This window comes from Chryseobacterium gleum, assembly GCF_900636535.1.
Lineage (GTDB): Bacteria > Bacteroidota > Bacteroidia > Flavobacteriales > Weeksellaceae > Chryseobacterium > Chryseobacterium gleum.
In genome coordinates this window covers 5,256,544-5,371,886 of the sequence record NZ_LR134289.1, presented here as the reverse complement: position 1 = coordinate 5,371,886, position 115,343 = coordinate 5,256,544, and the positions used below count along the sequence as shown (strand labels likewise).

108 protein-coding genes, 1 tRNA gene and 1 pseudogene (2 of these 110 only partly in view) are annotated in these 115,343 nt (G+C 37.2%); 59 read left to right on the top strand and 51 right to left on the bottom strand.

Annotated elements, in window-relative coordinates; all coding sequences use genetic code 11:
* From alaS to EL165_RS24665, 6 genes are all read left to right on the top strand, one after another.
* Window positions 1–1,864: the 3' portion of an alanine--tRNA ligase gene (gene alaS / locus EL165_RS24690; protein WP_002980812.1), read on the top strand. It extends 740 nt beyond the left edge of the window; the window shows 1,864 of its 2,604 coding nt (coding positions 741–2,604); its start codon lies off the left edge, out of view; its stop codon occupies window positions 1,862–1,864.
* 635 nt (window positions 1,865–2,499) lie between these two features.
* Window positions 2,500–3,978 (top strand): PhoX family protein, encoded by a 1,479-nt coding sequence (locus tag EL165_RS24685; protein WP_002980814.1) that lies wholly within the window; start codon window positions 2,500–2,502, stop codon window positions 3,976–3,978.
* Between the two features lie 70 nt (window positions 3,979–4,048).
* Window positions 4,049–5,863 carry a cytochrome-c peroxidase gene (locus tag EL165_RS24680; protein WP_002980816.1) on the top strand — a complete coding sequence of 605 codons (1,815 nt, stop codon included), beginning with the start codon at window positions 4,049–4,051 and terminating at the stop codon, window positions 5,861–5,863.
* A 306-nt stretch (window positions 5,864–6,169) separates the two neighbouring features.
* A complete protein-coding gene (locus EL165_RS24675; protein WP_228370538.1) occupies window positions 6,170–8,497 on the top strand; it encodes a hypothetical protein in 2,328 nt (775 codons plus the stop codon).
* Between the two features lie 137 nt (window positions 8,498–8,634).
* Window positions 8,635–8,871: a hypothetical protein gene (locus tag EL165_RS24670; protein ID WP_002980821.1), complete on the top strand. Its 237-nt coding sequence runs from the start codon at window positions 8,635–8,637 to the stop codon at window positions 8,869–8,871.
* A gap of 9 nt (window positions 8,872–8,880) precedes the next feature.
* Complete coding sequence (locus EL165_RS24665) at window positions 8,881–10,350, top strand: M20/M25/M40 family metallo-hydrolase (protein ID WP_002980823.1); 1,470 nt, start codon at window positions 8,881–8,883, stop codon at window positions 10,348–10,350.
* Between the two features lie 483 nt (window positions 10,351–10,833).
* Here EL165_RS24665 and ilvA read toward each other — a convergent pair whose 3' ends face one another.
* The 7 genes from ilvA to folP all read right to left on the bottom strand — a co-directional run bounded on the left by ilvA (window position 10,834) and on the right by folP (window position 19,193).
* Window positions 10,834–12,096 carry a threonine ammonia-lyase IlvA gene (ilvA, locus tag EL165_RS24660; RefSeq protein ID WP_002980825.1) on the bottom strand — a complete coding sequence of 421 codons (1,263 nt, stop codon included), beginning with the start codon at window positions 12,094–12,096 and terminating at the stop codon, window positions 10,834–10,836.
* A gap of 10 nt (window positions 12,097–12,106) precedes the next feature.
* Window positions 12,107–13,153, bottom strand: a complete 1,047-nt coding sequence (gene ilvC, locus EL165_RS24655; RefSeq protein WP_002980826.1) for a ketol-acid reductoisomerase — start codon at window positions 13,151–13,153, stop codon at window positions 12,107–12,109.
* A gap of 47 nt (window positions 13,154–13,200) precedes the next feature.
* Entirely contained in the window at window positions 13,201–13,482 is a 282-nt protein-coding gene (locus tag EL165_RS24650; protein ID WP_002980829.1) for an ACT domain-containing protein, read from the bottom strand.
* Between the two features lie 10 nt (window positions 13,483–13,492).
* Complete coding sequence (ilvB, locus tag EL165_RS24645) at window positions 13,493–15,217, bottom strand: biosynthetic-type acetolactate synthase large subunit (RefSeq protein WP_002980831.1); 1,725 nt, start codon at window positions 15,215–15,217, stop codon at window positions 13,493–13,495.
* A 6-nt stretch (window positions 15,218–15,223) separates the two neighbouring features.
* Window positions 15,224–16,906 (bottom strand): dihydroxy-acid dehydratase, encoded by a 1,683-nt coding sequence (gene ilvD / locus EL165_RS24640; RefSeq protein ID WP_002980833.1) that lies wholly within the window; start codon window positions 16,904–16,906, stop codon window positions 15,224–15,226.
* A gap of 180 nt (window positions 16,907–17,086) precedes the next feature.
* A complete protein-coding gene (gene ilvE / locus EL165_RS24635; RefSeq protein WP_002980845.1) occupies window positions 17,087–17,959 on the bottom strand; it encodes a branched-chain-amino-acid transaminase in 873 nt (290 codons plus the stop codon).
* A gap of 367 nt (window positions 17,960–18,326) precedes the next feature.
* Window positions 18,327–19,193, bottom strand: a complete 867-nt coding sequence (gene folP, locus EL165_RS24630; RefSeq protein ID WP_050791151.1) for a dihydropteroate synthase — start codon at window positions 19,191–19,193, stop codon at window positions 18,327–18,329.
* 287 nt (window positions 19,194–19,480) lie between these two features.
* On the opposite strand from folP, the gene EL165_RS24625 reads away from it, so the two are divergent.
* The 4 genes from EL165_RS24625 (at window position 19,481) to tpiA (ending at window position 22,400) form a co-directional block, all read left to right on the top strand.
* Window positions 19,481–20,047: a DUF1599 domain-containing protein gene (locus EL165_RS24625; protein WP_002980850.1), complete on the top strand. Its 567-nt coding sequence runs from the start codon at window positions 19,481–19,483 to the stop codon at window positions 20,045–20,047.
* Window position 20,048: 1 nt separating this feature from the next.
* Window positions 20,049–21,158 (top strand): BT_3928 family protein, encoded by a 1,110-nt coding sequence (locus tag EL165_RS24620; protein WP_002980852.1) that lies wholly within the window; start codon window positions 20,049–20,051, stop codon window positions 21,156–21,158.
* Window positions 21,159–21,256: 98 nt separating this feature from the next.
* A complete protein-coding gene (locus EL165_RS24615; RefSeq protein WP_002980854.1) occupies window positions 21,257–21,604 on the top strand; it encodes a TerB family tellurite resistance protein in 348 nt (115 codons plus the stop codon).
* Between the two features lie 37 nt (window positions 21,605–21,641).
* The gene (gene tpiA / locus EL165_RS24610) at window positions 21,642–22,400 is read left to right on the top strand and encodes a triose-phosphate isomerase (RefSeq protein ID WP_002980856.1); all 759 of its coding nucleotides are present in this window, start codon (window positions 21,642–21,644) and stop codon (window positions 22,398–22,400) included.
* Window positions 22,401–22,466: 66 nt separating this feature from the next.
* Here tpiA and EL165_RS24605 read toward each other — a convergent pair whose 3' ends face one another.
* The 4 genes from EL165_RS24605 to EL165_RS24590 form a co-directional block, all read right to left on the bottom strand.
* Complete coding sequence (locus EL165_RS24605; RefSeq protein ID WP_002980858.1) at window positions 22,467–23,735, bottom strand: esterase-like activity of phytase family protein; 1,269 nt, start codon at window positions 23,733–23,735, stop codon at window positions 22,467–22,469.
* A 361-nt stretch (window positions 23,736–24,096) separates the two neighbouring features.
* Window positions 24,097–24,783, bottom strand: a complete 687-nt coding sequence (gene clpP / locus EL165_RS24600; RefSeq protein WP_002980860.1) for an ATP-dependent Clp endopeptidase proteolytic subunit ClpP — start codon at window positions 24,781–24,783, stop codon at window positions 24,097–24,099.
* Window positions 24,784–24,895: 112 nt separating this feature from the next.
* A complete protein-coding gene (gene dnaG / locus EL165_RS24595; RefSeq protein ID WP_002980861.1) occupies window positions 24,896–26,884 on the bottom strand; it encodes a DNA primase in 1,989 nt (662 codons plus the stop codon).
* A gap of 152 nt (window positions 26,885–27,036) precedes the next feature.
* Window positions 27,037–28,863, bottom strand: a complete 1,827-nt coding sequence (locus EL165_RS24590) for a hypothetical protein (RefSeq protein ID WP_002980862.1) — start codon at window positions 28,861–28,863, stop codon at window positions 27,037–27,039.
* Between the two features lie 374 nt (window positions 28,864–29,237).
* On the opposite strand from EL165_RS24590, the gene tsaE reads away from it, so the two are divergent.
* The 9 genes from tsaE to EL165_RS24545 all read left to right on the top strand — a co-directional run bounded on the left by tsaE (window position 29,238) and on the right by EL165_RS24545 (window position 36,787).
* Entirely contained in the window at window positions 29,238–29,639 is a 402-nt protein-coding gene (gene tsaE, locus EL165_RS24585; protein ID WP_002980863.1) for a tRNA (adenosine(37)-N6)-threonylcarbamoyltransferase complex ATPase subunit type 1 TsaE, read from the top strand.
* Window positions 29,640–29,707: 68 nt separating this feature from the next.
* Complete coding sequence (locus tag EL165_RS24580) at window positions 29,708–30,898, top strand: alanine dehydrogenase (protein ID WP_002980864.1); 1,191 nt, start codon at window positions 29,708–29,710, stop codon at window positions 30,896–30,898.
* On the top strand, window positions 30,898–31,269 hold the full coding sequence (locus EL165_RS24575) for a hypothetical protein (protein ID WP_002980865.1): 372 nt from the start codon (window positions 30,898–30,900) through the stop codon (window positions 31,267–31,269). The genes EL165_RS24580 and EL165_RS24575 overlap by 1 nt, the downstream gene beginning before the upstream one ends.
* A gap of 19 nt (window positions 31,270–31,288) precedes the next feature.
* Window positions 31,289–32,062: a histidine kinase gene (locus tag EL165_RS24570; RefSeq protein ID WP_002980866.1), complete on the top strand. Its 774-nt coding sequence runs from the start codon at window positions 31,289–31,291 to the stop codon at window positions 32,060–32,062.
* The gene (locus EL165_RS24565; protein ID WP_002980867.1) at window positions 32,037–32,747 is read left to right on the top strand and encodes a LytR/AlgR family response regulator transcription factor; all 711 of its coding nucleotides are present in this window, start codon (window positions 32,037–32,039) and stop codon (window positions 32,745–32,747) included. The genes EL165_RS24570 and EL165_RS24565 overlap by 26 nt, the downstream gene beginning before the upstream one ends.
* 111 nt (window positions 32,748–32,858) lie before the next feature.
* Window positions 32,859–33,248 (top strand): hypothetical protein, encoded by a 390-nt coding sequence (locus tag EL165_RS24560; RefSeq protein WP_002980868.1) that lies wholly within the window; start codon window positions 32,859–32,861, stop codon window positions 33,246–33,248.
* A 95-nt stretch (window positions 33,249–33,343) separates the two neighbouring features.
* Window positions 33,344–35,623, top strand: a complete 2,280-nt coding sequence (locus EL165_RS24555; protein ID WP_002980869.1) for a cation:proton antiporter — start codon at window positions 33,344–33,346, stop codon at window positions 35,621–35,623.
* Between the two features lie 105 nt (window positions 35,624–35,728).
* Window positions 35,729–36,208, top strand: a complete 480-nt coding sequence (locus tag EL165_RS24550) for a hypothetical protein (RefSeq protein WP_002980870.1) — start codon at window positions 35,729–35,731, stop codon at window positions 36,206–36,208.
* Window positions 36,209–36,259: 51 nt separating this feature from the next.
* Window positions 36,260–36,787, top strand: coding sequence for a hypothetical protein (locus EL165_RS24545; protein ID WP_228370539.1), 528 nt, complete (start codon window positions 36,260–36,262; stop codon window positions 36,785–36,787).
* Window positions 36,788–36,793: 6 nt separating this feature from the next.
* On the opposite strand, the gene EL165_RS24540 is transcribed toward EL165_RS24545, so the two are convergent.
* Window positions 36,794–36,997, bottom strand: coding sequence for a hypothetical protein (locus EL165_RS24540; RefSeq protein ID WP_002980872.1), 204 nt, complete (start codon window positions 36,995–36,997; stop codon window positions 36,794–36,796).
* 708 nt (window positions 36,998–37,705) lie between these two features.
* Between EL165_RS24540 and EL165_RS24535 the strand changes: the two genes are divergently transcribed.
* The 6 genes from EL165_RS24535 (at window position 37,706) to EL165_RS24510 (ending at window position 45,361) form a co-directional block, all read left to right on the top strand.
* On the top strand, window positions 37,706–38,728 hold the full coding sequence (locus EL165_RS24535) for a LysM peptidoglycan-binding domain-containing protein (protein ID WP_002980873.1): 1,023 nt from the start codon (window positions 37,706–37,708) through the stop codon (window positions 38,726–38,728).
* Between the two features lies 1 nt (window position 38,729).
* Window positions 38,730–39,563, top strand: a complete 834-nt coding sequence (locus EL165_RS24530) for a DUF4280 and LysM peptidoglycan-binding domain-containing protein (RefSeq protein ID WP_002980874.1) — start codon at window positions 38,730–38,732, stop codon at window positions 39,561–39,563.
* 36 nt (window positions 39,564–39,599) lie between these two features.
* On the top strand, window positions 39,600–42,077 hold the full coding sequence (locus EL165_RS24525; RefSeq protein ID WP_126358710.1) for a M23 family metallopeptidase: 2,478 nt from the start codon (window positions 39,600–39,602) through the stop codon (window positions 42,075–42,077).
* A gap of 5 nt (window positions 42,078–42,082) precedes the next feature.
* The gene (locus EL165_RS24520) at window positions 42,083–42,997 is read left to right on the top strand and encodes a hypothetical protein (RefSeq protein ID WP_002980876.1); all 915 of its coding nucleotides are present in this window, start codon (window positions 42,083–42,085) and stop codon (window positions 42,995–42,997) included.
* A 129-nt stretch (window positions 42,998–43,126) separates the two neighbouring features.
* Entirely contained in the window at window positions 43,127–44,263 is a 1,137-nt protein-coding gene (locus EL165_RS24515; protein WP_002980877.1) for an SH3 domain-containing protein, read from the top strand.
* Between the two features lie 255 nt (window positions 44,264–44,518).
* Window positions 44,519–45,361 carry a prephenate dehydrogenase gene (locus EL165_RS24510; RefSeq protein ID WP_002980878.1) on the top strand — a complete coding sequence of 281 codons (843 nt, stop codon included), beginning with the start codon at window positions 44,519–44,521 and terminating at the stop codon, window positions 45,359–45,361.
* A gap of 109 nt (window positions 45,362–45,470) precedes the next feature.
* Here EL165_RS24510 and EL165_RS24505 read toward each other — a convergent pair whose 3' ends face one another.
* The 7 genes from EL165_RS24505 to EL165_RS24475 form a co-directional block, all read right to left on the bottom strand.
* The gene (locus EL165_RS24505) at window positions 45,471–46,889 is read right to left on the bottom strand and encodes an L-serine ammonia-lyase (protein ID WP_002980879.1); all 1,419 of its coding nucleotides are present in this window, start codon (window positions 46,887–46,889) and stop codon (window positions 45,471–45,473) included.
* 100 nt (window positions 46,890–46,989) lie between these two features.
* Window positions 46,990–48,333, bottom strand: a complete 1,344-nt coding sequence (locus tag EL165_RS24500) for an ammonium transporter (RefSeq protein ID WP_002980880.1) — start codon at window positions 48,331–48,333, stop codon at window positions 46,990–46,992.
* Window positions 48,334–48,435: 102 nt separating this feature from the next.
* Window positions 48,436–49,083: an alpha/beta hydrolase gene (locus EL165_RS24495; protein ID WP_002980881.1), complete on the bottom strand. Its 648-nt coding sequence runs from the start codon at window positions 49,081–49,083 to the stop codon at window positions 48,436–48,438.
* Between the two features lie 108 nt (window positions 49,084–49,191).
* Window positions 49,192–49,818, bottom strand: coding sequence for a YceI family protein (locus tag EL165_RS24490; protein WP_002980882.1), 627 nt, complete (start codon window positions 49,816–49,818; stop codon window positions 49,192–49,194).
* Between the two features lie 78 nt (window positions 49,819–49,896).
* A complete protein-coding gene (locus EL165_RS24485) occupies window positions 49,897–50,463 on the bottom strand; it encodes a YceI family protein (RefSeq protein WP_002980883.1) in 567 nt (188 codons plus the stop codon).
* A 143-nt stretch (window positions 50,464–50,606) separates the two neighbouring features.
* Entirely contained in the window at window positions 50,607–51,656 is a 1,050-nt protein-coding gene (locus tag EL165_RS24480) for a glucokinase (protein WP_041461533.1), read from the bottom strand.
* Between the two features lie 116 nt (window positions 51,657–51,772).
* The gene (locus EL165_RS24475; protein WP_002980885.1) at window positions 51,773–52,336 is read right to left on the bottom strand and encodes a hypothetical protein; all 564 of its coding nucleotides are present in this window, start codon (window positions 52,334–52,336) and stop codon (window positions 51,773–51,775) included.
* A gap of 400 nt (window positions 52,337–52,736) precedes the next feature.
* On the opposite strand from EL165_RS24475, the gene EL165_RS24470 reads away from it, so the two are divergent.
* Together EL165_RS24470 and EL165_RS24465 are read left to right on the top strand one after the other, a co-directional pair.
* Entirely contained in the window at window positions 52,737–54,119 is a 1,383-nt protein-coding gene (locus tag EL165_RS24470; protein WP_002980886.1) for a DUF1800 domain-containing protein, read from the top strand.
* Between the two features lie 157 nt (window positions 54,120–54,276).
* Entirely contained in the window at window positions 54,277–55,461 is a 1,185-nt protein-coding gene (locus EL165_RS24465) for a DUF1501 domain-containing protein (RefSeq protein WP_002980887.1), read from the top strand.
* Between the two features lie 393 nt (window positions 55,462–55,854).
* Here EL165_RS24465 and EL165_RS26020 read toward each other — a convergent pair whose 3' ends face one another.
* The 3 genes from EL165_RS26020 to EL165_RS24455 form a co-directional block, all read right to left on the bottom strand.
* Entirely contained in the window at window positions 55,855–55,992 is a 138-nt protein-coding gene (locus EL165_RS26020; protein ID WP_002980888.1) for a hypothetical protein, read from the bottom strand.
* A 103-nt stretch (window positions 55,993–56,095) separates the two neighbouring features.
* Window positions 56,096–57,115, bottom strand: a complete 1,020-nt coding sequence (locus EL165_RS24460; RefSeq protein ID WP_002980889.1) for a helix-turn-helix transcriptional regulator — start codon at window positions 57,113–57,115, stop codon at window positions 56,096–56,098.
* A gap of 70 nt (window positions 57,116–57,185) precedes the next feature.
* On the bottom strand, window positions 57,186–57,521 hold the full coding sequence (locus EL165_RS24455) for a HopJ type III effector protein (protein WP_002980890.1): 336 nt from the start codon (window positions 57,519–57,521) through the stop codon (window positions 57,186–57,188).
* Window positions 57,522–58,261: 740 nt separating this feature from the next.
* Between EL165_RS24455 and EL165_RS26695 the strand changes: the two genes are divergently transcribed.
* From EL165_RS26695 to EL165_RS24440, 3 genes are all read left to right on the top strand, one after another.
* Window positions 58,262–59,062 (top strand): RtcB family protein, encoded by an 801-nt coding sequence (locus EL165_RS26695; RefSeq protein WP_429826710.1) that lies wholly within the window; start codon window positions 58,262–58,264, stop codon window positions 59,060–59,062.
* A gap of 294 nt (window positions 59,063–59,356) precedes the next feature.
* A complete protein-coding gene (locus tag EL165_RS24445; RefSeq protein WP_041461534.1) occupies window positions 59,357–61,111 on the top strand; it encodes a hypothetical protein in 1,755 nt (584 codons plus the stop codon).
* Window positions 61,112–61,262: 151 nt separating this feature from the next.
* Entirely contained in the window at window positions 61,263–62,486 is a 1,224-nt protein-coding gene (locus tag EL165_RS24440; protein WP_002980893.1) for a hypothetical protein, read from the top strand.
* A 62-nt stretch (window positions 62,487–62,548) separates the two neighbouring features.
* Here EL165_RS24440 and cobC read toward each other — a convergent pair whose 3' ends face one another.
* Entirely contained in the window at window positions 62,549–63,103 is a 555-nt protein-coding gene (gene cobC / locus EL165_RS24435; RefSeq protein WP_002980894.1) for an alpha-ribazole phosphatase family protein, read from the bottom strand.
* On the bottom strand, window positions 63,088–63,870 hold the full coding sequence (locus tag EL165_RS24430) for an adenosylcobinamide-GDP ribazoletransferase (RefSeq protein WP_050791152.1): 783 nt from the start codon (window positions 63,868–63,870) through the stop codon (window positions 63,088–63,090). Before EL165_RS24430 ends, cobC begins: the two co-directional genes overlap by 16 nt.
* A 186-nt stretch (window positions 63,871–64,056) precedes the next feature.
* On the opposite strand from EL165_RS24430, the gene EL165_RS24425 reads away from it, so the two are divergent.
* Window positions 64,057–65,049, top strand: coding sequence for a hypothetical protein (locus tag EL165_RS24425; RefSeq protein WP_126358709.1), 993 nt, complete (start codon window positions 64,057–64,059; stop codon window positions 65,047–65,049).
* Between the two features lie 57 nt (window positions 65,050–65,106).
* On the opposite strand, the pseudogene cobT reads toward EL165_RS24425, so the two are convergent.
* Window positions 65,107–66,113 (bottom strand): annotated as a pseudogene (cobT, locus tag EL165_RS24420) (nicotinate-nucleotide--dimethylbenzimidazole phosphoribosyltransferase).
* Window positions 66,114–66,501: 388 nt separating this feature from the next.
* Between cobT and EL165_RS24415 the strand changes: the two are divergent.
* From EL165_RS24415 to EL165_RS24405, 3 genes are all read left to right on the top strand, one after another.
* Window positions 66,502–67,248: a nucleotidyltransferase domain-containing protein gene (locus EL165_RS24415; RefSeq protein ID WP_002980899.1), complete on the top strand. Its 747-nt coding sequence runs from the start codon at window positions 66,502–66,504 to the stop codon at window positions 67,246–67,248.
* A 39-nt stretch (window positions 67,249–67,287) separates the two neighbouring features.
* Entirely contained in the window at window positions 67,288–68,019 is a 732-nt protein-coding gene (locus tag EL165_RS24410; RefSeq protein WP_002980900.1) for an ATP-grasp domain-containing protein, read from the top strand.
* 76 nt (window positions 68,020–68,095) lie between these two features.
* Complete coding sequence (locus tag EL165_RS24405) at window positions 68,096–69,193, top strand: nucleotidyltransferase domain-containing protein (RefSeq protein ID WP_002980901.1); 1,098 nt, start codon at window positions 68,096–68,098, stop codon at window positions 69,191–69,193.
* Between the two features lie 217 nt (window positions 69,194–69,410).
* Here EL165_RS24405 and EL165_RS24400 read toward each other — a convergent pair whose 3' ends face one another.
* On the bottom strand, window positions 69,411–69,752 hold the full coding sequence (locus EL165_RS24400) for a TfoX/Sxy family protein (protein WP_041461861.1): 342 nt from the start codon (window positions 69,750–69,752) through the stop codon (window positions 69,411–69,413).
* A gap of 334 nt (window positions 69,753–70,086) precedes the next feature.
* On the opposite strand from EL165_RS24400, the gene EL165_RS24395 reads away from it, so the two are divergent.
* From EL165_RS24395 to EL165_RS24380, 4 genes are all read left to right on the top strand, one after another.
* Window positions 70,087–70,602: a DUF2975 domain-containing protein gene (locus tag EL165_RS24395; protein ID WP_002980903.1), complete on the top strand. Its 516-nt coding sequence runs from the start codon at window positions 70,087–70,089 to the stop codon at window positions 70,600–70,602.
* A gap of 1 nt (window position 70,603) precedes the next feature.
* Window positions 70,604–70,807, top strand: coding sequence for a helix-turn-helix domain-containing protein (locus EL165_RS24390; RefSeq protein ID WP_002980904.1), 204 nt, complete (start codon window positions 70,604–70,606; stop codon window positions 70,805–70,807).
* Window positions 70,808–71,000: 193 nt separating this feature from the next.
* On the top strand, window positions 71,001–71,873 hold the full coding sequence (locus EL165_RS24385; RefSeq protein ID WP_002980905.1) for an ABC transporter ATP-binding protein: 873 nt from the start codon (window positions 71,001–71,003) through the stop codon (window positions 71,871–71,873).
* Window positions 71,874–71,875: 2 nt separating this feature from the next.
* Window positions 71,876–75,118 carry an ABC transporter permease/M1 family aminopeptidase gene (locus EL165_RS24380; RefSeq protein WP_002980906.1) on the top strand — a complete coding sequence of 1,081 codons (3,243 nt, stop codon included), beginning with the start codon at window positions 71,876–71,878 and terminating at the stop codon, window positions 75,116–75,118.
* Between the two features lie 146 nt (window positions 75,119–75,264).
* Here the strand turns inward: EL165_RS24380 and EL165_RS24375 are convergent, their stop codons facing one another.
* The gene (locus tag EL165_RS24375; RefSeq protein WP_002980907.1) at window positions 75,265–77,520 is read right to left on the bottom strand and encodes a polyribonucleotide nucleotidyltransferase; all 2,256 of its coding nucleotides are present in this window, start codon (window positions 77,518–77,520) and stop codon (window positions 75,265–75,267) included.
* Window positions 77,521–77,957: 437 nt separating this feature from the next.
* Between EL165_RS24375 and EL165_RS24370 the strand changes: the two genes are divergently transcribed.
* Together EL165_RS24370 and EL165_RS24365 are read left to right on the top strand one after the other, a co-directional pair.
* Window positions 77,958–79,379, top strand: coding sequence for a sugar MFS transporter (locus EL165_RS24370; RefSeq protein WP_041461863.1), 1,422 nt, complete (start codon window positions 77,958–77,960; stop codon window positions 79,377–79,379).
* A gap of 124 nt (window positions 79,380–79,503) precedes the next feature.
* Window positions 79,504–79,863 (top strand): DUF4260 domain-containing protein, encoded by a 360-nt coding sequence (locus EL165_RS24365; RefSeq protein WP_002980910.1) that lies wholly within the window; start codon window positions 79,504–79,506, stop codon window positions 79,861–79,863.
* 223 nt (window positions 79,864–80,086) lie between these two features.
* Here EL165_RS24365 and rpsO read toward each other — a convergent pair whose 3' ends face one another.
* A complete protein-coding gene (gene rpsO / locus EL165_RS24360; RefSeq protein WP_002980912.1) occupies window positions 80,087–80,356 on the bottom strand; it encodes a 30S ribosomal protein S15 in 270 nt (89 codons plus the stop codon).
* A 173-nt stretch (window positions 80,357–80,529) separates the two neighbouring features.
* On the opposite strand from rpsO, the gene EL165_RS24355 reads away from it, so the two are divergent.
* The 9 genes from EL165_RS24355 (at window position 80,530) to EL165_RS24340 (ending at window position 84,977) form a co-directional block, all read left to right on the top strand.
* On the top strand, window positions 80,530–81,078 hold the full coding sequence (locus EL165_RS24355; protein WP_002980913.1) for a hypothetical protein: 549 nt from the start codon (window positions 80,530–80,532) through the stop codon (window positions 81,076–81,078).
* A gap of 337 nt (window positions 81,079–81,415) precedes the next feature.
* Window positions 81,416–81,556, top strand: a complete 141-nt coding sequence (locus EL165_RS26690; RefSeq protein WP_165490886.1) for a bacteriocin-like protein — start codon at window positions 81,416–81,418, stop codon at window positions 81,554–81,556.
* A gap of 31 nt (window positions 81,557–81,587) precedes the next feature.
* On the top strand, window positions 81,588–81,734 hold the full coding sequence (locus EL165_RS26015) for a bacteriocin-like protein (protein ID WP_002980914.1): 147 nt from the start codon (window positions 81,588–81,590) through the stop codon (window positions 81,732–81,734).
* Window positions 81,735–81,884: 150 nt separating this feature from the next.
* Window positions 81,885–82,034 (top strand): bacteriocin-like protein, encoded by a 150-nt coding sequence (locus tag EL165_RS26010; RefSeq protein WP_002980915.1) that lies wholly within the window; start codon window positions 81,885–81,887, stop codon window positions 82,032–82,034.
* 17 nt (window positions 82,035–82,051) lie between these two features.
* A complete protein-coding gene (locus EL165_RS26005) occupies window positions 82,052–82,213 on the top strand; it encodes a hypothetical protein (RefSeq protein ID WP_002980916.1) in 162 nt (53 codons plus the stop codon).
* A gap of 159 nt (window positions 82,214–82,372) precedes the next feature.
* Window positions 82,373–83,695: a magnesium transporter gene (mgtE, locus tag EL165_RS24350; RefSeq protein ID WP_002980917.1), complete on the top strand. Its 1,323-nt coding sequence runs from the start codon at window positions 82,373–82,375 to the stop codon at window positions 83,693–83,695.
* A gap of 26 nt (window positions 83,696–83,721) precedes the next feature.
* Window positions 83,722–84,462 carry an ABC transporter substrate-binding protein gene (locus EL165_RS24345; RefSeq protein ID WP_002980918.1) on the top strand — a complete coding sequence of 247 codons (741 nt, stop codon included), beginning with the start codon at window positions 83,722–83,724 and terminating at the stop codon, window positions 84,460–84,462.
* Window positions 84,463–84,510: 48 nt separating this feature from the next.
* Complete coding sequence (locus EL165_RS26535; protein ID WP_002980919.1) at window positions 84,511–84,633, top strand: hypothetical protein; 123 nt, start codon at window positions 84,511–84,513, stop codon at window positions 84,631–84,633.
* Between the two features lie 14 nt (window positions 84,634–84,647).
* Complete coding sequence (locus EL165_RS24340) at window positions 84,648–84,977, top strand: cupin domain-containing protein (protein WP_002980920.1); 330 nt, start codon at window positions 84,648–84,650, stop codon at window positions 84,975–84,977.
* A gap of 51 nt (window positions 84,978–85,028) precedes the next feature.
* Here the strand turns inward: EL165_RS24340 and EL165_RS24335 are convergent, their stop codons facing one another.
* Both EL165_RS24335 and EL165_RS24330 read right to left on the bottom strand, forming a co-directional pair.
* The gene (locus tag EL165_RS24335; RefSeq protein WP_002980921.1) at window positions 85,029–85,478 is read right to left on the bottom strand and encodes a GAF domain-containing protein; all 450 of its coding nucleotides are present in this window, start codon (window positions 85,476–85,478) and stop codon (window positions 85,029–85,031) included.
* Window positions 85,479–85,490: 12 nt separating this feature from the next.
* Window positions 85,491–86,918: a hypothetical protein gene (locus EL165_RS24330; RefSeq protein WP_002980922.1), complete on the bottom strand. Its 1,428-nt coding sequence runs from the start codon at window positions 86,916–86,918 to the stop codon at window positions 85,491–85,493.
* Window positions 86,919–86,972: 54 nt separating this feature from the next.
* Between EL165_RS24330 and EL165_RS24325 the strand changes: the two genes are divergently transcribed.
* Together EL165_RS24325 and EL165_RS24320 are read left to right on the top strand one after the other, a co-directional pair.
* Window positions 86,973–87,740, top strand: a complete 768-nt coding sequence (locus EL165_RS24325; RefSeq protein WP_041461864.1) for an MBL fold metallo-hydrolase — start codon at window positions 86,973–86,975, stop codon at window positions 87,738–87,740.
* 93 nt (window positions 87,741–87,833) lie between these two features.
* A tRNA-Leu gene (locus tag EL165_RS24320) sits at window positions 87,834–87,913 on the top strand.
* Here the strand turns inward: EL165_RS24320 and EL165_RS24315 are convergent.
* Together EL165_RS24315 and EL165_RS26000 are read right to left on the bottom strand one after the other, a co-directional pair.
* On the bottom strand, window positions 87,867–89,441 hold the full coding sequence (locus EL165_RS24315; protein ID WP_081457790.1) for a recombinase family protein: 1,575 nt from the start codon (window positions 89,439–89,441) through the stop codon (window positions 87,867–87,869). The genes EL165_RS24320 and EL165_RS24315 overlap by 47 nt on opposite strands.
* A 19-nt stretch (window positions 89,442–89,460) precedes the next feature.
* Window positions 89,461–89,622: a hypothetical protein gene (locus EL165_RS26000; RefSeq protein ID WP_002980924.1), complete on the bottom strand. Its 162-nt coding sequence runs from the start codon at window positions 89,620–89,622 to the stop codon at window positions 89,461–89,463.
* A gap of 690 nt (window positions 89,623–90,312) precedes the next feature.
* Here EL165_RS26000 and EL165_RS24310 point away from each other — a divergent pair.
* Window positions 90,313–90,756, top strand: a complete 444-nt coding sequence (locus EL165_RS24310) for a JAB domain-containing protein (protein ID WP_002980925.1) — start codon at window positions 90,313–90,315, stop codon at window positions 90,754–90,756.
* A gap of 185 nt (window positions 90,757–90,941) precedes the next feature.
* On the opposite strand, the gene EL165_RS24305 is transcribed toward EL165_RS24310, so the two are convergent.
* From EL165_RS24305 to EL165_RS24255, 11 genes are read right to left on the bottom strand one after another with little or no spacing between them, the layout of a single operon-like run.
* Complete coding sequence (locus EL165_RS24305; protein WP_002980926.1) at window positions 90,942–91,388, bottom strand: DUF3872 domain-containing protein; 447 nt, start codon at window positions 91,386–91,388, stop codon at window positions 90,942–90,944.
* A 12-nt stretch (window positions 91,389–91,400) separates the two neighbouring features.
* Entirely contained in the window at window positions 91,401–91,961 is a 561-nt protein-coding gene (locus tag EL165_RS24300) for a conjugal transfer protein TraO (protein WP_002980927.1), read from the bottom strand.
* Window position 91,962: 1 nt separating this feature from the next.
* The gene (traN, locus tag EL165_RS24295) at window positions 91,963–92,862 is read right to left on the bottom strand and encodes a conjugative transposon protein TraN (RefSeq protein ID WP_002980928.1); all 900 of its coding nucleotides are present in this window, start codon (window positions 92,860–92,862) and stop codon (window positions 91,963–91,965) included.
* Window positions 92,863–92,877: 15 nt separating this feature from the next.
* On the bottom strand, window positions 92,878–94,176 hold the full coding sequence (gene traM / locus EL165_RS24290) for a conjugative transposon protein TraM (protein ID WP_002980929.1): 1,299 nt from the start codon (window positions 94,174–94,176) through the stop codon (window positions 92,878–92,880).
* Window positions 94,177–94,179: 3 nt separating this feature from the next.
* Window positions 94,180–94,449, bottom strand: a complete 270-nt coding sequence (locus EL165_RS24285; protein ID WP_228370541.1) for a hypothetical protein — start codon at window positions 94,447–94,449, stop codon at window positions 94,180–94,182.
* Window positions 94,450–94,459: 10 nt separating this feature from the next.
* Window positions 94,460–95,083 (bottom strand): conjugative transposon protein TraK, encoded by a 624-nt coding sequence (gene traK, locus EL165_RS24280; protein WP_002980931.1) that lies wholly within the window; start codon window positions 95,081–95,083, stop codon window positions 94,460–94,462.
* Between the two features lie 13 nt (window positions 95,084–95,096).
* A complete protein-coding gene (traJ, locus tag EL165_RS24275) occupies window positions 95,097–96,089 on the bottom strand; it encodes a conjugative transposon protein TraJ (RefSeq protein WP_002980932.1) in 993 nt (330 codons plus the stop codon).
* A 1-nt stretch (window position 96,090) separates the two neighbouring features.
* Window positions 96,091–96,723, bottom strand: a complete 633-nt coding sequence (locus EL165_RS24270) for a DUF4141 domain-containing protein (RefSeq protein ID WP_002980933.1) — start codon at window positions 96,721–96,723, stop codon at window positions 96,091–96,093.
* 21 nt (window positions 96,724–96,744) lie between these two features.
* Window positions 96,745–99,255 (bottom strand): TraG family conjugative transposon ATPase, encoded by a 2,511-nt coding sequence (locus EL165_RS24265; RefSeq protein WP_002980934.1) that lies wholly within the window; start codon window positions 99,253–99,255, stop codon window positions 96,745–96,747.
* Window positions 99,252–99,584 carry a DUF4133 domain-containing protein gene (locus EL165_RS24260; protein ID WP_034692366.1) on the bottom strand — a complete coding sequence of 111 codons (333 nt, stop codon included), beginning with the start codon at window positions 99,582–99,584 and terminating at the stop codon, window positions 99,252–99,254. Before EL165_RS24260 ends, EL165_RS24265 begins: the two co-directional genes overlap by 4 nt.
* Before the next feature lie 9 nt (window positions 99,585–99,593).
* Window positions 99,594–99,899: a DUF4134 domain-containing protein gene (locus EL165_RS24255; RefSeq protein ID WP_002980936.1), complete on the bottom strand. Its 306-nt coding sequence runs from the start codon at window positions 99,897–99,899 to the stop codon at window positions 99,594–99,596.
* A 186-nt stretch (window positions 99,900–100,085) separates the two neighbouring features.
* Here EL165_RS24255 and EL165_RS24250 point away from each other — a divergent pair, with 186 nt between their 5' ends.
* Window positions 100,086–101,060, top strand: a complete 975-nt coding sequence (locus EL165_RS24250) for a PDDEXK nuclease domain-containing protein (RefSeq protein WP_002980937.1) — start codon at window positions 100,086–100,088, stop codon at window positions 101,058–101,060.
* Window positions 101,061–101,093: 33 nt separating this feature from the next.
* Here EL165_RS24250 and EL165_RS24245 read toward each other — a convergent pair whose 3' ends face one another.
* The 4 genes from EL165_RS24245 to EL165_RS25995 form a co-directional block, all read right to left on the bottom strand.
* Complete coding sequence (locus EL165_RS24245) at window positions 101,094–101,711, bottom strand: hypothetical protein (protein WP_002980938.1); 618 nt, start codon at window positions 101,709–101,711, stop codon at window positions 101,094–101,096.
* 9 nt (window positions 101,712–101,720) lie between these two features.
* Window positions 101,721–102,116 (bottom strand): DUF3408 domain-containing protein, encoded by a 396-nt coding sequence (locus EL165_RS24240; protein WP_002980939.1) that lies wholly within the window; start codon window positions 102,114–102,116, stop codon window positions 101,721–101,723.
* A 4-nt stretch (window positions 102,117–102,120) separates the two neighbouring features.
* Window positions 102,121–102,888 (bottom strand): ParA family protein, encoded by a 768-nt coding sequence (locus tag EL165_RS24235; protein WP_002980940.1) that lies wholly within the window; start codon window positions 102,886–102,888, stop codon window positions 102,121–102,123.
* A 128-nt stretch (window positions 102,889–103,016) separates the two neighbouring features.
* On the bottom strand, window positions 103,017–103,160 hold the full coding sequence (locus EL165_RS25995) for a hypothetical protein (protein WP_164720353.1): 144 nt from the start codon (window positions 103,158–103,160) through the stop codon (window positions 103,017–103,019).
* 362 nt (window positions 103,161–103,522) lie between these two features.
* Between EL165_RS25995 and mobA the strand changes: the two genes are divergently transcribed.
* From mobA to mobC, 3 genes are all read left to right on the top strand, one after another.
* Complete coding sequence (gene mobA, locus EL165_RS24230; protein WP_002980942.1) at window positions 103,523–103,957, top strand: conjugal transfer protein MobA; 435 nt, start codon at window positions 103,523–103,525, stop codon at window positions 103,955–103,957.
* Window positions 103,954–105,207, top strand: coding sequence for a conjugal transfer protein MobB (gene mobB, locus EL165_RS24225; protein WP_002980943.1), 1,254 nt, complete (start codon window positions 103,954–103,956; stop codon window positions 105,205–105,207). The genes mobA and mobB overlap by 4 nt, the downstream gene beginning before the upstream one ends.
* Before the next feature lie 124 nt (window positions 105,208–105,331).
* Window positions 105,332–107,332, top strand: a complete 2,001-nt coding sequence (mobC, locus tag EL165_RS24220; protein ID WP_041461866.1) for a conjugal transfer protein MobC — start codon at window positions 105,332–105,334, stop codon at window positions 107,330–107,332.
* 51 nt (window positions 107,333–107,383) lie between these two features.
* Here mobC and EL165_RS24215 read toward each other — a convergent pair whose 3' ends face one another.
* Together EL165_RS24215 and EL165_RS24210 are read right to left on the bottom strand one after the other, a co-directional pair.
* Complete coding sequence (locus EL165_RS24215; protein WP_002980945.1) at window positions 107,384–108,229, bottom strand: RteC domain-containing protein; 846 nt, start codon at window positions 108,227–108,229, stop codon at window positions 107,384–107,386.
* Window positions 108,230–108,275: 46 nt separating this feature from the next.
* Window positions 108,276–109,979 (bottom strand): helix-turn-helix domain-containing protein, encoded by a 1,704-nt coding sequence (locus EL165_RS24210; protein ID WP_002980946.1) that lies wholly within the window; start codon window positions 109,977–109,979, stop codon window positions 108,276–108,278.
* Between the two features lie 277 nt (window positions 109,980–110,256).
* Between EL165_RS24210 and EL165_RS24205 the strand changes: the two genes are divergently transcribed.
* From EL165_RS24205 to EL165_RS24195, 3 genes are all read left to right on the top strand, one after another.
* Window positions 110,257–110,493 carry a hypothetical protein gene (locus EL165_RS24205; protein ID WP_002980947.1) on the top strand — a complete coding sequence of 79 codons (237 nt, stop codon included), beginning with the start codon at window positions 110,257–110,259 and terminating at the stop codon, window positions 110,491–110,493.
* Window positions 110,494–110,691: 198 nt separating this feature from the next.
* On the top strand, window positions 110,692–112,212 hold the full coding sequence (locus EL165_RS24200) for a DoxX family protein (RefSeq protein WP_002980949.1): 1,521 nt from the start codon (window positions 110,692–110,694) through the stop codon (window positions 112,210–112,212).
* A gap of 25 nt (window positions 112,213–112,237) precedes the next feature.
* Window positions 112,238–112,510: a hypothetical protein gene (locus EL165_RS24195; RefSeq protein WP_050791121.1), complete on the top strand. Its 273-nt coding sequence runs from the start codon at window positions 112,238–112,240 to the stop codon at window positions 112,508–112,510.
* Window positions 112,511–112,544: 34 nt separating this feature from the next.
* On the opposite strand, the gene EL165_RS24190 is transcribed toward EL165_RS24195, so the two are convergent.
* Together EL165_RS24190 and EL165_RS24185 are read right to left on the bottom strand one after the other, a co-directional pair.
* Complete coding sequence (locus EL165_RS24190) at window positions 112,545–114,947, bottom strand: alpha/beta hydrolase family protein (RefSeq protein WP_228370542.1); 2,403 nt, start codon at window positions 114,945–114,947, stop codon at window positions 112,545–112,547.
* A gap of 83 nt (window positions 114,948–115,030) precedes the next feature.
* Window positions 115,031–115,343, bottom strand: partial view of a RagB/SusD family nutrient uptake outer membrane protein gene (locus tag EL165_RS24185; protein WP_002980952.1) — the 3' portion only. The gene runs 1,064 nt beyond the window's last position; 313 of the gene's 1,377 nt are visible here — the last part of the coding sequence; the start codon falls outside the window, past its right edge — the gene reads right to left on this strand; the stop codon is at window positions 115,031–115,033.

The following is a 115,343-nucleotide window of genomic DNA, read 5'->3' as shown; positions in this document are numbered from 1 at the left end:
GGGAAAATCTTCCAATTATGATACTGATGTATTCACTCCGCTTATTGCTAAAGTTGAGGAGCTTTCAGGTAAGAAATATACCGGAATCTTAGAAGACGAAAAAGATATTGCCATCCGTGTTGTGGTAGACCACATCAGAGCGGTTTCTTTTGCTATTGCAGACGGACAATTGCCTTCAAGTGGAGGTGCCGGTTATGTAATCAGAAGGATTTTAAGAAGAGGGATTTCCTATTCTTACCGATTCCTGGGGATGAAAGAGCCTTTCCTTTATAAGCTTGTAGCAGTTCTTCAGGAACAGATGGGACCATTCTTCCCGGAAATTGAAAAACAAGGAAAACTTGTTACCGAAGTTATTAAAAGTGAAGAAGATTCATTCTTAAATACGATTGAAACAGGATTAATCAGAGTTGAAAAATTAATTCAGCAAACCATTGCAGACAATCAAAAAGTTCTACCAACCCTTGAAGTTTTCGAATTATATGATACCTATGGTTTCCCTGATGATCTGACAAGAATTATTGCTGAGGAAAAAGGGCTGACAATTGACGAAGAAGGCTTTAAAGCAGAAAGAGAAAAACAAAGAAAGCGTTCCCAACAAGATTCTGCCCAGAAGGTTTACGACTGGGTTGTTTTAGAAGAAAAACCTGAATCATTCGTTGGATATGACCAGATTGAATCTGAAACGTATATTACAAGATACAGAAAGGTAGAAAATAAAGATGGGGAATTTTACCAGGTGGTACTAAGCAGTTCTCCTTTCTACCCTGAAGGTGGTGGACAGGTTGGAGATAAAGGTGTTCTTGAAAACGCTGCTGAAAGCTTCCAGGTACTGGAAACTAAAAAGGAAAATGGTCTTATCATTTCTTTAATCAATGGTCTTCCAAAAGATGCAGGTGCTTTATTCTATGCTAAAGTAAACGCTTCAGAAAGAAAAAATTCTCAGGCTAATCACTCTGTGACTCACCTTCTGCATGAAGCTTTAAGAGATGTTTTAGGAACTCACGTAGAGCAGAAAGGTTCTTACGTCGGTCCGGATTATCTTCGTTTCGACTTCTCTCACTTTAATAAAATGACTGAAGAAGAAATTGCTTTAATTGAAGAAAAAGTAAACCATAAGATCAAGGAAAGCATTGCTTTGCAGGAATTCAGAAGTATTCCGATTCAGGAAGCATTGGACAAAGGGGCAATGGCATTATTTGGCGAAAAATATGGTGACAATGTGAGAATGATCCAGTTTGGAAGCTCAAAAGAACTTTGCGGGGGAACTCACGTAAAAAACACCAGCGAAATCGGTCATTTCAAGATCACTTCTGAAGGTTCTGCAGCAGCAGGAATCAGAAGAATTGAAGCCATTTCAGGAGATAAATCTGAAGAATACTTCAAAAACCTTGAAAAGCAAATCACTGAGCTTTCTCAGTTATTAAAGTCTAAAGATGTAGTAAGATCCATTGAAAAGCTGATCGAAGAAAACACTTCATTGAAAGCCGAGGTAGATGCTCTTAAAAAGGAAAAAGCAAAAGGAGAAATAGGAGAATGGAAAAATGCTTATGAGCAGAAAGGCAACAAGCAGCTTCTTGTGAAGAAAACTTCTCTGGATGCGGGTTCTGTGAAAGACATCGTATTCCAGCTGAAGAGAGAAATCCCGTCTTCAGTAACGATCATCCTTTCTGATGCAGACGGAAAACCAATGATTACAGTTGGAGTTTCTGATGATCTTGCTGCAGATTACCAGGCTGGCGCTATCGTAAAGGATCTTGCAAAAGAAATCCAGGGCGGCGGCGGAGGAAATCCGGGCTTTGCAACTGCGGGTGGTAAAAACCTTGAAGGTTTAGAAAACGCTTACCAAAAAGCTTTGAATATTTAAAATAGAAAACTCTATTATAAATTTTAACTCCGGCTGTCTCAAAATTGAGAGAGCCGGAGTTGTTTTTACCCTATCTCTCCTATTATATTCTTAACGCAAAGTTCTTCGTATAGCACGTCGTATGGAAGGGAGCAAAGAAGAAAATCAATTTCATTGATTCTGACTAAGCGTGAGTAATAATTATACTTCCATCAGATAAAGCAAATTTCCCATAAACATCTGTGTCATCAGTGAAATCCGTGGGAGATTAAAATAAAATAATTTAGGAAAAGGTTACACAAGCGGGATATATGTTTTATTTAATGCTAAGGATCGCAAAGAAACATTTATTTATCTTAAGTATTTCCGTTCGCAAAGGCGTTACACTCTGCTATGAAATGATTGTATTTTTTTGCTAAATAGGATGCTTTTGCACGAGAAAAGCAAGAAATAAAAGCTTTGCATACACTGCGTTATAATATAGTATTCTTATTACGAATATTTTCATCAAAGTCTCTCTATTTATATCCGTTCTAATTATTGACTTTACCTTAACAAATCATCACCTAATCTTAAACTATTTGTTTTATCTTCTTAAAACTCAGTTAACACCAGACCTTTAGTTTTGCCATAATCGAAATTCAAAAAATGTAATTATGAAAATTAACAAAACTATCGGAGCTCTTCTCTTTGCTTCCCTTGTATTTCAAGGCTGCAATGATGACAACAACAGTAACTCTGACACTCCTGTCAATGACAAAATCAAAATTGAAAATTTTTCTAAAGAACCTGCTTTCGTTTTTGGGATGCCTGGTTTTGAAAATTTAAATATTACCACTCTTATTTCCAGTTCCGATGTGCTTCCAGGTTCTCCTGATTTCGTTTTCGGAGGACAGCCGGACGGAATGGGACTTATGAAAGATCCTAATTCTGACGGTTACCTGATGATCACTAATCACGAGATCAAGCAATCTGTATCAAGAGTATATTTAGACAAAACTTTTAAGCCTGTAAAAGGAGAATATATCTTAAACGGAACCGGAGGAATGACAAGATTGTGTTCTGCAACACTGGCAACTCCGGAAATTCATGGTTTCAGTGCGTTCCTTACCGCAGGTGAATCAGGTGAAGAAAGTATGGTGCATGCTTTAAACCCATTGGCACCGGTATCTCAGGCAGCTGATAAAACAAGAGTAAAACCTGCATTAGGAAAGGCTTCTATGGAAAATGCAGTTCCGCTTCCTAAAGATGTTTCTAACGGAAAAACTTATATCATTATTGGTGAAGATCAGTCTTATTCATCTTCCCATCAGTCTGCAGGACAGCTGATCATGTATGTAGCCGATACACAGGGAGATCTGGATAATGGTAAGCTGTATTCTTTAAGGAGAACAAACAGCAACTATACGGAAACGGACATGACGAAAGGAAACAGCTACGATGTAGAGTTTGTTGAAATTCCTAACGCCAAAAATCTTACAGGAGCTCAAATCAACCAGAAAAATATTGACAATAACGCGATCCGTTTTTCAAGAGTTGAAGATGTAGATTACAGAAAAGGGGCTGGAAAAGGAAGAGAAATTTACTTTACTGCAACAGGAGAATCTTCTGATGGTATTAATCCAAAGGCTGGATTAACCATGTGGGGAAGAGTGTACAAGCTTGTTCTGAATTCCAATAATATGCTTACAGGAAAACTAGAAGTAGTTGCTGAAGGAGATTCAAATCCTGGAAATAATCTGATCAATCCTGACAACTTATGTGTTACTGAAAACTTTGTTTACATCCAGGAAGACGGAGATTCTTACTACAAAAATGCCAACCATGACTCTTATATCTGGCAGCTGAATATTGCTACCAAACAATATAAGCCGTGGCTGAATATGAAGCATAATAGAAATAACACTGCATGGCAGACTGCTTACAACCAGTCCGGAGATCTTCAGAAGTTCGGTTCGTGGGAATTCGGAGCAATGGTTGATATTTCAGACATCATCGGAGTTCCGAATACATTCTCTGTGAATATTCACTCTCATACTTGGCAGCTTGATAAATTCAAAAATCCTGACGGTTCCGGAATCAATGCCAATAAAGAAGGCGGACAGATTGTCATCATCAGAAACGTAGAAAAATAGTTTCAAATTCTTCATATCAAATTCAATTAAAGTATCAATAGAAAATCTCTGTTGATACTTTTTCATCCTTATGAATAGACTTTCAAAATACCCGATACTCCTCTTCCTGTACTCTGCAGCAGCATTTTTTACCCTTTCCTATTGTAAAAATGATAAGCAGCAGCCAGTATATGAAGATCTTGGTTCTGTAAAAAGAACGATTCTCAAAACCAATACTGATTTTGAAAAACAGATCAACGAGCTGAAAACCCTTGTTTCCAAAGATTCCGATGAAAAACTTCTTCAGCAGAAATTCCAGGATATCAGAAAAATCTATAAAAAAATGGAATGGGCAGTAGAATATTTCCTTCCCCACTCTGCAAGGTTCATCAATGGTCCCGCCCTTCCGGAAATAGAAATGGACGAGCATACAGAGATAGAGCCTGAAGGACTTCAGGTTTTAGAAGAAATGTTTTATCCTTATGATAAAAGAAACAAAGAGGAAGTGATCAGAATGCTCAACAAGCTCGTTAATAAAAGCAACACTATAAGCACTAACTTCCAGGTAATTACCATCAGTAAAGACCAGGTTTTTGATGCGTTAAGGCAGGAGACTTTCAGAATTTCAAGCTTAGGGATTTCAGGTTTTGACACCCCTGTTTCAGGAACGTTTTTACAGGAAATGCCTTCTTCTCTTCAGGGAGTTAAGGAAACGCTTAAACAAATTTCCACTGAACGTTCAAAAGACAAAGCATTAAAAAGTATCGAAGCTGAAATCAATTCAGCCATTGAGGTTCTGAAAAAAAATACAGATAAAAATACGTTTGACTATGTCAGTTTTATCCCTGACCATCTGAATAAAATCACGGCCTTAATGCTTGAATTTAAAGATCAGGAGAAAATCCCGGATGTTGAAGTAACAACCGCTTTAAACAAAAATGCAGCTACGTTCTTTGCTAAAAATGCTTTTAATCCCAACGCCTTCACTCCCGGAAAAGAATATGCCTATTCTGAAGAAAAAGCCGCGCTGGGTCATCAGCTTTTTAATGATAGAATTCTATCCAACAATAATAACCGGAGCTGTGCAACATGTCATATTCCTGAAAAGGCTTTTACTGACGGACTTGCCAAAGCAATGTCCCTTGAAAATTCAGAACTGGCCAGAAATACCCCTTCTCTTAACTATGCGGGATATCAGCATGGTCAGTTTTGGGATATGAGAAAGGATGATCTGGAAGGACAGAGCTCCGATGTGATCTCCAATAAAGAAGAAATGCATGGTGATCTGAATGTTATTCTTGCAAGGATCAATCAGGATAAAAAATACCAGTCTGCATTCAAAAATATTTATCATTCTCAAAAAACTGAAGTTTGGCAGCTTCAGAATGTACTGGCGAGCTATATCCGGTCTCTGGCGAAATTCAATTCTGATTTTGATGAATATATGAGAGGAAATAAATCAGCGATGACAGAAAATCAAAAGCGGGGCTTTAATCTTTTTGTAGGAAAAGCGCAATGTGCAATATGTCATTTCCTTCCTTTATTCAACGGTACGGTCCCTCCTAATTTCAAGAAAACCGAACAGGAAGTTCTGGGAGCAGCTGTAAACGGAGAAAACAAGACTTTTGACCATGATCCGGGGAGAGGTAAATTTCATGAGACAGTTTCTTCATTACAGCATTCATTCAAAACACCAACCCTTCGAAATATCAGCAAAACAGCGCCTTATATGCACAATGGCGGTTATAAAACGTTGAAAGAAGTCATGAACTTTTATAATAAAGGCGGAGGAAAAGGTTTTGGATTTAAAGTAGACAACCAGACACTTTCTGATGAGCCTCTGCAGCTTACGGATCAGGAGATCAATGATATTATTGAATTTATGAAGGCTCTTGATGACAAATAAAATACGATTCTAAAACACAAACCGCGAAAAACAATTAAAACTCTCTGAATCAATTGCTCAGGGAGTTTTTTTATTGGTAATCTCAGGAAAATACAGAAAGACTATCTAAATCATTTTTTTATTTGGCATAATCCCTGGAAAGTCCATAAAAACATTAGATTAAATCAATGTTATACTCTGTTAAAAACTTTTCTACCACAATAAATATTATTAATTTTGACCTAGTTTTTTTACATGAAAAGGGGTTTACTGTTAATATTTTTTCTGATCTGCTTTTTGGGGTATTCACAAACAAAAATTAAGGTTGTGGATGACGCCAGTCAAAAGCCTGTCTTTAAAGCTAAAGTATCCTGTGACAATATGCTTATCGGGTATACCAATGAACAAGGTATTCTGGAATTTAAAACAGGATGCAAAAACATTGATATTGAAGCGGACTCTTATCAGAAAGAAAGCCTTACTGTAGAGAGCAGCATGGAAGTTTCCCTGCTGAAAAAAACATCCAGAACCACCAATATTGAAGCGGTGGTGATTGAAGATAAAAGCGATCCCAGAGCTTTGGAAATTCTAAAAAAAGTAAACAAGCTCTGGAAAGAAAACTCTCCGAAAAGCTTAGGTTCATATTCTTACAAATCCTATGAAAAAATTTCCCTTGATATTGATGAGGACAGTCTTTCCCAGTTTAACCAGTATTTCAATGATCTAAACATTTTTAAGAAAAAAAGGGAAAAAGACTCGCTGAATAATATTACTGCAAGCAAAATTTTTTCAAAAAGCAAGCTGTTTCTCTGGGAAAGGGCACAGGAGTTTTTATATTCCAAAAAATATGGTGAAAAAATCAATATTCTGGACAACAGAATTTCCGGTCTGAAGCAGCCTATTTACGAAATGATCGCCCTTCAGCAGAGCAACAGGGATGTTGTCCCCGAACAGGTAAAGCCGGAAAACAGAGGGCTATACAGATTCTTTCTTTCTGATACCGTTACGCTGGACGGAAGAAAAAACTTTGTGATCCGCTTCCGTGAAGTGAATTACAAAAAACCAGACAGAAAGCGAAAATATAACGGTGCCATCTATGTGGATACTGAAACGTACGGAATCAAAAAAATTGAAAACTTCAGTAAGAATAAAAATGAGGGAATCATTACCAGCACCTGGGTATTTTACAATAACAAATGGTTCCTTGCCCACGAAAAAGCCAAGCTGAAAATGGGTAAAATGGCTATGGATGACAAAGTGCATGCAGATGACAAGAAAGACAAAAAAAGCTTTGGCACCTACGCTTTCCTCACTTCAAAATATTTTGATTTCGAGTCTCCTATTGAAGAAGATCCCAAGGATTTCAAAGGCTACACTTTCTCGGTAAAAAATATTGACGGACAATCACTGGACCGCTACAGAACCGAAGCTCTTACTGAAAGAGAACAGAACACTTATAAAACTATTGACAGCTTAGGTAAAAAATATAAAATAGACAATAAAGCACAAATTTTGTCAGGATTATTGAACGGACAGATCAGAGTAGGTTCCGTAGATTTTGCGGTGGATGAAATTGTGAATTACAACTCTTATGAAGGATTCAGACTAGGTTTAAAAGCCAAGCTTAATGAGAACTTTGATCCTCATTTTTCACCGGATTATTATTTTGCCTATGGGGTAAAAGACAGAAGATGGAAATACGGAATGGGACTGGACATGAAAACCACACTGGAGAAAAACTCTTTTTTCAGATTTGAGGTTTATGATGATGTAACCGCCTCCGGAGAGTTCAACAGAAAGCTATGGAATTTCAAGATGAGAATGATGAACTTCGGGAATAATTTGAATAACGACAGGTATTTTCATTTTAAGGGAGCTACATTATCTTATCTGAATGATGTCACCAACGGTCTTACTCTTGCCCTTGCCGTAAGAAGAAATACCGAAGAAGCAGAATTCGATTATCAGTTCAGGGACAGAGGCACTTCATACAGAAACTTCAATACCCTGTTTACTCTGAAGTATTCTCCGAATTCAACCAATATCATGACGCCTCAGGGAAAATCTCTGATCGATCAGAAGTATCCTGAACTATACTTCAATTATGAGCAGAGCTACAAATTACTACAGGGAGATTTTAATTATTCCCGTTTTGATGCCCTCTTTGTTCATAATTTCAAAACACCTATCGGAACTACCGGTTTCAGACTATACGGAGGAGTTGTTCTGGGAGGAGCACCAATCTGGAAAAACTTTACGATGAACGGACTTGCTTCTCCGGGAAAAGATTTTAATTTTAACCTCACTTCTTACCTTGGGTTTGCCACCCTGGAGGGAGGAAAATATTATAATGATAAATTCGTAGCCTATTATTTCACGCACAAACTGCCATGGTATTTAAAAAGCTTCGGACACAATATTTCCAGCTTTGATTTTGTCCTGAGAGGAACTATCGGAGATATGAAACATCCGGAATACCACCAGTTTAAGTTCAGAAAGCTGGATCACCTATATCAGGAAGTCGGTGTGGAATGGAGCAACTTCCTTTCCAGCTATTTCAATCTCGGTGTATTCTACAGAGTAGGTTATTATGCAACACCTAATTTCAAGGAAAATTTTGCTATTCAGTTTAAACTGAAGTTTCTGGAATTTTAATATTCCCGATCTTTACAGCAGAAATTATACATTATACATTATACATTATACATTATACATTATACATTATACATTATACATTATACATTATACATTATACATTATACATTATACATTATACATTATACATAAATATCATGCAGAAAATCGAGATCAAAGCAGAACAGTTTTTTGAATTATTAAAATTAAAAGACACTCCGATGTGGGAGATTTTCTCACAGATGATTGATGGCAATGAAAAAGAAATTATCTTTTTAGATAATGAAGAAAAGATTCTTTTTAATTATATTTTACCTTCTACACAAGAGAAGCTGGAAGAAGACAGGAAGGAATTTTCAAAGCAGTTTTCAGAGAAATTAGCTAACTTTAATTAAAAAGTTTGTATGAATAAAAGTTATGTTTTCTGCCTGTTAAGCATTTTCCTGTTTACCCTTGGAAGTGCCCAGACTTATAAAAAACCATTGGTTTCCACCATCAAAGAATCTGACCTTCGTACCGATATGTATCAGCTTGCCGCAGACCAGTTCTGGGGCCGTGAAGCAGGAACCCTGGACGAATTAAAAGTTTCCATGTGGCTTGCTGACAAGGCCAAAGAAGCAGGAATGAAACCTGCCGGAGATAACGGAACATTTTTCCAGTTCTTCGATATGTACAGACATCAGGTTATCCCTCAAAGCAGCCTTAAAATCGGAGATACCAACCTGAAATTATGGAAAGACTTTCTGGTAGCAGAACCTGTGAATGCTTCTCTGGATGCTGAAATAGTATATGCCGGAAATGCAGAACCTGAAGATCTTGCAAAATTGAATATCAAAGGAAAAGTTCTTGCGGTAAATGCTTCAGACAAAAATATTTCTAAGGACATGACCCTTTTCGTAAGGAGATATCCCGGATTTGTAAGAAATAAATATTATAATAAAGCTGCTGAACTGGGAGCGAAAGCCATTATTTTTATCACCGATGATATTTCCGAACAAAGCTGGGTGGAGGTACTGCCCCAAATGACAAGAGGAAGCTACGGCGTAGAAGGATTAAGAGAGAAAATAACGAATAATATTCCTGTTTTATGGATCAAAAGAGAAAATGCAGGCTGGGTAAAAAACAGTCCCAAAGCTTCTCTTAACCTCATCACTGAAACGTATAAATATCCTTCAGTAAATATTATCGGGAAAATAGAAGGTACGGATCCGGTCCTTAAAAATGAATATGTTTTGCTAAGCGGACATCAGGATCATGACGGCATCAGACATCCTGTAAAGAATGATACAATCTATAACGGTGCTGACGATAATGCAAGTACATGTGTTGCTATGCTCGCAATGGCAAGAGCTTATAAAAAGCAGCCGGGAAAAAGAAGCATCCTGTTTGTTTTCCATGGAGCTGAAGAGAGAGGATTATTAGGATCGAGATGGCACGCAGCCCACCCTGTTGTTCCGAAAGAGAAAATTGTAGCCGTTCTGAATGGTGATATGATCGGAAGAAATGACAATAATGAAGCGGCTTTATTGGGAGGCAATGCTCCTCATAAAAATTCTGAAGAACTCGTGAAAATGGCTGAAGAAGCCAATAATGAAAGTACAAAATTCAAATACCTGAAAGATTGGGATTCTCCAAGTCATGCTGAATATTTCTATTTCAGAAGTGATCATCTTCCGTATGCTAAAATCGGGATTCCGGCGATATTTTTCACCAGCGTGCTGCACGACCAATACCACACCCCGCAGGATGAATCTGAAAATATCAATTATAAAAAGCTTTATAAAATGACTGAGTGGATGTACAGAACCTCCTGGAAAGTTGCTAATGAAACGGAACGCCCAAAAGTAATTTCTAATTTTTCACTGGAAAGATAGTTGATAGGGAAAAAATTGAACCATTAAGAAGAATCTAGATTATAAGAAAAGTTAAGATTCAAATGAATTTGAATGAAGTACTCTGCTTAATAAATATCCGAAGATATTTCTCTTCATTATTCTTAAAAACTTAATCATCCTTAATGGTTTAAAAATTCTTTCTAATTAATACTTCTTTTGTCTTGAAACAAAAGAATCAAAAATTCAAGACTTAGAAACTTCCGCTAAAAATGAAATCTGTTCTCTAAAAACTCTAAACTCGTGCGGAAACAGTCTATATTGAGAATCACAGATTGTCCCGAACTCAAACAATAGAGTTTTTTAAACGTTCACAGAATTCATTTTCTTAACGCTGCAGCTTCTTATGTCATTTGACATTGTTAAAAAAACAAAAGCTTCACGGATTGTGAAGCTTTTTCATTTCATCGTTGTGTTTTTAGAATCTGATTGAATGCGAAATAATTTAATATTGAATATGATTTTTTAAATAAGCAGGTTCATCAGCGCAGGATCATTGTTCAGATAGTTGACAAAGAAATCATATTCCTTCATTTTACCCATCAAAGGAGGAAAATCTCTGTTTTTTTTCAGCGCAATTCCCACCACTGCAATTCCTTTTTCTTTTGAATTTTTTTGGGTATATTCAAAATAGGTAATATCATCGTCCGGTCCCAGTACATCCATTACAAAAGTTTTTAATGCCCCGGGGCGTTGTGGAAACCTTACAAGGAAATAATGCTTTAACCCTGCGTGCAGCAAAGCCTTTTCCTTGATTTCTTCCATACGCGTGATATCATTGTTGCTTCCGCTGATAATACACACTACGTTTTTACCTTTTATCTCTTCTTTATATTTGTCCAGTGCCGCTACTGAAAGCGCTCCGGCCGGCTCTACCACGATAGCGTCTTTATTATATAATGACAATATGGTTTCACAGACTAATCCTTCGTCAACCGTAGCCATATCATGCAGGATATTTTTACAACGTTCGAAAGTAATTTCTCCCACCTGCTGTACAGCTGCACCGTCTACAAAACGGCTGATTTTTTCAAGGAGAACGGGTTTTCCCTTTTCCAGGGCTTTTTTCATACTTGCAGCCGCTGAAGGTTCTACACCAATAATTTTTGTTTGAGGAGACAAATGCTGAAATACAGTACAGACTCCTGCTGCCAGTCCACCGCCACCTATCGGCACAAAAAGATAGTCAACCATGCCGTCCGCCTGTTCCAGGATTTCCAGCGCTGTTGTAGCCTGTCCTTCAATAATCGCCGGGTCATCAAAAGGATGAATAAATACACTGTCATGCTCTTTGCAAAACCTCATTGCAGCATCTTTAGATTCATCGAATGTGTCTCCGAATAAAATAACATCAATGTATTCTCCACCGAACATCTTTACCTGTTCGAGCTTTTGTCCGGGGGTTGGCAAAGGCATAAAAATCGTTCCTTTCACTTTCATGGTATGACAAGCAAAGGCTACTCCCTGCGCATGGTTTCCGGCACTGGCGCATACGACTCCTCTGGACAGTTCTTCCTGTGACATGGTTGCCATTTTATTGTATGCCCCCCTTATTTTATAGGATCTTACTCTTTGCAGGTCTTCCCTTTTAAAGCTGATGTTTGCCTCATAAATGGCTGACAAGTTATTATTGACAGCCAAAGGTGTTTTTACCACTACATCTTTTAATCGTTCCTCCGCTTTATAGACATGCTCTAAAACGGAGGAACTTACTTCCTCTTTCATCATCTTTAAGTAATTAATTGTTTTCGGGTCTCAGGCTGCGCACAGTCTTACCGGCTTTCCACATTTCGCTTTCTCTCAGCTCAGTAAGTTCTGCTTCCAGTTTTTCACGATAATCCGGTTTACTGTTGCTGTCAATCGAGCGTTGTGCCTCATTTCCTTTAGCTACATTGTCATACAGCTCTTCAAACAAAGGCGAAGTAGCATCTCTGAAACGCTTCCACCAGTCTAAAGCACCTCTCTGAGCGGTTGTGCTGCAGTTGGCATACATCCAGTCCATTCCGTTTTCTGCTACTAAAGGCATTAATGACTGCGTCAATTCTTCTACGGTTTCGTTAAAAGCTTCCGAAGGACTGTGTCCATTTTTTCTCAATACATCGTACTGAGCGGCAAATATTCCCTGTACAGCACCCATCAGTGTTCCACGTTCACCGGCAAGATCACTGTATACTTCTTTTTTAAAGTCGGTTTCAAACAGATACCCGCTTCCTATCGCGATTCCCAATGCGGTTACTCTTTCTCTGGCTTTTCCTGTAGCATCCTGATATACGGCAAAACTGCTGTTCAGACCTCTGTCCTGCAGAAACATTCTTCTCAATGATGTTCCTGAACCTTTTGGTGCTACCAGAAAAACATCTACATCGGCTGGAGGAACAATTCCTGTACGTTCATTGAATGTAATCCCGAAACCATGTGAAAAATACAGCGCTTTTCCAGGGGTAAGATGCTGTTTTACTTTTGGCCAGTATTCAATCTGTGCGGCATCACTCAGAAGATAGCAGATAATGGTACCTTTTTCCAGAGCCTCTTCGATTTCAAATAATGTCTCTCCCGGTACAAACCCGTCCGCTACTGCTTTATCCCATGATTTGGAGTTTTTTCTCTGCCCTACAATGACATTAATTCCGTTATCTTTCTGGTTCAACGCCTGTCCTGGTCCCTGTACTCCATATCCAATAACTGCCACGACTTCGTTTTTTAATACTTCCTGAGCTTTTTCCAACGGAAATTCTTCTCTTGTTACTACATTCTCCTCTACTCCTCCAAAATTCAATTTTGCCATTTTTTTTGATTTTATTTATTACTGATTATGATGTTTAATTTCTGAGCTTAGCTCGCATGTTCTACTGCCGTCAGGTAAGGATTTCTATGATAATGCACTTCCAGAACATCCACCTGTTTTTCCATCTGTCTGCTGATTTTCTGAACAGAATCTTCTGTTTCTCTGATCACGATGACAAACTTTTTTACTTTTTCCATTTCCGAAGGGCCTACATTAAAGGTCACCATAGAAATTCTCCTTCTTGAAAAAATAGCATTGATGCGGCTGATCAATCCTAAATAATCTTCGGTATACGCTGTAATGGTATATTCTTTATGATCTGTTTTCATCTTTTATTTTTTAAACTTTATTATTGAGTACAATCTCCGAAACACTTTTCCCCTGGGGAATCATCGGAAATACATTGTGTTCTTTTCCTGTCATCACTTCAAGAAGGAAAGCGCCTTCATGATCAAGCATTTCACGGAGGGCCCATTTCAGATCTTCTCTTTCAGACACCCTGTTTCCCTGGATATTGTATCCTTTTGCCACCTGAACAAAATCAGGACTCTGAATATCTACCGAGGAATATCTTTCTTCGTGAAACAATTCCTGCCACTGTCTCACCATTCCCAGATAGCAATTATTAAGAATTAAAATTTTTACCTCCGGATGATACTGCATAATGGTTCCCAGCTCCTGAATATTCATCTGTGCTCCTCCATCACCCATCACTGCAATAACAGGCCGGCCGGTTTCCGCATAGGATGCTCCTATCGCAGCGGGAAGACAGAACCCCATAGTGCCCAGGCCTCCGCTTGTCACATTGGTTCTGGAATGTTTGAAGTGAGAGTAGCGGCATGTTGCCATCTGATGCTGTCCTACGTCTGTCACAATTATAGCTTCACCTTGTGTCATTTCATTCAGATAACGGATCACTTCTCCCATCGTAATCTCTCCTTCATCGGGATAAAGCTCGGTATGAATCAGATTGATGCTTTCCACTTCGTGGCATTTTTTAAATCTTTCATGCCAGGCATAATGTTCTCTTTTTACAATCCTTTCCGTAAGAAGGGGAAGAGTATGTTTGCAGTTCCCAAGAACCGGAACATCAACTTTTACGTTTTTATTGATCTCTGCCTTATCAATATCGAGATGAATAATTTTTGCCTGTTTTGCATACTGATCCAGTCTTCCTGTTACACGGTCGTCGAAGCGCATTCCTACAGCAATCAGAACATCACATTCGTTGGTTAATATATTCGGACCATAGTTTCCATGCATTCCTACCATTCCTACAGCCTGCGGATGATTCGTAGGTATGGCACTCATTCCTAAAACAGTCCATGCTACAGGAACTCCTGATTTTTCAGCAAATTCTAAAAATTCTTTTTCTGCTTTTCCCAGCATAATTCCCTGTCCTGCAATAATAAATGGCCTTTCAGCCTCATTAATTAAGGATATTGCCTTTTCAATACTTTCAAAACATGGTTCGGGATCCGGTTTATAGCTTCTCAATGAATGGCATGGAGTATATCCTTTATAATCAACAGACTGAAGCTGGGCATTTTTAGTCACATCAATCAATACAGGACCAGGGCGACCTGACTTAGCAATGTAAAATGCTTTTGCCAGTACTTCGGGAAGCTCATTGGCATCAGTAACCTGATAATTCCATTTGGTAACAGGACTTGTAACGTTCATTACGTCTATTTCCTGAAAGGCATCGGTTCCGAGAAGATGTTCAAAAACCTGTCCTGTAATACAGACCAAAGGAGTGTTATCCAGCAGCGCATCTGCTAATCCTGTTACAAGATTGGTTGCTCCGGGACCGCTGGTTGCCAGCACTACCCCTACTTCTCCTGATACTCTTGCCAGCCCCTGTGCCGCATGTACTGCTGCCTGTTCATGGCGTACAAGAATATGTTTCAGTGTTTCCTTATAATCGTAAAGGGCATCATAAATAGGAATAATAGCTCCACCCGGATATCCGAAAACGGTTTTTACACCTTCCTGCAGAAATGCTTCGAGAATGATCCGGCTTCCGGTAAGTTGTATTTCTGTTGATAAATTCAGGTTTTCCATATACTTTTATTGAGTGATTTCGTCCGTTACACAGCCTTCTGCAGCTGATGATACTGTTAATGCATATTTATAAAGCAATCCTTTCTGTACTTTAAGGGGAGGTTTTTGCCACCCTTTTTTTCTTCTTTCTATTTCTTCTTCTGAAACTTTGAGCTGTATGGTATTGTTTACCGCATCTATTTCGATCAGGTCATCATTGTGTACAAAAGCAATCAGACCTCCTTCATGGGCTTCCGGTGTGATGTGTCCTACAACAAAACCATGGGTTCCTCCACTGAATCTTCCATCCGTGATTAAAGCAACACTGCTTCCCAGACCGGCTCCGATCAATGCACTTGTAGGCTTCAGCATTTCCGGCATTCCGGGCGCCCCTTTCGGGCCTTCGTGACGGATGACAATAACATCACCGTGCTGTACAGTTCCATCCTGAATTCCTCTGATCAGATTTTTTTCGCCATCAAACACACGGGCTTTCCCTACAAAGCGCTCACCTTCTTTTCCTGTGATTTTGGCAACACTTCCCTTTTCCGCAAGGTTTCCGTACAATATTCTCAGGTGTCCGGTAGCTTTTACAGGTTCTGAAAGTGGCTTTATAATTTTCTGAGTATTAAAATCCAACCCCGGAACATCTGCCAGATTTTCGGCTACTGTTTTTCCGGTGACGGTAAGGCAGTCTCCATGCAGTAATCCCTGTTCCAGTAAATATTTCATCACCGCCGGGGTTCCTCCGTGTTCATGCAGATCCTGCATCAGATATTTTCCACTCGGCTTCAGGTCTGCCAATACCGGAGTATGATCGCTCATCTTCTGGAAATCGTCCTGAGTAAGAGGAACCCCTACACTTTTTGCCATGGCAATAAAATGCAGAACAGCATTTGTACTTCCTCCCAAAATAACAATAAGGCGAAGTGCATTTTCAAATGCTTTACGGGTCATGATATCGGAAGGTTTAATGTCTTTTTCCAGAAGTACTTTCAGGTATTTTCCGGCCTCAAGACATTCTTCCTGCTTTTCTTTGCTTAAGGCCGGATTGGAAGAGGAATACGGAAGACTCATTCCTAATGCCTCTATAGCAGAAGCCATTGTATTGGCGGTATACATTCCACCACATGCTCCAGCTCCGGGACAGGAGTTCTTCACCACACCGTCGAAATCTTCTTCAGTGATTTCTCCTGCAATCTTTTTCCCCAACGCTTCGAAAGCAGAAACGATGTTAAGTGCTTCTCCTTTGTAACAGCCTGGTGCAATAGTTCCTCCGTACACCATAATGGAGGGTCTGTCTAGCCTTCCCATTGCGATTATGGTTCCGGGCATATTTTTGTCGCAGCCTGGCAGAGCAATCAGTCCGTCGTAATACTGTGCACCGCAGATCGCTTCGATACTGTCTGCAATCACATCACGGCTTACCAGGGAATAGCGCATTCCGTCTGTTCCGTTGCTCATTCCGTCACTTACGCCGATGGTATTAAAAATCAATCCGGCTAATCCGTGGTTCCATGTTCCCTTTTTTACTACCTGAGCAAGATCATTCAGATGCATATTACAGGTGTTCCCGTCATAGCCCATACTGGCAATTCCCACCTGAGCCTTGTGCATATCTTCTTCTGTAAATCCTATCCCGTATAGCATGGCCTTGGCGGCGGGCTGTTCACTGTTTTGCGTGAATGTTTTTGAATATTTATTTAACATATTTATCCTGCATTTTCTATTCTTTTCTTCTCTTTAAACTGAAGTTTTTTACTAAATTTTGATTCAAAACTACATTTTGTAATATTCTTTTCATTTTCAGTTTTCTTAAAAATTACAATATTCAACTGTTTATGAAATACATATATTTATCTGATTATTAAATATTTAAATCTCAAAAATCTACAATGACAGAACTCTTACCAATTTTAAATATGCCTGCTGTACTCTTCCGCTTGCCGTGTCTTCCCAGTTTCTTGTAAAAGGAATATCATCAAGTGAATCCAAAGCCACAATTTCTGCTGCAGTACCACAGAAAAAGCCGGCATCTGCGCCACGCATTTCCTCTGGTTTAAAGAAGGTTTCTTTTACCGGAATATCAAGCTCATGACAAATCTCCATAACGGTTTGTCTTGTGATTCCCGGAAGAATACTTCCTTTGGCCGGTGTATACAAAACCCCGTCTTTTTCGTAGAAGACATTGGCCCCTGAACTTTCGGCAACATTTCCGTTTTCATCCAATACCAGCGCTTCATCATAGCCTTTGTCTTTGGCATCCTGGCAGGCTAATATTGAGTTTACATAATGTCCTCCTACCTTCGCCTCAACCTTGAAAGCTTTAGGATTAGGACGTTGAAAAGGGGAAGTCATGATTTTCATTTTATCTGCCAGATATCCGTTATTCCATTCCCAGGCAAGAAGAGACAGGTAAGATTTCTGTCCTTTTGAAAGCGACATATTGGGAGAGCACGTTACCAATGGCCGGATATAAGCGTCTGTAAACCCATTCCGTTCCAAAAGTTCATAGGTTAGATCTGTAAGCTGATTTACAGAATAATCGAAGGGAATGTGCATCAGTTCTGCTGATCTTTTCAGTCTTTCATAATGTTCTTTTGCTTTGAAAATCCTGGTTCCGTGATCTGTGTTGTAAGATTTGATTCCTTCAAAAACCGAATAGCCATAGTGTAAGGATTGTCCGTAAAGATCTGTTCCGGCATCTTTCGCTTTCATAAATTTTCCGTCAAAATAGATGGTCGTGTCGTCGTTGTAATACATGTTATAGAGATTAAAAAAATTAACAAACGGGAATAAAAAAAGCCCTCTCACGCTGTGAGAGGGCTCAATATATGTACAGTCATACATCTTCCTTCTCACAATCGCAAGGGAATAATAATGACGATAATAATTACTGATAATAACTGATACATACTCTGTATTCTTAAAATTAAAACAAAAAAAAGCCGTTTCAAATATGAAACGGCCTATATATAATTTAAATTAAAATCTGTTTACAATACCGTTTCCTTACTGTTGTTAATGACAACAGCAATAATAGAAATGGCAATAATATTTTTCTGATTCGTAAAATTCATACTGCAAATGTATAAACTTTTTAATAACCCACAAGTTTTTTTGACACTTTTTATTTTCTCTGTAAAAAACGGGTCAACGTTTCCTTTGCCTGAGCGACATCATGAACTCTTACAATTTTTGCGCCCTGCTCCAGCACTTTCATATGAAGTTTCTGGGTTTCTTCATTAATGTCCAAAGGGGATTTACCAAGAGGCTTATAAATAAATGACTTTCTGGAAATGCCTATCAACAAAGGAAATCTCCCAAATCCAAGATATTCAACTTCGTCAATCATTTTCATCTGATCTTCTACTGTTTTTCCGAAACCAAAACCGGGATCAAGAATGATATCGTTCACTCCTTTTTCTAAAAGTTCTTTTGTTTTTTGAGAAAAATACCGGTTAACTTCCAGCGTAATATCTTCAAATCTGACTTTCTCATGCATGGTTTCATAAGACGGATTTACATGCATCAGGATGTAAGGAAGTTTTGTCTGAGCGGCGGTATCAAACATTTCTGCATCATATTGTCCGCCTGAAATATCATTGATCAGGTCAATCCCTTCATTGAATCCGAATTTCACTGTTTCCGCATAAAAAGTATCCAGTGAGATCAGAGCTTCCGGAAACTCTTTTTTAATCAGAGAGATCATATTTCCGATCCTGTTGATCTCTTCTCCGGCGCTTAAAAATTCTGCGTTGGGACGTGTGGACTGTGGCCCGATATCCAGTATTTCAGCTCCTTCTTTCAATAGTTTTTCAGCATGTTCCAACGCTGATTTTTCATTATTGAATTTTCCACCGTCAGAAAAAGAATCCGGTGTAAGATTGAGGATTCCCATGATCTTTGGAGTGTCCAGCTGTATTAATCGGCCGTTACAATTGATTGAGTAGGTGGGTGAGTTAAAGGGTTGCGGAGTTGGAGGGTTGGAGAGCATGAGTTGAATTATGATTGATGAATGATTTTTTCTATCCTGCAAAATTAGTGATTTACGGCTTTTAAAAAGAGATTAAATTGAAGATGGAAGTTGGAAACTGGAGGCAGGAAGTTAAGCGGACCCTCTCCAACACTAAATCCCTCTTACTCTAAAACCCCGCAACACGCATCCCGAAACTATCAAACTCTCCCACTCTCCCACTCTCAAACCCTCCCACTCACAAACTCAGCTTATCAAATTCAAAAATCTGAAACCGAATTCGTATATTTGGAAGATTAAGAAAATTTATGCTAAAAACATCAGTACAGTTCGGGAAAGTTATCAGTCAGTGCCGTGATCTTTTCGGTAAAAAATTACAAGATTACGGAGCAGCATGGAGGGTTTTAAGACCAAGCTCCATTACAGATCAGATTTATATCAAAGTTAACAGGATCCGTACGCTGCAGATGACTGATAAAAAAATGGTAGATGAGAGTGAGGAGGATGAATTTATCGCAATTGTCAACTATTCTATTATTGGGCTTATTCAGCTTGAGAAGGGTCTTTCCAATGATTTTAATGAAAACAAGGAAGAAATTTTAGGTTTGTATGACAAATACGCCAATGAAGCAATGGCTTTAATGGAAAGAAAAAATCATGATTACGGTGAGGCCTGGAGAGATATGAGAATTTCTTCTATTACAGATCTTATTTACCAGAAAGTATTAAGAACCAAACAGATTGAGGATAACCAGGGACAGACCATCGTTTCGGAAGGGCTTGATGCCAACTATTTCGATATGCTGAATTATGCGGTCTTCTGCCTGATCAAGTTTTCAGAAAAAGAAAATCAATTCGAACCCAAAAATATTTAATATGATCAAAGGTATATTACGCTTTATTATTGCTGTTATTTTTATCCTGTCAGGCTTTGTGAAAGCTGTGGATCTGCTAGGTTTTTCCTTCAAAATGGAAGAATATTTTGCGCCTCCGGTTTTCAATATGCCATTTTTAGAAAGGTTTGCCCTGCTGTTTTCCATTATAGTGGTGGTTATGGAACTTTTCCTAGGATTTATGCTTCTGCTCAAATTAAAGCTTAAATTTACCTTATCTGTATTAATTGCCCTTTGTATTTTCTTTGGTTTCCTTACGTTCTATTCGGCTTATTTTAATGTCGTTACAGATTGTGGATGTTTTGGCGACGCCATCAAATTTACGCCATGGCAAAGCTTCCTTAAGGATGTTGTTCTTCTTGTAGGATTGATCATTTTATTCATCTTATACAGAAAAGAATTCCGTAAAAAAGATGCCTATGGAGTTACCTCAAAAGAGTCTTCAAATACAGTAAAATATATTCTGCTAGCAGTATTTTCTCTGGGTATGATCTATGTTATGGCACAAGGACTTATGCATGAGCCTATCATTGATTTCCGTGATTATAAAATCGGAACAGACATCAAAGCCGAAAAAATTAAAATTGACAAGAATCCTTCTGAATATAAGACTTTCTATTCTCTGAAAAATGAGAAAACAGGAGAAGTCGTAAAAGTAAATCAGGATGATTATATCAAAAAAACAGAATACTGGGCAGAGGGTTCTCCATGGAAAATTGAAGATGGAAAAAATGAATCTGTACTGATCAAGGAAGGTTACAAGTCTGAAATTGTGAAATTCAAGATTGAAGATCCTACAGGAGTGGATGTCACCAATGAAATCATTAATGCTCCAAAAGCCATTCTGGTTTTCTCCTATTATCCGAAAGATGTTTCCGCTGATCTGCTTCAGAAGGTAGAAGCAAAAGTAAATGCCCAGAAAGGAGCTCTTATTTATGGAATTTCTACTGAACCTAACACTTTCAAAACCATCAAAAATACACTGATGGACGGAATTGCCATCAAAACAATAGCGAGAAGCAATCCTTTTGTACTGATCCTTGAAAACGGAAAAATTGTAGATAAACAGCCCGCAAAGGACTACGTTAACTAATTATAAATGATGAATGATAAATGATCTTTTTGACGAGGGCTAATCGTGGATCAATCAATTATCAAATTTAAACACTAAACTTAAACATATAAAAGCACATGCAAAAATCAAATAAATCAATCGCCGGTTATCACTTATTAATGATCCTTTCTTCTGTAGACGGAGAGTTTGCTCCTGAGGAAGGAATGCTGGTACAACAATATCTGGCGGATGAATTCCCGTTCAGAATGAATCTTGACAACGAACTGGAAACTTTGGCTCTTTTACAGCCGGAAGAATGGAAAGACCATTTTGAATTCCATGCAAGATGTTTTCATGAAGATTCTACAGAAGACGAACGTAAGAAATTTGTACAGTTTGCCAAATCGCTGATCAAAGCTGATAATAAGGTAACTGAAGAGGAACATACATTCTATGTTTTGCTGAAAAACCTTTGGGGATTGTAGCCTAAACGAAAAATAAATCAATCAATATATAAATCTTATGAGAAGAAAAATAGTTGCAGGCAACTGGAAAATGAACAAAAATGTAATTGATGCACAACAATTAATGATTCAGTTACTAAGCTATAAAAATAATAACGCTACCAACTGTGAAGTTTGGATCGCTCCCCCTTCATTATACCTGATGATGGCGAAAGACATTTTTGAAAAGGATGAAATCGGTGTATTTTCTCAGGATATGAGCGAGCATGAAAGTGGTGCTTACACCGGTGAAATTTCTGCAGATATGCTGGAATCCATTGATGCTACAGGTTCTTTGATCGGACATTCTGAAAGAAGACAATACCACGGAGAAACTGATTCTCACTGTAACAGAAAAATCAAACTGGCTCTTGATAAAGGTCTTATTCCTGTTTACTGCAATGGAGAAACTCTTGAGCAGAGAAAGGCAGGACAGCACCTTGAAGTCGTAAAAAATCAGACTGAAGTAGCGCTTTTCACCCTTTCTGCTGAAGAAATTAAAAAAGTGGTGATTGCTTATGAACCGGTTTGGGCTATCGGAACGGGAGAAACAGCAAGCCCGGAGCAGGCTCAGGAAATCCACGCTCACATCAGAAACATTATTGCTGCGAAATACGGACAGGAAGTTGCTGATGAGGTTTCAATTCTTTATGGAGGATCTGTAAAACCGGACAACGCAAAAGAAATTTTCTCTCAGCCGGACATCGATGGAGGTCTGATTGGAGGAGCTGCTTTGAAGCTGGAAGACTTCTCTAAAATTATTGAAGCTTTTAACTAGAATTCATTGATCTAAAATAAAAACGGCGGAATCTTCGATTCCGCCGTTTTCTTTAAAAAAATCTAATTATTGAATATCGACTACATACATAGTTCCTTTGTCTACTTTACCTGTTTTAGGTAAAATTTTGGCTTTGGGGTTTCCGTTTCCATCATCCACCACTCCGAAGTCATCATCATTGAAAACAGCCAGTTTATTGTTTCCTAAGTAGACAATTCCCTCAAATTTATCGTGCTCATAGCCCAGTTTTGCTACAAGATCCACCGCCAATGTTTTGGTAACTGTTTTTATTCCGGCATTCGTAATTTCATCCCATGAACATTGTTCCAAAGCTTTTCCATTCACTTTCATTCCGTCTACGGCGTTAATATCTGGTCCGCTTACATCCGTTGCATTGCTCAGATTGATTCTGTAAACTTTTTTAATTCCTCCCTGAGATCCGAAATTTCCGTCTCTTTCAATGACTAAGAATTCACTGTTGCTTATTGCTGTAATATCACACACTGAATCAGAAGCTCCTCCTTCCTGTTTATATAAAAACTGTTTAGTCTGCCCTGTAACCGTATCAAATGTGACAATTCTCGTTAAAGTTTTATTGGTTGCCAATGCTTTGCTGGGCACATACATCATAGACTGTATGGTTCCCACCAATGTTCTGCCGTCCGGAGCCATACAAAGTCCTTCCATTCCACGGTTGGCCCTTCTTTTTGCTAAAACAGCCGGTAGTTTTCTTGGTCCTGTATCTACACCAACCGGACTTATCCTTTCCATTTCCATTCCATCAGCACTGTAATGTACAATGTGCGGACCGTACTCATCAGAAACCCAGAATGTACCATCAGCTGCTGCTACAATACTTTCACTGTCAAGACCGTACTTATCAGTACCTAAAACATTTCCTGAAGCATCATATGCAGTCTCTCCTGTACTTCCCATTCCTGCAGGGTTTGGAAGTCCGGTAATAGGCTGTCCGAAAGGATTTTTAAGCTTGATATATTTGATTACCTCAATATTCCCGTCTGCATTGATTTTAAAATGCATAATGGTTGGGGTAAAGTTAGGGGCCAGGAATTTTTTTCCGTCCTGGAAATCAGTATTGGGACCTCTGTCTGTAATGACATAAAATTCACCTTTTCTTGTTGGATGAGCGGCTGCTCCGGAGCCAAATCCACCATTGATAACATCTACTCCGTTGATCGTAGCCAGCTTTGTAAATGGAAATTCCTGAGGTAGTTTGGAATAATTAATATCCTGATTAATTATGGTTGTATCATCGTCACTTTTACATGAAGCCAATACGGTCAACATCACAGCAGACCATAGTAATTTTTTCATATTCACTTTTATGGCAGCGAAAATAGAGATTGATTATAAACTGATCTTGAATGTAATGATAATTGTATTTTAACAATGTTGAGTGGTTGTCCCATTTAAAACCACCCCGTCAAAAATTTTTTGAGTTTTGCCAACCTACAGGATGGAATTCTTACATCTTCAACTGCAATATGATTTGAATTGTATATTTCTTCTGATATATTCTTCATGAGTAATTGTGGCTGGATTACTACGGAATGACACAATTGAAATAATGGTTTATCCATTCAGTTTGTCATTTTGTAGGACTCTAAACTTAAAACATAATCCAACAAAAAAGCCGCACCAGATTGGTGCGGCTTCTTATGATTTTAAAAATCAATTATTTTTTCTCTGTAGATCTTTGTAAAACCTCATCTACCATTCCGTAGCCTTTTGCTTCTTCAGAAGTCATCCAGTAATCTCTGTCAGAAGATTTTTCTACCCATTCATAGGTTTGTCCTGAATGATGAGCGATGATCTCATAAAGCTCTTGCTTCAATTTCAACATCTCTCTTAAGTTGATCTCCATGTCAGAAGCAACTCCCTGGGCACCTCCTGAAGGCTGGTGAATCATTACTCTTGAGTGCTTAAGTGCAGAACGTTTTCCTTTTTCTCCGGCAACCAGTAATACAGCTCCCATTGAAGCAGCCATACCTGTACAGATAGTCGCTACGTCAGGTTTGATGATCTGCATTGTGTCATAAATACCTAAACCGGCATAAACGCTACCCCCGGGAGAGTTGATATAAATCTGAATATCTTTTGAAGGGTCAGCACTTTCCAGGAATAAAAGCTGAGCCGTAACGATGTTGGCTACCTGATCATCAATACCTGTTCCCAGGAAGATAATTCTGTCCATCATCAGACGGGAAAAAACGTCCATCTGGGCAACGTTTAATCTTCTTTCTTCCATGATGTACGGAGTAAGATTCGTTGGTCCATACATTCCCATATACTGATCGGTTACCAAACCGCTGTTTCCTAAATGTTTTACAGAGAAGTCTCTGAATTCCTTTTTAATGTCCATATTTCTATTATGTATTATTTTTTAAATATTCTCAAAGTTTAAATTACAATATTTATTCCTAAAATTTTATAGGACTTTTTGTCACAGACTTCCAAAAAAATCTGACTTTAAACTATCTCTTTCTATCTACATAAATTCCTTTGATAGGTGAATATTCGATGATATTACTCAACCGGATAGAAGCCTGCTTCAGCAAAGTGATCTTTTTGATCAGCTCGTAGTATTTTATTTCATCCGTATTGCTATACTGATCAAGTTCTTTAGCTGTTTCTTTGATCAAATAGTCAATATATCTGTATTTATGCAATAAAATATCGCCTTTGATCTGATCTGCCACTTTATCTCCGTAATTGGGAGGATAAATATTTCTGGAAGCCCAGTTTTCAAGCTCATCCAGCGGAATCAGAGCATCTACAACCTTCGTCGTAATCTCTTCATCCATAAAAGATACAAAAAAGTTTCCACTTCTCAGCTCATCCTTTTGGATTCCTTCCCTCACCTGGTTGATAATGATCTCATTTTCTTTAACTAAAAATGTATATTGTTCTTCTTCGAAATGGTGAAGAATTTCTTCAATAACGGTAATCTGATATTCCTCATTTTGCTCATTTCTCCTTTTCAGGATAATGTCTCCGAACATCAACATATGATCCACCAATTTATTCTCCATGAATAAGACGTCATAAAGAAAAGGGTCTTCTTTTTCCTGATCCAAAGGAACAATCTCCATCTTCGGAGCTGCTGCTTTTTCCTTTTGCTGTTGCTGAACATGATGGGTCTGATTCTGCGTGATCTGCTTCTGGACATCCAGTTCATTGAAAAGACTCTGCTCGGAAAGTCCGAATTTATTGGAAACCTCCTTTAGATAAACTTCTCTTTTCAGGGCATTCTGTACAAAGGAAACTGATTTTACAATATCCCTTATCGCCTCAGCCTTTTTGATAGGATCGTTTCCTATATCTTTTAACAGAATTTCCGCTTTAAAGTCGATGAAATCCATCGCTTCGTTTTCGATATACTTTTCAACGTACTCCTGCGGATGTTTTCTGGCAAATGAATCCGGGTCATCTCCATCAGGGAAAAGCAATACACGGATATTCATTCCTTCTGTCAGAAGCATATCAATACTTCGGAAACTGGCTTTAATACCTGCATTATCTCCGTCAAAAAGAATTGTTACGTTTTCCGTTAGTCTCTTAATGAGTTTAATTTGCTCAGTAGTTAAGGATGTTCCGGAACTTGCCACAACGTTTTCAATTCCCGACATATGAAGCGAAATCACATCCATATATCCTTCCACCAAAAGACAGGCATTCTTCCTTGAAATGGCCTGTTTACTCTGGTTTAATCCATAAAGTACATTTGATTTATGGTAGATCTCTGTTTCCGGTGAATTGAGATACTTCGCTGTTTTGACATTATTTTTAAGGATTCTTGCTCCAAATCCTAATACTCTACCGGAAAAACTGTGAATCGGGAAAATGACCCTTTCCCTGAAACGGTCTACCCCTGCAGGCGTATTTTCCGGAAAAATAGAAAGTCCGGATTTTTCAAGAATTTCTTTAGTGTATCCCTTTTCCAGCGCATATGCTGTAAAAGCATTCTTTTTCTCAGGAGAATATCCGAGCTGGAATTTTTTAATGATGTCATCCCGAAGCTCTCTCTCTTTAAAGTAAGAAAGTCCTATGCTCCTGCCTTCCTGATCATCCCAAAGGATTTCCTGAAAATATGTATTGGCAACTTCATGGATTTTATACAGCAAATCTTTTTCTGTCTGGGCATTTTTTGCTTCCTCAGAAATGTCACGCTGGTCTTCTTCAATTTCAATTCCGTATTTTTTTGCAGCGTGGCGAAGTGCTTCAGGATACGTAAAGTTCTCAATTTCCATCAGGAAAGAGATGGCCGTTCCTCCTTTTCCTGTAGAGAAGTCTTTCCAGATCTGCTTGCTGGCAGAAACTACAAAACTTGGTGTTTTTTCATCATGAAACGGACTGAGTCCTTTGTAGTTAGACCCTGCCCTTTTCAACTGCACATACTCACCCACAATCTCTTCAACGCGGATGGTGGAGAATATTTTATCAATGGTCTGCTTGGAAATCATAGTGTAAAAGTAAGATATTTCTTTTCCTTTAACAAAAAAGAAATTCTACATTTTTCAGTTTATGATATTTCGCAATAACTCAAAACTCCTATGATATTCTTCAATAAAAAAAGGCCGGGAATTTTCCGGCCTAAAAACACATGATACAAAAATTAATCCTTTATGAATTTTATGCTTTGTTTTGTATTTTTATAATCAATTATAACCACATAGTTTCCTTTTGCCAGGTCTTTAGTAAATCTGCCTAATTCTATATTTTTTTCGCCTTTTGCCTTTACCGTATGTTCGTTCATCAATTTTGATGCATAATTGTAGATTTTAACTGATATATTTCCAGTTAGCTCAGTTTTACTTACAAGCTTTGAGTTTTCTACAACAGGATTTGTATCAAGGGCAAATACCTGATCTTTCTTACCAGATTCAACAGCATTATCAACATTATTTCCCTCGGTTGATACAACAAAACCACTCAATAATGTTCTTTTTATATTAGTTCCTATCCGGGCATTTAACCTGATGGAATAAACTCCTGCTTCTTCATTGCTGACATCTGCCAAAAATCTATTATTCTGAAGGTTGAATTTTACATTTACAGATTTTTCCTTTCCTCTCTCTCCTTTCAAGCCTGATATTCGATAAACCGAACTTTTGATCACCACTTTATCAAGATCATCCGAAGTAAGTTTAGGAAAAGATATTTCCAGATAGGTTTTTCTGTTTTCTTTAATTACTTTATACTCCATCGGATTATCTATTCCGTCTTTTACTACTGCAATAAACTCAGAGTTGCTCTTAAGCTTAACTTGTCTGTTTTCCAAGGTATAATTGGATGACAACAGGTGATTTTCTGTATTTCTGTTATCTTTTGTTTCTGGTCTGATCTGTCTAAGGGCTTTCCCTGTTATTGGGTCTGTAATATCTACTGAGGCATTTGAATTTTTTGTAATAATTTCAAACTGAATATTTCTGGCATCCTTGCTTAGCTGTAAGTTCTCAGGTTCTTCGCTTGAAATTACCTGATAATTGCTGACAGCTTTAAATTCTCTACTTTCAGTTTGCAGTGATCTACCGGAAACTCCCGTATTAACCACCAGCCCGTCTAACACCGGTTTAATAGCTTCATCCCAGACATATACCCCTTCCATAATATCTATATGATTGATATATCCTCTGAGATCATTATCCGACATTAGCTGTTTTGCTCCTGGTCTTGTAGAGCTGTAAAATGGAGTTACCCCATCATTCTTACCTCCGCCTAAAGCAGCAATTGCAGTTCCGGCTGGTATAATTATTGGCGAAAACAAACCTGTGAGTCTGGTATATCCCCACGCTCCCAGGCTATAAAATTTTTGAGGCTGGTTAAGAGGATGATTATCCATATAAGGTCTGAAATAAGTTTCACAGTAATAAGTTGTAGATAATTGTGATCCTGTTCCCAAACCTAATGCCCCTGTTATCCATGACCATGCAGGATAATTAATAAAATCTGCCAGCTGAGTTCCCCAATGAGGTGTTCCCAGAGTAATCACCTTGTCTATTTTATTAATTTTCTGGTATTCCAATAAGGCAACATCTGCTGCTTTTCCACCATTACTGTGGCCTATGATAGTCATAGTATTTGCATTTAAATGATTCCCTACCTGATCAATTGCACGCGATAGAATTTCACCATTTTCCCAATCTCCCTTAAGTCTACTGGTAGCCACGAAAGCAGTTTTATATCCAGCATTATAGGCTTCCTTATACATTGAGTTACCAATGAGTAGAGACTCCGTTGATCCTATGAACCCATGGGTGAAAAGAATCGTTTTTCCATTAAAATTAGGAGGTGTACTCCCATACAAAATGTTATTCTCTAAAAGACTGTTAAGATAATTCAGGGATAATAAATGAGGTTTCGGCAAAGTAGCATACGGAAGTTGTTGCGTAAAAAACTTACCCGAAATAATAAGTAAACATAAAAACAGAAATTTTTTCATAACCTAAGTGTTTAAATTGTTATCAGGTTTAAAATTAATACACTTTACTGTGAAAACCATTAGTATTTCACAAAAATAATCATGCGATACATATAAAAACCAACTGATAATCAAATACTTATATTAATAAAATTCGTGTAAATTAATGCGTTAACAAAAATTAACAGAAAATACCTGAGGATTAAAAAAGAAAATAAAATAAGAATAAGCACTTTATGAATTTTATACTTTCCTGTATCATCTCAATCAATTAATATTTTAATGCATTTATAAGTTCTGATTCCTGATATAGTAAACTTATCATCAGAAAATAAAGCTGCTTTTTTATTACGGGCTACATATAAAAAATAATAATTTAGAAGTAAATTTGTTCCATGAAAGTAAACTCTTATAATGAATGGGAACAGATCGTTGAACAGATCATCCCTCAATTAAAACATAATATTCTCCTTTTAAAAGGGAACCTGGGTGCTGGCAAAACGACGTTTACCCAGTTTCTTCTAAAAAAACTGGAAAGTACCGATGAAGTGAACTCTCCTACCTACTCCATTGTTAACGAATATAATACACCCAAGGGAAAGGTTTATCATTTTGATCTGTACCGTCTGAAAAACATAGAAGAAGTATATGATATCGGTATTGAAGAATATCTGGACAATTCTTTTTTATGCATTATCGAATGGCCCGAAGTGTATGAGGAAGAGCTTTACGGGCTCAACTACCACACAATGAGCATTGTGAACACGGGTGAAAACAGAGAAATTTCATTCGATTAAATATTATGTATCTTTGCTCATTAATTGAGTGTAAAATAACAATCTGTAAGACATAATTTAATTTAAGGATGAGTACAAATATTTTTACTCCTTTCACAGAAGAAGAATTAATGCCGAAAGAGGAAAAATTGGAGGTTATAAAAAAAGGAAAACAGTTCAGTATTGGGATTCCTAAAGAAACCTGTCTCAACGAAAGGAGAACCTGCATTACTCCCGACGCCGTACAGGTGCTGGTAGAGCATGGCCATGAGATCATTATAGAATCAGGGGCCGGACAAGGTTCTTTTTTTACAGATTTACAATACTCTGAATCTGGAGCAAAGATCACCAATGATCCTAAAGAAGCTTTCGGGCAGGATCTTATTCTGAAGGTAAATCCTCCTACAGAGGAAGAAATTGAATACATGAAACCCAATACCTATCTGGTTTCAGCACTTCAGATCAATCTCAGAGATAAGGAGTATTTCTTAAAGCTTGCAGAGAAAAAAATAAATGCTATTGCTTTCGAATTTATTGTTGATGAATACAAGCAGCTGGCTTTAGTAAGATTAGTAGGTGAAATTGCAGGAACTGTTTCTATTTTATATGCATCCGAATTATTAGCCTTATCCAATGGTTTAATGCTTGGAGGAATTACAGGAGTAAGACCTGCAGAAGTAGTAGTTCTCGGAGCCGGAATTGTAGGTGAATTTGCGACAAAAGCAGCCATTGGTTTAGGAGCCAGCGTAAAGGTTTTTGATAATTCTTTATCAAAACTGAGAAGGCTTCACACCATTGTTGACAGTCGTGTACCGACTTCCATTATTGACCCTAAAGAACTCAGCAAAAGTTTAAGACGTGCTGATGTAGTGATCGGAGCACTTCCAAGACTGAATATGACGCCTATCGTTACTGAAGATATGGTCATGAAAATGAAAAAAGGCAGTGTGATCATCGATATCACCATAGATAACGGTAAAGTGATTGAAACTTCAGAACTTACCACCATGGAAGATCCTTACGTCATCAAACACGGTGTCATCCACTGCGGACTTCCGAACCTTACCTCAAGAATGCCGAGAACCACCACCAAGGCGATCTCAAACTTCTTCCTTTCCTATATTTTAAATTATGACGAAGAGGGCGGCTTTGAAAACATGCTGATCCGCAAAAACGAAATGAAGCAGAGCTTATATATGTACAAGGGAAGACATACCAAGAAGATCATCTGCGACCGTTTCGGACTTACATACCACGATATCAATCTTTTAATTTTCTAATGAAGAAACTGAAATTTTATGCAATAGGCTTCATACCGGGGCTTCTGATTGTATTTTTTATTTTGAACAAGAAGGGAGCAAGCTGCAGCGGCTACTTACCCAACAGCCGTGTTATTGCAGAAACACTTTCCAAGGAATTCAAATATTCTGATGAGGCTAAAAATGCCATGACAACCTACAAGATTGATGAAAAATTTGTAAAAGACAGTATCATTACCAACGGAAAAGTGGATTTTGACCGCAGCCATGCTCAGAAAAAACCATGTCCTGACTATCTTTTAACCTACCCTGAAAAAAATCCGTCTTACGAGATCACTTTTGAAAAATGTGAAGAAAGTGTGACTGTAAACGGTCTGAAGAAACTTAAATAGTTTTTTATAATCCTACATTATGGAAGGCAATTACTACATGATTCATGATTATCTGATATTCATCGGAGTTTTTGCCATTTTCCTGTTTCTGACAACAAGTATTTATCTCTTCAGCCAGAATCATAAACTGAAACAGAGAAATACCAAACTATCAGAAACCAACAAACTTATTGAACAACGTCTGAATGAAGTCCGTCTGGAACACATAGGTACTAAGCTGAACCCGCATTTGTTTAAAAATATTCTCAATTCAGTTCAGTCACATGCCTATCAGACGTATATGTCACTGGATAAGCTGGCCAATGTGCTGGATTATATTTTATACGAAAGCAACAACAAGTTTGTCAGTCCTAAAGAAGAGCTCAATTTTGCTTTAAGCCTTATTGAGATTAATAAAATCAAGATCAATCCCCTCTTCGACTTCAGAATCAAATCCAGGATCAACAAGACCGATTCCGTATATGAAGAAAAGGTATTTGCCCCGTTGATTTCTGTAGACCTTATTGAAAATGCTTTCAAACATACAGATTTTCTCGCCCAGGACTCTTTCATTTCTATTTACATGGAGCTTGAAAACGGAATTTTCACCATGAAAGTAAGCAATAAAGCTTCTTTAAAAAATATTCTGGAAAAAGAAAAAAGCGGTTTTGGAAGTCAGTCTTTTGATCAACGGCTTAAGATGATCTACAGTACGTATTACCAGCTTGAAAGAAGCTCAAGAAACGGTGTTTTTACAGCAGAGTTAAAAATCAATTTAGGAGAATTCTATGATAAAATGCGTTATTCTGGATGACGAATTACTGGCGATCAGTTATTTAAAACTTCTATGCGAGCAGATCGAAAATGTAGAAGTTGTAAAAGCATTCAATGATCCTAAGGTTTTTCTGAATGAAATAGACAGCATCGACTGCAATCTGTGTATTCTGGATATTGAAATGCCCGGAATAACAGGTCTTCAGGTAGCTGGGATTATTTCAGGCTCAAAAAAAATCATCTTTACAACCGCCTATAAAGAATACGCAGCAGAAGCTTTCGACCTGAATGTGGTGGATTACGTAAGAAAACCTATAAAAAAAGAGCGGTTGATCCAGGCATTTGAGAAAGCGAAGGAACTTGTGGAAGACAGTCCTAAAAAGCCATTTATCGAATGGAATACCAACATTGGAAAAACCGTTATATTCACAGAACAGATTTCTTATATCAAAACCTCCGAAATTGACAGCAGGGATAAAGATATTATACTCAGCGACGGAACTACCATTGTTTTAAAAAACCTGAATTTCAAAAATCTTCTGGAAATGCTGCCATCCAAGGATTTTGCACAGGTCAATAAAAAAGAGATTATTGCCCTATCTTCTATTAAAGTATTTTCAACCAACGAAATTATTACAACCATTCCTTCGGAAGACCATACATTTCTGAAACTCCAGATCGGAGATGCCTACAAAAATTCTCTGATGGAGCGATTTGGGAAATAATCTTTCTTCAGATATTTTCTGTTTCATTACAGAATATACCCGCTTTATTACAGCGCATCTTTTTCAATATACAATCCATTTTACTTTTGCAGAGAATTAAATGATTTTATAATGAAAAACTTTTTCTATGCTGCTGGAATTCTCATATCCGGTTTCTGTTTTTCCCAGGAGACTACTTCAAAAGTTAAGGCTTCCTTTTTTGACGGAATAGCAACAGCCGGATATGTAGATCATGGTGCGTTTATCAACTTCACAGGCCCGAATCTGAACTTTACTTATAAAAATGCCAAATTTATACTGGGAATGCTTCCTTCGCTAAGGATTAAAGAAGACAGATCATCCGGAACAAAAAACAGTCCCATTATGCCTACTCTGGGAGCTGGTCTGACAATGGTTTATAAAAAGATTGCCGTTCAGATTCCTGCTTACTATAATTCAAAAACGGCCGATCAGAATGGCAGCTGGAAGATAGGAATTGGGCTTGGTTACTCTTTCAGATAGATTTTATTACATTTTTTAGAACATTCATTACATTTTAAAAAAAAGAGTATTTAACATAACTATATTCTTATGAACTTTGCATCAAAATTGGAATCATGAATTTGGGGAAATACAAAAATTTAATTTTCTATATTACGACCATCGCAGTCTTTTCCGGACTGATGTATTACTTCATTATCGAAGGACAAACGCTGGAGGTAAAAGAAAATATCGTTGCCAGCACCAGCAGTGGCTCTACCTGGGAAAATTTCCTGGAATCATTTAAAACCAATCTTCACCATCCGCTTGCCTTATTGTTGGCACAAATTGTCACGATTATTATGACCGCAAGGCTTTTCGGATGGATTTGTATGAAAATAAAGCAGCCTACGGTAATCGGAGAAATGATCGCAGGGATTGTACTGGGGCCGTCACTTGTCGGAATGTACTTTCCTGAATTTTCAGCATTTCTTTTCCCTAAAGAATCTTTAGGTAATCTGCAGTTTCTGAGTCAGATAGGTCTTATCCTTTTTATGTACATTGTAGGAATGGAGCTGGATCTGAGCGTATTAAGAAAAAAAGCTCATGATGCTGTGGTCATCAGCCATGCCAGTATCATTATTCCTTTTGCACTGGGAATAGGACTTTCCTATTTTGTGTACCAGGAATTTGCTCCGGACGGTATTCAATTTACTTCTTTTGCTTTGTTTATAGCCATTTCTATGAGTATTACTGCATTTCCGGTTCTGGCAAGGATTGTACAGGAAAGAAACCTTCAGAAAACCAAACTGGGAACTATTGTGATTACCTGTGCTGCCGCAGATGACATTACGGCATGGTGTATTCTTGCTGCTGTAATTGCAATTGTAAAAGCAGGCTCTTTCACCAGTTCTATTTATGTGATTATCATGGCCATTGCCTATGTATTTCTAATGATTAAAATTGTAAGGCCTTTCCTGAAAAGGGTTGGAGACCTTCAGGTAGGAAAAAATACAATCAGCAAACCCATGGTGGCTATTTTCTTCCTGACATTAATCTTATCCGCATATGCTACTGAAGTAATCGGTATTCATGCTTTATTCGGAGCTTTTATGGCGGGAGCTATCATGCCGGAAAATGCAAAGTTCCGAACCCTTTTTATCGATAAAGTAGAAGATGTCGCCTTAGTACTTCTACTGCCGCTATTCTTTGTATTTACGGGACTTCGTACACAAATCGGCCTGCTTAATGACAGCCATCTGTGGATGACCGCAGGATTTATTATTCTGACTGCTGTTCTAGGAAAATTTGCAGGAAGTGCCCTTACAGCAAAGTTTGTAGGCATAAGCTGGAAAGAAAGCTTAACGATCGGAGCCCTCATGAATACAAGAGGTCTTATGGAGCTTATTGTCCTCAACATTGGGTATGATCTTGGTGTTTTAAGTCCTGAAATATTTGCAATGCTAGTGATCATGGCCCTTTTTACAACTTTCATGACGGGACCAGCTCTTGACTTTATTAATTTCATTTTTAAATCTAAAAAAAATCAGGACGAACCTATTCAGGATAATGATTCCAAGTACCGTGTGCTTCTCTCATTTGACAAGCCGGAATCAGGAAGTACCCTTTTAAAACTGGCTCACAACTTTACCCATAAAATGAATGGCAATAAAAGCATCACAGCCATGAACATTGCACCGGTAGATGAGATGCATGCCTATGATAGTAACGAATATGAAAATTCACAGTTTCAGAATGTAATTGAAACCTCTCAGGATCTTAATCTGGAAGTTACTACCCTCTTCAAGGCGTCTACTGATATTGAAAGTGATCTTACCAGCATTACCAATAAAGGACATTATGATCTGCTTCTGATCATGCTTGGCAAATCTATGTATGAAGGCAGTTTATTAGGAAGATTATTAGGCTTTACAACCAAGATCATTAATCCTGAAAAACTGCTGAACACAGTAAAAGGTAAAGGAAATATATTCAACAATTCTCCTTTTGACGATTTTACCCTTCAGATTCTCGACAAAACCAATATTCCTGTGGGAGTTCTGGTGGAAAAGGATTTTAACGCAGCAGATAAAGTATTTGTTCCGATTTTTAATCTGAGTGATTTCTACCTTCTTGAGTATGCTAAAAGGCTGATCAATAACAATAATTCTCAGATTATCATTCTGGATGCTGCAGGACAGATCAGAAATAATATTGAGGTAAAAGAACTTATCAGAAGTATTGAACAGGTGGCTCCCAATCATATTACGCTGTATAATGAGAAAAAAATTGAGAAAGAATTCCTGAACTCTCAGGACCTGATGCTGGTCAGCAGTAAAAGCTGGAAAAACCTGATCGATACCAAAAGTCTTTGGCTTTCTGATATCCCATCTACATTAATAATTTCAAACCCCTAGACCAAAATAACACACCGATATTTCTATTTCTACCGGAAGCTGTAAATATTATTCGTTGTCTGTAAAGAAAAAACGGGTATATTTATAGCTTCAATTTTTTGGGACATGCTGATTAACAGTGAAAATGGAGTTATAAAGCTGGAAACCTTTAGTACCGGACTTTATAAAGGAATGAGTCTTGATCAGCTGAAACAGTCTGATTTTTATAGAGAAAAGTATCATGATGTGTGGGATGTAAAAACCGGATATTTCTGGTATTATTTTAAGCTTATAGAAATACAGGGATATCAGGTATCTTTCAGACTGTGCTTTTTTGAAAATCAGCTGGACATTGTTCACATGAACACATGGGAAAATGGTGATGCTAAAGACTGGAGTGAATGGACGGAGGAAAAAGAAATGAATGTCTTTCACAGGAACAACACTTTTCTTACAAAGGTTCTGAATAGATCTCCAACCCAAAAAAAGAAAAAACCTTTCCCAAGCTGCACCTTCAAGTTTCCCTGGGGAAATGTTTGGTCGGTATACGACCCGAGAAGCGCCGCCAGCCTGATGGGAATCTATTATAATGAAGAGGAAAAATAAATAAAATAACTTATAACCAAAGATTAAGATTGTAATATGTGCCGATATGCCATGATGGTTTACAAAGGTCATTATGCCTGTTTCAACTGCCGGAAAACATTCAAACGCCGCCACCTTAAAGATGTGGACCGGGATGCTCAGGTTTCAGTGGAAGCCAAATGTCCTGAATGCGGAAATCTGATGGCTAATATGGGACTCGACTTCAAATCACCACCTAAAAATGATGATAAGCAATGGGCCCATATCCAGGATTTGTATACCGTCGGAATTACTTTTCATTCGTGTGGATGCTCCGGCCCCGGTTATATACCGCAGGACCGGAAAGCAATTATTGAATATCTGGAAAAGATCCGATCAGAATATATGAAATCACTGGTATTCTGGAGATATCGTATTGAACCTGAAACAAAAAAAGAAAGGGAACTGGATTATCAGAAGAACAGCTCACATCTATGGGCCGTCAACCGTAATGCGTTCAAGGAAACTGTCACGAATCAGGAAGGAATTAACTATTGGCTTAAAAGAATCAATGAAGTTGAGGAAAGACTGAATATTATTAAAGCTGATCAAAAGAAATAACAGACGTTATTCTGCCAGTTTCAGAAGCTTTTTGAAACGCTCTGCTAAGTTTTTCTCCTGTTCAGACGTATAATCAGCACCGATATTAAATCCACGTCCTGTAGTATTACTGATCATAATGATATTTCCATTTTCAAAGTAATTCCTGGTTGTGATAACCTCGGACTTATTAAAATACGGACTCTCCTCCTTCTGCAGATTCTCCTTCAATATCCTTCTTTTTGAAAGAAGTCCATTTTGTCATGGAATTGATTCTTTTAAAATTAGCCTGAATAGGTTTTATCCTATTTTTTAAACTCTCGCTGGCCGTAGTATCTTTCTCATTAAATGTTTCTCCAATCTTTACAGTATCCTGTGCTTTAGTAGTGAAAAAAACAGACGCTTGATCGCCTGACTTCTGAGCCTATACAGAACCCAACTGATCAATATTATGAAAACTCCGTGTAAGAATCTATTCTTCATATTGGCTTTTTATAGCTTTAAAATTAATAATAACTTTTGGTTGTATTTGTATATCATGAAACCACAAAAGTTTCTTATTTGCTTATTGTAAGTTACAGCGAACTGTTTTAAAAGTATACAAACGTTGAAAACCCTTATAGCAGCTGAGATTCCTTCGGAATGACAAACTGTATGGATAAGCCATTATTCCAATTGTGTCATTCCGTAAGAATCCATCCGCATTAAACCAACAAGAAAGCATCAACATAAATTTCAATCCTGACCAACATCACAACTGGAGACATAAAAATTCCCATCCTCCGGAGGGGTGGCGAAAATTCAAAGAATTTTTGACGGGGTGGTTATCTATATGGTATCAATCTCATGTCGTAATTCTACTACAATTTTCAAAATTTAACCCCAAAAATTAATTTCAAATACAGTTTTTTAATAGCTTTATAGGATAATTCACTTTGGATGGAAATTGATTTCTTACAATATCAGGTACGGAATGGAGACACGCTGACTTCTATCGCTTCCCGGCTGGGCATGACCGGTGAAGAACTGAAGCTGTTTCATAATGATCATTGTGAAAAAATGGACAGGATCTGGTTTGAAAACCTTAATAAAGTAAAAACGATCTTTGTTCCTGTACATTACAAAACAGAAGTACAGAAAGAACAGGAAAGAAAAAATACTCTTCCGTCACAACTCTCTCCTTCCTTTTTTGCCACAACATACACTGTTAACGAAAGTTTTGAAAGCCCTTTTGAAGATCCGGTTAACATCGGTTACACCATTGATCTTAATCTCCGCAAAGACCAAAACAAAGAACAATATATTGCAAGCTACATCCAGAAAGATTTTACATCTGATGGAAACACGCCTGATGATAAAATAAGCAGTCTTTCTATTGCCTGCATGAAAAGTATTATGCCCCTTGAGTTTATTATTAATAAACATGGCAAAATCACGGGGCTTGCAGATCATAAAAAAATCACTGACACTTTTATCCATCAGCGTAAAGATCTTGAAGAGTTCTATATAGGAGAAGTTTCTCAAAATTACATGAATGCTTTTGAAAGAAATATTAAAGACGAATCATTTTTATTACAGCAGTTTCAGAGTACGCTTCTTTTTCAGACGCTGTTTCCGAAGACAGACTGGTTTCAGAAGAAAACAAAGTGGAAAGAACCGCTTTATTTTTTACAGAATTCTTTTCCGGTACAATGTGAAATCAATATAGAACAGGAAAATGGAGGCGAAAACACTGTTTTAATGATTTTGAATGGCAAAATCAGTGAATTATGTACATCCCAGGAGATCCTGCGTGGGATCAGGCTTAATGAAAAGACATCGGAACCTGCATCAGGTACCATTATATTAGAATACACCACCCACAAAAAAAATAAAAATCTTCTTCAGGCAAAAGCTTCGGTTTCATTGAGCCATGAAGGATTATCAATACACCAACACCATATCAACATAACACAAGGATAATATGAAAAATTATGTCATACAAAAAGGCGATACGTTCAGTTCGCTCGCCCGGCAGTTTAAGGTGAAAGATGAAGGAATTTTAAAAACGTACCACAACCTTCACTGCCCGCCGGAAGATGTTATGCAGGAACCTGTTCCCGGAAAAAAGATTTTAATTCCGGAAGATCCTCAACTTATTGCTGAAGAAACAGAACCTCATAATACCTCTTCATCCTCTGGAGAAGAATATACAGAAAATACTAGTCCGGGGGAAGAAAATCCAGAAGGAGAACAACCATCTGAAAAAGCTGAACAATCGAATAAAGAAGAAAAAAAGGAAGATAATAGTGAAGACAATAGTTCTACCCCTCATGAAGGAAAATATTTCGTTGTGCAGAAAGGAACAGTACAGTGTGATCAGGGATTCAAATTTCCAAAATTTAAGGTAACAAGCCATCAGAAGCATTACTGGAACGACGAAGAAGGAAACGCTGATTATCTGGCTGTCACAGAAGATGATTTGCAGCTCGATCCTGCAGCACAACCATTCGGGCAATGTAAGCTTAAACCGACTTCAGGAGGCTATCTTCCCTGCGCTTACGCTCCTGCCGGAAAATGGCAGAAAACCTATGAAAAGGTAAAAGTGATGGGGAAAAGCTGTCTTACGGAAATTTCAGAACTGATGTGCAGCACGGGAGGGAAAATAACCATTCTCAAGCACGGACAGCAAAGTGAAGCAGGCAAAAGCAATGTTGCCAAAGCAAATACGCAGGAACAGCAGGTTTATAATCCCGTTGTAGATTTTGATGAATTCAAGGAAGATACAAAAGGAACAGACGAACTTTATTACAGCTAAGCCATGACAGGAACTATTACCGGAAATCAGAATCCTTTGGCAGGAACAACATATTCCTACGAAGTAAAACCTTCCCTCCTCTCATTCGGACTGAAAGGTGAATATGAATGGTATCTTTACAAGAAACAGAAAAACGGAACCTGGAAAGACATCACCGGAAAGCCTAAAACCGGTGAAAAGGTAACTTACCGATTTGGAGAAATAGCCTTAGGAATAGAGTTTCAAATGAAAGTCTACGAGATTAAAAAAGCTATTTTACCAGGACTTCCTGCCAGCAAGGAACTGGCTGGAACCCTTATCTTGATTCCAACAAGCAATAAAGTGTCAAAAATAGATAAAGTAGTTCTCTTCAACCGGGGAGCAGCTAACGTCAATAAAGCCAGTTATCGTGATACCCTTATTGCGCAGGCTCATTGCATTGGCATGTTTAATAAGGAGATTGAATTCCATCTCTGGGAAGATGATGCGCCGGGAAAAGGCCATGATCCTGTCATTAATAAAAACAACCGTCATACCCGCAGCTACAAAGCTCTGGTGAATGCAAAAGGTATTGCAGAAGTACAAATCCCCCTGATGTCTGATGAAAAAATCCTTCGCCAGATAGCCAATCAGTTTATGATGAAAGGTGACAAAAGTGAAGGAGCCAATCATGAATATTATGTTACGGCAAGCTATTCAGGTCAAATTCAGGGAGCAAGCCAGGTGAACGTAGATGTAGCTAATCCGGATTATAAGGGACAATCTCAAAATCAACCTAAACCGCAGCCTCAAGGACATACTCCAAAATTCACACCAGGACAAAAAGCTCCCAAACAGCCTGATCCTAAAGGCAATATTATAGAAGCTGTTTTCATTGATGATAAAGGAAATGAACTTTCCAAAGTTGCTGTAGGGGATAAAGTAAGGGTCAGGATTCATTCCAAAAATATGGTGGGAAAACACATTCAGTATGTAGTTTGGGAATATGATACTACGTCTAATGATGAAGTTTACAGAAGCGGAAACATTAAAATTCCTGCCGATGTATGCGACACTTCAGGGTTTGTCATTACAAAAGATATTTTTGACAAAGGAATAGACTCCCCTATCGGCGATCCAGACTCGGATAAACAAAACTATTTTATCGAAATTATTTCCAAGGATCTTTCTGCGGAATCTCAGAAATTTGGGGTAAATCCGGAAGGCCTGATGCAGGTGGAGAAATTGAAGAGTGCGGCGGCGGTGCAGAATACACAAAAACCAGATCAACCAGGAAGTTGTATATGTCAGGAACAGTATAAAGATTTAGTATGGGGAGGAAAAGTAAGTTGTGAGTTTAGAAAGAAAGTAGTGCAAATATGTGCTGAATTATGGGGAGAAAACAGAAAAATGGAAATGGCCAATGGGTTAATGGCTGTTATGAATGTTGAAACAGCAAGTTCATTTAAAGCACACCAAATAATGGGGCAAACTTTAAAGAATGTCAAGGCTATAACAAAAGATGATTTCTGGCTTGTTCAAAAAGATAAAAAAACAGGGAAAGAAGTTCGTACTTCACGAGCAGTAGGGTTAATTCAATTTACTCAATCTGCATTACAAGCAATTGGAGAATTTAAATCTGGTAGTGGATTTGATAAATTACATGAAGTAAAACTACGTTTTGCTACAATGGGAGAAATTAAACAGCTTGACTATGTCAAAAAATATTTTGAGCCTTCTAAAAATAAAATTAAAACCCCGGAAGACATCTATTTACATGTATTTGCTCCTAAAGGTGTAAACCAATCAGACAATTACGTTTTATATGAGAAAGGGACTATTGAATACACTCAAAATGAAAGTGTTGATAAAAAAAGTAAAGGAGCAAATAAAGGAGACGGTAAGATTCAACGTTCAGAAATTTTAGAAAGATATCATGATAGTTATAACGATGGGATTACTAATAAAACACAAAAATTTAATTGTAATAATTCTCCTGAAACACCAGATGTAAAGGAATCATCAAAATGCCCAGAAGATTGTTCACAATGCTTTGAATATTCTGACGTAATAGACAATCCTAAATTAAATGATCAAAGTAACAATGTAAATAAAAATAGATTCCACAGAACCCCTCGGTACAATAACAAACATCCAAAAGGCTACTATCATACAGGTACGGACATCTTAGCACAATTAGACAAAGAATTAAAATCACTACTGTGTGGAGAAGTCGTAGAAGCTCTTGACACAAAAGGTGATTTAGGAAAAATAGTTACTATTAAGTCAAAAGATAAAAATGGTAAATTTATTTGGATAAGATACTGCCATTTAAACTCATTTTCTGTATCAAAAGGACAGAAGATAAAACATGGAAAAATTTTTGGTAAATCGGGTAATACTGGTAATGCAAAAGATATTTTGCCTCAGTATTATCATGTTCACATTGAAGCATCAACTGACGGAGTTTTCTATGGTGGAACTACACGTGTCGATCCAGAACAATTTATGAAAACAAAATTCGATGAAACTATAAAAGGAAATCATATTAAATAATAAACATGAATAAAATATTTTTTATAATCATTGCAATTGTCACTTTACAAAGTTGTAATGGACAAGAAAAAAATAAAAGTCAAAATTCTAAAACGACTAAAATTACAGTCCAAGATGACAACACTATCAATTTTCTAGATGTGAAATACCAAGCAACTGGTTTTTTCATTCCAGATATCTCCAATCCATATCCAACATATACCTATTCAGATAAAAAAATAGGTATTTTCAGTGTAGACTATGTTGGAAAAAAGGATGATGCTCAATATTTTTGGAATCCTAATAATTCAAGAGGTTATTTTTCAAAATCCACGAACCTTGAAAATGATTCCCAAAATTCAAAAGCAATAAAAAATCTTATTAAAGATAATGATTACTATATAGTTGCCGCTTATTTACCTGGTAAATTCATTACTTATACAGGAGGGGAAGATGGAGAATTTGAGCCAAAACAAAATGCAAAAACAACATTCTACTTATATGAAGACAGAAAATGGAAACAAATAGGAGAAATAGAAACTTCAAAGATTCCAGAAGATATTTTAGCTTTTGAAACTAGTCTTATTCAAAAAGAGCTCTTTAAAAATCTCAAAAACAATTCACCAACTTATGATGGTATTCATTCTACTTCAGTAGAAACAGAAGCTACAACAACTGGGATGGCTTCTATTTCATACAAATTTGATATTAAAAAAAGTAATATAGTCTTAACATTAGATACATATAAGGAATCCAACCTGTGCGAAGGCAAATATACAGGTATCGAAAAAAACAATCAATTAGAAATCTATTATAGTGGTGATCAACTAAATTGTGTAAGTATTGATCCAAAATTTATAATTAAACAGGACAAAAATCAATTTTATATAAAAGGAATTGGAGGCGAATCTACTAATAGTGAGTGGATAATGATGCAATAAATATACTTTTAACTATCAAAAAAAGATGGTTTAAAAAAATAATTATTACAATATAGGCCATCTAGAACTTCTGGGATTTTAATAAGACTAAAAAAGTCCTATTGTTGAATTATAAAATAAACACAAATAATGAAAAACATTTCTTTAGCTCTTTTGTATTCATTTCTACTTTCCTGCACTGCACAAGAAAGTAAACTTCAATTGCGTAATATCAAAGATATGATTTCATTAAAAGACACACCTTATAACATTACAGATGAAGGAGATGGCACAAAATCGAACTATGATGACCTATCTCCCGAATTTATAAATAAAGCGAAAAAAATTTTAGAGCAAAGAAAATTTCAATTTTCTGACGAAAATACCTTTAATCAAAAAATTTTGGATAAATTTTCTTTCAATTTAAAAGATTATAAAAACTCCATAATTGCGCTACGTCCGGCAATGTTTCCAGAGGTAGCTATTGAAGAAAATAAATTTATTTTTATTCAGGATGCCGGTGCTGACGAACCAGATTTTATTAATCCTGACTTGTTGTATCATTTTAATTCTTACGTATTTTATAATACTCCCGTATCCTATATTTGGCTGCAAACAAACAATTCAAATCTTTTATATGATTTAGTTGTTTACTATGGATACAATAAGGATAAAAAGCTTGTAGAAGCAGTATTTAAAAAATTCGATTTTAATAGTCTTTCCGATATGGAGCAGTTAATCTTTATAGATTCTGACGGGTATAAAAAATTGAAAAAACAAATATTTGACGATATAGAAACCATTATTTATAAAGGCAAAGTTGAAGACTTTTCTTATGCTAAAGAAGGTAATGGTTATTTAAGAATAGGTGATATTATAAATAAAATATCATCATCTCCAAAAGAATATTTTGAACCTGAAAAAACAATATCTAATTTATTTGAGAGAGAATTAAGAGTTGGAATACAAGGTGATATTGAGAGCTATTTAAATAAAAATCCAACATTTAAATCAAATCTGGAAAAAAACAAATTTTATGATTTACCTACTTTAAAAGACTATGTGAAATATATTTACCAAAAAGAAAGTAATACCAATTTTATCATTCAGGATAGTGATGGTTTTACCAACCTCAGAAAGGAGAAAAACTCTTCTTCCCAAATCCTACAAAAGATAAACACAGGTGAACAAATTGAGGTTTTAAACCAGAATGGAGATTGGTGGTTAGTAGTTTCCAAAGAAGGTAAAAAGGGATATGTTCATAAAAGCAGGATAAAATCTGAATAATAACCCTTTGATTGGCAAAAATAAACCTGCTAAAATATAAAGGAGCTTAACACAATCTATCGATCCCATAATATACAATTTCCGAAAAAATTTCATTTCATTAAAAAAATATTTATACCTTTGCTCTATGATTTTTAACAACGGAACATATTATTATAGAATTTTTACCTCAGCTCTGGGATAGGGATTCTTATGAATATAATTTAAAACCTCGTCCTAGGGACGAGGTTTTTTTATTTTAAAAAATGTAAAAAGATGAAAATAAGTATTATTGGAGTAGGATTAATCGGAGGTTCGATGGCTTTAAAATTAAGAGAGAAAAACATAGCCAGCTTCATCTACGGAATTGATAACAATACACAGCATATCAGCGACGCATTAAATCTTAAAATCATTGATGCGGAAGCAGGTCTCGAAGAAGGAATTAAAAATTCTGATGTGATTATTCTTGCTATTCCTGTAGATGCTGCGAGGAAATTACTGCCAGTAATTTTAGATCTAGTCTCCGATCATCAAATAGTAATGGATGCAGGTTCTACAAAAGCAGGCATTGTACATGCAGTAAAAGACCATCCGAAGCGTTCAAGATTTGTAGCGTTTCACCCGATGTGGGGAACAGAAAACAACGGCCCTAAATCCGCTATTGCAGAAAGTTTCTCCGGAAAAGCGGGTGTAATATGCAACAAAGAAGAATCTGCAGAAGATGCTTTGGCTACCGTTGAAAAAGTAGTCAATGCCCTTGATATGCACATGATTTATATGAATGCAGAAGATCATGATGTTCATACCGCTTATATTTCCCATATCTCTCACATTACGTCTTACGCTCTTGCCAATACCGTCCTTGAAAAAGAACGTGAGGAAGAAACGATTTTCCAGCTTGCCAGCTCCGGTTTTTCAAGTACCGTACGTCTTGCCAAATCACATCCGGAAATGTGGGTTCCTATTTTTAAACAAAACAAAGAAAATGTACTGGATGTTCTGAACGAACATATTTCCCAGCTCAGAAAATTCAAATCTGCCCTTGAAAAAGAAAACTATGAATACCTTGAAGAGCTGATCACCAATGCCAACAGAATTAGAGGAATTTTAAGATAGTTATTATCTAAGATACTAAAAGCCTCAACAGCTTTTACTTTTATTTTATTAAGAAACCCTTAGTCAGTAATGCCTAAGGGTTTTATATTGTAAAACACTGATATTTCTATTAACACTCCGGAACGTTAACTGCAATGGCAAGTCCGCCTTCCGAAGTTTCTTTAAAACGGTCACTCATAGACTGAGCGGTTTCCCACATGGTCAAAATCACCTCATCCAATGTTACTTTTGCCTTGGTAGGATCACTTTCCAATGCGATATTAGCTGCGGTAATCGCTTTCATAGCGCCCATAGTATTTCTTTCAATACATGGGATCTGCACCAGTCCTTTGATTGGATCGCAGGTTAATCCAAGATGATGTTCCATCGCAATTTCTGCCGCCATCAAAACCTGCCCTACGCTTCCCCCCAGAATCTCTGTAAGTCCGGCCGCTGCCATTGCAGAGGAAACCCCGATTTCCGCCTGGCAACCTCCCATCGCTGCAGAAATAGTAGCGTTTTTCTTGAATAATGTCCCGATTTCTCCAGCCACAAGCAGAAATCTTACTATATCGTCATCAGAGGTAAACGGAGTAAATGCCTGGGCATACATCAATACTGCCGGAATAACTCCACTTGCGCCATTGGTAGGTGCTGTGATAATTCTTCCGAAACTTGCATTCTCCTCATTTACTGCCAGGGCAAAGCAGGCAATCCATTTGTTGATATTCGTGAAGTTCTCTTCAGCATCTACCACCTGCTGGAACCATTCATCTTTATTTTTATAGATTTTATCTCCCAGAAGCTTTCTGTTTATTCCTGCAGCTCTTCGGGAAACATTCAATCCACCCGGAAGAACACCTTCTTTATTCACCCCTTTATAAATACATTCTTTAATCTGCTGCCAGATATAAAGTGCTTCCTTCCTCGTTTCTTCCTGTGTTCTCCAACTTTCTTCGTTGATCAGAATCAAATCAGACATTTTATTAAGCCCAAGTTTTTCACAGTATTTTGCGATATCAGAAGCTTTATGACAAGGGTATAATGTACGTACACACTGCTTTTGAATAGAATTCTTTTCCTGGCTGGCTATGAAACCGCCTCCTACAGAATAAAAATCCTGCACAAGCTCCGTTCCATCCTCAAAAACAGCTCTGAAGATCATTCCGTTAGGATGAAAATCAAGGCTTTTTTTCATGTTTAAAACCAAATGGTGCCCGTAGATAAATGGAATGACTTTCTCTCCTCCCAGATTAATAGTTTGGGTGCTTTTAATATAGTCTATCTTCTCATCAATTTTTGAAGTATTGATTGTTTTAAAGTCCTCTCCATTTAAGCCAAGCATTCCCGCAATATCAGTTCCATGCCCAATTCCCGTTTTTGCGAGTGAGCCAAAAAATTCAAGAAAAACCTCTTTTACTTCTTCGATTGATCTTTCTCTTTTTATAATCCTGATAAATGCAGCAGCGGCATTCCAGGGTCCCATTGTGTGCGAACTGGACGGGCCAATTCCTACTTTAATAATTTCAAAAACCGATATTGATTCCATAAATGATTCGTCATTTTCCTCAAAAACAAAGATACATGATAAATCCCAAAATCAACCTTCAAATCTTTAATGAAAATCAAGTATGATCAGAATATAAAAGCTATTGCAGGCATTCCTCATGCTGGGAAAGATCAAGACCTTTATTTTCAGACTCTTCGGAAACCCTTAGAGTGATCATAGAGTTCGTAATTTTATACAAAAGCAGCGAACCAAAGAAAGTAAAAACAGAGACAAGAACCAGGGCAGCCATATGATGAAGAAAGACCTCAATTCCGCCATGAAGTAGACTTGCATTTTCACCATGGGCAAAAACAGCCGTAAGAATCATCCCCATAATACCTCCTACCCCATGACATGCAAAGACATCCAGCGTATCATCTACTTTCTTTAAAGCCTTCCAGTTGACCATTATATTAGAAACTATTGCTGTGATAAATCCGATAAAAAGACTTTCCTGAATACTCACAAAACCACATCCGGGAGTAATCGCCACGAGTCCTACTACAGCCCCGATACAGGCTCCCAAAGCAGAAACACTTCTTCCATTGATCCTGTCGAAAAAAATCCATGTCATCATTGCAGAAGCAGAGGCAATAGTCGTTGTACCAAAAGCTGTTGCGGCAGAAGCAGAAGCACTTAATGCTGAACCCGCATTAAATCCGAACCATCCGAACCATAACATTCCGGTACCCAGCAGTACATAAGGAATATTGGAAGGCTCATGGTGAGGATTTTTTCTGTTTCCCACTACTATAGCACCTGCAAGGGCTGCAAAGCCTGCGCTCATATGCACTACTGTTCCGCCGGCAAAATCTTTCACCCCGAAATATTTATTTAAAAGACCATCAGGATGCCATACCATATGGCAAAGCGGTGTATAAATGAAAATACTGAAAAGAACGATAAATAATAAATAGGAAATAAAACGAACCCTCTCTGCAAAAGATCCGGTGATGATGGCAGGAGTAATGACTGCAAATTTCATCTGAAACAGGGCAAAGAGAATAAAAGGAATAGTGGGAGCCATTATTTTATGCGGCAGATTACCTACTCCACAGAAAAAAGGATAGCTTAACGGATTTCCGATAATACCGTAATGCTTTCCGCCAATGGTAATCCCCAATGAATTTCCAAAAGATAAGGAAAAGCCTACGACTACCCATACCAAAGAGATAACGCCCAGAGCAATAAAGCTCTGCAGCATGGTAGAAATCACGTTTTTCCTGCCAACCATTCCTCCGTAAAAGAAGGACAATCCCGGTGTCATCAGCAGAACAAGACCTGCCGCCGCCAGAATCCAGGCAACATCCGCTCCTACAATTTTATCTTCACTTAAAAATTCTCCTGTATGAGGAATATCGGCAACCGGATTCCAGAATAAGCCTCCGATTGCAACCAGTGTGATGATAGAAAATGAAACAATCCATTTTAATCCTACTTTCATAAAATTTATATTTAACCCTATCAAATTTAAACATAAATTTTATAAAAATGATATTTTTAATCAAACACCCCTATAAAAAAATACTATTTACTAGATAATATTCTAGTTTTCACAAAACACTTCCTTCAATATTTTGGAAACTTCTTTAGATTTGGTAGCAGGGAAAAGATGGGTTCCTCCCTTCACTACATAATCAGGTTTGGAGTAACGGATAGGAAAAACGATATCTTTATCACCTAATATCTGAATGACATTGGGATTTTCTTCAAACTTCCATTCAGCCACTTTTTCTACAGACCACTTCAGGTAATAAGGATCTCTTACTTTAAAATATTGCAGAAGTCTTGGATTTTTAGGATCAAAAAGCTTTCTGATAACAGCATATACATTGGCGGCCCTGTCATTGAATAAGCCTACAGGTAATATTCTCGGGATTTTGGTAACCTCTCCCGTCTTTATAAATCTGGATTTTTCTTTATCGGATTTAATGCTTCCAAGGATTACTATCTTCTCCGCAGGTTTCAATTTGTTAATTTCCTGCACAATAATTCCTCCAAAAGAATACCCCAGAAGGTAGAATGGTTCTGAATCATCTATTTTCTCTGCCATTCTTTTAACGTAAGCATCGAAGGGCTCATTTTTTTCGGGGATGAGCCAGTCTATAAAAATCAGTTCACAGTGTTTGGGAAATTCTATTCTTTCAAGGACCTTGAAGTCTGCTCCCAGACCGCTTACGATATAAATTTTCATACCACTAATTTATAAAAATTACAGAAATAAAGAAATGCCCTCTTGCTTTAACAGCACTAAAAAAGAGCAGCTCTTGGGAACTGCTCTTCTGTATCAATAAAATATATTTTACTTTTTCTTTTTTGGAACTCTGTTCTCGTTATCCAGCATTTCTGTGGAAACTTTGAACTGGATATCCATTTCGTTCTTGATGAAATAGTCTTTCAGTGAAGACTGATAGAATACTTTAAAGTCTCTTCTGTTCAGAGAGAACTTGGCAGATTCAATAGATGTGGTAAACTGAGTAACGTACACATTCGCAGGGAAAGAGATTGTTTTTCTCACTCCTTTAAGGGTAAGATCACCGTATACTGTAGAATTGTATTCACTGTTTGCTAAAGGAATAATCTTTGTCAGATGGAATTTTGCAATAGGGAATTTTTTCACTTCAAAGAAGTTGGAGCTTTTCAGATCATTAGTAAGCTTGATCTGGTCTTCATCTGAAACATCTCCCGCCATCAGGCTTCTCATATCTATTATAAATTCTCCGTCTACAAGAACCGTATGGTCAAAGTTGAATTTTCCGCTTTTTAACTTTACTGTTCCTGAGTGGGAGGTTTCCTGGGTTTTCACCACCTTATACCCCCACCATCTGATCTCTGATGAAGTCACTTTTGAAACCTTATCAAATTTCTTTTGGGCAGAAACAAATGATATGCTTGCGCACACCATAGCAAACAATAGTAATCTTTTCATTCTTTTTTATTTACAATTCAACAAAAATAAAAAAAAGTGTAGAACTTCTACACTTTTAACAATCTTTTTTTGATTAATTTATTGAGCAGTTACCTTTACAACCATATCAATATCATCTTTCACAAAAACATCCTGCATTGTAGACTTGTAAGCAACATCAAATTTCTGTCTGTCGAAAGAGAATTTGTTGGATACCAAACTTACTACCCCTTTGCTGTAAGAAATTTTAGCAGGGAAAGAAATAGGGTTTGTTTTTCCTTTTACAGTAAGGTTTCCTGTTACAAGAGAATTGTAAATTTTGTCATTGTTTTTCTTTACTCCTGTAATTTTAAAAGTTGCTGTAGGGAATTTTTCAACTTCAAAGAAGTCACCATTCTTAAGGTGCCCGTTTAATTTTTGCTGATATTCTCCCGTAAGGTCAGTAGAACTGATAGAAGTCATATCCAATACGAAGCTTCCGCCTACCAGTTGGTTTCCTTTCATTACCATATCTCCGGACTTTACTTTTACAGTACCGTCATGAGAGCTTGCTTCAGATTTTGCTACTTTGTATCCCCACCAGTGTACATCAGACGCTACTACTTTTTTTGACTGTCCGAAAGCTAGACCACCAGCTAAAACTGCTAATAAAAATATTTTTTTCATTGAATAGAGTTATTTACTTATTTAACGATACAAATGTAGGTATCTTCTTCAATAGATTTCATTGATGTATATCAATAAATTTTATTATTTTCATGAATAATATCATCCCATAAAAAAACTCCGAATTTCTTCGGAGCCTTTATTTATACCTGATAGTACGCTGTATAAAGTGCTATACCATTTAGTGCTGTATGATTTTGCTTGACCAGATAAATAGGAATATTTTTAAGCATTTCTTCCATTTTATCACTGATCTTGAATTTTTCATAGAACTTTCCTTTGTCTATATACTCTCTTACAGTCTGTGCAATATCACCGGCAATCAGCAATCCTCCGGTAGCTTTCAGTTTTAATGTAAGGTTGTTGGCTTCTCTTGCCAGGAATTCAAGGAAAGTATCCAAAGCTATTTTACAGATAAGTACGTTTTCTTCCACAGCTGCTTTATAAAGCTCTTCTACAAAGTTCCCCTGTGCAAGGCGTTCTCCCAGCCATTCCGGCTCAGGATGTCTTTTCACATCTCTTAAGAATCTGTAAATATTGAATAATCCTGATTTTGAAAGTACGTTTTCCCAGCTTACAATACCATAGATATTATTGAGAAACTGGTAAAACTCAACTTCTACGTTGGTTCTTGGGGAAAACTCTGAGTGTCCGCCTTCTGTTGCGAAAGGTCTCAGGTATTTTCCGTCAAAGAAATATCCGGCCTCACCCAATCCGTTTCCGGGAGCAAGAACGGCTACATTTCCTTTTTCAAGGTGTCCGCTGGTATAGATGGCTTCAAGATCGTTATCTTCCAGCAGAGACATTCCATAAGCAGATGCTTCAAGGTCATTCAGCATGTCTACTTTTTCAAACCCGAAATCTCGGGCATATTCAGCAACATCTAAATGCCATCCCAATCTTGCAGGGCTGCTCTTCCCGTCCAATACAGGACCTGGCACTGCCATTCCCAGACGTTTTACATTTTGCAATTGATTATCCTGGATAAACTTCTTCAGAATATCTGAAAAAGAAGAATATTCCTGGGTTGCATATGTATTTTCTAATTTTATCTCAAGACCTCCGTTCCCGGAAACGAAATAGCCTAAGATTGTTATATCTTCACGGAGGCTTGCTCCAATGATAGAAACATTATCATTATTACTGTTCTCTACTCCTGGTAAATAAAGTGGAAATTTTGGATTCAGAATCATAACCTCAAATTTTACCAAATATAATAATTGTTTTTGTAAATCCTGCACAGAACAAAAAAACCTTTCCACTTTCGTGAAAAGGTTTTGGTTAATAATTGTTTATATATTAAATCTAACTACTTTCCTAATGGAATATTGTAACCGAATCCTACTCCGATATTACCCACATTATAGTCCTGACCTGGCAAATCTCCTTTAGTTCCTACAAAAACCTTTTGGTATTGTACAAAGAAGTTCCAGTCTCTGTTGTGGTATCCGATCTCCGGTTTAAGGTAAAAACCTCCGTCTGCTCTTTCAACATTGGTATTTGATGCTACGGCTTTATCGCCAACAAGGAAACCATATCCTAAGTCTGTTCCGAAATAGAAACCGGTTTGTTTTGGATAAATTCTGATTAGAGCAGCTACAGGAACTACCCCCACATCATTATTTTTATATCCGTTATTGTCTTTTCCAAAATAGTGAGTATATCCTGATGCGATACCTAACCCAAATCCTGGTGTAATCAGGTTCTGGTAAGATACATCCACTCCTACTGCAGCGGAAAGATTATCTGCGGGAACTGCTAAACCAACATTCGCACCTACTTTGATCATATTGTTCATTTGAGCACTTTGGGCGCTTGCGATACCTGCTGTTAAAATACCAGCCAGTACTATTGCTTGTTTAAACATTTTCATAACTCTAATTTTTAAATTTTACTAAACAAGAGGATGTAAAAATCGTGCCAAGCAAGGCTTTTTTTTTGATTTTAACAGTCAAATAAAACACAAATCAATGAATATCAATTCATTAATTTTAACAAAATTTAAATGTTTGTTTAACAAAAATTATCAAAAAAAGAATCCCGAAAAGTGAATTAAAGAAAGAAAAAAGAAAGGAAGCAAGAAGATGGAAGCTGGAAGTTATATCCTCTTATATTAAAAACTCACATCTAATTAAAGTAAAGAGAAATTTCTCCTTCCTTTACAACATAACTCCCGGCTTCATGCTTCCAGCACGCATAACAATATTAACAATCCTTAACCCGTTACTATTTTAACCTTTTTCTATGAAATACATCAAAAAAATAAATTCTCCATGATGGCTGATTCATTAATAAAAAACAAACATCTTCTCTGGCGTGCGGGTTTTGGTGTAGGTATTAATCAAATTGATGATTTGAAAAATAAAAACATTAAGACGATAATCAACGAATTATTTAAAGAAGACAGCTTTAGTGAGATTACCTATGATACTCCTGACCCTGATTTAGCCGCAGACTACATGAACAGCACAGCTCCTGCTGAAATGAAAAAAGAAATGCAGCGTATTAACAGGGAACAAAACAATGAACTTAATCTGAATTTTTTGAATACCATCGTCAACAGCAAAGAGCAGATGAGGGAAAAGATGGCATTTTTCTGGCATGGACATTTCGCCTCAAGGGTAATCAATCCGAAGTTCAACAGACAGCTTTTGAATACGATCAGGAAGAATGCACTGGGAAATTTCAAAGATCTGCTTTTTGAGGTAAGCCAGTCACCGGCCATGCTTAATTTTCTTAACAACCAGCAGAATAAAAAAGATCATCCCAATGAGAATTTCGCCCGCGAGGTCATGGAGCTTTTTACCATGGGAAGAGGCAATTATACCGAACATGATGTAAGAGAAGGTGCAAGAGCATTCACAGGATGGAGTTATGATAAGGAAGGTAATTTCAAAGAAAGAAAAAATCTTCATGATGAAGGCAGCAAAACTTTTCTGGGAAAAACAGGTAACTTTGATGGAAATGACATTCTTAATATTATTCTGGAACAGAAGGCTACTGCACAGTTTATTACCACAAAGATTTATAAATTCTTTGTTAATGAAAAACCAGATCAGGATATTGTAAACAAACTCAGTACGAATTTCTACAATTCAGGATATGATATTAAAAAACTGATGACTGAGATATTTTCCAGCACGTGGTTTTATGATCAGAAAAATATCGGCAACCGGATAAAATCTCCAATAGAACTGATGGCTGGTATGATGAGGATCCTTCCGATGCATATTCAGAATCCTGAAAACCTCATCGTGTATCAGAAATTACTGGGTCAGATGCTTCTTTATCCACCTAATGTTGCAGGGTGGCCCAATGGAAAATCCTGGATCGACAGTTCCACGCTTATGCTGAGACTCCAGATTCCACAGATCTGGTCCGGACTCCGCCCTTTGGAATACAGCCCCCGCCAGGATGATGATATCGACATGGGAATGAAATCCCGTGAAACAGTTTTGAACAAAAGCTTTAAAAATCCCAACATTACCATCGATTGGGATCGGATTGAGAAAATTTTTGCTGATAAAAACTGTGAAGACTATCTTTTACAGAATACTCAGAGCCTTGATATGAACTCCGTAAAGAATTTTTCTGATAAGAGTATCAAAATGAATGTCATCAACCTGATGTCTACTCCGGAATACCAGCTAATGTAGGGAGAAGGTTTTAGGTTGCAGGTAGCAGGTAAAGCTGTCGCAGTATAACTTGCCTATCCATGATTTATTTTTACTGCTATAAAATAAAATGCAGCCCAATTCCTAGCTTTTACGTGCAAACTATCATCTGCCACCTTAAAACCCTAAAAACAAAATTATGTTAATCAAAAGAAGAGAATTTCTCAAAATAAGCTCACTGGCTACGGCTTCTATGCTGATGCCTAATTTCTTAAAAGCGATGACGCTGGATGAAGCTTTGAATCCCAATCAGAATATTCTGGTCGTTCTTCAGTTTACAGGTGGAAATGATGGGCTTAATACTATTATTCCGGCTAAAAATGATATTTATTTCAGGGAAAGGAAAACACTGGCTATACAGGATTCGATACCTTTAACGGATGAGGCAGGAATCAATCCGTCTCTCTCGTATTTTAAAGAGCTTTTTGATAATGGTGAGCTTTCTGTGATGAATAATGTAGGATATCCCAATCCGGACAAATCTCATTTCCGAAGCATGGATATCTGGCAGTCGGCAAGCAGAAGCGACCAGTTTCTGGAAACGGGCTGGCTGGGACGTTTCCTGGACGAAGAATCCTACCGCTGCGACCATCCTACCCAGGCACTTGAGGTGGATGATATGCTAAGCCTTGCCCTGAAAGGGCAAAATAACAAAGCTTTCGCATTTAAAGATCCTAAAAGGCTCTACCAGACGAGTCAGGAAAAATATTTCAAATCCCTTTATGACCACCATCACGATGATGAAACTGTATCCTATCTTTATCAGACTTTAGGTTCCACCATCAATAATGCCGATTATATCTTTGAAAAAAGCAAAGCTAAAAAGACAGAGGAGATTTATCCGAACTCTCAATTGGGAAAAGACTTTAAGACTGTAGCCTCTTTAATAAAGTCAGATATCAATACTCAGGTTTACTACCTTTCGGTAGGAAGTTTTGATACCCATGTGAATCAGAATGACCGGCAGAAAAAATTGTTCAATGATATTAATGAAGCGGTAAAATCCTTCGTTGCAGATATGAAAAGCAATGGACTCTTCAAAAATATTTTACTGATGACATTTTCTGAATTCGGGCGCCGTGTAGCTCAGAATGCCAGCAACGGAACGGATCACGGAACAGCCAACCAGATGTTCTTTATCAGCGGAAGCCTTAAGAAGAAGGGACTATTGAATGCACTTCCTGATTTACAGAATCTGAATGAAGGCGATCTGATCTACAAAGAAGACTTCAGGAAAGTATATGCCACCATCCTGAAAAACTGGCTAAAAGCAGACTCTTCTAAAGTATTGGGATGGAAAGACGGGATTTATGATTTTGTGTAGACGAACCGCAAAGTCACAAAAGCTTTTTTAAACGCTTAAGTTGTTTCAGATACTATTAATTGAGAAGTGCACTTAAGCTTTTAAAACCTTACATTTCGCAGAGCAAATAAACAATTTAGATTCCTGCGGAATGACACAATTGTAATGATGGTATATTCACGCAGTTTGTCATTCCGTAGGAATCCAGTCACAATCTTGCAAAAATTATAATTCTGACCAATATTTCAATTGAAAAGTAAGAATCCCCTCCAGCGAAAAGGGTGGCAAAAATTCAAAAAATTTTTGACGGGTACTTTTTCAGCATTCCAAAATATCCATCAACAATAAAAAAAGAGACTATACATGGTTATGATAGTCTCTTTTCAATAATTTTAAATTTTAACTACTTTACGTTTAAGCCGTAATCTGCTTTGGTTCTTTTTCTTTCTGATCTTCTTTTTTATCAAGTTTCTCAGATATTTTTTTTACAATATATTCTATTGCTATGGGTGCTATGATTGCAATTAATGCTTTAAAAATTCTTGATTTCATACATATAATTTTGTGATTATATATAATACAATTTCCAAGCCAAGATGAAATAAAGAAACAAATAGTCCTTTGTAGCCTCCTATTAATGATAGATTTAAATCAATCAGCTTTCTTCAGGGATGATCAGGTTCTGATAATTTTTATATCCGGCATTGAACTTTTCCTCCATTTTCAGCCGTAATTTCTTTGGCTTATGAACAATCAGAGAATCTCCGAATCCTAATAAAAGTCTTTCCAGCTCAAAATTGATCTGAACACAGATTTTAAAAAGTGTACCCTCATAGTCTTCTCTGATAATTTCCTGACTTTTGTGCAGCGGCTTGGTTTTCACATAAGGTGCATTTCCTGCATCTACCCAGAAGATCACATTTCTCGGATCCATTGATTCTGATACAGTAACGCCTACAATATCTTTGAAATATTCATCCCCATCCAGGTCTTTATCAATATACTGAACACTGTCATCCACTTCAATACTTTCCATTCTGTCCAGTGCCAGATTGTACATTTTCTGTTTGTAAAGACAGATCAGGAACCAACGATTGTTAAATTCCTTCAGCAGCTGCGGATGTACAGTATATATATTGGATTCTCTTGCCGTAAAGCTTTTGTAAAGAATCTTCAAAACTTTCTTATTAGCAATACTTTCGTACAGAATATCAATATGTTCCAAACCTTTCAGCTGTTCATTTTTATCCAGATGAATAATCGATTTCTGGCTGGTGGCATGAATAGAGTCTTCCAGCTTCTGAATGACCCCGTTCATCTCTTTGAACATGGAAAAGTCCTTGAACTGTTTCAGGATCTGCACTGCATTATTCATCGCTTTCAGGTCACTTTCATTCACCGAAATATTATGAATACTGTATTCAGGATCGCTGTAACGGTAATATTTTCTTTCGTAAACCTCAATAGGAGCCTCATATCCGAATTTTTCACTCCGCATATTCTGAAGATCCAGCTGAACTGTACGTTTACTTACATAAGATTCTTTTCCTTCAAATTCAAACAATGCTTCCGAACATTCATCAATGAGATCCTCCAGCGTATATTTCCTGTATTTGTTTTTAAGACATTTATCTAATGTTTTATACCTGATCAGAGCATTTTTATTCGATGACATACCTTTGTGTTTAATGATTGGGTGTTTCAGATAAGCAATTCGCTTATTCTTTTTTGCTCTTTTCCGGCTGTTATTTTTCTTTTAAAGCATTATCGTCAAAGGTAATCCCATCCCAGCCGAATTTTATAAAATTCCGGATATTCTGATGATCAGTGCCTTCAGGATTTTTCAGAACATCATCTCTGTAAAACTCACCAAAAAGCCAAAGGGTTTCTTCTTTTGTAAGATCCTGCATACTGGCAAAGCTGAACACTTTACACGAACCATTATTCTGCCCGGCCTGGTTGGTGGTATCTCCGTTTTGAAAAGCAGTAGGTGTAAACTCATAATGTTCGTCAATATAAGCGATAACATCATTAAACTGAATAGTTTCAGGGAAATGTTTTAATTGTTCTAATAGTACCATAGATATCGGTTTTATTATTTTATATTTATTTCAACAGATTTCCACCCTGGATGATCTGCTTCTTTTTAATTTTTTGTAAAAATAATTAAAATTTCTTTATCTGCGCAAAACTATTGCGCAATAAGGGTATTACTTTGCATCATCAAAATGAAACAACAATGGAATTTAATGGAAATCATTTAATCGAATTAGGATATAGACCTGCAAAATGGTTTAAAGATGCCATTAGCTATATCAATGAGAATAAACTGGATGAACAGCAGATCAAAGAATATCTGGTACAGTTCACACAGCCGGACCTTATTCCGCTTCATGAGACAGCTAAAGATTTTATGATCAACATCCGGGCTGAGCATGAAAGTGAGAATGATAATGTAGATAAAGTAATCAAAACGATGAACGTTCTGATGAAAACCCCTACTCTGATTGGCGGAGCTTTAATGCCGGATGCCTGCCCTACTGGCCCTGAAGGTCAGATTCCGGTAGGTGGCGTGGTAATTGCCCAAAATGCCATTCACCCGGGATTTCATAGTGCTGATATCTGCTGTTCTGTGATGCTGACGGATTTTGGAAAAGCCAATCCAAAAGATGTTCTGGATGCTGCACATTCTGTAACCCACTTCGGGTACGGAGGAAGACCAAGAGGAGAGCAGATGCCGATGTCTCAGGAACTGATGGATGCTTTCAGAGAAAATGAATTCTTAAATGACGAAAAGCTGATCAGCATTGCCCGTTCTCATATGGGAACCCAGGGAGACGGAAACCACTTCCTTTTTGTCGGAATTTCCAAAAATACGGGAAATACCATGATGGTAACCCATCACGGATCAAGAGCTCCTGGAGCTGCCCTATACGATAAAGGAATGAAGGTTGCCAACCGTTTCAGACAGGAAATTTCTCCTGAAACACTAAGAGAAAATGCATGGATTCCTTATGATACGGAAGAAGGTAAATCCTATTGGGAAGCGCTTCAGCTGATCAGACAGTGGACCAAAGAAAACCATACTTCTATCCATGATGCCGTCCTGAACAAGCTTGAAATTGAAAAGGAAAATAGATACTGGAACGAACATAATTTCGTTTTCAAGGATGGAGACCTGTTCTACCATGCCAAAGGAGCGACTCCGCTGGATGATAAGTTCATGCCTGATATTACGGGACCAAGACTGATTCCATTGAATATGGCTGAGCCGGTATTGATTGTTCAGGGAACAACCAACGAAAGAAACTTAGGTTTTGCCCCACATGGAGCAGGAAGAAACTTCAGCAGAAGCCAGCATAAAAAATCTCTGGCTCATAAAGCGACTGAGGAAATCTTCAATGAGGAAACCGCCGGGCTGGATATCCGTTTCTATTCCAATGAAATTGATATTTCTGAACTTCCAAGCGCTTATAAAAGTGCTAAGAATGTAAGAGCACAGATTGAAGAATACGGACTTTGTGAAGTATTGGATGAAGTGATGCCTTACGGATGTATCATGGCCGGAGATGTGCAGAAAAATGCACCATGGAAGAAAAAGAAAAAATACAGAAAAGCATAATTTTTAATATGATATTCAAACCTTACGGGCTTTAGAAATCCGTAAGGTTGAATAAAAGCAACAACTTAATTTCACAGTACCAGAAAAGTTAATTAAAGAAAAAATTCAAGGCAAAGAAAGTTCCTATAAGATTAAAATTACTTTCCGCCTTTTTAACCCATTATAAGGCACAGGGAGTTCCTATATTTTTGGATAAATTACTCCCCGCTTTTTATAAACTATAGGTAAAAGGAGTTCCTATACCCTTCACTTTTAATGAATCTACTCCTCACTTATTTTTTAAACTTAAAAACAATGAAAACACTACAATTATTCAATGCTGTACTGGCTAAAGAATCGAGTGCAAAACCATTTATTTCCAATGACGGTTTTATCATTGAACCTGATGCTGTATGGGCAAAAAATAAAATCATATCCTTCTATGCCAAGGAAAAACTGAACGGAAATGATCTGAATAAAACCTTCCATAAATCATGGAAAAAAATAAAGAATACCTCAAGATATGATTTATTAATTGAACAGATCACTCATTATGTTTCGACCTATGGAAGCGATTTTCAGAACGAAATTTATATTCCTGCTGAAATACTGAATATCCCGGATATGAAGATGGTTTTTAAAGTCATCAAAGCGTACACTGTGGAAGAAATGCAGGAAAAATGTCTTTCTCTTTTAGGATCAGGAATGGCTTTAAAGGAGGAAACCATTGATGATTTGCTTGATATACTGCATCACGAACTGGAATATGATTTTACAGGAAAAGAAAATATCAGAAACAAGGAAGCGATCATAAAAATAGCCGACCGGTACGATATTTATCCTGAAAATCCTGTTGAGTTCTTCCGTTACGTTATTTATAAAACAACTAACACAACGCTTTTAATCAAAAATGATGATCTGATTAATCTGATTAAACAGAGTAATTTCAATCCAACCTATTTGTTTGAAAGTTTCGGACTGGAGAAAATGGCAGAAATCTTTAACCGGTTTAAACCATTATTCCTTGCTTATAAAAACAGGGCTCCAAAAGTCATTAATAAAATTTCAAAACTATCTAAAACACATCATAAGCCCCTGATCTCAAATCCGTTGAATGACGCCACCAATACATTGCTGGAAAACAGCGACTGGCATTGGCTGGAAAACGCAACACCGTTCGCCTTGTTCAAAGCATTGTCAGCATGCTATTCAAGAATGTACGGACAGGATACCTTTGTCTACAGAGTGAGAAACGGAAAATCATGGACTAAAAAAGGTAAAGAAACTTACGTGAATCAGTTCAATTATGATTTTATTTTAGATTTTCTGAAACTGAAGTATGAAAACCTGTCCGGAAAGAAATTCTATTTCCCTGAAAATGTAGAATTTGCACTGCCAACTTCTGAAAAGATGTTTGTAGGAAATATTCCTACCGGAACGCGTTTTTATGCTGAAAGACTTGCTGTAGGAGTGTATTGGGAAGATCGTTGGGGTGCCCGTGACCTTGACCTTTCAGGATTGAATATTGCAGGAAAAATAGGCTGGAATGCTGCTTATAATCACGGAAACGGACAGCTGATGTACTCCGGAGATATGACTTCTGCGCCAAATGGTGCCGTTGAATATCTTTACGCCAATAAAGGACACTGTGCACCAACGCTTGTTATGAACAACGTTTTCAGTGGAAATGCAGATTCCGGCTATAAAATCATTATCGGAAAAGGGGACAAGATTTCCTACGACTATATGATGAATCCTAATAATCTGTTTGCTGAAGCCAGATGTAATGCTGTCCAGAAGCAAATGATTCTGGGAATGCTGGTCACAAAAAACGAAAAACAATGTTTCGTACTATTGAATTTCGGAGCGGGTCATTCTCATGTTTCAGGAAATAATCAGGTTTCTGTGATGGCGACAACGGCATTATACCAACAATGGTATAAAGCCATGTCCTTCAATGAGCTTATAAAAGAGCTTGGAGCTGAGATTACCACAGAAAAGGCGGAAGCTGATTTTGATTTCTCGCTGGAAAACCTGGAAAAAGATAGCTTTATCAGAATTTTTAAATAATTCATAACGCTGCCTGAGTATATTGGGTGGCGTTTTTGCGTATTATTTAAAAAATTGAATGCTCTCAAATGATACGCAATTTTTAAAGTAAATATCTTTTTTTTATATTTGCGGCCTTAATTTGTAAAACTAATAATATCAAAAAACACTTATGAAAAAAAGTCTATTTGTGAAATTTTCTTTATTTCTCATCTTATTTTTTACGCTAGCTTCTTGCGGATCAGACAACGGCAGGGATGAAGACAATGGTACAACCAATAATGCCATCGCTTCTCCAAAAGTTGTAACCGGTAAACCTACTTTCAGTAATGCACAGTTCAAATTTGCGGGAACAGTAACCTCTTCCGGATCCGGATATTCCAGACGCGGATTCTGCTGGGGGAAAAATATCAATCCTACAATCAGCAATTCGAAATTAATTGAAGAGTATACCAATGTGACAGGAGATTATCTTCTCACGGCAACTTACAGTTCTGATTTTGAAAAATCAACTACTTATTATGTAAGAGCATATGTTGCGGCCAATAACGGGGACATTATTTATGGTGATAATGTGACATTCGTTACGCCTGGAAAGATGGATATTACTTTCAAAATGGCTAAGGCAATATATACAACTTCAGCCACTCTAAGTACTGAAGATATTACAGTAAATTATCTTGAGCCTTTCTATCCTGATGAAAAAGGATTCTGCTACAGAACGAGTGCCGGGGTCAATATATCAAATGGTCAAATCATCAAAATATCAAATCCTAATGGTTATTCAGCGTACGAACTGGAAGCTACGGCATTACTTCCGAACACTACATACTATGTAAGATCTTACGTAAAAGAAGGTGCACAGGTATATTATTCAGACGAGAAGACATTTAAAACTGCCGGGGCCATTGGTGCTTCGGGTGGATATATTTTTTATGATAAAGGAGAGTTTACGGACGGCTGGAGATACCTGGAAGCAGCGCCTGCCAACCTTACCTATAATGGTTCTGATAAAATCAAATGGGGATGTTCATTTAACATCATCAATCAGACTCAGGCTGTAATGGGATCAGGACCAGCTAATACTGCAAGAATTATTTCTCAATGTTCAGATGCTAATTGCGCAGCAAGACTATGTGCTAATTACAGTGTAAATGGTGTTGGTAACTGGTTTTTGCCTTCTGAAGAAGAATTAATGGCATTCTATAAGAGTTCCAAGAATGTTTACAATATTGCATCAAACCCTTGGAATGATGTATCTCAAAAATATTATTGGAGCTCTACCGAAATACCGGGTGGTAATACAGCAAGAATTCTGGACGGATATGCTGGTTATATGTGGGAATATAATAAGGATTACAATATGGTAAGGGTAAGACCTTTCAGAAGATTTTAAAATATTAATACAATAAAAAAACCGCTATTCAGCGGTTTTTTTATTGTATTCAATTAAGGTTTTTATGTATTTAAACTTTTAACTGAAAATAATCCGTTTTTAATTTTTATAACTGTTTTCTTCCCATAGTCAATCTGAATATTGAACATATTTTCCAGTGGAAACTGAAGCACAGCCTGAAGAATTAAACGAATAACTCCGGCATGGGTGATAATCAGAACTTTATTGACATCATTTTTTTGAATCAGTTCACTCCAAAAGCTGAGAACTCTGTTTTGCATTTGAATGAGATTTTCTCCGCCGGCAGCTTTAATATTGACAAAATCTTTGTACCAGGGATTGATTTCTTCTTCCGGAATATCGGTCCATTTTTTCAGTTCCCAGTTGCCGAAATTCATTTCTCTGAGTCTTTCATCAGTGTGATAATTAAATTTAAAATAATCAGCTAACAAACGGCAGCGCTCGGAGGGACTGGAAATAATCACATCAAAACTATGATCAATATCCAGCGCTTTAAAATCATCAATATAATTTTTCTTTAAAGGCATTTCAGCAAAACCATAACACAGGTTTTCAGGATTTTCTACAGCGGTATGACGGATCAGATGAATTTCCATACGATGATTGTTCCCAAATAAAATAAAACTTCACAAACCTGCTGCACAGACCCAAGACAATCTCCCGTGTAGCCACCAATATGCTTTTTAAAATACCAGCCCATATAGATTTTACCAGCATAAGCCAGTGCAAAAGCAAAAATCAATCTCCAGTCCGGGACCAGGACAAAAGCCATTAGAACGCTTATAAATCCCACCAATAAGGCCATTCCATCCAAGGGTTTATTGGCCAGAGGTTTCGATTTACTGACATCAATATCTGTAACATATTGGTGAGTGTAGATCATGGTTCCAGAAATAAACCGGCTTACTGTATGTGCCAGAATAATGATTCCCAGTACTCTAACCGGTTGATCACTGATACTACCCAACGCCTGAATACTGTAAAATTTCAAGGCAAAAAGCAGGATAATTCCAATAGTTCCATATGCTCCTACTCTGCTGTCTTTCATAATGGTCAGGATTTTTTCTTTTCCGTATCCACCCCCGAAGCTGTCACACATATCTGTAAAACCATCTTCATGAAAAGCTCCTGTAAGCAAAACACCGGCAATCATCATTAAAACGATCCCAACCTCCAGGTTAAACAACATGGTAGAAAGGAAAAGCACCGCTGCATTGATCAATCCAACCAAAAGTCCAACCCATGCGAAATATTTCTGAGATTTATTCATAATCTCACTGGAATACGGAACAGTAAACGGAACAGGAATTCTGGTGAAGAACATGAGTGCTGTAGCAAAATAGATCAGTTCATTTTTGAGGATTTTCATTTTCTTTTTAGTCTAAAAAATTGTTAAGTCAATTTCCGTAAAATTAGGAAAGCTTTTAACAACGGTAAAGGGATCAGTTAAAAAAATGAGAAACATGAATCTTATCACGTAAAGTTATCTTTTTTATTTCCTGAGTATTTTTAGTTTTGCAACGTAACAATAACCATGAAAAAAGAACAAATGAAAAAAGCGTATTTCGTTGGATTATGTCTTATATCCGTCGTAAGCTGTTCAGCTCCCGGTGATGAGCTGGAAAATGTAAATGAAGCACAGGCTTTAAATGCATCCGGTAGTAACATGTCAGCAAAAGGAGGCTTCAGAGATACTCCAGACACTCCAACTCCTCCCCCTGCGGGAATCTGGTCAAAATCTTTTTATTTAACGAATCCTATTTACGGTTTCTACAGTAATCTGACCAAAAAGCACCTGTACAATACCTCTCCGTTACCATCCGAACTTCCTAAATCCTATCCAGGACTGGACTATTACTTTCAGGAAAGATTATTAGGTTCTGCAGACGGACCCGGCCCTGTCATCACAAGATGGTTTCACACAGGAACCAATGATCTGGTATTAACGACCAATCCTAATGAATTGGTGGGACAAAGCAATTGGGAGAAAAGAAATCTCGGCACCAGCTATAATGGTGATGAGCCGGGAAGTTTTCCGATTTACAGGTATTTCAATGGTGATAAAAAGACGCACTTTTATACCAGAGACAAAAATGAGCTGGGAGACGGAAAAGACGGTTATGAATATGAAGGAATCGCTTTCTACCTGAAAGATTCTGAGCCTAAAGCATACCGTGTTCATGACGGACAATTTTTCCAGGATAATGCGACAGGAGCCCTTTATATCGTATTTGAAAGTACCCTGAGACGTATTGAATCTTTTGCAGTGATCAATAATCTGTTTGCTGTTCAGGGTAAAGCCTATCTGGTTTTTAAGGTAAATATAGAAGATTACACAGGAGAAAGAGGACCGGACATCACTTCAGGAACTCAGCTGGTAAGAAACATCAATACCGGAAAGCTGTATCTTGTAGACGATGGTTTATACAGGTATATTCCTACGATGCAGATATTTAATATCTATAAATTCAATGAGGATGCTATTCAAAATAAACCTGTAAGAATGATGTTTACAGGTAAAGATGTTGCACACACTTTTTAATTATATTTGAATTTAAGATAAAAAGGGGCTTCATTGCCCCTTTCTTATTGTATGAAGTTAAGATGATTTATTGGAAATATGAGCATCTTCAAAGCTGGACATTTCATTCAGGAAATTAACGGCACTTTGAATAATCGGATACGCCAGTGCACAGCCTGTTCCTTCTCCCAGGCGCAGATTCAGATTGAGAATAGCCTGTTCCCTCATCAGTCCCAACAGCTGAGGATGGGCATTTTCATTGCTTACATGGCAGAAGATACAATTGTTCAGAATCTCAGGGTTCTTTTTCCAGACCGTGGCTACCGCTACCGTAGCGATAAATCCATCTACCATGATCAGCATATTATGGTGATATGCTTCTTCTATGGCTCCGATCATTTGGGCTATTTCTAAACCGCCAAAGGTTTGGGCAATTTCATCTTCGGTCATTTCGGAAGGATATTTTTCAACCGCTTCCGTTAAGATATGGATCTTATTCTGCAGCTGATGGTCATTCAATCCGGTTCCACGTCCTACACAATGGGTGACCGGGATATCAAAGAGTTTGCTCATCATCAAAGAAGAAGCGGAAGTATTCCCGATTCCCATTTCTCCGAAACCAATAATATTACACCCTTTTTAGCAATCTCAGATACTACAGATTTCCCATTTTTCAGTGCCTGCTGATATTCTTCAGGAGTCATGGCAGGTTCTTCCAGAATATTACGGCTGGATTTCCTTACCTTTTTATCAATCAGATTCAGCCCTTCGGGAAAATCAAAATTAACTCCGGCATCTACAATTTTAATGTTGATACCATTCTGTCTGCAAAAAACATTAATGGCGGCTCCTCCTCCTAAGAAATTCATCACCATCTGATAGGTAACTTCCTGTGGATAGGCACTTACGCCTGCAGTGGCAATCCCATGATCGGCAGCAAAAACTACCATATGAGGATTCAGTAACTGTGGTGAAGTGGTTTTCTGAACCATTCCTATTTTATGCGCAAGATGTTCAAGATGTCCTAATGCGCCTAACGGTTTTGTTTTAAAATCAATTTTATGCTGTAATTCTGATGATAACATGGGTATTTATAGTTATGTTAAATGGAAAAATGCAATATTAGTGAAATTCAATGAGTCTTTTTCTTTTGTCTTGACACAAAAGAAACAAAAGGTCAAGACCTTGAAAATTGAGCTAAAAATAAAATATGTTCTCTAAAAATTCTCAACTCGTGCGAATTCATTATTACTTTTTTGTATCAATACATTTGTCGCACTCAGACAGGAGAATTTTCTTAACGTTCACAAAATTTATTTTTTTAACGCCAATTCAAAAGTCAAAAAAATTTTAGCCCGCAATATTCACTTACCCTCAAACTCACTAACCCGAAACCTGCACCTCGAAACTTAAAACAGTCACGTAAGAACATTGCGCACTTCGCTCTTTACTTTGCACCACAAATACAAAACAATGACACCAAAAATACTTGAAAAAATAAAAGAAGTTGAGACTGCAAAAGGCGTAGAAGTCCTTCTTGCAGTAGAATCGGGAAGCAGAGCCTGGGGTTTTGCGTCTCCTGACAGTGATTATGATATCCGTTTTATATACCGTCATGAAAAAGACTGGTACCTTTCCCCTTGGGATAAGGATGAAACGATAGAATTTATGACAGAAGATGATTTGGATGGTTCCGGTTGGGATCTGCGAAAGACGTTTCATCTTTTGTTAAAGTCGAATGCGGCTTTATTGAGCTGGTTCTACTCTCCCATCGTGTATAAAGCAGATGAAAAGTTTGTGGAACTGTTCAAACCTCTGGCTGATGCCTGCTTTTCTCCGGTTGCCGTTTCTTACCATTATCTGAGCATGAGCAAGAAATATCTGGAAGCTTGCAGAAGTGATGAAGTCAAATTAAAAAGTTATTTTTATTGTTTACGAACCACATTAACAGGAAAATGGATCATAGAAAAAGGAACCGTTCCTCCTGTACTGTTCAGTGACCTGCTTGTTTTAACAGATGAAGTCACCAAAAGAAAAATAGAAGATCTTATCACCTTAAAAGCAACCAAAGGAGAATCTTACTATCACCCGAACGATTGGAAACTGTTTGATTTTCTGGAGAAAACAATCGCTGAAAATGAAGAAAAATCAAAAGATTTATCAGGAGGAAAGGCGGATAAAAGTGAGATGGAGAGGGTTTTTAGGGAGATCTTAAAATAAAAGAATAAAAGCTTATTTTACATACAAATTAAAATACTGATGAAAAATATAGTCGCACTTTCTCCTATGTATACGGAGGATAGCAATAATTTGAAAAAAGTATCACTCAATTCATCCTACGAGTTGAGCCGATTTAATGCAAAATGGAGTGTTCCTGAAGAATTTCGTCAGGATGTGATTGCAGTGTACGGTGAAGATATTTATGCAGAAATTGTTGCGGAACAATGCGATCTGACTTTAACAAAACCTGATGATAACTGGCTCTCAAAAATTTCAGAAGAATTTACAAAAAGAAAAATTTCTTATGGAAAACTGAAAGATTTCGTATATAAAGAAAATACTTTCATCAAATGTTCAGATTTTAAAACCTTTAAAGCAGGAGTCTTTGATAAAGTATCAGATATAAAGGGCTTTGAAACGCTGGATCCTGAAAGTATGGTTTTCACTTCTGAAGTTGTGGAATGGGAACTCGAAGTAAGATGTTTTGTTGTCAATAATAAAATTAAAACGTATTCTTCCTATTGGCGAAACGACGCTTTCAATACAAATGAACTTTCAGAAAAAGAAAAGAAAGACATGTTCATCTTCTTTGAATCTTTTATCCAAAAGTATTCTTCTACACTACCCGCTGCCATCGTTTTGGATTTTGGAATCATCAGAGGAAAAGGTTGGGCACTTATTGAAGCAAATCCTGCCTGGTGTTCCGGATTATATGCCTGCGATGCTAAGAAAGCTTTGGAAGTTATTGTGAAGAGTTGTGTTAAAAATTAGCATTATTTAAAATGATTATTTTCATTGGGATTTCTAAAAACCATTTATACAAAGATATAGCAAAATTTGAAGAATCATGACCATCCAAGATCTAAAAAATAAAAACCTCGTTCTCTTCGAAGCCATCTCCGGAAGCCGGGCTTTCGGGCTGGCAACGGAGAATTCTGATACGGATATCCGTGGGGTGTATTATCTGCCGAAGGAAGATTTCTTTGGCCTGAATTACATTCCGCAGGTTTCCAATGAGACGAATGACATTACGTATTATGAAATCGGGAGGTTTGTAGAACTGCTGCAGAAAAACAATCCCAATATCCTGGAAATTCTGGCCAGTCCGGAGGATTGTATTCTGTATAAACATCCATTGATGGATCTGCTGAAAACGGAGGATTTTCTGTCAAAACTCTGTAAAGATACCTTTGCAGGCTATGCGGTTTCACAGATTAAAAAGGCCAAAGGTTTTAATAAAAAGATCTTAAATCCGATCGATAAAGAAAGAAAATCGATTCTGGATTTCTGCTTTATCCTTGATGGCCAAGGTTCTGTACCGTTGAAAAAATGGCTGGATAAATTCCCCTCCTCTGGAAGGATGTCCGCAGGACGGAGTGGTCTCTCACAGGAAAATTGCGGATTGGTAAGCATTGATCATACCAAAGGTATGTTTGCTTTATTTTATGATGAATCAGGAACACTTGGGTATAAAGGGATTATTCAGAATGAAGAGGCAAATCAGGTTTCTGTATCCTCTGTTCCTAAAGATGAAAAACCGATCGCTTATCTGTTCTGTAACCTGGATGCCTACTCTGTTTACTGCAAAGATTACAAGGAATACTGGAAATGGGTGGCTGAGCGTAATGAGGACCGTTACAATGTCAATCAGATCCACGGACAGAACTACGACAGCAAAAATATGATGCACACCATTCGTTTGCTGCAGTCCTGTGAACAGATTTTTAAAACCGGCTCTCTGACGATTCGTGTAGAAAACCGTGATGAACTGTTAGATATTAAAGCGGGCAACCAGTCGTATGAAAGCATCATGCAAAAGGCAGAAAACCTGATACTATCTATAGAAAATCATTATTCTGCCACCACTCTTCCCGACTTTCCGGATCTGGAGAAAACAACAAAAATATTAATTCAGATCAGAGAAAAACTGTATCATCATGAGTGATAAGTGATAAATGATAAATGATGAGTGATGAATAGTGGGACTGTTGAATTGCCAATGCTCCCACTCTCAAACTCAACCACTCCCACCGCGCATCCCGAATCACGCACCTCTCACCCACACAATCAAACCCCGAAACTCACACCTCGTACCCCGTAACTCTCCACCACACTCACTTACCCTCAAACTCTCCCACTCATAAACACTCAAACCTGAAAACTCACTTCTTCGAAACCTTCGCCTTCGGATTATAATCAAGACAGATTTTGATCCAGTATTCAAAATCATCAGGCTTTTGGAAACCTGAGGGTTCTACGTAACAATATCCTTTAAGCTGCTTTCCTTTCATAATCATCGGCAGAAAACCCATTTTCTCTGCAACCTCATCTTCAAGTTCAGGGTCATAGCGGCACATCAGATTGTCATGACTGATGTTGATACACATTTTCCCGTTCACCAGAAAAGACAGTCCGCTGAACATTTTCTTTTCTTCAATCTCCATATTATTTTCCATGGAAAGCCGTTCACGTACCCGGTCGGCAAGTTCAGTACTGTAAGCCATGATTTTAATTTTTGATTTATCCCTTTTAATAATAATGGCTTCGACAGGCTCAGCCTGACAGCACTTAAAAATTTCGGCTGGTATTCCAGTTGTCACCCTGAGCCTGTCGAAGGGCATCAATAAGCATACCTTTGTTAATTATTAAGCTTGAGTATTAATTAAAGGGATAAGTTGATCAACTTTTCTCTTATTAAAATTAATAAAAAACTATGATTAACATCTTATTTTTTTAGTATTGTCGATGAATTCAAAAATTTAAAAATATAAAATTTTATTTAAATTAATTATTGTTTTACGATAATTAATTATACATTTGCAATATCAATCTTCTATCATGAATCAGACTAAAATTATTGCAAGAATTCTATTTTATATCTGTTCCGTATTATCGTTGGGATATTTAATCACCGTTCTCTACTCTCTGATCTGCCTTATAACAGATTTTTCTGTTACGCCTTATGGAAACGGAAAATACCTTCATATCAATTATCCATTGACAGAAAAACCTTTCCTGAATATTGACAACAATTATCCGTATATCATCTTTTCATTTCTGTCAGTGCTTATCACATATGGAATCTTTTTCTGGTTGGCCGCCAGGGTTTTCAGGGTATTTTTTCAGCAGAAACTGTTTACACAGGATAATATACGGCAGCTGACGAGATTTTACCTGTATAATATTTTCATTCCTCTTCCACTGGTGATTATCGCGGGTTTCTTTGTGGAAGTAGAAAGTATCATCTGGGGACTGGTGTTTATTCACTTTATGCTTGGAATTTTCTGCCTGTTTCTTGCGAATATCTTTAAGCAAGGACTACATTTGCAAAACGAACAAGACCTATTTATTTAACATGCCAATTATAGTCAACTTAGATGTAATGCTTGCCAAACGAAAAATGCAGAGTAAAGAATTGGCAGAAAAACTGGGTATCACACCCGTTAACCTTTCTATCCTGAAAACAGGTAAAGCCAAAGGCGTCCGCTTCGATACCCTTGAAGCGATCTGTAAAATCCTTGAATGCCAGCCGGGAGATATTCTTGAATTTAAAGAGTAGTTGGGATTCGGGGTGCGTGTTGCGTGTTGCGAGGTTTGAGAGTAAGAGTGTTTGAGAGTGAGAGTTTGAAACTTCACTTCTAACTTCCAGCATCCAGCTTCTAGCTTCCAACCATAAATTTTAAACTTTAAACTTTAAACCCAAAATTGCTACCGAAAGGCCGCCTGTCCTTCTATTCCCCAAACACAACGCTATGAACACATTAACCATCAACAACCTTAGTCTTACCTATAAAAATGGTTTTCAAGCTATTAAGAACATTTCTCTTGATATCACAAACGGAATGTTCGGGCTGCTTGGTCCGAACGGAGCCGGAAAATCTTCTCTGATGAAAACCATTGTTGGACTTCAGAAACCCACTTCGGGGACTCTGCTTTTCAATGATGTGGATATTGTTAAAAACCCTGATTATATTAAACAGAATCTGGGATTTCTTCCCCAGGATTTTGGCGTGTATCCGAAAGTTTCCGCGTATGATCTTCTGGAACATATAGCCCTATTGAAAGGTATTAGTGATAAAAACAAACGTAAAAATCAGATTTTGGGTCTGCTTGAAAAAGTTAATCTTTCTGATTTTTCAAAAAAAGAGGTCCATACTTTTTCAGGCGGAATGAAACAGCGTTTCGGTGTGGCACAGGCTCTGCTAGGAGATCCGAAAATTATCATTGTCGATGAACCTACTGCAGGACTGGATCCTGAAGAACGCAATCGTTTCAATTCATTGCTGAATGATATCAGCCAGGAGGTGATTGTTATTCTTTCTACCCATCTCGTGGAAGACGTCAGAAACCTCTGTTCGGAAATGGCAGTAATGAATCATGGACAGATCCTTCGAAAAGGAAATCCGGGAACATTAATCGCTGAACTGGAGAACAAAATATGGTCAAAACCTATCCACAAAAACGAGCTGGAAACTTATGGTTCCAATTATGAGATCATCAGCAGACAATTACTGGAAAGAGAACTTCACATCACCATATTTTCTGAAGAACCCCCGAAAGACTTCAGTCCTGTAAATCCTCTGCTGGAGCACGTTTATTTCCATACGCTTACTCAAAAACTTTAATCATGAACACTTTATTTTTATTCGAAGCCGGACGCTCTTCCAAGCACTGGCTTACCTATCTTGTGGCTTTACTTTTAATAAGCCTGGGGATCTTTTGCGGCAACCAGTTCAATCTTTCTGCAGGAGAAGGAATTTATCTGAACTCGCCTTACACTATAGGTTTTATGACCGGGATGCTGAGCCTTTCTGTTATCTTTTTTGCTACCGTTTATGCGTTACAACTGTTGTTCAGAGACCAGGATTCAAAATTTGACAGCATTCTGTTTTCTTTCCCCTTTTCAAAATTCACTTACCTGAAAGGGAAATTTTACGCGTATTTCCTTCAGACATTTTTAAGTTTTACATTCTTAATGACAGGCTTTCTCCTGGGGCAGCTGATGCGTACAGGAAGTGAAATGCAGGAGTATTTTAATATCTTATATTACCTCTACCCATTATTGATCTTCGGGCTAATCAACAGTTTTTTTGTATGCGGTTTTTTGTTTCTTATTGCATTTACAGTAAAGAAGAAACTGCTGGTTGTGGTAGGCGGGCTCCTTCTGTATGTAGTGTATATGATCATTTTACTATTTTCCAATTCTCCTTTTATGACGGGAAGTCTGCCTCAGTCATTGGAAACACAACAATTTTCAGCTTTGACTGATCCGTTTGGATTATCTGCTTATTTTATGCAAGCCCGGGACCTTACTGCTCATGAGAAAAATATCCACATGGTACCTTTCACAGGCTACCTTTTGTTCAACAGGATCTTATTTTTCCTACTCTCTTTTGGATTTTTATTTCTATCTCTTACATTATTTTCTTTCTCCAATACATCAGGGCACAAAGTAAAAACACGGGGAAATCTTCAATCATTTTCTGAAATAGGCACATTGGAATATTCTACTGTTGCTCAAGCTTTTAACTGGTGGAGTTCATTCCGGTCCGTATTATCTTTCGTAAAAACAGACCTTACCTATCTGTTTAAAAGCATTGCCGTTCCTGCAGTTTCCATTCTGCTGTTATTCTTTGTCGGAATGGAAATGTATGCTGAAATTGAAAAAGGAATCCGCCTTCCACAGAAGTATGCAAGCTCGGGCCTGATGGCAACAACCATCTCAGAGAATTTTCATCTGCTTGGCCTATTGATTACGGCTTATTTTCTGAATGATATTTACTGGAGAAGTCAATCTTCCGGATTCAACCTGATTGAAAACAGTGCTTTATTTGCAAAAAACCGGTTAACAGGTCATTTTGTTTCGGTAAGTTTACTCCTGTTCTTCTTTACCGGTATTGTAATGGTTCAGGGAATTATTTTCCAGGCAACTTATCAGTATTTTCATATTGATTGGAACGCCTACCTCGGTGTTTTCCTTTTCAATACTTTTCCTTTGATCTTATTTTCAGGGTTTATCCTGTTGATTAACGACAGAATCCCCAATAAATTTATAGCGCTGGGAGTTTCCGTTCTTGCTGTTTTTTTATTGTCGGGGCCGGTTTCCGGGAAAATCATTACCTATCCTCTTCTCAGAATATTTTCAGATTTCAAAGGGACTTACAGTGACTTTAATGGATACGGAATTTATGAAAAAGCTTTTGCACAAAGGCTTGTATTCGGAGCCGGAATCATCAGTCTGTTGTGGTTATTCTACAGTATTGTAAAGGTAAAAAAAATACATGTTTCCGCTTTGGTTTTCACTATCTTCCTGCTGATTTCAGGGGTCATTGCCGGAATATTCTTTATGAAAGGATACATTCCGAAAAATGAAGCACAGAACATCTTAAGTTCTGTAGAATATGAAAAAAACTACCAGAAATATGAAAATATTCCGCAACCTGATATCACTGGTATTACTACAGAAATTAAGCTGTATCCTTCGGAAAATGCTTATCAGATCGCCGGAAAATATATACTTACCAACCAAACCAATCAACCTGTTAATAAGATTCTTATCAATTTTAATAAAGACTTAAAGCTTGAATCTGCTGTACTAACATCAGGAAATGAAAGAACAGAGATTCATCAAAACATCACGGAAGTTTCATTAAAACAACCTCTCCTGCCGGGAAAAACCGCTTTTCTTGATTTTATATTATCTTATCAGTGGTTTGCTGTAAACGGACATCAGCCTTTTAATGCTATCATAAAAAACGGATCATTTATGAGAATCAGCAGGTATTATCCTGTGATTGGTTATCAAAAAGATTATGAAATCCAGGATCAGAAACAGCGTGATCATTTCAACCTGGAAAATCGCACAGGATTGAAAGAACCTGAAGCTCCTGAAGTGGAAAAAAAAGATTTTATCAACCTTAATATGATTGTTTCTACCGAGCAGGATCAAACGGCCATAGGTACCGGAGATCTGATAAAAAAATGGACAAAATCCGGACGAAATTATTTCGAATATAAAGCAGAGCAGATTCCTTTCCGGTTTGCCGTTTCTTCTGCAAAATATAAAGCAAAAAGTATGAATTATAAATGGATAGCCGTTACTGTCTTTTACCATCAAAAACATTCTGAAAACGTCAGCCATCTTCTTGAAAATGCTAAGCTTACCTTAGATTACTGCATGCAGAATTTTGGACCATATCCTTTTAAAACCATCAGTTTTGCGGAAATTTCTTCTTTTACCCGGGGCTTTGCCGCTACAGCTTACCCTTCAGCAGTCTTTATGCCGGAAGATATGATTTTTCATGCCAATATACAGGCAGACAAGAACCAGGATGTCATTAATGAGCTGGCCGGGCATGAGCTTTCCCATCTTTGGTGGGGAAACAGCCGGATTGATCCGGATGACCGGAAAGGCGCTGTGATGCTTACTGAAACGTTAGCAATGTATACGGAAATGATGCTCTATAAAAGAATGTATGGCAAAGAAAAAATGATGGAAAGAATCAAGGTACACCAGCAGATTTACGATAATGAAAAAGGGTTGTCTGAGAATGTACCTATTTATAAAGCTACGGGAAATGTTCCTCACATTTCTTATTCCAAGGGTGCAATTGCTATGGTACAGTTGAGCAATCTGATAGGTGAAGATCGTGTGAATACAGCTTTAAAAAATTTTCTCAATAACAATCAATATCCAAAGAAGCCCACTTCATTAGACCTGATCCGTGAGTTTTACAAAGTTGCTCCTGATGCCTCAACCCGAAAACAGATTGACAGGTTATTTAAAACTACAGAAGATATCATTTTTATTTCCGGTCCTGATACGGCTTCCACAGAAGCAAAATTAAAGGAACCGATTGATGGATTTTAATTTTTTCTGAAAATATTTTTCAGTAATGATAACAAAATAAAATGACCTACACCTTTAAAAATTACTTCAATGCTTTGCATTCCGCAATGACATAATAGCAAAAATCCCTCAGTTTGAGGGATTTTTTATAGTAAGAATGAATCTTATTATGCTTCGTTAGAAGGAGTCTGGTTTTCCACCGGCTTTTCGCTTTGTGGTCTTTCACCTTGCGGCTTTTGTCCTTCAGGTCTTCTCTGTCCTTCAGGTCTGCCTTGTCCTTCATGTCTTGGTTTTCCTTCCGGCTTCGGAGGTCTTGGTAAAAGCACTTTACGGGAAAGCTTCATTTTCTTACGGTCATCATATCCCATGAACTTCACCTCTACCTCATCACCTTCTGCATAAGGAACTTTGTCAAGACGAGCCCACTCAATTTCAGAAATGTGAAGAAGTCCTTCTGTTCCTTTAGCAATCGCTACAAATGCTCCGAAATCCATTACTTTCACTACTTTACCTTTGTAAACTTCGCCTACAACCGGTACGAAAGTAATTTCATTGATCTTAGCAATAGCAGCATTGATCTTTTCTCTGTCTGTTCCTGCAATTTCGATACGTCCGATTTCTCCGATTTCCTCAATTGCAATAACCGTATCTGTATCTTTCTGTAACTGCTGAATAATTTTTCCACCAGGCCCGATTACAGCACCGATAAAGTCTTTCGGAATCTCCATTACTACCATTTTCGGAGCGTGAGGCTTCACGTCTGCTCTTGGCTGAGAAATAGTTTCCGTGATTTTGTTCAGGATGTGTAATCTTCCGTCTTTAGCCTGCATTAAAGCTTTCTCCATGATATCCATAGAAAGTCCCTGGATTTTGATATCCATCTGACAAGCTGTGATACCGTCTGCAGTACCTGTTACTTTAAAGTCCATATCTCCAAGGTGATCTTCATCTCCTAAGATATCAGAAAGTACAGTAAATTTACCTGATTTTGTATCAGTGATCAGACCCATTGCAATTCCTGAAACAGGTTTTGTAATCTGAACCCCTGCATCCATCAAAGCTAATGTACCTGCACAAACTGTTGCCATTGAAGAAGAACCGTTAGATTCCAGGATATCGGAAACAATTCTGATTGTATATGGATTTTCTGCAGGAATTACTGCAGTTAAAGCTCTCTGAGCTAAGTTTCCGTGTCCTACTTCTCTTCTTGAAGTACCTCTTAAAGGTCTTGCTTCACCTGTAGAGAATGGAGGGAAATTATAGTGTAAGAAGAATCTTTCGTCGTGCTGCGTGATTACGCTGTCGATCATATTGGCATCTTTTACAGAACCCAGAGTTACTGCTGTCAACGACTGAGTTTCACCTCTTGTAAAGATTGCAGAACCGTGAGCTCCCGGAAGATAATCAATTTCTGACCAGATAGGACGGATCGTCTGTGGATCACGACCATCAAGACGGATATTGTCTTCAAGGATCATCTGACGCATTGCTTCTTTCTCTACGTCATGGTAATATACTTTTACGAAAGGAGTTACTCTTGCCAGTTCTTCTTCGTTATCAGCATACTGTGCTAAGAACTCTTCAAGAACAGCTTTGAATTTTTCTCCTCTTTCTTCTTTATTGGATGGCGTTTTTGCTACTTCATATACTTTATCGTAACACTCTTTCCATACTTTTTCACGAATTTCTTCATCGTGTTCTTCGTGATTGTATTCTCTCTTAGGGAAAGCTTTTCCAACTTTAGCTGCCAATCTCTCCTGAGCTTCGATCTGTTTTCTGATCTCGGCATGAGCGAAGTTGATAGCTTCAAGCATTTCCTGCTCAGAGATCTCCTTCATTTCTCCTTCTACCATTACGATGGAGTCTTTAGTAGCCCCAACCATAATGTCGATATCTGATTTTAATAAATTTTCATAGCTTGGATTAACTGACAATTCTCCGTCAATTCTTACGACTCTTGCTTCAGACATTGGTCCGTTGAAAGGAATATCTGTAATTGCAATAGCTGCAGAAGCTGCCAGACCTGCCAATGCTTCAGGCATTACTTCTTTATCATAAGAAATCAATGAGATCATTACCTGTACTTCCGCGTGGAAATCTTCAGGGAAAAGAGGACGTAATACTCTGTCCACCAATCTCATGGTAAGCACTTCATCATCAGATGGTTTTGCTTCTCTACGGAAGAAATTTCCAGGAATTCTTCCACCTGCATAGAACTTTTCTCTGTAATCTACCGTTAATGGTAAAAAATCTACACCAGGATTTGCTTCTTTGTTGGCTACAACTGTTGCTAAAAGCATTGTTCCGCCACATTTCACCACTACAGATCCGTCAGCCTGCTTAGCCAGCTTTCCCGTTTCGATAGTGATTTCCCTGCCGTCTGCAAGGGTAATCGTTTCTGTAAACGCTTGAGGTATACTCATAAATTTGCTTCTTTATACTCCGTATTGAGTATGATTAATATTTAAACTCTTTAAATTTTCGTCTGCAAAGGTACTATATAATAATGAAATATTAAATTTTTCGATTGCATAAATAGGCTCTTAAAATACAAAAAATTGGCTATCAATGCATGAAAATTTTACTATTTATATCTGAAATCCCGTCCTGTTCATGATTTATGAAAATAAAAATCAGTTTTTTAAAGATAATGTATTGAAAAATCCTGCTGTTTTTGTATTATTGTCTCAAAAAATGAAAATAAGGAAGCTAATTGAAAAAATATCCGTTTCATTATAAAAACCAATAAAATTATTGCAAAGACATAGGCTGATGCCTATATTTGCCCTACTTCACCAAATACAATGCTGTAGGTAAAAAAAAGTTAAGGAATTATCCTTATACAGATAAATACATGTTTATGATTAATAAAGAAGTACAATCCAAAGGCAGGAATTATACGGTTCCATTGATTACCATCACCCTGCTGTTTTTTATGTGGGGCTTCATCACCTGTATGAATGACATCCTGATCCCCTATCTGAAGCAACTTTTCAGTCTTACCTTTTTCGAATCCATGCTGGTACAGTTCTGTTTCTTCGGGGCTTACTTTATCGGATCTCTGATTTATTTCCTGATCTCTATCACGAAAGGGGATCCCATCAATAAATTAGGATATAAAAAAGGAATTCTTTTCGGAATTTTCCTGGCGGCGCTGGGCTGTGTACTGTTCTATCCTGCAGCTACATTTTCGTATTATCCGCTGTTTCTGGGCGCCTTGTTTATTTTAGGACTAGGCTTTACCGTATTGCAGATTACTGCCAATGCGTATGTTTCCTTGCTGGGAAGTGAAGAATCTGCCTCAAGCCGACTGAATATGACACAGGCATTCAATGCATTCGGGACAACCATTGCACCGGTGCTCGGAGGGCATCTTATTTTTGAATTTTTCTCTTCTCCGGATGGATCCTTCAGCGCAGTAGCTACAAGAATTCCTTATCTTATTTTCGCAGGAATCCTTTTGTTGGTAGCTTTATTGATTTCAAGAGTTAAGCTGCCTTCGTTCCAGATGGGTGAAGAAGAAGTCGTAAAAGGCTGGGGAGCACTGGAGTTCAGTCATCTGAAATTCGGGGTATTTGCTATGTTCTGCTATGTGGGCGGAGAAGTTGCTGTGGGAAGTTTTATCATCAGTTTCCTGGAACAACCGCAGATAATGGGCTTTAATGAAATCATCAGCAAAAATTATCTTTCCCTATATTGGGGAGGGGCCATGATCGGACGTTTTCTTGGTGCAATTTCATTGAATCAATCTTTAAGCCAGAAAAAAAAGGCTGTTTATATGCTTGGGGCGGCAGGAGCTGTTTTCCTTGTCATCTTCAGTATTGTGAACCTTACTTTTTCTCAGATCAGCTTTTTCCTGGTATTCATCGTTCTCAATTTCATTGCCTTTTTTGTGGGTAAAGCGGCTCCGGCAAGAACGTTATCCATCTTTGCAGCGATTAATGTAGCTTTATTGATTTCCGCTATGGTAAATTATGGTGAACTGGCGATGTACAGTATTCTGGGAATCGGAATTTTCAATTCTATTATGTTCTCCAATATTTATACACTGGCTATTTCAGGATTGGGTAAATATACCAGTCAGGGATCATCATTAGTGGTTATGGCCATTTTAGGAGGAGCTATTGTTCCTATTTTCCAGGGCTATCTTGCAGACCAGTTTGGGGTACAACATTCCTTTATTATTCCTGTATTCTGCTATCTGGTTATTCTGATCTTCGGAGCATACTGTACCAAATATCTTGGTCATGTGGAAAGCACTGAAGCTAAAGCAGGTCATTAAAATCAACTTTATTAAAATATATAAGCGGAATATTTCAAAGTATTCCGCTTTATTTTTTTCATACTTTGGAATGTAACTTTCGCAATAAAAAAATGACTCATCATACATACAGAACAGCATTACAATGAAAACACAATTACAGCTTGAATACGCAGCATTTCTATTGTTAGGAATTTATGCTTTTGCCCAGACAGGATATTCCTGGTGGTGGTTTGCCGGATTATTCCTTGCACCGGACATTTCCATGTTGGGTTATACGGTTAATAATAAAGTGGGTGCTTTCTTTTACAATCTGTTCCATCATTTCGGAGTTGCCATTATCATTTATCTTGCAGGTACAGCTCTATCTCTGCCCTATTTACAAATTGCCGGGGCCATCTTATTTTCCCATTCTGCATTTGACAGAATTTTAGGATATGGTTTGAAATATCCGGACAGTTTTCAGAATACGCATTTGGGAAAAATTGGTAAGAAGGCTGAGTAGTTTAGGGTATAAACCAACCGCCAAAAATTCAAAGAATTTTTACCACCCCTCCGGAGGAGGAGAATTTTTACTACTTCAGTTGGAATATTTGGCTGTAATGAGAACATTATTCATACAGTTTGTCATTCCATAGGAATCCAAACACTTTACATTTCGCAATGGTATTAAAACAAAAAAGCAACCTCTTTCGAAGTTGCTTTTTGTTTTTGAAAATCTTTATAGATTATTTTCTTAAACCTAGTTCAGCGATGATCGCTCTGTATCTTGCGATATCTTTATTTTTAAGGTAATCTAGTAATCTTTTTCTCTTACCTACCAATTTAACCAAAGATTTTTCAGTGTTGAAATCTTTGTGATTGCTCTTCAAGTGAGCAGAAAGGTGGTTAATTCTGAAAGTGAAAAGTGCAATTTGTCCTTCAGCACTTCCTGTGTCTTGTGCAGATTTTCCGTGTTTTGCGAAAATTTCCTGCTTTTTGTCTGTTGTTAAGTACATTCCAATATTGTTTAATGATTATTATGTAACGGGTGCAAAATTACGACTATTTTTTGATTCTGCAAACATTATTGATTTCATAAATCAAATTTGATAGAAAAAAATGTTAAAAAATTCTTAATAAATTATATGCAATCCAACGAAAAGGCAGTAATTTTGCATTCGAATTACAAATGAAAAAAATTATATTCTTTGCAGCGGTTACTACTTTTTTATTCATCGGATTTACTTCGGTAAAAGCCCAGAAAAATACTGATGACAAAATTAAAAAAGTCCTTTACTTCAATCCAGAAGTAGAGCCGGATATTGATGAAATAAAAGATCCCACCAACAATGCATTCTTTGATGCCGTTACCGATAATTTCAGCGGCAGAAAAAACAAGATGCTTCGCGCTGAAGTTCAGATTCCCTTTGACAGCATAGACAAACAGACTATTGTAGATTATTGCCTCAATAATGATGCTGATTTTGCCATTGTTTCCAAAGTAAGATATTTCAAAGTAGGTTTTGGCAAATATGTTTTTTCCAATCAGGTAGTGGTAAGCATGAAATTATTTGGTGCTGATGGCAACCTTGTCGCTGAAACAGATCATGATACTTACCGGAAAAATATGCGTCTTCTGGGCTCTACCGTGAATTCTGTTAAAATAGGAACTGAAGGTGCTATAAAAGGAATCATCAAAAAACTGAGAAAACTGAAACCGACGGAAGCGGAGCTTTAAGATTCAAGGTTTAAGGTTTAAGGTTTAAAGTTAGAATATACAGCCTTTCATCATCAATGGTCAATTTTGCTTCGTAAGTCAATGGTGAATTTGCTATAGAGATTAATATATATCTAATTCATTCATCATTCATCATTTATTTATATTTTAAGTATTTCCTTTACTCTGAATTATAAAAATTTTCACATTATATAAAAGCACTTGTTTACATTCGTAAGCAGGTGTTTTTTGTATAATAAACTCCATAAGCAATTGATTTGCAATTAAATATTTTCACCAAATAAGGAATTATTAAATATTTTTTACTATTTTAGTTCAACATTAAAACCAAAATCATATGAAAAATCTAAAGAAACTCAGTAGAGAAAAAGCAAAACAAGTTAATGGAGGATCAATGGAAAGATGCAGTGACACTAATCCATGCACAGTAGGATGGTGTTGTTTCGGAATCTGCTCACCCTTTATCTGTATTGAATAAGAAGTAAACTAACAACATAAAAATCAAACTCATGAAAAATCTAAAAAAGCTAAGCAGACAAGTACAAAAGGAAATCAAAGGCAGCGGGCCTTTCAAAAGATGTACAGAACATTATGAATGTCCGGGTGGATCATGTTGCCACAACACCTGTGTTGTTAATCCATGTCCTCTGGAATAATATATGATCATTACAGACACCTGCATTTGTAGGTGTTTTTGTTTACATCATAAATAAAATATTGGTTTACAATAAAATATTTTCACTCACAATTGAATAATATAGAAATATTTATTATTTTAGTCTGACATTAATTTAAACTATAACTATATGAAAAATCTAAAAAAACTAAGCAGAAATGCTGCCAAAGAAATCAATGGCGGCTTAGGACCGTTCAGATGCAGCATCACAAGACCTTGCTCTGTTGGGTATTGCTGTAACGGAGAATGTCTGGATCATGACTGTATGATAGAGCCTTAACTAATCTCTTTATCGTTATGAAAAAATCACATCTTAAAAGACTCAACAGGCAGGAACAAAAAGGAATCATCGGAGGTGCAATAAAAAAGTGCGGCGACGATTCAGATTGCGGACCTTATAATTGCTGTGTAAACAGTGTCTGCACCTTCATTCCTACTTCAGAATGTGGACCAATTTAAAAGAATATTGGACTTTAAATTTAATTTTTGAACATCTGCCCCGGCAGATGTTTTTTGTCTTACAGAAGCATTAAAGTTTAATTAATCCTTAATTTTGCCACTTTATTGCGCAGTCTTAAAAATTTGAATTATTTTTGCATATCCAAAAAATTTCACGTTTTGAATTCTAGAGACGAACTTATCTTCAACCCTGCCGATATTGCCGAAACTCTCAGCGAACTTCCTGCTGATGAGAGGCTGCTCGCGTTCCTGAAGGTTCCGAAAGAGTACAAAGCAGAAGTTTTTTCACACCTTGATCCTGATTTCCAGGAAGATACCATCAGAAGTATCGGGAGCGATGAAGTTTCTGAAATCCTGAATGCGATGACTCCGGATGACAGAACGGCTCTTTTCGAGGATTTTCCGGACGAGCTGATCAAGTATTCCATCAATCATCTTAACCCGCAGGAAAGAAGAATTGCTTTAAAGCTTCTAGGGTATAACTCAGACTCTATTGCCCGTCTGATGACGCCTTATTATATTCAGATCCGTAAGGAATGGACAGTAAAAAGATGTCTGCAGCAGATCAAAAAGGTAGGAAAAAGAGTGGAAACCATGAACTACCTGTATGTGGTAGATGAAAGAAACCGCTTAATTGATGACCTTGCCATCGGAACTTTACTACTGGAAGAAGAAGATACGCTTGTTTCTGATATTACAGACAATCATTTCGTAGCGATTACCACTACAACTTCTAAAGAAGATGCGGTGACGTATTTCGAAAAGTATGACCGCGGTGCCCTTCCCATTATTACGGAAGCCGGTGTTCTGGTAGGAATTGTAACGATTGACGACATTCTCGATCAGATTGAGCAGCAGAATACAGAAGATATCCAGAAGTTCGGGGGATTGGAAGCCCTGGACCTTCCGTATACGCAGACATCATGGACTGAAATGATTAAAAAGAGAGCAACCTGGCTGATCATTCTATTTGTTTCGGAAATGCTGACTGCTTCTGCGATGGGATATTTTGATAAAGAAATTGAGAAAGCTGTTGTGCTGGCCTTATTTGTTCCGTTGATCATTTCCAGCGGAGGAAATTCCGGATCACAGGCAGCAACACTGATTATCCGTGCCATGGCGCTTCAGGAAATCAATCTGAAAGACTGGTGGTACGTTATGAGAAAAGAGATTATTTCCGGATTATGCCTGGGAGCAATTTTAGGAGTTATCGGATTTATAAGAATCATGCTCTGGCAGCAGATTGGTCTGTTCGATTACGGCCAATACTGGGTATATGTAGGATTAAGCGTCTCTGTTTCCCTGATTGCCATTGTATTATGGGGAACATTATCAGGTTCCATGATCCCGTTTGTATTAAAGAAATTAAAACTTGACCCTGCCACTTCTTCAGCTCCATTTGTAGCAACATTGGTGGATGTTACGGGACTTATCATCTATTTTACGGTAGCCGGACTTTTCTTAACCGGAAAACTTTTGTAATTTTAGGCATCATCTAACATGCCAATATGAAAATCGTTTCACTTGTACCTTCTATTACGGAAGCATTATTTGACCTTGGACTGACCGAAAATGAAGTAATAGGAAGAACAAAATTCTGTATTCATCCTCAGGAAAAAATAAAAAATGTTTCAGTAATCGGCGGGACGAAAAACATCAATATTGAGAAAATTAAAGCCCTGCAGCCAGACCTTATCATTGCCAATAAGGAGGAAAACGTAAAAGAACAGGTGGAAGCTTTAATGGAGGATTATAAAGTAATGGTGACCAATATTGACACCATTGAAGACAATTATTACCTTCTTAAAAATCTTGGAAAACTTTTTGGGAAAGAAGAGAAAGCCCAACTTTACAATCTTAAAATTTATGATGTACTGAATCAGGCAAAGCTAGACAGTCCTGTTAAAGCAGCATATCTTATCTGGAAAAATCCTTACATGACAATTGGTTCAGATACTTTTATTCACAGAATCTTATCGGAAATCGGTTTTCAAAATATTTTCAAGGACAAAACCCGTTATCCTCAAATCACTACTGAGGATCTGGGAGATGCTGATGTTATTATGCTTTCCTCTGAACCTTTTCCATTTAAAGAAAAACATATTGAAGAACTGAAGGTTTTCTATCCTGATAAAAAGATAATGATTGTAGACGGAGAGGCATTTTCTTGGTATGGAACCCATATTGCAAAATGTGAAAATTATTTCAAAGAATTACTGACCGAAATTCACCTCATGCAGCAGAGCTAATTTTTCACCATCAACTTTAAACCCAAAACTTTAAACATTGAACTTTATATGTCTGATACCATTATATTATCCGAAGGAGCAGAATTTGACCATGTTATACAGGAAGTTTCTAAATACATCCACCTGTATGTAATGGCATTTGAAAAAGAAGAAAGAACCATCACGCGGTAGACAAGCGCGAAAATATGTATGGCGGAAAGGGAACGGTATATATGCTCCAGATGTTTGACCAGAAAGAACTGGCCAATAACCGTCTGGCCGCCTATATGGTTTTATTGAACAAAGGAGATGAATCCGGGTTTCATACCCATAATCTGAGAAATGAGCAGGAGCTGTATGTAGTTGTACACGGAACCGGAGAATATCGTGAAAGAACCGGAACGGAAGGACCCATCCGGAAGAAAATTCTTCACAAAGGAGATATTACGGCTATCAGTTCGATTGGATACCATTCCATCGAAAACACAGGGAATAAACCTTTAATTATGTTTGTGATTACGACCAATAATTCATAAAAAACTCCGGCTTGACAGCCGGAGTTTATATTATATCATTTTGAAACTGAATTACAAAATTTTGGCTACTTCCCCACAAAGCCATTCCAGCAATTCACGGTCTTCGTTGGTAAACGGATCAATGGTATGAGAATCAATATCGATCTGACCGATATTTTTTCCATCCTTAAAAATAGGAACTACGATTTCTGCCTTTGTATCGATAGAGCAGCTTAAATAATTGCTTTCTTCATGTACATCCGGAACCACAAAAGTTTCATTGGAAACCGCAACCTGACCGCAAATTCCTTTTCCGTAAGGGATGATAGTATGATCTGTAGGGGCACCTACGTAAGGGCCTAAAATCAACTCGTCCTTATCTCCGTTTTTGAAATAGAAACCTGTCCAGTTGAAGTAGGAAATCTCCTGATCCAACAGGTGGCATACCTTTTCAAGCTTTTCTTCTGTATTATGTTTTGGACTTTCAAGAATTGAGGAAAGTCTTTTCTTTAATTCTGACATTGTATATATATTTTAAGAGAATTGTTTTAGGGAAAGCTCTTCTTTATATCCGAACATTCCACGCTCTTTAATCATTTCTGCTACGCCATCCGGAACCTGAGTTTCCCAGCCTTTCACACAACATGCAATTTTTCTCAGTATCTCTCTTGAGTAAATTTCCAAAAACTCCGGATTATAATTGGTAATATCTACAATACGGTTGTTGTGTTTGAAATATTTGTATAATTCTTTCAGATTTTCTTCTACTTTTAGGTTTGAAGAATCCAGCAGCTGATGTGTTTCCGGATCTTTATAAGGATACAGGTAAACCCTCATTCCGTTTCTGAAAAACTTTCCGAATGCTTCCAGAATTCCTCCTGACAGATTTTTATAATATTTCTCATCGAATACCATCAACAGGTTATTTACACCCATTGCTACCCCGATATCCCCGCTTGTATAAGACGCAAAATAATCAATCAGTCTGTAGTATTCAGAGAAGTTTGAAATAATAACAGTATATCCCAGTTTGCCTAAAATATCCACTCTGTCAAGGAAATCTCTTTCATCAATATCCCCGTCTGCCCTCAGGTTGGAAATGGTGATTTCGATAAGGACTTCTGTTTCTTCATGGGTACAGGTGGCATCTTTGAAAAACATATCCATCCCGTTTTTAAGCATGTCAATGTTTACTTTCGTTACCGGTCTGAAGCTCCCTCTTACCGCAAAAATATTTTTCTTGTATAATACGTCTGCCGGCAGCATGTTGTTCCCCTGTGAATTGAAAATAACAGCATCAGTCATTCCGTTTTTCACTAGCTGAAGGGACATCAGTCTGTTATCTACATAGGCAAAAGCCGGTCCGCTGAAATCGATCATATCAATCTCCAGGTTATCTTTTGCGATATCATCGTATAGAGATTCTACTAAAGTTCTTGGGTTATCAAAGTAATTGAAAGCTCCGAAAATAAGGTTTACACCAAGGTTACCTAAAGTTTCCTGCTGAAGAGTAGCGTCATTTTCCTTGAATTTTACATGGATAACGATCTCATTGTAATCTTCATTTTCTTTGGTCTGAAAACGGATTCCTACCCAGCCGTGGCCTTTTACAGTCTTATCAAAATTGATGGTTGTTACTGTATTGGCATAAGAAAAGAATTTTCTATCCGGATTATTATCTCTTGAAATTCTCTCTTCAATCAAAGCGACTTCATACCGAAGCATTTTACGAAGTCTGTTCTGGGTAACGTACCTGTTTTTTACTTCTTTTCCGTAGATGGCATCACTAAAATCTTTGTCATAAGCAGACATTGCCTTAGCAATCGTACCGGAAGCTCCCCCTGCTCTAAAAAAGTGGCGAACAGTCTCCTGCCCTGCTCCAATTTCTGCGAAAGTACCATAAATAGTAGGATCTAGATTAATTGTTAATGCTTTTTGTTTAGGAGTTAGTTTCTGATACATTAGGACATGAAATTTTTTGTAAATTTACCAAAATTAAACCAACCTCAAAACAAAATGAAGTTGAAATTTTTAGGAACCGGTACTTCTCAAGGTGTACCTGTTATAGGCTGCACATGTGAAGTGTGTACTTCAGAAAATCCCAAAGATAAACGTTTACGTTCTTCCGTGATGGTTACTACGGAGGAAAATAAAAAAATACTGATCGACTGCGGTCCGGATTTCAGGCAGCAAATGCTTACCAACCACGAACACACTGTAGACATTGCATTGATTACCCATGAGCACAATGATCACGTCATCGGATTGGATGATATGCGGCCACTAATTTTTAAAAGCGGAAAAGATGTTCCGCTCTACTGCTACTCAAGGGTGGCTCACGAAATAAAAAACAGGTTTCCATACGCTTTTGCTGATGTGAGGTACCCCGGCGCACCTGCTTTTGAACTTCACGAGATTGAAAACAAACCTTTTGAGGTATTGGATACTGAAATCACCCCTGTAGAAGTGATTCACTATAAAATTACTGTGTTCGGATATAAGTTTAAAAAGCTTGCCTACATTACAGATGCGGGATTTATTTCCGAAACAGAGAAGGAAAAACTGAAAGATCTGGATGTTCTGATCTTAAACTGTATCAGAAAATTTGATCCTCATCCTGCCCATTTTATTCTTCCCGATGTTATTAAATTGTTCGAAGAGCTCAAACCTAAAAAATTATTTCTAACCCACATCAGCCATCATCTTGGACTGCATGACATTGAAGATAAGGAGCTTCCGGATGGAATTCACCTTGCCCACGATGGTTTGGAACTCAGTTTTTAAAAATTTTTCTTCAAAAACCTTTTGAACATTGAAAAAAGTTCCTATATTTGCACACCAATTTGAAACAAACATCACGTTTGAAATCAACATCAAGCCCAGGTGGCGGAATTGGTAGACGCGCTGGTCTCAAACACCAGTTCTTAGGAGTACCGGTTCGATCCCGGTCCTGGGTACAAGACCGGAAAGAGGTGATAATTCACTTTCTTTCCGGTTTTTTTTCGCACCTAACTCATTGTTTATCTGGTATATATAAGAGAGCAAAACATTGGGTCGGGTGGTTCGATAATGATTTTCTGAAAATTGCAATTTTTCAGGAAATATCGAACCAATTATTTTACGTTTTACCTCGATATCCCCATCAGTATAGACTTTCGCAAGGTTTACTAGGTTCGATAATGCTTGGTCTAGTAGTTTTTGAAAATCTATTTTCTTATTATCTTTTCCTTTAGTTAATTTAACTTCAAGCTTTTCAATTTGTACTTTACAGTCGGTCTTAATTTCAAGATAATCTTCATCATCAATTACCTCCTCCATTAGTTTATTTCTTGCCTGTTTCAATCTGTTGTTTAAACGATCTATTTCTAATAGAATTGCTTTCCTCTCTCTTTGGGGATTATTGATTAATTTTTCAAAATTTTGCCTCAACACTTTTTTCAAATAATTTTTTATAGATGCGCGCATTTCCAATGACTGCAATATTTCTAAAAATTTAGAATTAATAATCTCAGATTTGTAACGGTATGAACACGGTGACTGGCAATGATAGTAATAATATTTATTTCCAGAACGTCCCGTAGAGGCACTGCCTGTAATCAAATGACCACATTCCGGACACACAAGGAAACCTCTTAATGGCAAATTATCGTCAGACAGTACTTTTACATTAGGTCTGGCTGGATTCACATTTCCATCCATTATACATTGAACTTTTTCGAATAGTTCTTCACTGATCAAAGGTTCATGAATACTTTTAACAAAATGAGCCTCCTCTTCATTGAATTGCTCCACGTAAATTTTCCCGCAATATGCGGTATTGCGTAAACTTGCAAGAAAGGCACTTATCTTAACTGACTTTCCATCTTTTCTGTTCATCATATCCATGATTTGGCTCGCTGAATAAACGCCTTTGGACATTTCATTAAATGCCCATTTCATATTGGAAGCTTCCGGTTCCTTCGGGATTACATACTTTTTCCCGTTCTCCGTTATTCTGTTAGCGTAGCCATAAGGTGCCCTTCCCATTAATCTGCCTTCTTTTTTAGCACGGCGCATTCCATAATAAGTATTCAGAGCGCGCCTGTCGTTTTCAACTTCCGGTGCAGCAAGATATATAGCCAGCATCATTTTATTTTCAGGAATTGAAAGATCTAAAGGTTGCTCAATGGCCTGCGGTTCAACGTTAATTTTCCTAAGTATGTTAATCATTTGATACGCATCGCCAGCGTTCCTGCTGAAGCGATCCCATTTTGTAAAAAGCAGCAGATCCGTTTTTGAGCTTTTTTTCTTTAGCGTATCCAGTAATTTAATCCACTCTGGCCTGATAAAAGTCTTAGCTGAGTAATCTTCATAAATGATTTGACCTACTTTAATGTTATTGTTTTCACAATAACGTTTTAATCGTTCCTCCTGATCTCTTTGCGAGTATCCCTTATCTGCCTGCTCATCAGTTGACACACGGATATATAAATCGGCTTTTTTCATATATAAATCTTAGAAAATATTATTGTTCTAAAAAACTCTTAATGGTAATTTTTAAGAGCATCGTCAGAAAGCTTAAAATATCTTTCGCCTCCTCAATGCTCAATTCAATTCCCTCCTCTTCTTTAAAAATCTTGATAATCTCCTCTATGGTAATGTTACTAATTTCAACTTTCTTCTCCATACCAATACTTTTTTAATAAAAGTATTGGACAACTGTTCTGAAATTAAACCCAGACACTTATGCGATGTATTTGGCTTTTAAATATAAACGTCTAACGCTTGAAAGATGTAAAATCAAACGAAACACTTAACGTCAACCATCAGGCGGAAAAAATTTTTATTTATAAAAGATGTGATTACGTTTAAATTTATTTTTTAGGTGCAACAAGAGAAAATTGATGCAAAGAAATTCATCATTCTTAGATTCAACTAAAATACAAATAAAATCAACATTGTTAATTTAAACATTCATTTCATATACAAAAACAGGTTATTGACTGCTATTACATGAAACATTTTCCATAATAAACCGGTAAAAAGGCAGCTAAGGTATTGTTGCCAGCCGTCTTGCTAATCCAACCAAAAGACTACGGCATAAACTGTTTCCTCCCTAAAGGTACCCTCCAATTATTCCGTTTCCTTTTGGTTTTATTCTTTGTCAACACTTCATATCTGCTTTCTTTTTTCCGGTTTTTCTTTTGAAAAATATTCAGCGAAGCCTGAAAGGCTTTTAAGAAATAGGACGGAGAAGAGATTGAAAAGGCTTTTGATCTAAAAAAGACACATAACAGTTCAAAGATGTTTTTAAATAAATGCTGTTTTAACTTAAGTACGGGAAACAAAAGGCTCTGCCGTACTCAGAGCAATAACAATGAAATATAATATCGTAAATGAGATCAAATTGATCTACACAAGAAAAGGAAATGCTGAAAAAAAAGTACTGAACTCCCAGGATGCTACAGATATTTTCAGGGAACATTTTGATGCAGATCAGATCGACTACAGAGAGTCATTTTACTCAATGTATATGAATCAGGCTAACAAGGTCTTAGGAATACAAAAAATATCAGAATCTGGAATTACCTCTTCTCTTGTTGACATCAGAATCATCATGCAGGGAGCTCTATTATGTAATGCCGTATCATTTATTATAGCCCATAACCATCCTTCCGGAAACCTTACACCTTCTCGCGAAGACATAAACATTACACAAAAAATAAAGGAGGCTGCCCAACTATTAAATATTAACATGCTTGATCATTGTATAATAACTTCAACCGACTCCTTCTCTTTCTCCAATGAAGGTATTTTATAAGGGACTTAAATTTCTAAAAATAAGAATCCAGAGCCGGTTCCCGTTCTGGATTCTTGTGGCGTCGCGGAAAGATGCTTGTCCTTTAGGAGGCCAACCATCTTTCCGCAAATACTAAACAATGCTTCTCAAATTAGATGGTTTTATTTGAAGTGGAAATATATATTTGTAAGCTAAAGAAATAGTATTTATCCGTTTAGCTTTTTGTTGTTGAATTGAAATTCAATTTTCTCCTCATTTCCAAAACTGTCTGAGAGCCATACCGTAAATGATTGTGAAACTTCAGAGGTTGAAGTATAATACAATCTGAACTCTTTCTCATAAAGAGGATAAATATCATTAGGAAAGTAAGGTTGAGTGTTATAATACTGCAGCTTTCCTGCTCCCTCAAACTGAAAATATCGAAGATAATATTTGGTGTCAGCAAAATTACCTTCAGGAATAATTTTGATACGGATCTCCACATACTCATCTTTAGCGATATCCTTAGGAACAGGCATAACCGACACCTTAAAAGGATAATTCTGCTGAATTTCCAAATCATCTTTCTCACATGATTGTACAAATAGTCCAATCACAAATAGTAGCAAGAAACACTTTAGTTGTATTTTAGCTGTATTAATTATATTTTTCATTTTTCATTATTTTTAGAAATTATATCTTATTCCTACCCCCAGCAGAGAGTGAAAATTAACCATTTGACTATTTTTCAAAAAGCGAAGTTGCCCGTTGACCAGGAAAACTAAATGCTCAGTCAGATAGCTTTCAATAGACAGCTTACCGTTCGTCCCATAAATAAAATTACCTGTAGAGTTAAGCTTTGATCCATCATACAACAATTCATCACCTCTATTAATCTGCTCGTAACCAACAAGACCTCCAATTCCCAGATTAAAATTGACATTTCGCATGAAGTCTCCCCATAGATAAAAACTGTAACCACCACTCAGCAGGAATGTATCTATCGGAATATCGCAGCTAGTGTATTTATAATATTTTCTGCTAAATTCTGTTAGTCCAAAGAAGTAATTACCATTCTTCGAGTAAGAAACAAGCCCAGTACTTAACATATAATTTTGTTTTTCTGGAGATTTTGGAAATACTGAATAGGTAAATTCAACACCAATTTGCTTGGGAATCATCTGTTGAGCAAATATTTTGCTACCCATTATCATCGTTAAGATGACTGTTAAAAATATTTTGTGCATCTTACTCCGTTTTAATGGTTAAACTGTTTATCAATCTTGCATGAACAATATCTTCATTTTCAAGCTGTACTTTCAGATGCCTTCCCCCATTCTTTTCCAGAATTTCAATCTCCAAAACCTGATCTTTTAAGAGTGTAAACTGATCAAGCATATAAATCCCTTTACTGTCTGAATGATCAGCTATTATCCTTTCCGGGAAATAGGTACGAACCTTCTCTAAAATCTTATCCTGAACGACCGTTCGCTTTAAGTTCTTTTTATCGACAATTTTAAAATTGACCCATTCAATAGCATACCCCACATTACTTTGATTCTTAACCTGCAATGTGAAATAAAACTTGCTGTCATTAACGTGCAGTGCTCTGACTGAAAACTCAATTCCATAGCTTTTTGAAACAATATGTTTAATAATTCTGTTGCTTTTCCTGTAAAGATTTTCCATAATGAGCCAAGTGAAAGATGTTGAGCTTCCTTTAAGATCTTCAAATAATACATCAGCATACTGTCGCTCCATACCTCTCTGAAGTTTTACTAAATCATAGCTGAGTATTTCCGGATAAGAACTGTAGGATGCATCAAAACTGTAAAATTTTCCATCTTCAGTAATGACCGAAAAATTAGTTTCCTCTTCAAAATCCCTGACAGCTGACTTAACACGAAGAACGTTTCCTATAGGCTCTGCCTTATTGGCAACCAAGAGGTCACTTCCCAGATCAACATATCGTATTGATGAGGGGAATATCAGATGACTTGTTTTATTGTAGGTGACGTTAATCCGGAAAGGGTCCAATTTTGCCTGTTCCAAGGAAATATAAGTTGTCACAGAATCCTGCCCAAATGCCTTGCTTACTAATAGAAGTAATAGCATAATGAGAATATAATGACTCTTTTGTGTATTCATTTTTATTTTTTTTGATTAGTTATTTTTGGGTAAGAGTAAAACTTGATGGCCAGCTTTTACAGTTACTTTCAATTGTCTGACTCTCTTCTGAAAATAACCAGACAGCCCCTGTACTACTCCCCTGCTCAGATCAGCTGCAATCTGCTGCCCTGCAGATTGGGTCATCATAATATTGGTGCCTGAAGTCTGGCTCATATTAGCTACAATATCGCTTACCGCATTCTGCTCCGCGGAATAAGGAACATACAATCCCATCTGACCGTCAGTGTCATAAACATTGATTTCTACAGGATAGATATTACCTTGAGATTGAATGGAAGATATTTTTAACTGAAGCCTCCCACCCTGAAATTTGCTTACAGCAATCAGTAAACTCCCAATTGGAATTTCAGCTCGTCCGACTTTCATCGCTTCTGAAAGCCTTATAGATAATGTACTTTCGTTGACCAAAGTCTTAGTTTCATAGACCACACCTCTTATTGCGTTTTTTGTTTGAACCGAGTTTTCTGAATCATTTTGACTGTCATAAAATCTATTCTGATTCAAACCTGCGACAAAAGCACTATCCGACTGGTCTCTGTATAATGAGGAAACAACATTGGAACGTACCGGTATTGCTGAAGTCAGTTTAACCTTCTTTTCCGTTGACTTTTCGATCTCTTCTTTTCCTGCTGGTTTTTCCTGCTTTGGCGTCGTTGGAAGATACTTAGCAGCCATTTGATACGATTTTTCCATGAGCTCTAACTGGTCGTTCATTCCCAGACCCGCAGGAACAGCATGATTTTGCATTGACTCATTCTTTAGCCTTGAAATTTCTTTCCTTAAGTTATTGACCTCCTGATTATCCCGATTATAGAATGAGCTTAAGTTCTGCTGTGCATTTCGATAACTGTTCAGAGCATTCTGATCAGATTGCTGAAGTACACTTTTAGTGGATGTTGAAGAAGGTGGGTTGCTATTATAGTTTACACCGTTCTGGTCATTCCAGTAATCTGATAAAGTTGTTATTGAATTTCTCTTTTCTTCATTCTTTTGCTCTAATAACTGCTGCTCATAAGCCTTTTGCTTATCAGACTGCAATTGACCGTCTTTTGCCTGTGGAATAGCTGCATTAAAGCCAGCCTCTTCAATAATGGTATGATCGGTTTTGGGCTTAAAGATGAGATAAAAGCAAGATGCACATACAGCAGCCATCAAAAAGTAGATGAAAGGTTTCTTTAATCTTTCCCATTGAGCCTTGGGATGATCATTCACTCCGTTAGAATTTTGGGAGAGATCATTTTCTGTCACTCTAATTTTCTCTGAATCTTTCATATTCTATTTTTTAGTGGATGAGTTTACTATTTCATTATGCGTCGATCCTTTTTCGATAGTTTTCTTAGAAATGCCGTCAATATGATTGATAGAAATGGTATTACTTCTTTGACCTGTAGAAATACAGATATTGACAATGACGATGACGGTTATCAAAACATAACCACCAAAGAAAACCTTGGTCAGGAATTTTTGTCGATCTACCGGAAGAGATTTCCAGTGTGTATCAATCTTTACAACATAATTTTCGAGTGTATCTCTTAGTTTTTTCATATCGGTCTTATTAGCGTTCAACAGTTTCGACATCTCTATTTTCAAGCACGTTGAATTTTTCAATGATAAATCCCTGAGGATTGCTGTCAGACCGTACAGAATTAACCAATGAACAGTTGGTAATTAAATTCCTGATGGTAAGATTGCTGGACCTGATAATGAATTGTCTTGCATAAGTTTTTACGTCATAAGGGTAACTATCAAAGTTGGCAACGACACTGTCTACCTCAACTCTCTGCTGGATATTACCTGAAATGATTCTGTTATAGTAACCTTTTTCCTGAAGGTCTTTATAGTAATTGAATGCGGATTGATCAGCCAAATTGAAAGCCCTTTTGACATTACTTTCAATAGCATTCTTATCTGGGGCAATGGTGAAGAATAATTCGTGAAATCGTCTCACATGCTCTCTTGCTTCTACAGGTCTGTTGATCGACATATCCTGAGATAGCGCTACCATTAATGATTTGCCGTTATCCAGCACATAGATCTTTTGACGCTGCTCTTCGGCAAACTGGTAGGATTTAAAGACAACTACACCTACTACTCCAAAACACAACACCGCAAAAACGAATGTAAACAAACGGATCTGCTTGAAGCTGCTCTCAATATTTCTTAACGTTTTAAATTCCATAGAACAGTAATTTTTATTTTAATAATCTTCCCGAAATATTTCCTGTTGCAGAACCTACTGCCGCTCCTGCGACATTACCTGATTTCGTGGCAGTCTGGTTCACATTACGCATAAAGTTGCCTGCACCTCCTGCCTGAATTACCCAGCCAGTCACCGTTGGCACCGTAAAATAACCTATGATCCCAATCACCATATAGATGATGTATACCGTATTGGAAGTATCAGGAATAAAGGTGGGATCTGCGAGCATCTCGATATCCCGTTCTAAGATCAAGGTTTGTATCTTGGCAAGAATGGCACTGAAAATATCAGCAACAGGAAGCCATAGGTAAACACTAACGTACCTGGTCAGCCACTGGGTTAAAGTTGTTTGGAAACCATCCCATACAGAAATGGCAAATGCGATAGGTCCTAATATTGAAAGGACAATCAGAAAGAAGGTTCTGATGGTATCAATAACTAAGGCTGCCGATTGAAACAGAATTTCAAGAAACTCACGGAAACCATCTCTGATATCTTTCTTGATGGCAAACATTTCTCGTTCAATATACATTCCGGACATCGTGACCAGATCCGATGGTGACCATCCGAGCTCTTCCAGCTTCTTGTCAAATTCTTCGTTTGAAATAAGATAAGCCATCTCCGGATTCCTGAGCATCGCTTCTCGTTCTAAAAGATCCTTTTTCTGTTGCAGCTCGTTCATATCCAAGACCTGATTCTCCAGCATTGAATGGCTTCCCTGAACGATGGGACTCATTACCCCATTAAGACTTCCTAAAACCAATGTGGTAAAAAACATAATGCAGATGCCTATGGCAAAAGGTCTCAGCATGGGAAACAAATCAATCGATTCTGCACGACTCAATGACTGCCAGACTTTTAGCGCTACATAGAATAAAGCGCCTAATCCGGCTACTCCTTTTGCTACCGCAGCCATATCAGCGCACATCGGCATCATTTCCTCATAAACGGAACGAAGTACTTCGTGTAAGTTATTCGGTTCCATCTTACCAGTATTTTTGATTGGAGGTTCCGTAAAGATCCAGCACCCTTTGGGTATTGTTCTGTTTTTTTGCTCTGAGATAACTGACCGAAATATTTTTATTGGTATAGTATCGTACCAGATTATGATACGCTTTAACCTCTTTATAAACCCGGTCAACAACATCCATCCTTTCTTTATCATTCAGAGAAAGACCGTTAGAAGTGATGATCTCTTTGAGTTCTTTCAATAGCTCCGTGCTCTCCGTAAGAAGCGCAGAATAACCATTGGCAATGGAAGCTAATTCCTGAGTATTAAAATTGGGGTCATTCAGCATTTTACCGAAATTGTTCACGTACATTTCAGAAACATCGCCTACCAAAAGAACGGTCTGCTGTACTTTTCTGGCATTCTTAACGAGATTGTTGATGGCTTTCAGCTGGTCATAGTACTCTTTTCCCTGTTCATAGACTTTCTTAACTTCATTAAAGTTCTTTATCACATTAGATACCGTCGATGAGGTCTGCACAATTTCATTGGCTGAGTTTAATATGCCTGACGCTAAGTTGGCTGGATCGGTCACGACAAATTGTGCTTTTGTATAGGTGAAGGTAGCGAATAATGCTACCATCAATGTTTTGATGATTAATTGTTTCATTGCTGTAAATTTTTAAATGATTTAATTTTCTTTTGTGTTCGGTTTTATTCTCTTGAGAGAAATCCGCTTGATGGCATGTTCGACATTGCCATCAAGTTCTGATGCAAGATTCATCACTTCCATCTTTTCTGTTTCTTCAGTGGTATAAGCCAGATATTCTTCGGTAGATACCTCGGTCGCATAGACTGCAGAGTGTGTTCCACCCAGTCCAATCCAAACTTCTTTATACAATCTTCTCGGATCGTTATTCATATTGATGGACAAAACTTGAGACTTTTCTTTGTCGGTTAATCCCAGCATCGCCTGAATATCATCGAACTTGTTCATATACTTCCTTTGGTCAAGAAGAATCTTACAATCCGAATTATTAATGATACTTTCTTTCACAATCGGTGACTGAATGATATCATCAACTTCCTGAGTTACCACTATGGCTTCTCCGAAAAATTTCCTGACGGTCTTGAACAGGTACTTGATATACTCAGCCATCCCCTCCTTGGCAATGGCTTTCCAGGCTTCTTCAATGAGGATGAGCTTTCTGATACCTTTGAGTCTCCTCATCTTATTGATGAAAACTTCCATAATGATGATGGTCACAATCGGAAATAGGATCTTATGATCTTTGATTGCATCGATTTCAAAAACGATGAAACGTTTGGATAATAAGTCCAGCTGCTTTTCTGAATTGAGCAGATAGTCATATTCACCTCCTCTGTAGTAAGGTTCCAGCACATTAAGAAAGTTGGCAATATCAAAGTCTTTTTCCCTGACTTTCTTTTGCTCCAATACTTTCTGATAATCATCTTTGACGTACTCATAGAATCCGTTGAAAGAAGGATGCTGGTCATCGGTTTTAATTCTTTCGATATATCCGCTGACTGCATTGGAGAGTGCCACTTCCTCTGAACGGGTTGGTGGTTCATCGTCTCTTTTCCACAGGGTCAGAATCAAGGTTTTTATACTCTCCCTTTTTTCAATGTCAAAAACGCCGTCATCAGTATAGAATGGATTGAAAGCGATAGGATTGTCCTCGGTATAAGTAAAATAAACCCCGTCCTCTCCTTTGGTCTTTCCTTTAATGAGTTCACATAATCCCTGGTAGGAATTTCCGGTATCTACAAGAAGGACATGCGCTCCCTGCTCATAGTACTGTCGTACCATATGGTTGGTAAAGAAAGATTTCCCACTTCCTGAAGGACCAAGGATGAACTTATTTCTATTGGTTATAATTCCCTGTTTCATCGGCAGATCTGAAATATCCAGATGAATAGGCTTTCCAGTCAGGCGATCAGCCATCTTGATCCCAAAAGGTGATGGTGAATCCTGATAGTTGGTCTCTTCTGTGAAAAAACACAAAGCAGGTTCTATGAATGTGTAAAAACTCTCTTCACTAGGAAAATCGCCTGCATTACCGGGAATTCCTGCCCAATATAAAGTAGCTGTATCCGTGGTATTATGACGGGGCTTACATTCCATCAAGGCTAGCGCACTACCTGTATCATTTTTTAATTGTTTGAGCTCATTAGGATTGTCAGACCATGACATCACATTAAAATGAGCACGAACAGATTGCAGACCATAAGAATGTGCTTCATTTAAATACTTTTCAATCCATTCCTTATTGATCTGATTCGCTCTACTGTATCTCGCAAGCGAATGCATATTCCTTGCAGATTTTTCAAACTGGCGGAGGTTCTCATCACTGTTGTCAATAAATAAATATTGATTATAAATATGATTACAGCTTAGCAGAAGTCCCACCGGAGAAGCAAATGACAGAAGGCAGTCGGTGCGATCGGTGCTTAACTTTTCATAACGGCTGTGTGATGAAACAGTACCTGGCAAATCCTCCGTATCCGATAAGGTATGCATACTAATCCGGTTGTTACCAATTCTCATTTCTTCTGAGCCTAATTTGATGTCCTGCAATGACGGATGGGTTTCACGGGATAGAGTCAGATACTGTTCCAGTAGTCCTGACCTCTCGGAAGTTCCAGCTATTTCATCTTCTGTGATCCTTTCCAAATGGATATAACCGCTGTCATTGATAATCCGCTCCAGCTGATCGACCGCTTCAAGAAAACGACCAATGACTTCTTTGTCTTTAATCTCTTTTGGAATCAGTTTTCCTTTACAGAGTGATGAAAAGTTGCTCTGCATCCGCATTCTCTCCTTACTTGTTTTTGTGATAAACAGGTAGCAGTAATGATTTAAAAAGGGCCTCTCATTGAAATGCCTTTCAAATGATTTGGAAAGAAAACTCTGGTCTTCTTGTGACAAATCAGGATTGTAGTTTTCTTTCATAAACCAGTCCTGTTTGTGAACGATGGTGAAATCCGGGAGTGTTTTAATCGCTTTAAACCAAGCGGAATGCATGGCTTCATACTCAGCGGAAGCGACAGTAAACAGTTCGGGGAGTCTGACCTTAAAGCAAACCGTAACATCAGCGTCTTTTGAAATGATACAATCATTTTCAATCGCAAGCAGTGGAAATTTACTTTCCAAGGTTGCTGCTTTGGAAGAATTTCTCATATGTTTGTTCTTTTACGGTTAATTTTCAGATACCGATAAATACTCTTTCGACTGATGATGTATTTTGGATGCTTCTTGTGTGCGCCTAATTTCATCAGACCATGTTCCCCGTATTTTCTATTCAGTGCGAAAGTCTGCCAGGTAAGAAGTCCACTGCTGAATCCTCCGAGAATTAAACACAGATAGGTATTGACGCCTGCCATATACATAACCATGATACAGATCAATATTCCTAAGAGTCCTCCACTGAAGATAAAGAGGTATTGCGCTTTAAGTCCCTTGAACTCTACCGTCCTTCCTATTCCTTTATTGATATGATAGGTATTCATAGTCGTCATTTAAAGGAAGAATGAGCGAAGAATGGTTGCGGCAACAATTAAGAAGATACATGCTCCAAACCAGCTGGCAGCAGTTTTACTGGTATCAGGGTCACCGCTGCTGAACTTGTTATAGACTTTTACGCCTCCGATGAGTCCGACGACTGCACCTATGGCGTAAATTAATTGGGTAGCGGGTTCAAAATAAGAAGTGACCATCTGTGTAGCCTCATTGATTCCGGCTGAACCATTGCCTTGACCAAATACCAAATTAATTGTTACGAATGTTAAAATTGCGTACAGCAATTTTTTTCTTTGTTTTTTCATAATGAATAGATTTTTGATTATGAAACCCGCACTTTACGGGCTTGATGACAAAGATGTCCGAGTCTAGGTACTCAATAACAGGAATGGCAGTGGATGGACTCTTTTGGCTGTTAAAGAACCGTGCGCCAGTCAGAATTCCTGTATAAATAATTGTAAATTTGCAAGGAATTTCAAAAAAGAGAAATCATGGATAAAAGGTTCACAGATATTATTGAGCTCATCAAACAGTCTCGTAACAATGCGATAAGAAAAGTCAATGAGGAACTCATCGATCTATACTGGAATATTGGTGAGTATATCAGCAAAAAGGTAGAGCTGAGTGAATGGGGACAATCTGTGGTTAAAGAACTTTCTCAGTTTATCCAGACTCATGAACCTGAACTAAAAGGTTTTTCGGATAAGAATCTTTGGAGAATGAAGCAATTTTATGAGACTTACAAGGAATTTCCAAAAATCTCAACACTGTTGAGAGAAATCAGCTGGTCTCATAATCTGTCCATATTCTCCAGATGTAAATCAATCGAAGAAAGGGAATTTTATATCAAGTTGACCAAACAGGAAAATTATAGCTTCCGGGAGTTAGAGAGACAGATATCCAGCAGCCTTTTTGAAAGAACGATGATTGGAAATTCAAAACTCTCAACAGTGTTGAGAGAAACTAACGCTGATATAGTCAATACATTTAAAGACAGCTATGTATTTGACTTTTTAAATCTGCCTGAAACATTCAATGAAAATGATCTCCAAAAAGGTTTAATTGAGCAGATGAAAAATTTTATCCTGGAGTTAGGACGGGATTTTCTTTTTATCAGCGAAGAGTACAAAGTACAGGTCGGAAATTCTGATTTTTATATCGATCTCTTATTCTTCCACAGGGGGCTGCAATGCCTTGTCGCTTTCGAACTGAAAGCAGATAAATTCAAACCCGAACATCTGGGTCAGCTTAACTTTTATCTGGAAGCGCTGGACAGGGATGTTAAACGTCAGAACGAAAATCCAAGCATCGGCGTACTGCTTTGTAAAGACAAAGACAGCGAAGTAGTAGAATATGCGCTGAGTAGAAGTCTTTCTCCGACAATGGTTTCTGAATACAAAACGCAGCTTCCCGACAAAAAGGTTCTGCAGAAAAAACTGCATGAATTGTTTGATAACAGATCTTAGTTGAAACTTCTTAATAACAAAAGGGGAATTTGCCTAAACAAACTCCCCAATATCGAAACCTTCAACACCATCTTTGTAACTGGAAGATATGCCTTGAACATCATTCGAAATGCTCTGACTTAACAAATTTGAAATACGCTTCGAAGCCTCCCCCAACGAATTCTCCAAAAGATCAAAAAGCTCGGTCCCATGAATTTTTTGAATTATAGCAACTGCTTGCTGTTCTAAATCAGGTTCCAGCATTTTCCGCTGTAACAGCTGACCCGCAGTACTCAATTCCTGAAAGGTAACCCCTGTAGCAAACCCGCTTTCGATATTAGAGTCCTGATACTTCCAATCCTCTTCCTCCTGCCCCCAATTATCCTTGATTAGAATATCATCAAGGTTTTTATTCTCGGTTACATCCTCAGCTTTCCCATCTCTGGTTTCTGATTCAAAATTATCTTCTGCTAATGAAGTAAATTCAAGGTGGCTTTCAGTGGCTTTAACTGGCCAACCTTTTCTTTTTGTTTGCTTAATATCTCCCATTATCGGTGGAGAACTTTTCTTAGTATTACCCCTATCTTTCGCACGGACATTGACTGGGAATCTTCTGTCGAGAAGAATTAGAATGATAGCGATTAATAAACCTATAATGATTATTTTTTCCATAAAATGATATTAAAAAATGGGACGGTATTTTTTATTGAAATCATCAGTAATTTCCTTTTCAAACATTTCGAAATGATACGCCAGTATATTATCCAGATAAGCATACAGAGAAATCTGGTCATCGGCAATGATTTGAATAATGCGTGAGAGGCGCTCGTGATATTCAGGACGGATATAGATACTTTTATCACCCCGCTTAGTCATTGTATGATGAGTAAGAAACTGCTCCATATAGCTTATATCTGAGGATTTCTTAGTATTCAACTTATTTTTTGCTTCACCCTTCTCCTTTGGAGGATCATCAGTTTTTGAAATAACTTCCTTCTTAGGACTTCCTGCCATAATGGACATCAGATATTGTTCATCGATCCCCCTATCATCATTGTTATTTTTTTCATATTCCATACTCTTATAGTTTTACAATTCCTAAAAATTCTTCTACAAATTGATCCAGTCTGCACTGAGCTAACAATTTAGGATCTGCAGGCAGTAAAGTCGATCGGAAAACCGTTTTTGATGTCGACTCTCCTTCTTTCCGAAATCTTTTACTGTCTGTAATACTTGTTTCCATAAGTGGCAGTCCTAAATCTGAAATCACTTTACTGTAGTTTTTGTAGAGCAACGTCCGTTCTCTTCCATCCACCTGATTCCAGAATAGATGTACAGCCCGAATTCCCGTTTGAGTTTCTTTCATCAACACATTGGTTAGAACATCGGTGAAACTTAACGTACTTTCCAGCACAACACGATCCGCAGTAATGGGTGAAAAAATATAATGGACTTTCGTCAAAGTTTTTAAAATACCGGTGGTATTCACAGTTCCCGGTAGATCTAAAAATATAACATCAGGAATAGTTTCAGATCCTTCAACATAAGCATCTATATCCTCTAAAACCTGATCGGCTTTACTCTGGAAAATGGGATACGCTTTTTTATTAATACTCGTAAATTGTTTGTGAGCGATCTTTTTTAAAATCTCATTCTGCATCACCATTTTTAAATCCCGTTCTCTCATCTGGAGTAAACTGTACTGAGGAAAGTCACAGTCAAATACAGCGACCTGGTACCCCATCCGGTAATGAAGGAGACTTGCCATAAGTGTGGTAAATGTACTTTTTCCTACCCCTCCTTTTTGAGTGGAAAATGCAATAATGGTAGGTTGCTTTTTTGTTTTCATTTTGCTTGATTTTGGTTATACATAATTGGGAAGAAAGACTGATTGACAGCCTCTGGGCAATACATATATCAGGTTCCCTGTACTGCTTTCAGTGTTACTGGACGGAATTCCCGAAAGCTGTATTGACTTCAATCAGTTCTGGCTGAATGCCATTCATCCTGCAATCCTGAAAAATTGCTTTCCTGAAGACTATCTTTCACACAGACTATCTTGACGGCTGGAATTCCGGAAGGCTGGCATGCAGGGGTTCTGCTGTTCAGGATTTCTGTCAAATCTGCAGTCAGGAAATCCCGCCCTCAATCTGATACAAATGAATAGTATTTCTTTTTTAAAACATTTCTAATGGTCGTTTTTGGCTTTAAGTGACTGTCTTTGACTTCCTTTCTAATATTGTCCCTACAAATGATTGTGGTTTACTTTGTTTCAGAAGACTAAGGAGGTCTTGGGAAATTGAACTTTATGAATGCGATCAGTATTACATCTACTTTATTACTGGAATTTCCTTTCACCCGAAAGGAGCAAGTTATGTTTTGAGTGCCTCATAACTTTTTTCGTGCCTCAAAACAACTTGCCCTGGCTGGGGCTTTAAAAACCACTCCGAAGTCGTGATTTTACTAATATTAAATTAAATGCGATGGACCTAAATAAAAAAAGCAAAGGCGGGCGTAAGCCCAAGCTTAATCCAAGTAAAAACAGGTATGTATTTAGACTTACGGATGAGGAAAATATAAAGTTTTTAAATTTATATAAGGCTTCCGGAATGAGTAACAAAGCGAAATTTATTACAACAATTTTATTTCAGAAAGAATTAAAAATTGTAAAAGTGGATATTTCAACAATGGATTATCATAGTCAACTCACTAAATTCTTCTACCAATTCCAGTCGATTGGAAACAATTATAATCAGATAGTAAAAATTTTATACCGAAATTTCACGGAGAAAAAAGCTTCTTTCTATCTCTTTAAACTGGAAAATCATACCAGAGAACTAGCTTTAATTTGTAAAAAGATTATAGAACTCACAAAAGAATTTGAGCAAAATCATATTCAAAAAACTTCTGAAAAATGATCGCTAAAATTGGAAAAGGTGAAAACCTATGGGGTGCGCTTACCTACAATCAACAGAAAGTAGACAACGAAAAAGGAACGGTTTTATTTACTAACAAGATTCCTGATTTGTGGGATGGACCTTATTCGGTTAAATTTTTTCATCAGTACTTTGAACCCTACTTGATTGCCAATAACAAAACTGAAAAATCCGTAAGGCATATCTCGCTTAATCCTGATCCCGAAGATAAGGTTAATGACAAAGATTATCGGGAAATGGCCCAGCAATATATGCAGGAAATGGGTTATGGCAACCAACCCTATGTTGTCTTTAAACATACGGATATTGATAGAACTCACATTCACATCGTCACCACCTGTGTCCAGATCGACGGAAAGAAAATATCAGACCGATATGATCATTCCCGATCAATGGAAGCCTGTAGGAAATTGGAAAAACAATACAAGCTGAAAGTTGCTGTTGAACATAGGAATTCAAATCAAAACTTTATTTTTAAACCTGTTGATTATACTAAAGGGAATATCAAAACACAATTATCCTCGATACTACGACATATTCCTCAAACCTACAGCTTTCAAAGTATAGGTGCATATAATGCTTTACTCTCTCAATTCAATATTTCCTGTGAAGAGGTTACTGGAGAACTGCATGGAAAAATGAGAAAAGGAATGGTCTATTTTGCTACAGATAAAAATGGAAAAAAAATAAGTTCCCCTTTTAAATCATCTCTTTTTGGTAAGCATGTAGGAGTAGAAAATATTCAGGTGCTCATCAAGAAGTCAAAAGTGAAAATGAAAAATGATCCTTCAAAATTCATTCTTAAAAGAACTATAGAAACCGCTCTCAGCACAAGTAAATCGGAAGCTTCTTTTAAGACTCAACTTTTGGAACAGGGAATCGCTACAGTCATACGAAAGAATGATGATGGAAGGATCTACGGAATCACATTTATAGATCATAACTCCAAATCTGTTTGGAATGGTTCACAGTTGAGTAAAGAGCTTTCAGCCAACGCATTCAACAAACTATGGAATGATGCAGAAACAAAGCCTGAAACAAAATACGATCATAATGATCACTTTAATTTATCTCAGGAAATATGCACACAACAATTTCTTACGAATAGCATCAGCGGAGTTTTTGACGGATTTTTTAGCGGTTTATTATCTTCAGATACTAATGAGGATCAGGAGAAACAAATTTTTGAATCACAAATGAAAAAGCAACAAAGAAAAAGAAGAAAAAAATAATCTTCTTTTGCAAAAACGGTCTTATAACGATGCTCAAACAGCCAAAGTCAGCCATTGTATTCTTGCAACGGCACATTCATAATTAAGAATGTGCAATCCTGTATTTATGCGTCTAAAATCTGATATGCAGGGTGAAGACGATTTAAGAGGACTTGCCAAAATCATGGCGTTTATGCGAGCGGTCAGTATTATTATGGTTCTAATGCATCTGTACTGGTTTTGTTATGGATTTTTTGCACATCAACAATGGACACTGGAACTCATCAATAAGATTCTTTATAATTTTAATAAGACCGCAGGCCTTTTTTCTCAACCTATTTATTCTAAGCTGTTCGCAATAGTTTTACTGGCTTTGAGTTGCCTCGGAACAAAGGGAGTCAAAAATGAAAAGATCACTTGGAAAAAAATTAGTATTGGTTTTTCTATTGGTTTTGTCTTATTCTTTTTAAACGCAATCCTCTTACAATCTGCCAACAGCTTTACTCCTGTACTTTATATTCTATCTACCGGTTCCGGATACATCTTCCTGATGCAGGCAGGAGTCTGGATAGGCCGTTTACTCCAAACAAACTTAATGACCGATGTTTTTAACAATGAGAATGAAAGCTTTCAGCAGGAAACCCAATTACTCTATAATGAATATTCTGTTAACCTTCCTACACAGTTCTATTATCAAGGGAAGTGGCATCAGGGATGGATTAATGTGGTGAATCCTTTTCGTGCCACCATTGTCTTAGGAACTCCAGGCTCAGGAAAATCCTATGCCGTGGTAAATAACTACATCAGACAACATATCGAAAAAGGATTTTCCATGTATATCTATGATTTTAAATTCGATGATTTGTCTACTATTGCGTATAACCATCTTCTCAATCATTCTGATGCTTATATCGTAAAGCCGAAATTCTATATCATCAACTTTGACGACCCAAGAAAAAGTCATCGATGTAATCCTTTAAATCCCGATTTTATGACGGATATATCTGATGCATATGAAGCTGCCTACACCATTATGTTAAACCTGAACAGAAGCTGGATACAAAAACAGGGCGATTTCTTTGTTGAGAGTCCTATCATACTGCTAGCTGCCATCATATGGTTTCTTAAGATATATAAGAACGGTAAATACTGCACTTTTCCACACGCTATTGAGCTGTTGAACAAAAAATATGAAGAAGTCTTTACGATATTAACCTCTTATTCTGAATTAGAGAACTACCTATCTCCTTTTATGGATGCATGGCAAGGGGGTGCCCAGGATCAATTGCAGGGGCAAATCGCATCGGCTAAGATTCCTTTGTCTAGAATGATCTCACCACAATTGTATTGGGTAATGACCGGAGACGATTTTTCTTTGGATATCAATAATCCCAATGAGCCTAAAATTCTGTGTGTAGGAAATAATCCTGATCGTCAGAATATTTATTCTGCTGCTCTTGGGCTGTACAATTCGAGAATTGTTAAGTTAATTAATAAAAAAGGACAGTTGAAGAGTTCGGTGATTATTGATGAGTTGCCTACCATTTATTTCAGAGGACTGGATAATTTAATTGCTACTGCCAGAAGTAATAAAGTTTCCGTATGTCTCGGATTCCAGGATTTTTCTCAGTTGACAAGAGACTATGGAGATAAGGAAAGTAAAGTCATTCAGAATACGGTCGGCAATATTTTCAGCGGTCAGGTGGTTGGGGAAACAGCAAAAATCTTATCTGACCGTTTTGGAAAAATACTTCAAAAAAGACAGAGTATATCCATCAATAGGAACGATACTTCCACCTCCATTTCTACCCAATTGGACAGCCTTATTCCTGCTTCGAAGATCTCTACCTTAACCCAGGGATTTTTTGTCGGTGCTGTATCTGATAACTTTGATGAAAGAATTCAGCAGAAGATTTTTCATTCCGAGATTGTGGTGGACAATGTTAAGCTTTCTCAAGAAATGAAAAGTTTTCAGCAGATACCATCGATCCGATCCTTTATTGATGAAGACGGAAATGATTCTATGACCAGGCAGATTCAGGATAATTATAGAGAAATTAAGTCAGATATTCTCAATATCATCACAGATGAAATGGATCGAATAAAAAATGATCCTGATTTGCAACATTTATTGAACTCGGATTAAAGAATGAAACCTCAAATACCATACGATTTGAGGTTTCTGTTTGTATTTATGTTACTCAGCATCACTGTTTAAAAAATATTGATTCAAATTGTCACTCACCAATTGAAGGAATTTGGTTGGTCCCTGTTTTCGGTTACGGATTTCAAAGATGGTTTTATGAAAGTTGCCTAAATCGCAATCCAATGACTTTTCTGTAAATTTTATGACTTCGCTTAACTCGATATTACCACCGTTAAAACAACGCATCTGGTAAAGTGCATAGATAAGCTCTATAAGACCGACCTTTGATCCCGACCAGCTCAAAGGAGAAAATACTTTTGTGGTAAAGGTATCATTCGAATTTTCAATTTGCTTTTTTAAATACTGATCGAATTGCTCATTGGAAATAAATCTGGCGATCATATGATCGTGGGAAGTTGTAAAACTCGGATCATAATTATAAAATCCGGATGATAACTTCATTTTTAGGTCGTAGGAATTGCGAACAAATATTTTATGATCAAGATAGGTTGCTTCCCGTTTATAGTAACTGTAAAATTCAGAATGCTCCAAATAAAAGTCTTTCAATTTTTCCTGTTCTGCTTCATAATATTTTTTTAAAGTCTTATTTCCGGCAGCCGGTTTATGAGATTCAATATCCAGTACTTCAGAATAATAAATAAATTTTGAGATAAACTGCGGTTTCAGTTTTTTAAAAAACAATACTTCTTCAGCAATATGGTCAAAATGGTGGCTTGAAACCAGAAGTTTTAATTTCCTTATCGACTCATCAATAATAAGTAATGCCTTTTCTGAAATTTTGATCAGATCATTTCCGTCAGCATTGACTTCGTTAATCTTTAGGTCCAGATCCTCCAATAACTTCGAAGTTCTTTTAAAAATAGTTTTTGTTACCATGTCCTTTTTTAAGGAATTTACAAAAATTACCTAAAGCACGACTTAATCAACTAATACCCAGTTCCTTTTTCCGATTCTTTATATAATCGGTAGGTCTGATCCCATTGATATCAAAGAACAGATTTGAAAAGTTCTGGCGTGCCGCTATACCGCATTCATCAGCCAAAGCCTCGATGGTATAATTTAAATATTTACTGTTGGTATTTAGTAGATTAGTGATATAATTAATTCTCAGTTCAGCCATGTATTTATTAAAATTTACCCCTTTTTGTTCATTGATATAAACCGAAAGATAGTGGGAATTGGTTCCCAGCTTTAAAGCAATACTTTTCTGCGTAATCCCCTTCTTTTTGAAATGTTGCTCCTGCTCAAACTTCTGAAGCTTTTCTTTTATTTCTAAAGCCATTTCCGGGGTAAGAGAAGTCTTTCTTACAGGCAGCTCTATCATTTCTTCTCTTAAAATATCATTCATATTATATTTTCCTTCAGCAATTCTCTTTTGAAGAAGCTGATATTGTTTTTTTATCTTTTGATCTCTTCGATACCGGACAACAAAAAAACCAAGAACTACACTTCCTGAAGCAATAAGTATCTCAGCCAATACTATTTTTTTAGTACTGGATCTCTCGATTTCTTCTTTTGCATCCATCAGTGTACGTCGGTCAAAATCTTTATGAAGTTTCAAAGATAAATAGGGAAAATCTTTACTGATTAAACTGTCAGCTTTTAAAAGCTGATTGGTATAGTACAGTTGCTTTTCGAGGTCTTTATCTTTATAATGATCGATAAGATAGTGATAACTCTTATAGACCTCTGGAAGTATAAAATCATGTTTATTGAAAATAGAATCTATTTTGTTATAACATCCTACAGCCCTATTTACATTATCCTGTGCTTCATATGTTTTACCCAGATAATAATATACTACAGAAGCCCAGGCGAAATCATTTCTCTTTAGAATATTGGGTAAAGATTTTTGCAAGTGATCCTGAGCACCAACATAATCTTTATGATGAAATCTGGAAATTCCGATGCATTTTAGGAAATAGCTTTTTTCAAGTACAAAATCATTATTATTGGCACTTAGCCGATAACCTAAATTGCTTAAACTATCACTCTTGGCAAAATGATGCAGATATCTGTTGAGGACAGTCAATTGATGTAAGCAGTTGAGATACGCCTTCTCATAGTTAAACTGTTCATTTTCATGATGGTTTTCATTCAGCTTTGACCTGTAAAACGAAGTACATTCAAGAAAATGCTTCATTGCGTCATCATAATAGCCCAAATGACTTTTTACAATTCCTAAATGATAAATGACTTTATACCTATGGTACTCATCTTTTGAGCCTTTTGAATGCGTATAGGCTTTAATGTATTCATTTAAAGCCAGCTTAAATTTTTTTTGATAAAAATAATAGATGATTCCCTTGCTTAAATATTCTTTACTAATGTCATCTTGGCTTCCATGCTGCAAACTGACAGTAAGCGCACTGTCAGCATATTTCATCTTGTTTTTATAATCAAACTGTCTTGCATCTCTATACCCTTGAATCAGCTTTGAAAAATTATTTTCGTTTTTTGCTTTCTCAATGTACAGTTTTACATAGGGCATTGCATGAATGTCATCTATTGCCATTTTTTCATAATGCTTTCTAATTTCACTGAAAGTTTTTTCCTCTTTCTTTTGTGAAAATAAAAATTGTGAAAAAACAGGAAATAAGATGAGAAAGTAATAAAACTTTTTCATAGACTGATATTTAGAACCTCACCATCTCAAAAATAAACATTTATGTTTTAAATAAATCAAATTTCAATGAATTAAATAACAGAAAGACTGAAATCCTGTAAAACATGCAAATACAGCCACTTGAACTCTGATATTCTCATGTATTAATTTTAAAATTGAGACGTAACAATTTTAAAATAGAGCCATATAACTGTTTTTTTTAGCTCATAAGCCGGATAATTTTGACATCAGAATTCTAATATAATCCGGCCGGGATAACCCAATTAAAATTATCAAAATGAAAAAGTTTATCCCATTTTTTAGCATAATCATCGTAGCAGTTTGTCTACAAAACTGCACCCATCGAGATGAAGATATGATTTCAAATAGTGAATATATTGAAAAATCAGAGCCCACACTAAATGGCTTAGTAATGAAACAGGATTCTGCTAAATCCGTAGAAGTCATTGAAGATCCTGGAACAAAAGATCCTCCTGTCAGAGACGGTGATAATTGGCGGCTTACTCAGGATTAAAAACAAAAAAATATGATTCCTCATACCTCCATAACAGTTGTTACAGGCTTACCATGTCCAAAGAGTGGCATCTGGGAAAGTATGGGGAATTTCAAAACAACTATAACCCTCTTTAAGGGTGAACGGATGCCTGAATATTGCGGATGGAAGATTAAATGGAGACTGGTTCAGGTCTGTTAAACCCAATAATGACATACCATGAAAAACGTACAAAATATCTTTATCAAAACTGTTTCCTGCTTTTTTATTCTGTTGTTTGTGTATGCAAGTGTGAGCAAATTGCTCGATTTTGAAAACTTTCAAGTACAGATTGCTCAGTCACCTTTACTAAGTGCTTATGCAGGTATTATTTCTTATGCTGTTATTATTGTAGAATTAATTATTGTACTATTATTAACTTTTCCAAGCAGGAGATTAATCGGATTATATTTATCAACTGCCTTAATGTCAGCATTTACGATCTATATATTTCTCATTCTAAATTACAGTGACTTTGTTCCTTGTTCCTGTGGAGGGATCTTGGAAAAAATGGGATGGACTGAACATCTGATTTTTAATATTCTTTGTGTAGCTATAGGAGGTCTATCTGTTCTCATCATGGGAAGAGCAAATCATAAGACTTACCGTAAAACAGCATTGATCTTAGGAATTTCCAATATTTTGAGTTGTATTCTTGTCATTGTTTTGTTTTTTAAGTCAGAATACATTATAAAACAGGAAAACAATTTTACAAGAAGGTTTCTGATGCATCCTATTTTAAAAGTAAAAAGTATGGATCTGGAGAACCATTCATTTTATTTTGCTGGTGCTAAAAATGAAGAGCTTTACTTAGCTAACCGAAGCCTCCCTCAAAATTTATTAGCAGTTGATTCACTTTTAAAAAAAGCTGTAAATACAAAGATTGATCTGGAACTCAGCAAATATCCATTTAAAAAAATAGAGATTAAAGTTAAAGATCACCATTATTATATCTATGATGGAAATGTACCCATCATATTCAAAGGTAAATTAGGTGATACACAAAGCAAAGTAATCAGTTTTAATGATGCATTCTTTAGCCAGCTTGAAATTATTGACAGTAATAAAATTGCCATTCGCACCCTCTCATCTCAAACCAGGAATTTAACGCTGGGAACTATTTTAATCAATCACAATGGCAAAAATCAGGTGACACTGCATCCTGATTTACTTGAAAAGCAGTTGGATGGTTTTTTTGATTCTGACGGCTATCTTTCATCTGATCCTATAAGACCGACTGTCAGCTATATCTACAGTTACAGAAACCAGTTTCTTGTCATGAACCATTCAATGCAGCTTATTCACAGATGGAGAACTATTGATACGACTAAAATCGCACAGATTAAAGTAACATCGCTATCCAATGGAAAATCTAAAATGTCTAAACCTGCACTAAAAGTTAATGGGCATGCGATCGTATACAGAGGTCTGTTATTTAACCCTGCTCAATTAAGAGGAAGACATGAATCTTTAAGCAGATGGAAGGAAAGCAAAGTTATTGACATCTATAATACCGAATCTCAGGAATATATTGGCAGCATGTACATCGACAATATTAAAAATAATACCATGTCAGATTTTAGAATTACCGATGAGCATTTGTACGCAATTATTGGAAATCAGCTGGTACAATATAAACTTACCCAGCCCCTGAAAAAACATTTTAAAAACGGGGAAGCCGAAAACCGTGTTTCAGAGTAGGCAGCAAATCAAATATTTTTTTATTATGAAAAAAATTCTTTTTCCTGTCATCCTGGTAGCACTGGGAACAGGGTCAGCTTTTGCCACCATGGTGGCAAAGAAGAGTACACGAGCTTTAGAGCCGGCTTACAGAATTGTTAGCTTAGGTGGTGGTCAGTTCCAATGTGAGGATGCTGATCAGGAATGCAGCAATATCGTTTCCGGTGATGTCTGTGAATGGGCACTGGATACCAGCGTTGAACTGCATAGAATTGGTTCAGGCACGATGTGTGGAACACCGCTTTATAAAATTCCTTAGTGCATTGTATAAAGTATTAATTAAATGAGGGACGCTATTCTGCGTCCCTTTTCATTTCTTTATCGATCCATCCTATATCTTTCCAGCTTTTCAGGTGATAGTCCCACCATTCCAAGATTTTAGTATTAAGATCCCTGATGTCTTCGGAACTTTTCTTGAAAGTGTGTTCCTGATCTGCATACATTAGTGCCACCACCTTTTTTCTGTTTCTTAATAATCCCATATAAAAGCTCATGGTTTGCGTTGGCGGAATATTCGTATCTTTCTTACCTGCCCAAAGCAATACAGGTGCGTTGACTTTCTCAATAAAATTGATGGGATTATTTTTATAATACAGGTCCTTATCCTCTGAAAAAGGAACTCCCATTGAAAACTGCCCTGTTTCAAATCTTGAATAGTCTGCTATTTTAAACAGTTCATTAAATGAAAAGTAAGTATTCATAATATCACTAAGACCTGCCCCCGAGACATAGGCTGCGAACCTTTCTGAATGGGTAGCAATAAAATTGGTCTCATAACCACCAAATGAGTGTCCTGTCAAACCCATACGCCTGAAGTCAATATTTAAATTTCCTTGAATCGCATCCAGTCCGGAATGAACACAATCAAGTGCCGAAATTCCCGGCCCCCTGTTATCTGAAACAATGTCCGGTTGAAAAACCATATAACCGTTCTCAAGAAGCAGTCGAATATTGAATCCACTGGGTCCCCAGGCGGGATACAGGTATTTGTTGAACTCATCATGCTGAATACTGTATACCTGTACCACCAAAGGATATTTTTTTGTCTTGTCGAATTTCATGGGATAATACAGAACTCCTTTCAGATACTTACCTTCACTGTTGGTGTATGAAATAACATCCTGTTGCAGATCTATCGCTTCTTTATCATGAAGGTTGGTTGTATAAAGTACCTTCTTTTGACCTGATGACTTGCTTTTGCTGTACAACCGTGGAGACATGTTGTAGTTTTCTTCAATCGAATACATTAAATCATGCTTGTCCTGTTGCGAGAACATTTTAATCCTGTTGCTGCTGTACGTCATTATTTCTTTGAGCTTACCTTTATAAAAAGAATAATATCCGGAATCATTATGATCTTCTCTCCTGATATGCAGCATCAACGGCTGTGACATTTCAATAGTTCGTTGTGTTATCTTAAAAGATTCCATCTGATGAATCATTTTTCCACTGTATTCATAAAAGCTGATTTTGCTGTTCTCTTGTTTAAATGCTGTTTTTAACACACATGTTTCCAGGTGATAATTGATCAGTCGGTCTCCTGCCGTAAAGAGCAAACTGCCATCAGGCATAAAGATAGGATAGCTTAATGTTCCATTATAATCGATCATTTTTGTCTGCTTTAACAGATGATCGTAGACCATCCATTGATTCTTATACATCAGAAATCCAATGGTGTAACGACCGTCCTTTCCTATGACCATTTCTGAAGCGTTCTCAAAAACAAGTTCAGATTTGTTTTCCAAAAGATCATATCGATATACATTCAGGCTTCTAAATCCACGGTAATCATTGTCCTCCCTGGCATTATAACTCCAAAAATAACGTGGATGGTCTGTCGCTATATAAACCTGCATTGATTTGGGAGGGATAGAATGAACTTGATTATTTTTAACATTCCATACCATATACTGATGCTCAATCAGCACTTGGTCCTTATTGCGCAGATATTTGTCTCCTCCATACCATATTTCAAGTTTTCCACTTTTCTCAGGGAGGTTCCTGACGGAAATATCAATCAAAAAAGTTTCAGAATGACCTGCTTCAGTTAATTTCATATTTTGGGCTTCTCCTAGACTGATCCGGTTGTTATGAAACAGCTGCCCGTCTGATACTCTTAACAATCTGATCCTGATCTTTCCATTGGGATCTATTTTTTCTTTTACAACAATAAATCTCTCTGATTCTAAAAGATCCATCGCAACAATGTTAGTTGCAGTGGAATAAAGCAATTTCATAGTGCTTCCATTCCAATTCAATATTTGATGAAATCTTCCACTTTCAGCAAGAATATAAACCTGTCCCTGCTCCGAAATAGTATAGTTCAATGTTCCCGCCTCATGGTGAAGCACTTTTCCTTTGGCATTATAGATTTTCAGGTTTTTATCAGTACCCAATATGACATATTGCTTCAGGGTTTCATTGACATTGCATCGCTGTACACTATCATAAATCTCTCTTTTTTTGGACTTCAGCTCAATTAATTCAGCCCTACCCGGTCCTGAAGCAAAGACCGTATAATTGTTCAGAAAACTGATGTTGCTCTTTTTTAAAATGGTATCGGATGGAATGACTGCTGATTGGCGGTCAAACACAAGAACTGAATCAGAATTATTCGCGTACATTTTAGTCACCAAAACGAATCTCTGATCTTCAGATACCTTCATCTGACCTATCATCGTTGAGAAACGCGACATCCACTGGTCCAATTCCTTAATCGACCTCTGTGCATTAAAGCAATGCGAAGAAAACAGCAGAATAATTAAACAATACACTCTCATTAGTAACCTAAATTTTGAGGATTCAGATGGGGATTGAGCAGCAGTTCCTGTTGCGGAAGAGGCCATACTTTATGTTGATCTTTCCAGTTGGGTTTAGTCTGCTGCAATTCATTAAGCTTTCCTGCTCTTTTCAAATCGATAAATCGATGTCCCATTTCTGTAAAAAACTCTTTTCTGTTTTCATTAAGGATTTCCTCAAGAAGCTGCTGTTGTGTAACAGAACTGCCTAGCAATGGCTGTCCTGCTCTTTGTTTGATCGGGTTAATAAATGGCAGGGCCTCTGACATTTTATTTTGCTGTGCCAGAGCCTCT

What these genes read in the sequence shown, in the direction of transcription:
- EL165_RS24570 (WP_002980866.1), top strand. Translation starts at nt 31,289, where the DNA reads ATGGAAGGCAATTACTACATGATTCATGATTATCTGATATTCATCGGA.
- ilvC (WP_002980826.1), bottom strand. Translation starts at nt 13,153, where the DNA reads ATGGCAAAATTGAATTTTGGAGGAGTAGAGGAGAATGTAGTAACAAGA.
- EL165_RS24475 (WP_002980885.1), bottom strand. Translation starts at nt 52,336, where the DNA reads ATGAAAATGTTTAAACAAGCAATAGTACTGGCTGGTATTTTAACAGCA.
- EL165_RS24535 (WP_002980873.1), top strand. Translation starts at nt 37,706, where the DNA reads ATGGAAATTGATTTCTTACAATATCAGGTACGGAATGGAGACACGCTG.
- EL165_RS24505 (WP_002980879.1), bottom strand. Translation starts at nt 46,889, where the DNA reads ATGGAATCAATATCGGTTTTTGAAATTATTAAAGTAGGAATTGGCCCG.
- EL165_RS24380 (WP_002980906.1), top strand. Translation starts at nt 71,876, where the DNA reads ATGAACACTTTATTTTTATTCGAAGCCGGACGCTCTTCCAAGCACTGG.
- EL165_RS24345 (WP_002980918.1), top strand. Translation starts at nt 83,722, where the DNA reads ATGAAAATCGTTTCACTTGTACCTTCTATTACGGAAGCATTATTTGAC.
- EL165_RS24550 (WP_002980870.1), top strand. Translation starts at nt 35,729, where the DNA reads ATGCTGATTAACAGTGAAAATGGAGTTATAAAGCTGGAAACCTTTAGT.
- cobC (WP_002980894.1), bottom strand. Translation starts at nt 63,103, where the DNA reads ATGGAAATTCATCTGATCCGTCATACCGCTGTAGAAAATCCTGAAAAC.
- EL165_RS24515 (WP_002980877.1), top strand. Translation starts at nt 43,127, where the DNA reads ATGAAAAACATTTCTTTAGCTCTTTTGTATTCATTTCTACTTTCCTGC.
- folP (WP_050791151.1), bottom strand. Translation starts at nt 19,193, where the DNA reads ATGCTCTCCAACCCTCCAACTCCGCAACCCTTTAACTCACCCACCTAC.
- traM (WP_002980929.1), bottom strand. Translation starts at nt 94,176, where the DNA reads ATGAAAGATTCAGAGAAAATTAGAGTGACAGAAAATGATCTCTCCCAA.
- EL165_RS24285 (WP_228370541.1), bottom strand. Translation starts at nt 94,449, where the DNA reads ATGAAAAAACTAAGAGATACACTCGAAAATTATGTTGTAAAGATTGAT.
- EL165_RS24490 (WP_002980882.1), bottom strand. Translation starts at nt 49,818, where the DNA reads ATGAAAAGATTACTATTGTTTGCTATGGTGTGCGCAAGCATATCATTT.
- ilvB (WP_002980831.1), bottom strand. Translation starts at nt 15,217, where the DNA reads ATGGAAAACCTGAATTTATCAACAGAAATACAACTTACCGGAAGCCGG.
- EL165_RS24190 (WP_228370542.1), bottom strand. Translation starts at nt 114,947, where the DNA reads ATGTCGCGTTTCTCAACGATGATAGGTCAGATGAAGGTATCTGAAGAT.
- EL165_RS24370 (WP_041461863.1), top strand. Translation starts at nt 77,958, where the DNA reads ATGATTAATAAAGAAGTACAATCCAAAGGCAGGAATTATACGGTTCCA.
- EL165_RS24665 (WP_002980823.1), top strand. Translation starts at nt 8,881, where the DNA reads ATGAATAAAAGTTATGTTTTCTGCCTGTTAAGCATTTTCCTGTTTACC.
- mobC (WP_041461866.1), top strand. Translation starts at nt 105,332, where the DNA reads ATGCAGGGTGAAGACGATTTAAGAGGACTTGCCAAAATCATGGCGTTT.
- EL165_RS24465 (WP_002980887.1), top strand. Translation starts at nt 54,277, where the DNA reads ATGTTAATCAAAAGAAGAGAATTTCTCAAAATAAGCTCACTGGCTACG.
- EL165_RS24300 (WP_002980927.1), bottom strand. Translation starts at nt 91,961, where the DNA reads ATGCACAAAATATTTTTAACAGTCATCTTAACGATGATAATGGGTAGC.
- EL165_RS24265 (WP_002980934.1), bottom strand. Translation starts at nt 99,255, where the DNA reads ATGAGAAATTCTTCCAAAGCAGCAACCTTGGAAAGTAAATTTCCACTG.
- EL165_RS24255 (WP_002980936.1), bottom strand. Translation starts at nt 99,899, where the DNA reads ATGAAAAAACAAAGAAAAAAATTGCTGTACGCAATTTTAACATTCGTA.
- ilvE (WP_002980845.1), bottom strand. Translation starts at nt 17,959, where the DNA reads ATGTATTACAACGACGACACGACCATCTATTTTGACGGAAAATTTATG.
- EL165_RS24680 (WP_002980816.1), top strand. Translation starts at nt 4,049, where the DNA reads ATGAATAGACTTTCAAAATACCCGATACTCCTCTTCCTGTACTCTGCA.
- EL165_RS24250 (WP_002980937.1), top strand. Translation starts at nt 100,086, where the DNA reads ATGGATAAAAGGTTCACAGATATTATTGAGCTCATCAAACAGTCTCGT.
- tsaE (WP_002980863.1), top strand. Translation starts at nt 29,238, where the DNA reads ATGAAAGTAAACTCTTATAATGAATGGGAACAGATCGTTGAACAGATC.
- EL165_RS24480 (WP_041461533.1), bottom strand. Translation starts at nt 51,656, where the DNA reads ATGATTCTGAATCCAAAATTTCCACTTTATTTACCAGGAGTAGAGAAC.
- EL165_RS24495 (WP_002980881.1), bottom strand. Translation starts at nt 49,083, where the DNA reads ATGAAAATTTATATCGTAAGCGGTCTGGGAGCAGACTTCAAGGTCCTT.
- EL165_RS24620 (WP_002980852.1), top strand. Translation starts at nt 20,049, where the DNA reads ATGATCAAAGGTATATTACGCTTTATTATTGCTGTTATTTTTATCCTG.
- traK (WP_002980931.1), bottom strand. Translation starts at nt 95,083, where the DNA reads ATGGAATTTAAAACGTTAAGAAATATTGAGAGCAGCTTCAAGCAGATC.
- EL165_RS24615 (WP_002980854.1), top strand. Translation starts at nt 21,257, where the DNA reads ATGCAAAAATCAAATAAATCAATCGCCGGTTATCACTTATTAATGATC.
- EL165_RS26015 (WP_002980914.1), top strand. Translation starts at nt 81,588, where the DNA reads ATGAAAAATCTAAAAAAGCTAAGCAGACAAGTACAAAAGGAAATCAAA.
- EL165_RS24580 (WP_002980864.1), top strand. Translation starts at nt 29,708, where the DNA reads ATGAGTACAAATATTTTTACTCCTTTCACAGAAGAAGAATTAATGCCG.
- EL165_RS24215 (WP_002980945.1), bottom strand. Translation starts at nt 108,229, where the DNA reads ATGGTAACAAAAACTATTTTTAAAAGAACTTCGAAGTTATTGGAGGAT.
- traN (WP_002980928.1), bottom strand. Translation starts at nt 92,862, where the DNA reads ATGAATACACAAAAGAGTCATTATATTCTCATTATGCTATTACTTCTA.
- EL165_RS26010 (WP_002980915.1), top strand. Translation starts at nt 81,885, where the DNA reads ATGAAAAATCTAAAAAAACTAAGCAGAAATGCTGCCAAAGAAATCAAT.
- EL165_RS24485 (WP_002980883.1), bottom strand. Translation starts at nt 50,463, where the DNA reads ATGAAAAAAATATTTTTATTAGCAGTTTTAGCTGGTGGTCTAGCTTTC.
- EL165_RS24210 (WP_002980946.1), bottom strand. Translation starts at nt 109,979, where the DNA reads ATGAAAAAGTTTTATTACTTTCTCATCTTATTTCCTGTTTTTTCACAA.
- EL165_RS24460 (WP_002980889.1), bottom strand. Translation starts at nt 57,115, where the DNA reads ATGTCATCGAATAAAAATGCTCTGATCAGGTATAAAACATTAGATAAA.
- mobB (WP_002980943.1), top strand. Translation starts at nt 103,954, where the DNA reads ATGATCGCTAAAATTGGAAAAGGTGAAAACCTATGGGGTGCGCTTACC.
- EL165_RS24375 (WP_002980907.1), bottom strand. Translation starts at nt 77,520, where the DNA reads ATGAGTATACCTCAAGCGTTTACAGAAACGATTACCCTTGCAGACGGC.
- EL165_RS24365 (WP_002980910.1), top strand. Translation starts at nt 79,504, where the DNA reads ATGAAAACACAATTACAGCTTGAATACGCAGCATTTCTATTGTTAGGA.
- EL165_RS24245 (WP_002980938.1), bottom strand. Translation starts at nt 101,711, where the DNA reads ATGGAAAAAATAATCATTATAGGTTTATTAATCGCTATCATTCTAATT.
- traJ (WP_002980932.1), bottom strand. Translation starts at nt 96,089, where the DNA reads ATGGAACCGAATAACTTACACGAAGTACTTCGTTCCGTTTATGAGGAA.
- EL165_RS24445 (WP_041461534.1), top strand. Translation starts at nt 59,357, where the DNA reads ATGAAAACACTACAATTATTCAATGCTGTACTGGCTAAAGAATCGAGT.
- EL165_RS24195 (WP_050791121.1), top strand. Translation starts at nt 112,238, where the DNA reads ATGAAAAAAATTCTTTTTCCTGTCATCCTGGTAGCACTGGGAACAGGG.
- EL165_RS26695 (WP_429826710.1), top strand. Translation starts at nt 58,262, where the DNA reads ATGGGAACCCAGGGAGACGGAAACCACTTCCTTTTTGTCGGAATTTCC.
- EL165_RS26535 (WP_002980919.1), top strand. Translation starts at nt 84,511, where the DNA reads ATGTCTGATACCATTATATTATCCGAAGGAGCAGAATTTGACCATGTT.
- EL165_RS24395 (WP_002980903.1), top strand. Translation starts at nt 70,087, where the DNA reads ATGAATCAGACTAAAATTATTGCAAGAATTCTATTTTATATCTGTTCC.
- EL165_RS26000 (WP_002980924.1), bottom strand. Translation starts at nt 89,622, where the DNA reads ATGGAGAAGAAAGTTGAAATTAGTAACATTACCATAGAGGAGATTATC.
- EL165_RS24520 (WP_002980876.1), top strand. Translation starts at nt 42,083, where the DNA reads ATGAATAAAATATTTTTTATAATCATTGCAATTGTCACTTTACAAAGT.
- EL165_RS24235 (WP_002980940.1), bottom strand. Translation starts at nt 102,888, where the DNA reads ATGAAAACAAAAAAGCAACCTACCATTATTGCATTTTCCACTCAAAAA.
- EL165_RS24260 (WP_034692366.1), bottom strand. Translation starts at nt 99,584, where the DNA reads ATGAATACCTATCATATCAATAAAGGAATAGGAAGGACGGTAGAGTTC.
- EL165_RS24560 (WP_002980868.1), top strand. Translation starts at nt 32,859, where the DNA reads ATGAAAAACTTTTTCTATGCTGCTGGAATTCTCATATCCGGTTTCTGT.
- EL165_RS24200 (WP_002980949.1), top strand. Translation starts at nt 110,692, where the DNA reads ATGAAAAACGTACAAAATATCTTTATCAAAACTGTTTCCTGCTTTTTT.
- EL165_RS24390 (WP_002980904.1), top strand. Translation starts at nt 70,604, where the DNA reads ATGCCAATTATAGTCAACTTAGATGTAATGCTTGCCAAACGAAAAATG.
- EL165_RS24305 (WP_002980926.1), bottom strand. Translation starts at nt 91,388, where the DNA reads ATGAAAAATATAATTAATACAGCTAAAATACAACTAAAGTGTTTCTTG.
- EL165_RS24425 (WP_126358709.1), top strand. Translation starts at nt 64,057, where the DNA reads ATGAAAAAAGCGTATTTCGTTGGATTATGTCTTATATCCGTCGTAAGC.
- EL165_RS24605 (WP_002980858.1), bottom strand. Translation starts at nt 23,735, where the DNA reads ATGAAAAAATTACTATGGTCTGCTGTGATGTTGACCGTATTGGCTTCA.
- dnaG (WP_002980861.1), bottom strand. Translation starts at nt 26,884, where the DNA reads ATGATTTCCAAGCAGACCATTGATAAAATATTCTCCACCATCCGCGTT.
- EL165_RS24545 (WP_228370539.1), top strand. Translation starts at nt 36,260, where the DNA reads ATGATGGTTTACAAAGGTCATTATGCCTGTTTCAACTGCCGGAAAACA.
- EL165_RS24385 (WP_002980905.1), top strand. Translation starts at nt 71,001, where the DNA reads ATGAACACATTAACCATCAACAACCTTAGTCTTACCTATAAAAATGGT.
- EL165_RS24355 (WP_002980913.1), top strand. Translation starts at nt 80,530, where the DNA reads ATGAAAAAAATTATATTCTTTGCAGCGGTTACTACTTTTTTATTCATC.
- EL165_RS24315 (WP_081457790.1), bottom strand. Translation starts at nt 89,441, where the DNA reads ATGAAAAAAGCCGATTTATATATCCGTGTGTCAACTGATGAGCAGGCA.
- rpsO (WP_002980912.1), bottom strand. Translation starts at nt 80,356, where the DNA reads ATGTACTTAACAACAGACAAAAAGCAGGAAATTTTCGCAAAACACGGA.
- tpiA (WP_002980856.1), top strand. Translation starts at nt 21,642, where the DNA reads ATGAGAAGAAAAATAGTTGCAGGCAACTGGAAAATGAACAAAAATGTA.
- EL165_RS24685 (WP_002980814.1), top strand. Translation starts at nt 2,500, where the DNA reads ATGAAAATTAACAAAACTATCGGAGCTCTTCTCTTTGCTTCCCTTGTA.
- EL165_RS24325 (WP_041461864.1), top strand. Translation starts at nt 86,973, where the DNA reads ATGAAGTTGAAATTTTTAGGAACCGGTACTTCTCAAGGTGTACCTGTT.
- EL165_RS24470 (WP_002980886.1), top strand. Translation starts at nt 52,737, where the DNA reads ATGATGGCTGATTCATTAATAAAAAACAAACATCTTCTCTGGCGTGCG.
- EL165_RS24575 (WP_002980865.1), top strand. Translation starts at nt 30,898, where the DNA reads ATGAAGAAACTGAAATTTTATGCAATAGGCTTCATACCGGGGCTTCTG.
- EL165_RS24270 (WP_002980933.1), bottom strand. Translation starts at nt 96,723, where the DNA reads ATGAAACAATTAATCATCAAAACATTGATGGTAGCATTATTCGCTACC.
- EL165_RS24240 (WP_002980939.1), bottom strand. Translation starts at nt 102,116, where the DNA reads ATGGAATATGAAAAAAATAACAATGATGATAGGGGGATCGATGAACAA.
- EL165_RS26690 (WP_165490886.1), top strand. Translation starts at nt 81,416, where the DNA reads ATGAAAAATCTAAAGAAACTCAGTAGAGAAAAAGCAAAACAAGTTAAT.
- EL165_RS24330 (WP_002980922.1), bottom strand. Translation starts at nt 86,918, where the DNA reads ATGTATCAGAAACTAACTCCTAAACAAAAAGCATTAACAATTAATCTA.
- EL165_RS24670 (WP_002980821.1), top strand. Translation starts at nt 8,635, where the DNA reads ATGCAGAAAATCGAGATCAAAGCAGAACAGTTTTTTGAATTATTAAAA.
- EL165_RS24650 (WP_002980829.1), bottom strand. Translation starts at nt 13,482, where the DNA reads ATGAAAACAGATCATAAAGAATATACCATTACAGCGTATACCGAAGAT.
- EL165_RS24405 (WP_002980901.1), top strand. Translation starts at nt 68,096, where the DNA reads ATGACCATCCAAGATCTAAAAAATAAAAACCTCGTTCTCTTCGAAGCC.
- EL165_RS26005 (WP_002980916.1), top strand. Translation starts at nt 82,052, where the DNA reads ATGAAAAAATCACATCTTAAAAGACTCAACAGGCAGGAACAAAAAGGA.
- EL165_RS24500 (WP_002980880.1), bottom strand. Translation starts at nt 48,333, where the DNA reads ATGAAAGTAGGATTAAAATGGATTGTTTCATTTTCTATCATCACACTG.
- EL165_RS24400 (WP_041461861.1), bottom strand. Translation starts at nt 69,752, where the DNA reads ATGGCTTACAGTACTGAACTTGCCGACCGGGTACGTGAACGGCTTTCC.
- EL165_RS24510 (WP_002980878.1), top strand. Translation starts at nt 44,519, where the DNA reads ATGAAAATAAGTATTATTGGAGTAGGATTAATCGGAGGTTCGATGGCT.
- EL165_RS24310 (WP_002980925.1), top strand. Translation starts at nt 90,313, where the DNA reads ATGAAATATAATATCGTAAATGAGATCAAATTGATCTACACAAGAAAA.
- ilvD (WP_002980833.1), bottom strand. Translation starts at nt 16,906, where the DNA reads ATGTTAAATAAATATTCAAAAACATTCACGCAAAACAGTGAACAGCCC.
- EL165_RS24625 (WP_002980850.1), top strand. Translation starts at nt 19,481, where the DNA reads ATGCTAAAAACATCAGTACAGTTCGGGAAAGTTATCAGTCAGTGCCGT.
- EL165_RS24565 (WP_002980867.1), top strand. Translation starts at nt 32,037, where the DNA reads ATGATAAAATGCGTTATTCTGGATGACGAATTACTGGCGATCAGTTAT.
- EL165_RS24410 (WP_002980900.1), top strand. Translation starts at nt 67,288, where the DNA reads ATGAAAAATATAGTCGCACTTTCTCCTATGTATACGGAGGATAGCAAT.
- EL165_RS24335 (WP_002980921.1), bottom strand. Translation starts at nt 85,478, where the DNA reads ATGTCAGAATTAAAGAAAAGACTTTCCTCAATTCTTGAAAGTCCAAAA.
- EL165_RS26020 (WP_002980888.1), bottom strand. Translation starts at nt 55,992, where the DNA reads ATGAAATCAAGAATTTTTAAAGCATTAATTGCAATCATAGCACCCATA.
- EL165_RS24590 (WP_002980862.1), bottom strand. Translation starts at nt 28,863, where the DNA reads ATGAAAAAATTTCTGTTTTTATGTTTACTTATTATTTCGGGTAAGTTT.
- clpP (WP_002980860.1), bottom strand. Translation starts at nt 24,783, where the DNA reads ATGGACATTAAAAAGGAATTCAGAGACTTCTCTGTAAAACATTTAGGA.
- EL165_RS24205 (WP_002980947.1), top strand. Translation starts at nt 110,257, where the DNA reads ATGAAAAAGTTTATCCCATTTTTTAGCATAATCATCGTAGCAGTTTGT.
- EL165_RS24530 (WP_002980874.1), top strand. Translation starts at nt 38,730, where the DNA reads ATGAAAAATTATGTCATACAAAAAGGCGATACGTTCAGTTCGCTCGCC.
- EL165_RS24440 (WP_002980893.1), top strand. Translation starts at nt 61,263, where the DNA reads ATGAAAAAAAGTCTATTTGTGAAATTTTCTTTATTTCTCATCTTATTT.
- ilvA (WP_002980825.1), bottom strand. Translation starts at nt 12,096, where the DNA reads ATGATGAAAGAGGAAGTAAGTTCCTCCGTTTTAGAGCATGTCTATAAA.
- EL165_RS24555 (WP_002980869.1), top strand. Translation starts at nt 33,344, where the DNA reads ATGAATTTGGGGAAATACAAAAATTTAATTTTCTATATTACGACCATC.
- EL165_RS24340 (WP_002980920.1), top strand. Translation starts at nt 84,648, where the DNA reads ATGTATGGCGGAAAGGGAACGGTATATATGCTCCAGATGTTTGACCAG.
- EL165_RS24415 (WP_002980899.1), top strand. Translation starts at nt 66,502, where the DNA reads ATGACACCAAAAATACTTGAAAAAATAAAAGAAGTTGAGACTGCAAAA.
- mobA (WP_002980942.1), top strand. Translation starts at nt 103,523, where the DNA reads ATGGACCTAAATAAAAAAAGCAAAGGCGGGCGTAAGCCCAAGCTTAAT.
- EL165_RS24455 (WP_002980890.1), bottom strand. Translation starts at nt 57,521, where the DNA reads ATGGTACTATTAGAACAATTAAAACATTTCCCTGAAACTATTCAGTTT.